The organism is Neoaquamicrobium sediminum (genome assembly GCF_013240295.1).
Classification (GTDB): domain Bacteria; phylum Pseudomonadota; class Alphaproteobacteria; order Rhizobiales; family Rhizobiaceae; genus Aerobium; species Aerobium sediminum.
Genome location: NZ_JABETK010000005.1, coordinates 113,501 through 226,569, shown reverse-complemented (window position 1 = coordinate 226,569; position 113,069 = coordinate 113,501). Strand labels below are relative to the sequence as shown.

The 113,069-nt window shown below is 62.9% G+C and carries 110 protein-coding genes and 10 pseudogenes (2 of these 120 running past the window's edge); 71 read left to right on the top strand and 49 right to left on the bottom strand.

All coding sequences use genetic code 11. The features are described 5' to 3' along the window. The 3 genes in view from HK436_RS28745 to HK436_RS28735 are tightly spaced (at most 4 nt apart) and all read right to left on the bottom strand, a layout consistent with a single transcriptional unit that may run on beyond the window. Positions 1-993, bottom strand: partial view of an AlbA family DNA-binding domain-containing protein gene (locus HK436_RS28745; protein WP_173195005.1) — the 5' portion only. Its footprint begins 450 nt before the window's first position; 993 of the gene's 1,443 nt are visible here — the first part of the coding sequence; the start codon lies at positions 991-993; its stop codon lies off the left edge, out of view. 4 nt (positions 994-997) lie between these two features. Then, on the bottom strand, positions 998-1,867 hold the full coding sequence (locus tag HK436_RS28740) for a nucleotidyl transferase AbiEii/AbiGii toxin family protein (protein ID WP_173195004.1): 870 nt from the start codon (positions 1,865-1,867) through the stop codon (positions 998-1,000). After that, positions 1,855-2,940 (bottom strand): type IV toxin-antitoxin system AbiEi family antitoxin, encoded by a 1,086-nt coding sequence (locus HK436_RS28735; protein WP_173195003.1) that lies wholly within the window; start codon positions 2,938-2,940, stop codon positions 1,855-1,857. Before HK436_RS28735 ends, HK436_RS28740 begins: the two co-directional genes overlap by 13 nt. Before the next feature lie 176 nt (positions 2,941-3,116). Here HK436_RS28735 and HK436_RS28730 point away from each other — a divergent pair, with 176 nt between their 5' ends. Then, positions 3,117-3,683: a T4SS efffector SepA family protein gene (locus HK436_RS28730; RefSeq protein WP_173195002.1), complete on the top strand. Its 567-nt coding sequence runs from the start codon at positions 3,117-3,119 to the stop codon at positions 3,681-3,683. A gap of 107 nt (positions 3,684-3,790) precedes the next feature. Here the strand turns inward: HK436_RS28730 and HK436_RS28725 are convergent, their stop codons facing one another. Further along, entirely contained in the window at positions 3,791-5,476 is a 1,686-nt protein-coding gene (locus tag HK436_RS28725) for a phospholipase D-like domain-containing protein (RefSeq protein ID WP_173195001.1), read from the bottom strand. Positions 5,477-5,747: 271 nt separating this feature from the next. Between HK436_RS28725 and HK436_RS32055 the strand changes: the two genes are divergently transcribed. Both HK436_RS32055 and HK436_RS28715 read left to right on the top strand, forming a co-directional pair. Continuing rightward, positions 5,748-6,110: a hypothetical protein gene (locus HK436_RS32055; protein WP_244649510.1), complete on the top strand. Its 363-nt coding sequence runs from the start codon at positions 5,748-5,750 to the stop codon at positions 6,108-6,110. 1 nt (position 6,111) lies between these two features. Beyond that, positions 6,112-6,678, top strand: a complete 567-nt coding sequence (locus tag HK436_RS28715) for a type II toxin-antitoxin system VapC family toxin (RefSeq protein ID WP_173195000.1) — start codon at positions 6,112-6,114, stop codon at positions 6,676-6,678. A gap of 45 nt (positions 6,679-6,723) precedes the next feature. Here the strand turns inward: HK436_RS28715 and dinB are convergent, their stop codons facing one another. Next, entirely contained in the window at positions 6,724-7,845 is a 1,122-nt protein-coding gene (dinB, locus tag HK436_RS28710) for a DNA polymerase IV (RefSeq protein ID WP_173194999.1), read from the bottom strand. A gap of 163 nt (positions 7,846-8,008) precedes the next feature. Between dinB and HK436_RS28705 the strand changes: the two genes are divergently transcribed. Genes HK436_RS28705 through HK436_RS28695 form a run of 3 tightly spaced genes read left to right on the top strand, consistent with a single transcriptional unit; the run spans position 8,009 to position 13,468 of the window. Next, entirely contained in the window at positions 8,009-8,770 is a 762-nt protein-coding gene (locus HK436_RS28705; protein ID WP_173194998.1) for an ImuA family protein, read from the top strand. Continuing rightward, on the top strand, positions 8,685-10,205 hold the full coding sequence (locus HK436_RS28700) for a Y-family DNA polymerase (protein WP_173194997.1): 1,521 nt from the start codon (positions 8,685-8,687) through the stop codon (positions 10,203-10,205). Before HK436_RS28705 ends, HK436_RS28700 begins: the two co-directional genes overlap by 86 nt. Next, positions 10,202-13,468 carry an error-prone DNA polymerase gene (locus HK436_RS28695; RefSeq protein ID WP_173194996.1) on the top strand — a complete coding sequence of 1,089 codons (3,267 nt, stop codon included), beginning with the start codon at positions 10,202-10,204 and terminating at the stop codon, positions 13,466-13,468. The genes HK436_RS28700 and HK436_RS28695 overlap by 4 nt, the downstream gene beginning before the upstream one ends. A gap of 47 nt (positions 13,469-13,515) precedes the next feature. Here HK436_RS28695 and HK436_RS28690 read toward each other — a convergent pair whose 3' ends face one another. The 5 genes from HK436_RS28690 to HK436_RS28670 form a co-directional block, all read right to left on the bottom strand. Next, on the bottom strand, positions 13,516-14,196 hold the full coding sequence (locus tag HK436_RS28690) for an RES family NAD+ phosphorylase (protein WP_173194995.1): 681 nt from the start codon (positions 14,194-14,196) through the stop codon (positions 13,516-13,518). 234 nt (positions 14,197-14,430) lie between these two features. Next, positions 14,431-14,679, bottom strand: coding sequence for a hypothetical protein (locus HK436_RS28685; protein ID WP_173194994.1), 249 nt, complete (start codon positions 14,677-14,679; stop codon positions 14,431-14,433). Between the two features lie 43 nt (positions 14,680-14,722). Continuing rightward, positions 14,723-15,316, bottom strand: a complete 594-nt coding sequence (locus HK436_RS28680; protein ID WP_173194993.1) for an SOS response-associated peptidase — start codon at positions 15,314-15,316, stop codon at positions 14,723-14,725. 79 nt (positions 15,317-15,395) lie between these two features. Beyond that, positions 15,396-15,788 carry a hypothetical protein gene (locus tag HK436_RS28675; protein ID WP_173194992.1) on the bottom strand — a complete coding sequence of 131 codons (393 nt, stop codon included), beginning with the start codon at positions 15,786-15,788 and terminating at the stop codon, positions 15,396-15,398. Positions 15,789-15,827: 39 nt separating this feature from the next. Continuing rightward, positions 15,828-16,001: a hypothetical protein gene (locus HK436_RS28670; protein ID WP_173194991.1), complete on the bottom strand. Its 174-nt coding sequence runs from the start codon at positions 15,999-16,001 to the stop codon at positions 15,828-15,830. A gap of 156 nt (positions 16,002-16,157) precedes the next feature. Between HK436_RS28670 and HK436_RS32680 the strand changes: the two genes are divergently transcribed. Next, entirely contained in the window at positions 16,158-16,292 is a 135-nt protein-coding gene (locus HK436_RS32680) for a hypothetical protein (protein ID WP_280515888.1), read from the top strand. A gap of 12 nt (positions 16,293-16,304) precedes the next feature. On the opposite strand, the gene HK436_RS28665 is transcribed toward HK436_RS32680, so the two are convergent. The 3 genes from HK436_RS28665 to HK436_RS28655 all read right to left on the bottom strand — a co-directional run bounded on the left by HK436_RS28665 (position 16,305) and on the right by HK436_RS28655 (position 19,334). Beyond that, the gene (locus HK436_RS28665) at positions 16,305-18,284 is read right to left on the bottom strand and encodes an ISL3 family transposase (protein ID WP_446685695.1); all 1,980 of its coding nucleotides are present in this window, start codon (positions 18,282-18,284) and stop codon (positions 16,305-16,307) included. A 197-nt stretch (positions 18,285-18,481) separates the two neighbouring features. Then, positions 18,482-18,775 (bottom strand): HlyD family secretion protein, encoded by a 294-nt coding sequence (locus tag HK436_RS28660; RefSeq protein ID WP_173194989.1) that lies wholly within the window; start codon positions 18,773-18,775, stop codon positions 18,482-18,484. Between the two features lie 133 nt (positions 18,776-18,908). Next, positions 18,909-19,334 (bottom strand): MarR family transcriptional regulator, encoded by a 426-nt coding sequence (locus HK436_RS28655; protein ID WP_206680647.1) that lies wholly within the window; start codon positions 19,332-19,334, stop codon positions 18,909-18,911. A 79-nt stretch (positions 19,335-19,413) separates the two neighbouring features. Between HK436_RS28655 and HK436_RS28650 the strand changes: the two genes are divergently transcribed. The 4 genes from HK436_RS28650 (at position 19,414) to HK436_RS28635 (ending at position 21,866) form a co-directional block, all read left to right on the top strand. Continuing rightward, positions 19,414-19,893 carry a universal stress protein gene (locus HK436_RS28650; protein ID WP_173194988.1) on the top strand — a complete coding sequence of 160 codons (480 nt, stop codon included), beginning with the start codon at positions 19,414-19,416 and terminating at the stop codon, positions 19,891-19,893. Then, positions 19,890-20,399 carry a MarR family winged helix-turn-helix transcriptional regulator gene (locus tag HK436_RS32050; protein WP_173194987.1) on the top strand — a complete coding sequence of 170 codons (510 nt, stop codon included), beginning with the start codon at positions 19,890-19,892 and terminating at the stop codon, positions 20,397-20,399. The genes HK436_RS28650 and HK436_RS32050 overlap by 4 nt, the downstream gene beginning before the upstream one ends. 83 nt (positions 20,400-20,482) lie before the next feature. Continuing rightward, positions 20,483-20,779 (top strand): hypothetical protein, encoded by a 297-nt coding sequence (locus HK436_RS28640; protein WP_173194986.1) that lies wholly within the window; start codon positions 20,483-20,485, stop codon positions 20,777-20,779. Between the two features lie 637 nt (positions 20,780-21,416). Further along, positions 21,417-21,866, top strand: coding sequence for a PaaI family thioesterase (locus HK436_RS28635; RefSeq protein ID WP_206680646.1), 450 nt, complete (start codon positions 21,417-21,419; stop codon positions 21,864-21,866). A gap of 167 nt (positions 21,867-22,033) precedes the next feature. Here the strand turns inward: HK436_RS28635 and HK436_RS28630 are convergent. Then, a pseudogene (locus HK436_RS28630) lies at positions 22,034-22,344 on the bottom strand (winged helix-turn-helix transcriptional regulator). A gap of 193 nt (positions 22,345-22,537) precedes the next feature. On the opposite strand from HK436_RS28630, the gene HK436_RS28625 reads away from it, so the two are divergent. The 11 genes and pseudogenes from HK436_RS28625 to HK436_RS34140 all read left to right on the top strand — a co-directional run bounded on the left by HK436_RS28625 (position 22,538) and on the right by HK436_RS34140 (position 31,217). Next, on the top strand, positions 22,538-22,948 hold the full coding sequence (locus HK436_RS28625; RefSeq protein ID WP_173194984.1) for a DoxX family protein: 411 nt from the start codon (positions 22,538-22,540) through the stop codon (positions 22,946-22,948). A gap of 5 nt (positions 22,949-22,953) precedes the next feature. Then, positions 22,954-23,760 carry a DODA-type extradiol aromatic ring-opening family dioxygenase gene (locus HK436_RS28620; RefSeq protein WP_173195040.1) on the top strand — a complete coding sequence of 269 codons (807 nt, stop codon included), beginning with the start codon at positions 22,954-22,956 and terminating at the stop codon, positions 23,758-23,760. Between the two features lie 40 nt (positions 23,761-23,800). After that, positions 23,801-24,700 carry an SDR family oxidoreductase gene (locus HK436_RS28615; protein ID WP_206680645.1) on the top strand — a complete coding sequence of 300 codons (900 nt, stop codon included), beginning with the start codon at positions 23,801-23,803 and terminating at the stop codon, positions 24,698-24,700. Positions 24,701-24,777: 77 nt separating this feature from the next. Beyond that, entirely contained in the window at positions 24,778-25,407 is a 630-nt protein-coding gene (locus tag HK436_RS28610) for a TetR/AcrR family transcriptional regulator (protein WP_173194983.1), read from the top strand. 634 nt (positions 25,408-26,041) lie between these two features. Next, positions 26,042-26,401 (top strand): HlyD family efflux transporter periplasmic adaptor subunit, encoded by a 360-nt coding sequence (locus tag HK436_RS28605; protein WP_173194982.1) that lies wholly within the window; start codon positions 26,042-26,044, stop codon positions 26,399-26,401. A gap of 2 nt (positions 26,402-26,403) precedes the next feature. Then, on the top strand, positions 26,404-27,381 hold the full coding sequence (locus HK436_RS28600) for an ABC transporter ATP-binding protein (RefSeq protein WP_173194981.1): 978 nt from the start codon (positions 26,404-26,406) through the stop codon (positions 27,379-27,381). Continuing rightward, positions 27,378-28,547, top strand: coding sequence for an ABC transporter permease (locus HK436_RS28595; RefSeq protein WP_173194980.1), 1,170 nt, complete (start codon positions 27,378-27,380; stop codon positions 28,545-28,547). The genes HK436_RS28600 and HK436_RS28595 overlap by 4 nt, the downstream gene beginning before the upstream one ends. Before the next feature lie 363 nt (positions 28,548-28,910). After that, positions 28,911-29,561 carry a hypothetical protein gene (locus tag HK436_RS28590; RefSeq protein ID WP_173194979.1) on the top strand — a complete coding sequence of 217 codons (651 nt, stop codon included), beginning with the start codon at positions 28,911-28,913 and terminating at the stop codon, positions 29,559-29,561. Positions 29,562-29,651: 90 nt separating this feature from the next. Next, positions 29,652-30,072 (top strand): annotated as a pseudogene (locus HK436_RS32045) (IS66 family transposase); the annotation flags it as partial. Between the two features lie 475 nt (positions 30,073-30,547). After that, positions 30,548-31,063, top strand: coding sequence for an IS5 family transposase (locus tag HK436_RS28585; RefSeq protein WP_512770965.1), 516 nt, complete (start codon positions 30,548-30,550; stop codon positions 31,061-31,063). After that, positions 30,945-31,217 (top strand): hypothetical protein, encoded by a 273-nt coding sequence (locus tag HK436_RS34140; protein ID WP_512770964.1) that lies wholly within the window; start codon positions 30,945-30,947, stop codon positions 31,215-31,217. Before HK436_RS28585 ends, HK436_RS34140 begins: the two co-directional genes overlap by 119 nt. 351 nt (positions 31,218-31,568) lie before the next feature. On the opposite strand, the gene HK436_RS28580 is transcribed toward HK436_RS34140, so the two are convergent. Together HK436_RS28580 and HK436_RS28575 are read right to left on the bottom strand one after the other, a co-directional pair. Beyond that, complete coding sequence (locus HK436_RS28580; protein WP_173194978.1) at positions 31,569-31,826, bottom strand: hypothetical protein; 258 nt, start codon at positions 31,824-31,826, stop codon at positions 31,569-31,571. Between the two features lie 78 nt (positions 31,827-31,904). Further along, a protein-coding gene (locus HK436_RS28575) for an IS5 family transposase (protein WP_376769229.1) occupies positions 31,905-32,658 on the bottom strand; the annotation gives its coding sequence in 2 pieces (ribosomal slippage) (positions 31,905-32,321 and positions 32,323-32,658; 753 coding nt in all). Between the two features lie 103 nt (positions 32,659-32,761). On the opposite strand from HK436_RS28575, the pseudogene HK436_RS28570 reads away from it, so the two are divergent. Further along, positions 32,762-34,386, top strand: a pseudogene (locus HK436_RS28570) (ISL3 family transposase). 104 nt (positions 34,387-34,490) lie between these two features. Here the strand turns inward: HK436_RS28570 and HK436_RS28565 are convergent. The 13 genes and pseudogenes from HK436_RS28565 to HK436_RS33305 all read right to left on the bottom strand — a co-directional run bounded on the left by HK436_RS28565 (position 34,491) and on the right by HK436_RS33305 (position 48,825). Next, on the bottom strand, positions 34,491-35,879 hold the full coding sequence (locus HK436_RS28565) for an MmgE/PrpD family protein (protein WP_173194977.1): 1,389 nt from the start codon (positions 35,877-35,879) through the stop codon (positions 34,491-34,493). 34 nt (positions 35,880-35,913) lie between these two features. Then, positions 35,914-36,753 (bottom strand): HTD2 family dehydratase, encoded by an 840-nt coding sequence (locus HK436_RS28560; RefSeq protein WP_173194976.1) that lies wholly within the window; start codon positions 36,751-36,753, stop codon positions 35,914-35,916. A 44-nt stretch (positions 36,754-36,797) separates the two neighbouring features. Continuing rightward, positions 36,798-37,961, bottom strand: coding sequence for an acyl-CoA dehydrogenase family protein (locus HK436_RS28555; protein WP_173194975.1), 1,164 nt, complete (start codon positions 37,959-37,961; stop codon positions 36,798-36,800). 3 nt (positions 37,962-37,964) lie between these two features. Further along, positions 37,965-38,768: a citryl-CoA lyase gene (locus HK436_RS28550; protein WP_173194974.1), complete on the bottom strand. Its 804-nt coding sequence runs from the start codon at positions 38,766-38,768 to the stop codon at positions 37,965-37,967. Beyond that, positions 38,768-39,682 (bottom strand): SDR family NAD(P)-dependent oxidoreductase, encoded by a 915-nt coding sequence (locus HK436_RS28545; RefSeq protein ID WP_173194973.1) that lies wholly within the window; start codon positions 39,680-39,682, stop codon positions 38,768-38,770. The genes HK436_RS28550 and HK436_RS28545 overlap by 1 nt, the downstream gene beginning before the upstream one ends. Before the next feature lie 10 nt (positions 39,683-39,692). Then, positions 39,693-40,652, bottom strand: a complete 960-nt coding sequence (locus tag HK436_RS28540; RefSeq protein WP_173194972.1) for a hydroxymethylglutaryl-CoA lyase — start codon at positions 40,650-40,652, stop codon at positions 39,693-39,695. Then, positions 40,649-42,211: an ATP-binding protein gene (locus HK436_RS28535; RefSeq protein ID WP_244649509.1), complete on the bottom strand. Its 1,563-nt coding sequence runs from the start codon at positions 42,209-42,211 to the stop codon at positions 40,649-40,651. Before HK436_RS28535 ends, HK436_RS28540 begins: the two co-directional genes overlap by 4 nt. Then, complete coding sequence (locus tag HK436_RS30820; RefSeq protein WP_206680643.1) at positions 42,130-42,663, bottom strand: biotin carboxylase N-terminal domain-containing protein; 534 nt, start codon at positions 42,661-42,663, stop codon at positions 42,130-42,132. Before HK436_RS30820 ends, HK436_RS28535 begins: the two co-directional genes overlap by 82 nt. A gap of 10 nt (positions 42,664-42,673) precedes the next feature. Then, entirely contained in the window at positions 42,674-44,281 is a 1,608-nt protein-coding gene (locus HK436_RS28530; protein ID WP_173194971.1) for an acyl-CoA carboxylase subunit beta, read from the bottom strand. Beyond that, a complete protein-coding gene (locus HK436_RS28525) occupies positions 44,278-45,591 on the bottom strand; it encodes a phenylacetate--CoA ligase family protein (protein WP_206680642.1) in 1,314 nt (437 codons plus the stop codon). The genes HK436_RS28530 and HK436_RS28525 overlap by 4 nt, the downstream gene beginning before the upstream one ends. Positions 45,592-45,693: 102 nt before the next feature. Next, positions 45,694-46,854 (bottom strand): acyl-CoA dehydrogenase family protein, encoded by a 1,161-nt coding sequence (locus tag HK436_RS28520; protein WP_173194969.1) that lies wholly within the window; start codon positions 46,852-46,854, stop codon positions 45,694-45,696. 14 nt (positions 46,855-46,868) lie between these two features. Next, positions 46,869-47,647, bottom strand: a pseudogene (locus HK436_RS32040) (enoyl-CoA hydratase/isomerase family protein). Beyond that, on the bottom strand, positions 47,644-48,825 hold the full coding sequence (locus HK436_RS33305; protein ID WP_173194968.1) for an acyl-CoA dehydrogenase family protein: 1,182 nt from the start codon (positions 48,823-48,825) through the stop codon (positions 47,644-47,646). The pseudogene HK436_RS32040 and the gene HK436_RS33305 overlap by 4 nt, the downstream one beginning before the upstream one ends. Positions 48,826-48,918: 93 nt before the next feature. Between HK436_RS33305 and HK436_RS32665 the strand changes: the two genes are divergently transcribed. The 13 genes and pseudogenes from HK436_RS32665 (at position 48,919) to HK436_RS28465 (ending at position 60,668) form a co-directional block, all read left to right on the top strand. After that, positions 48,919-49,665, top strand: coding sequence for an oxidoreductase (locus HK436_RS32665; protein WP_280515887.1), 747 nt, complete (start codon positions 48,919-48,921; stop codon positions 49,663-49,665). Beyond that, positions 49,617-50,861, top strand: coding sequence for an FAD-dependent oxidoreductase (locus tag HK436_RS32660; RefSeq protein WP_312860799.1), 1,245 nt, complete (start codon positions 49,617-49,619; stop codon positions 50,859-50,861). The genes HK436_RS32665 and HK436_RS32660 overlap by 49 nt, the downstream gene beginning before the upstream one ends. A 112-nt stretch (positions 50,862-50,973) precedes the next feature. Continuing rightward, positions 50,974-51,147 carry a hypothetical protein gene (locus HK436_RS30805; RefSeq protein WP_206680640.1) on the top strand — a complete coding sequence of 58 codons (174 nt, stop codon included), beginning with the start codon at positions 50,974-50,976 and terminating at the stop codon, positions 51,145-51,147. A gap of 17 nt (positions 51,148-51,164) precedes the next feature. Next, positions 51,165-52,502, top strand: a complete 1,338-nt coding sequence (locus tag HK436_RS28500) for a class I adenylate-forming enzyme family protein (protein ID WP_206680639.1) — start codon at positions 51,165-51,167, stop codon at positions 52,500-52,502. Between the two features lie 381 nt (positions 52,503-52,883). Beyond that, positions 52,884-53,389, top strand: a pseudogene (locus HK436_RS33900) (ABC transporter ATP-binding protein); the annotation flags it as partial. Between the two features lie 54 nt (positions 53,390-53,443). Further along, a complete protein-coding gene (locus HK436_RS33895; protein WP_376769228.1) occupies positions 53,444-53,665 on the top strand; it encodes an ABC transporter ATP-binding protein C-terminal domain-containing protein in 222 nt (73 codons plus the stop codon). A gap of 46 nt (positions 53,666-53,711) precedes the next feature. Further along, positions 53,712-54,626, top strand: a complete 915-nt coding sequence (locus HK436_RS30800) for an AMP-binding protein (RefSeq protein ID WP_206680638.1) — start codon at positions 53,712-53,714, stop codon at positions 54,624-54,626. A 157-nt stretch (positions 54,627-54,783) separates the two neighbouring features. Next, a complete protein-coding gene (locus HK436_RS30795) occupies positions 54,784-55,665 on the top strand; it encodes an AMP-binding protein (protein ID WP_206680637.1) in 882 nt (293 codons plus the stop codon). Between the two features lie 16 nt (positions 55,666-55,681). Beyond that, positions 55,682-56,566, top strand: a complete 885-nt coding sequence (locus HK436_RS28485; RefSeq protein ID WP_173194967.1) for a branched-chain amino acid ABC transporter permease — start codon at positions 55,682-55,684, stop codon at positions 56,564-56,566. 3 nt (positions 56,567-56,569) lie between these two features. Further along, entirely contained in the window at positions 56,570-57,622 is a 1,053-nt protein-coding gene (locus HK436_RS28480) for a branched-chain amino acid ABC transporter permease (protein WP_173194966.1), read from the top strand. 82 nt (positions 57,623-57,704) lie between these two features. Beyond that, positions 57,705-58,892 (top strand): ABC transporter substrate-binding protein, encoded by a 1,188-nt coding sequence (locus HK436_RS28475; protein ID WP_173195037.1) that lies wholly within the window; start codon positions 57,705-57,707, stop codon positions 58,890-58,892. A 63-nt stretch (positions 58,893-58,955) separates the two neighbouring features. Continuing rightward, positions 58,956-59,747: an ABC transporter ATP-binding protein gene (locus HK436_RS28470; RefSeq protein WP_173194965.1), complete on the top strand. Its 792-nt coding sequence runs from the start codon at positions 58,956-58,958 to the stop codon at positions 59,745-59,747. Between the two features lie 15 nt (positions 59,748-59,762). Then, positions 59,763-60,668, top strand: a complete 906-nt coding sequence (locus HK436_RS28465) for an SDR family NAD(P)-dependent oxidoreductase (RefSeq protein WP_173194964.1) — start codon at positions 59,763-59,765, stop codon at positions 60,666-60,668. Here the strand turns inward: HK436_RS28465 and HK436_RS28460 are convergent. After that, on the bottom strand, positions 60,658-61,671 hold the full coding sequence (locus tag HK436_RS28460; protein WP_206680636.1) for a CaiB/BaiF CoA transferase family protein: 1,014 nt from the start codon (positions 61,669-61,671) through the stop codon (positions 60,658-60,660). The genes HK436_RS28465 and HK436_RS28460 overlap by 11 nt on opposite strands. Between HK436_RS28460 and HK436_RS28455 the strand changes: the two genes are divergently transcribed. The 4 genes from HK436_RS28455 to HK436_RS30790 all read left to right on the top strand — a co-directional run bounded on the left by HK436_RS28455 (position 61,664) and on the right by HK436_RS30790 (position 65,508). Then, positions 61,664-62,572, top strand: coding sequence for an enoyl-CoA hydratase/isomerase family protein (locus HK436_RS28455; protein ID WP_206680635.1), 909 nt, complete (start codon positions 61,664-61,666; stop codon positions 62,570-62,572). The two genes, HK436_RS28460 and HK436_RS28455, sit on opposite strands and share 8 nt — an antisense overlap. A 17-nt stretch (positions 62,573-62,589) precedes the next feature. Then, positions 62,590-63,828: a thiolase family protein gene (locus HK436_RS28450; RefSeq protein WP_173194963.1), complete on the top strand. Its 1,239-nt coding sequence runs from the start codon at positions 62,590-62,592 to the stop codon at positions 63,826-63,828. 15 nt (positions 63,829-63,843) lie between these two features. After that, positions 63,844-65,010, top strand: a complete 1,167-nt coding sequence (locus tag HK436_RS28445) for an acyl-CoA dehydrogenase family protein (protein ID WP_173194962.1) — start codon at positions 63,844-63,846, stop codon at positions 65,008-65,010. 348 nt (positions 65,011-65,358) lie between these two features. Continuing rightward, positions 65,359-65,508 (top strand): AMP-binding enzyme, encoded by a 150-nt coding sequence (locus HK436_RS30790; RefSeq protein ID WP_206680634.1) that lies wholly within the window; start codon positions 65,359-65,361, stop codon positions 65,506-65,508. 175 nt (positions 65,509-65,683) lie between these two features. Here the strand turns inward: HK436_RS30790 and HK436_RS28435 are convergent, their stop codons facing one another. The 5 genes from HK436_RS28435 to HK436_RS28415 form a co-directional block, all read right to left on the bottom strand. After that, the gene (locus HK436_RS28435) at positions 65,684-66,139 is read right to left on the bottom strand and encodes a PaaI family thioesterase (RefSeq protein WP_173194961.1); all 456 of its coding nucleotides are present in this window, start codon (positions 66,137-66,139) and stop codon (positions 65,684-65,686) included. 17 nt (positions 66,140-66,156) lie between these two features. Further along, positions 66,157-66,897, bottom strand: a complete 741-nt coding sequence (locus HK436_RS28430) for a helix-turn-helix domain-containing protein (protein ID WP_173194960.1) — start codon at positions 66,895-66,897, stop codon at positions 66,157-66,159. After that, a complete protein-coding gene (locus HK436_RS28425) occupies positions 66,881-67,735 on the bottom strand; it encodes an SDR family oxidoreductase (protein WP_173194959.1) in 855 nt (284 codons plus the stop codon). Before HK436_RS28425 ends, HK436_RS28430 begins: the two co-directional genes overlap by 17 nt. Further along, entirely contained in the window at positions 67,732-69,669 is a 1,938-nt protein-coding gene (locus HK436_RS28420; protein WP_173194958.1) for an AMP-binding protein, read from the bottom strand. The genes HK436_RS28425 and HK436_RS28420 overlap by 4 nt, the downstream gene beginning before the upstream one ends. Positions 69,670-69,765: 96 nt before the next feature. Further along, positions 69,766-70,527, bottom strand: a complete 762-nt coding sequence (locus HK436_RS28415) for a glucose 1-dehydrogenase (protein WP_173194957.1) — start codon at positions 70,525-70,527, stop codon at positions 69,766-69,768. Positions 70,528-70,640: 113 nt separating this feature from the next. Here HK436_RS28415 and HK436_RS28410 point away from each other — a divergent pair, with 113 nt between their 5' ends. Continuing rightward, positions 70,641-71,948, top strand: coding sequence for a TetR/AcrR family transcriptional regulator (locus HK436_RS28410; protein WP_173194956.1), 1,308 nt, complete (start codon positions 70,641-70,643; stop codon positions 71,946-71,948). Between the two features lie 24 nt (positions 71,949-71,972). Here HK436_RS28410 and HK436_RS28405 read toward each other — a convergent pair whose 3' ends face one another. From HK436_RS28405 to HK436_RS28380, 8 genes and pseudogenes are all read right to left on the bottom strand, one after another. After that, a complete protein-coding gene (locus HK436_RS28405; protein WP_173194955.1) occupies positions 71,973-72,374 on the bottom strand; it encodes a PaaI family thioesterase in 402 nt (133 codons plus the stop codon). Continuing rightward, the gene (locus HK436_RS28400; RefSeq protein ID WP_206680633.1) at positions 72,371-72,856 is read right to left on the bottom strand and encodes a PaaI family thioesterase; all 486 of its coding nucleotides are present in this window, start codon (positions 72,854-72,856) and stop codon (positions 72,371-72,373) included. The genes HK436_RS28405 and HK436_RS28400 overlap by 4 nt, the downstream gene beginning before the upstream one ends. Positions 72,857-72,872: 16 nt before the next feature. Further along, a complete protein-coding gene (locus tag HK436_RS28395) occupies positions 72,873-73,676 on the bottom strand; it encodes an enoyl-CoA hydratase-related protein (protein ID WP_173195034.1) in 804 nt (267 codons plus the stop codon). A gap of 44 nt (positions 73,677-73,720) precedes the next feature. Further along, positions 73,721-74,415, bottom strand: a pseudogene (locus HK436_RS28390) (SDR family NAD(P)-dependent oxidoreductase). A 118-nt stretch (positions 74,416-74,533) separates the two neighbouring features. Next, the gene (locus HK436_RS32645; RefSeq protein ID WP_312860791.1) at positions 74,534-74,689 is read right to left on the bottom strand and encodes an acyl-CoA dehydrogenase family protein; all 156 of its coding nucleotides are present in this window, start codon (positions 74,687-74,689) and stop codon (positions 74,534-74,536) included. Between the two features lie 41 nt (positions 74,690-74,730). Next, positions 74,731-75,027, bottom strand: coding sequence for an acyl-CoA dehydrogenase family protein (locus HK436_RS32640; RefSeq protein WP_206680629.1), 297 nt, complete (start codon positions 75,025-75,027; stop codon positions 74,731-74,733). Then, positions 74,994-75,731 carry an acyl-CoA dehydrogenase family protein gene (locus tag HK436_RS30770; protein ID WP_206680628.1) on the bottom strand — a complete coding sequence of 246 codons (738 nt, stop codon included), beginning with the start codon at positions 75,729-75,731 and terminating at the stop codon, positions 74,994-74,996. Before HK436_RS30770 ends, HK436_RS32640 begins: the two co-directional genes overlap by 34 nt. A 15-nt stretch (positions 75,732-75,746) precedes the next feature. Beyond that, entirely contained in the window at positions 75,747-77,099 is a 1,353-nt protein-coding gene (locus HK436_RS28380) for an acyl-CoA dehydrogenase family protein (RefSeq protein ID WP_206680627.1), read from the bottom strand. 40 nt (positions 77,100-77,139) lie between these two features. On the opposite strand from HK436_RS28380, the gene HK436_RS28375 reads away from it, so the two are divergent. The 5 genes and pseudogenes from HK436_RS28375 to HK436_RS32030 all read left to right on the top strand — a co-directional run. Next, positions 77,140-78,939, top strand: coding sequence for an acyclic terpene utilization AtuA family protein (locus HK436_RS28375; RefSeq protein ID WP_173194954.1), 1,800 nt, complete (start codon positions 77,140-77,142; stop codon positions 78,937-78,939). Positions 78,940-78,951: 12 nt separating this feature from the next. Further along, positions 78,952-80,421: an acetyl-CoA carboxylase biotin carboxylase subunit gene (locus HK436_RS28370; RefSeq protein WP_173194953.1), complete on the top strand. Its 1,470-nt coding sequence runs from the start codon at positions 78,952-78,954 to the stop codon at positions 80,419-80,421. Between the two features lie 97 nt (positions 80,422-80,518). Then, positions 80,519-80,923, top strand: coding sequence for an acyl-CoA carboxylase biotin carboxyl carrier protein subunit (locus HK436_RS33890; protein ID WP_244649529.1), 405 nt, complete (start codon positions 80,519-80,521; stop codon positions 80,921-80,923). Positions 80,924-80,925: 2 nt separating this feature from the next. After that, a pseudogene (locus HK436_RS33885) lies at positions 80,926-82,532 on the top strand (acyl-CoA carboxylase subunit beta). Between the two features lie 280 nt (positions 82,533-82,812). Further along, a pseudogene (locus HK436_RS32030) lies at positions 82,813-83,096 on the top strand (transposase); the annotation flags it as partial. A 346-nt stretch (positions 83,097-83,442) separates the two neighbouring features. On the opposite strand, the gene HK436_RS28355 reads toward HK436_RS32030, so the two are convergent. The 4 genes from HK436_RS28355 to HK436_RS28340 all read right to left on the bottom strand — a co-directional run bounded on the left by HK436_RS28355 (position 83,443) and on the right by HK436_RS28340 (position 86,057). Then, positions 83,443-83,931, bottom strand: coding sequence for a luciferase domain-containing protein (locus tag HK436_RS28355; protein ID WP_173194952.1), 489 nt, complete (start codon positions 83,929-83,931; stop codon positions 83,443-83,445). A gap of 23 nt (positions 83,932-83,954) precedes the next feature. Continuing rightward, positions 83,955-84,848, bottom strand: coding sequence for an SDR family oxidoreductase (locus tag HK436_RS28350; RefSeq protein WP_173194951.1), 894 nt, complete (start codon positions 84,846-84,848; stop codon positions 83,955-83,957). A 235-nt stretch (positions 84,849-85,083) separates the two neighbouring features. Next, on the bottom strand, positions 85,084-85,611 hold the full coding sequence (locus HK436_RS32025) for a DODA-type extradiol aromatic ring-opening family dioxygenase (protein ID WP_244649508.1): 528 nt from the start codon (positions 85,609-85,611) through the stop codon (positions 85,084-85,086). Between the two features lie 149 nt (positions 85,612-85,760). Continuing rightward, positions 85,761-86,057 carry a hypothetical protein gene (locus tag HK436_RS28340; protein ID WP_173194950.1) on the bottom strand — a complete coding sequence of 99 codons (297 nt, stop codon included), beginning with the start codon at positions 86,055-86,057 and terminating at the stop codon, positions 85,761-85,763. A gap of 233 nt (positions 86,058-86,290) precedes the next feature. Here HK436_RS28340 and HK436_RS28335 point away from each other — a divergent pair, with 233 nt between their 5' ends. From HK436_RS28335 to HK436_RS28225, 25 genes and pseudogenes are all read left to right on the top strand, one after another. Next, complete coding sequence (locus HK436_RS28335) at positions 86,291-86,692, top strand: winged helix-turn-helix transcriptional regulator (RefSeq protein WP_206680626.1); 402 nt, start codon at positions 86,291-86,293, stop codon at positions 86,690-86,692. Between the two features lie 201 nt (positions 86,693-86,893). Further along, positions 86,894-88,078 (top strand): lipid-transfer protein, encoded by a 1,185-nt coding sequence (locus tag HK436_RS28330; RefSeq protein WP_173194949.1) that lies wholly within the window; start codon positions 86,894-86,896, stop codon positions 88,076-88,078. Positions 88,079-88,102: 24 nt separating this feature from the next. Next, positions 88,103-88,933 carry an SDR family NAD(P)-dependent oxidoreductase gene (locus HK436_RS28325; protein WP_173194948.1) on the top strand — a complete coding sequence of 277 codons (831 nt, stop codon included), beginning with the start codon at positions 88,103-88,105 and terminating at the stop codon, positions 88,931-88,933. Between the two features lie 184 nt (positions 88,934-89,117). After that, a complete protein-coding gene (locus tag HK436_RS28320) occupies positions 89,118-89,750 on the top strand; it encodes a TetR/AcrR family transcriptional regulator (RefSeq protein ID WP_206680625.1) in 633 nt (210 codons plus the stop codon). A 2-nt stretch (positions 89,751-89,752) separates the two neighbouring features. Beyond that, complete coding sequence (locus tag HK436_RS28315) at positions 89,753-91,351, top strand: acyl-CoA carboxylase subunit beta (protein ID WP_173194947.1); 1,599 nt, start codon at positions 89,753-89,755, stop codon at positions 91,349-91,351. Positions 91,352-91,360: 9 nt separating this feature from the next. Continuing rightward, positions 91,361-92,157 (top strand): annotated as a pseudogene (locus HK436_RS28310) (crotonase/enoyl-CoA hydratase family protein). Further along, positions 92,142-94,157 (top strand): acetyl/propionyl/methylcrotonyl-CoA carboxylase subunit alpha, encoded by a 2,016-nt coding sequence (locus tag HK436_RS28305; protein WP_173194946.1) that lies wholly within the window; start codon positions 92,142-92,144, stop codon positions 94,155-94,157. The pseudogene HK436_RS28310 and the gene HK436_RS28305 overlap by 16 nt, the downstream one beginning before the upstream one ends. A 53-nt stretch (positions 94,158-94,210) precedes the next feature. Further along, complete coding sequence (locus HK436_RS28300) at positions 94,211-95,320, top strand: acyl-CoA dehydrogenase family protein (protein WP_173194945.1); 1,110 nt, start codon at positions 94,211-94,213, stop codon at positions 95,318-95,320. A gap of 74 nt (positions 95,321-95,394) precedes the next feature. Next, the gene (locus tag HK436_RS28295) at positions 95,395-96,000 is read left to right on the top strand and encodes a biotin transporter BioY (protein ID WP_206680624.1); all 606 of its coding nucleotides are present in this window, start codon (positions 95,395-95,397) and stop codon (positions 95,998-96,000) included. Between the two features lie 269 nt (positions 96,001-96,269). Then, positions 96,270-97,487: a CaiB/BaiF CoA transferase family protein gene (locus HK436_RS28290; RefSeq protein ID WP_173194944.1), complete on the top strand. Its 1,218-nt coding sequence runs from the start codon at positions 96,270-96,272 to the stop codon at positions 97,485-97,487. Further along, the gene (locus HK436_RS28285; RefSeq protein ID WP_173194943.1) at positions 97,484-98,650 is read left to right on the top strand and encodes an acyl-CoA dehydrogenase family protein; all 1,167 of its coding nucleotides are present in this window, start codon (positions 97,484-97,486) and stop codon (positions 98,648-98,650) included. Before HK436_RS28290 ends, HK436_RS28285 begins: the two co-directional genes overlap by 4 nt. A gap of 109 nt (positions 98,651-98,759) precedes the next feature. Then, on the top strand, positions 98,760-99,614 hold the full coding sequence (locus tag HK436_RS28280; RefSeq protein ID WP_173194942.1) for an SDR family oxidoreductase: 855 nt from the start codon (positions 98,760-98,762) through the stop codon (positions 99,612-99,614). A 27-nt stretch (positions 99,615-99,641) separates the two neighbouring features. Next, entirely contained in the window at positions 99,642-100,460 is an 819-nt protein-coding gene (locus tag HK436_RS28275) for an ABC transporter ATP-binding protein (protein ID WP_244649507.1), read from the top strand. Positions 100,461-100,658: 198 nt separating this feature from the next. Next, positions 100,659-102,371 (top strand): AMP-dependent synthetase/ligase, encoded by a 1,713-nt coding sequence (locus tag HK436_RS28270; RefSeq protein ID WP_206680623.1) that lies wholly within the window; start codon positions 100,659-100,661, stop codon positions 102,369-102,371. Next, positions 102,372-103,259 (top strand): branched-chain amino acid ABC transporter permease, encoded by an 888-nt coding sequence (locus tag HK436_RS28265; RefSeq protein WP_173194941.1) that lies wholly within the window; start codon positions 102,372-102,374, stop codon positions 103,257-103,259. It abuts the gene before it with no gap. Then, positions 103,231-104,067 (top strand): branched-chain amino acid ABC transporter permease, encoded by an 837-nt coding sequence (locus tag HK436_RS28260; RefSeq protein ID WP_244649506.1) that lies wholly within the window; start codon positions 103,231-103,233, stop codon positions 104,065-104,067. Before HK436_RS28265 ends, HK436_RS28260 begins: the two co-directional genes overlap by 29 nt. After that, complete coding sequence (locus tag HK436_RS32020) at positions 104,061-104,336, top strand: hypothetical protein (RefSeq protein WP_244649505.1); 276 nt, start codon at positions 104,061-104,063, stop codon at positions 104,334-104,336. The genes HK436_RS28260 and HK436_RS32020 overlap by 7 nt, the downstream gene beginning before the upstream one ends. Before the next feature lie 7 nt (positions 104,337-104,343). Continuing rightward, positions 104,344-105,156 carry an ABC transporter ATP-binding protein gene (locus tag HK436_RS28255; RefSeq protein WP_312860787.1) on the top strand — a complete coding sequence of 271 codons (813 nt, stop codon included), beginning with the start codon at positions 104,344-104,346 and terminating at the stop codon, positions 105,154-105,156. 38 nt (positions 105,157-105,194) lie between these two features. Beyond that, positions 105,195-106,441, top strand: a pseudogene (locus HK436_RS28250) (ABC transporter substrate-binding protein). A gap of 101 nt (positions 106,442-106,542) precedes the next feature. Further along, on the top strand, positions 106,543-107,595 hold the full coding sequence (locus HK436_RS28245) for an ABC transporter substrate-binding protein (protein ID WP_206680622.1): 1,053 nt from the start codon (positions 106,543-106,545) through the stop codon (positions 107,593-107,595). Between the two features lie 31 nt (positions 107,596-107,626). After that, on the top strand, positions 107,627-107,794 hold the full coding sequence (locus HK436_RS30765) for a hypothetical protein (protein ID WP_206680621.1): 168 nt from the start codon (positions 107,627-107,629) through the stop codon (positions 107,792-107,794). Positions 107,795-107,880: 86 nt separating this feature from the next. Next, positions 107,881-108,663 (top strand): enoyl-CoA hydratase-related protein, encoded by a 783-nt coding sequence (locus tag HK436_RS28240; RefSeq protein ID WP_173194940.1) that lies wholly within the window; start codon positions 107,881-107,883, stop codon positions 108,661-108,663. Positions 108,664-108,676: 13 nt separating this feature from the next. Next, positions 108,677-109,459, top strand: coding sequence for an enoyl-CoA hydratase/isomerase family protein (locus tag HK436_RS28235; RefSeq protein ID WP_173194939.1), 783 nt, complete (start codon positions 108,677-108,679; stop codon positions 109,457-109,459). A 41-nt stretch (positions 109,460-109,500) separates the two neighbouring features. Further along, complete coding sequence (locus tag HK436_RS28230; protein ID WP_173194938.1) at positions 109,501-110,259, top strand: electron transfer flavoprotein subunit beta/FixA family protein; 759 nt, start codon at positions 109,501-109,503, stop codon at positions 110,257-110,259. Continuing rightward, positions 110,259-111,185, top strand: coding sequence for an electron transfer flavoprotein subunit alpha/FixB family protein (locus HK436_RS28225; protein ID WP_173194937.1), 927 nt, complete (start codon positions 110,259-110,261; stop codon positions 111,183-111,185). Before HK436_RS28230 ends, HK436_RS28225 begins: the two co-directional genes overlap by 1 nt. 220 nt (positions 111,186-111,405) lie before the next feature. Here HK436_RS28225 and HK436_RS28220 read toward each other — a convergent pair whose 3' ends face one another. Together HK436_RS28220 and HK436_RS28215 are read right to left on the bottom strand one after the other, a co-directional pair. Further along, entirely contained in the window at positions 111,406-112,572 is a 1,167-nt protein-coding gene (locus tag HK436_RS28220) for a CaiB/BaiF CoA transferase family protein (protein ID WP_173194936.1), read from the bottom strand. After that, positions 112,569-113,069 carry the final stretch of a CaiB/BaiF CoA transferase family protein gene (locus HK436_RS28215; protein ID WP_173194935.1) on the bottom strand. 663 nt of this gene lie beyond the right edge of the window, so 501 of the gene's 1,164 nt are visible here — the last part of the coding sequence; its start codon lies beyond the right edge, outside the window; the stop codon is at positions 112,569-112,571. The genes HK436_RS28220 and HK436_RS28215 overlap by 4 nt, the downstream gene beginning before the upstream one ends.

Sequence of the window (113,069 nt, the reverse complement as noted above, 5' to 3'; positions counted from 1 at the left end):
GCCGCACTCATAGATCCGCCAGTAGTCGAAGGCACCCGAGATCAAGCCCGTGTTTTCCACGCGCATGCCTTCAAGGTACGTGGTCTCCCTCCCGCCCAACGTCGACATGCGGACCTGAGGCGCGCGTTCCGGCACCGAAAGAGGAAGGAACGAACCCCAGCCGTAGTACGCATATTGGTGCATCGCCACCGAGACGCGATCATTCAGCGTTCGCGGGCTTTCGATGCTGATTGGATCGCCATCCGCATCGACCAAAGCGTACCCCATGGCTGAATAGTTTTCGCCCGCCTGCAATATCTGTGCATGGTATTTTGCGTCGGTCCGCTCCGTGAGGCTGCGAGTCTGTGCGGTGAAATCGGCGGCCGTCTCAGTGACCGCCGCGACGAGCAGTTCGAGAACTCGCGAATCCGGCTGCGACCGCCCGCCGATCGACTGACGGAGGATGCTTCCCAAGAGATCGGCGCGATGCGACAGGCAACGCTCCAGAAGCGTGTTCCAATCAACGGAGCTACGGATCGGCACGCTCTCGGGGCCGGCCGCCCTCACGTAGACCGTGCCCTGCGAGATGCCGACAGGTCTGCCATTGGCGCCCTGTGGCCCATCCGCGATCGCCACAACGGGCCGTGCTCCGTGTGAGGGGACAACGACAACCGGATAGGTCACGCCTTCAAACTCGGCGCCCTGCAGGAGAACCTGCAGGCGCGGTTCGAGGTACCTCTTCACGATCGCCGAAATTGCATCCTGGCCGAACGAGGAAGGGGGCAGATCGGTGGCGCCGAGGGGCTTGCGCGTCTTGTCGTCGATACCGAAGACGAGATAACCCCCGCCGTGATTGGCAAGCGCCGCAATATGGCGCGCGAGCTTCGCTCTGTGCTCAGGATCTGTCGTGTCCATCCAGGCCTTGAACTCGACACCGAGATTTTCGTTTGCCCCGGCAATGAGGTCGGACAAATCTGAAACGGTGACCTTGTCGCGCTCGGGTGCAGCCGACATTTCGTTAGCCCCGAAACCCCAGTGCGCGCAGCCACGCGTCGATTTGTCCGAAAGCATCCTGCTGCCATTGGTCGGGCGTGCGATCGCCTAGAATATCGGTCTGTTCGACGAACTGCCTGACGCAAGTCGGCCCGTAGCCGTCGACGGTGTCGAATTTCTCTGCAATGAAGCCGAAGCCTCGCGCGCCGCTGGCGTGTTCCAACAGTGGCCGACATGCCAGAGCGAGCGCCTCGCTGCCCTCGGGATAATTTCGAACGCAGTAGTAGATGTCGTATGCGTCCTTCTGCTTGTGCCGACCGTTGAGGGCATGCCCTTTCATGGCGAGCAAGGCTGGGATCGAGCAGACGGCGATCTCCACGCGGTTTGTGCCGCCCCCTGGCATCGGACCGGCAATCGCGACCATCTGGTAAAAGCGCAATGCTAGATCGGCGCCGTCGGCCCGCTGCACGGCGAAGTCGCTGATCAGGGGCGGCACGTTCTTGACGATTTCCGCGTCCCGCGGCATCAGAAAATCGACGATGATGTCGATCGGACCGCCGTCATCGGCCGCTGGAACCTGCCGCACAAGCTGAAATCGCCTTAGTTCGGCACGCTGCTCGTATCCGTGTTCTCTAAGCGCTTCGATCAGCGTCGTGTATTCACCGTCTCCCAGCGCCTCCGCGTCGAGACTGAGATCGACATCGAGCGTCCCGACATGGGGCATATCCTCGCTGCCGAGCAGGAGCCACGGCACGGCGCCCCCGACGACCGCGAACTTACCGCGGAAGCTGCCCAGTATCTGGCCAACTTCAACCAGCACAGCCTTGACGGCCGAGGTGGTACGATCATCGTAATCAGCCGCCGATTGCGGCTCTGCGGGAGTTACGGGCGCCATGCGAGCTTCTCCCGACGCAGGTGCTCAGCAGCTTCGCGTCCCCGTTCGCCGGCGGCTGCCAGGTCGAGATAGGTTTGCACCGGACTCGTGCAGACAACTCCCGGCACAGGCTCGACGGCATCGCGGAGGATGCCTGCATCCTTCGGTAAAGTGACAACGACATTTTCCCCCTTTGACGCCGATGACAGCTTTATCGCCTCCTGCAGTCGCACGAGGCCATCATCGTCGGCATAGAGGAATTGCGTGCTGGTTCGCCCGTAAGGTGACAACCACTGGGCGGCCGAGAAAGACCCGAGTATCGCCCATCCACCTTCCGGCTGCGCACCAAGGACTCCGCGCACCGCGGTGTCGAAGCCGCTCCCGTGAAGCGCCGAATAAAATCGCAGCCGCCGACCGACGGGCGGCTCGTAGGCCTCGCGCCACGCGTCCAGCAACGCGTCGGGGTCCGTCAACGTCACTCCCTCGGACGACGTTCTTGCCCATTCCCGGTCGATTAGTGCGCTTCGCACATTGCTGATGTGGCCAAGGCTTACCGCTGACGCTTCGGCAAGGTCCGCTACGCGCCATGGTTTGTCTGGATCTCGCAACAGCACCCGGAGCACCTGCGCAGACTTGGGCTTGAAGAGGGATTTGAGTTCGCGTCGCTCCGCGCTCGGCTTGCTGTCGACGTGCCGCTCGATGAAAACACTGTCGAAAATAATGCGGGCATTGCCAACAAGGTCCAGGAAACCGACCTTGTAGTCGTTGCAAAGCGCCTGAGCCTCCGGGGAGAGGTATGGAGCGACGAAGATCGGCACCGCTTCTCTATCGAAATGCGCAGTGTAGTTACGCAGTTGAAGCAAGCCTAAGCGAACGTGCCGGGGCTGACCGTTCGACTTGACCTGGCAGACCAACGTGTGTCGGCGGCCGCCGACAGCGACGTGGGCCAAGAAATCGGCCCCGCGATCGGGGCCGTCAGCACGCTCGAGTTCGACATCCTCGACCACAAGAGCCGGGACCCTTTGCAGGAGTCCCGTTAGGGCCTCCGCAGCGTCCTTCTCCATGGTTTTCAGTTCTTCGACCGTGTTCAGCATTTGCTGAAAATATGTCATCTACTGAAATTCGGCAACCCCTTTCACTCTTCGCTGCCTTTTCAACGACTGCTGAAACCAGCCTTCCGGGTGAAAGGCAGAAATATGTTACATATCCCCTTGTATCCTTGGTCCGGATATGTAACATATTGCCTATCGAAGGAAGATAGGAGATTCTCATGATGCCGGTTGTGCGAATAAGCGATGCCACATTTTCCGATCTCAAGCTCATGGCGAGCTGGTTCGGCACCAAGACGCCCGCTGAGACGCTTGATCGCGTCATAAGGGAGACAATGGACCAGCTCGGACTCGAGCGTGACGATGAGCCCGCCGAGGCGGTGGTCACGAGCGGCGGCGCAATGCATTTCGATGTCGCGCCCGGTCTGGCGTTCACCAAGCCGTTGTCGGCGACCATCAACGGGAAGGCTGTGCCAAGCCCGCGGTGGTCGTCCGTCCTTCTGACAACGATCGCCCAACTGAAGGCCAAGGGATTGGACGGCGAGAAGCTCGTTCGCGAGTTGGGGATACCAGCCAAGGCCGTTCAGTTCGAGGATGAGGGATTCAAGTATCATCCGCACCTGGGCATTTCGGTGCAGGGCCAGTCGGCTTCCGACGCGTGGAAGGAGGTGGAACGCCTTGCCAAGAAGTGGCACATTCCGGTGACGGTCGAATTTTGGTGGCGCCAGAATCCGAAGGCCCAGTATCCCGGCCGGACGGGCATTCTCAAGGCAGGCAGTCAGCCCTGATCACAGCGAGCGGCGACGAGGCCAACCGCGCCGCTCGATGCCTCGGGGAGCGCATGCGTAGGCAACCCTCCCATCCGCTGGAGGGACCAGACGGCCGGGCCAGATGCCTATCGGAAGAGCTCGCGCTTGCGATGCTTTTGCCGCCCGGGCAGGAAATGATCCTTCTGCCAGCTATCGTCCGGCGTGAGCAGCGCGGCCTCCCTCGCACTACCGCCGCCGGAGCCCGCCACTTTCAGCGCGGTCGTCCTGAAATAAAGGTGGCGGTGCAACCGCATGAACTCGTTGACCAGCACCGGCGTCACTTCGGCCGCCCACTCGCCCGAGAGCAGCAGCATGTTCTCGTCATTGTCGGTCACCGAGGCCGACGAGAAATTGGCCGATCCCGAGAAGACGCGCGGATTTGGTCCGAACGGGTCGATCATCATCATCTTGGTATGGATGTAGAAGATGTTTCCCTGCCGTCGGTGGCGTTCTTCCCGCAGGAACCAGCGGTCGAGGGCCTCGCCCTCGAGGCCCGCCTTGATGCTCTTTTCCACCAGCAAGGCGCCCATCGCGACAATATTGTCGCGATCGTTCTCGATCGCCGTCATGATCGCCTTGGCCTTGTCCGTCCGACCTGAATTCTCGGCGACGACGAAACGGAGGATGTTGCTGTCCCCAGTGAAGGCCGCGCCGATCTCTTCCGAGATTCCAAAAGCAGCCGTCAGGAACCCAGCCATTTCGGCCTGTTCCATCTGGCCGGAGTACCAGGCCAAGATACCCTCCGCGCGAGGCGAGAAGATCGGCCGAGCTTCGCTGGCGGCGAGAGGGTTCGGATCGGGAAACTCGCGCGTGTTGAAACCGCTGAGATCCGTTGGCGATGGGTCGCCCGCCAGGGTCTCCCAGTAGCGGGCGTAGGAGCGCGCCAGGCCCTCGTCCTCGATGACGTGAGCAAGGTTGGATTGCCCGAGAAACCCGGATGAAGTGAAGTTGGTCGATCCGGTCCAGACCGCGACCGGGTGCCCGTTCTCCTCGAGCACCATGAACTTGTTGTGCGGGATGCCCGCCCACCATGTTCGAGGATAGAGCGTCAAACCCTTTCTGCCCATCGAGGGGAACGTGCTGCCAAGCCGCTTCTTGAGGGTGTCATCCAGCATCGCGGTCCAGTTCCCGAGGCTGGTCTCATCCTGGTAGATGTCGCCATTGCTGCGGCGATCCCCAGTATTGACGCAGATCTTGACCTTCGCGCCCCGCAACGCGGCCTCCCCAAGCGCGGCCAGGAAAGGAAAATACGTGAACTCGTAGGCGGCGACCTTCAGCTCAAAGCCCGGGCCGCTCGCGCGCCCGATAAAATCGAGCGCCGCTTCCAGGAGGCCGCGGCTCAGCCATTTGACCTTCGCATTGCCCGGCTCGCGCTGTTCGTCGTCGCTGGGATAGGTATTGCCGAACTGCCGGGCGAAGGCCTGTCCCGGCACGGTGCCGCGGTTGAAATACACATGGTGGCGTGCGCCCGGCGCGTTGAGCGTCGCAACGGTCATCTCGATGTCGGCGCCAGGCACCAGTTCGGCGGGCGCGCCATAGAGAGGGCGGATGACATAGTCAGCCGCCTCACCGCCGGGTTCGGCATTGTAGTCCGACCACTGGAAATCCTGGATTGGATGCTCGTTGGTCGGCTTGAGCGTGCCGGGCTCGGGGTTGGGAAATGTCTCCTCGAACACTTTGAAGCCATTCATCCATGCGATGTTGCCTCTCGGCTTGCGCTTGCCCAGAGCAAATCCAAGCAGGCCCCGTCTCGCCTCTTCGGTTGCGTCCATTCCGAACAGCACAGTATGAGTGCCCGGTATTGCGTGAACACTAATGCCGTTCTTTTCTTTTCGCATGCTCTTCCCCCAGAACTGCAAGAGACGAACGGCCCATCTGCGGCCGGCAAGTAAAGCTACACGACCATTATGTCAGCTGATAGGGAAGGGACTTTCTGTGCGTCGGGCGGTGCATAGAGCAGCATATCGATCGCGCCTTGAATTCAGCGGACCAGATGCTATGTTGGACAGAACGCAAAAACGTTCAACATTGGAGCAGCGAAAAATGGCGAAGACCAGCAAGCCCGCGACCGCTCGCGCCGGCACAAGCGGCTCTCCGATCAAGAGCCGTAAGACGAAGCTCGGCCGCGTGGCGAAGACGGGGAGGTTCGTCCTCATCGATCCGGCGCGCCGCAAGGCCGTACTGTCCGCTGCCGAGAAGTCCGGACTGCTCGGCGAAAAGAGCGCACGCATCGGCGGGCGCATCAGCCCGGCGCTGCTGGAGCAGGCCAAGAAGCAGACGGGGATCAGCACCGATACCGATCTCATCGAATTTGCGCTCGCTAATGTGGCGCTCGAGGACGAGTTCAGCAAAGCCTTCGACAAGGTGCGTGGAACGGTCGATCCGTCTCTGAAGCTCGGCTTCTGAGGTGGCCGCCTTCGATTTCGATGCCGCCGTTCGATGGGGGCGGCTCGATCCCGGCCGCACCCTGTCGCGGCGGGACGATGCAGACCTGCCCTTTATCGGGGATCATCCCGGCGCCGGCCACGGACTGCTGCTCGACACCTGCGTCTACATCGATGGATTGCAAGGCCATTCACCCGATTCCGTTGCAGAGCTCCTGAATCTCCGAGTGGCCAACCACTCGACGGTGGCGATCCAGGAGCTGATGCACACGGTCGGCGTACTCGATCCCGCCGATCCGCGGACCAAGGGCGTCGTCAAGCAGATCGGTGTTCTTGTCGAAGCCATGCCGGCGCATCGGACCTTCACTCCCGATGCCGACGTGCTTGCGCGGGCCGCGCTGCTTTCGGGCATGCTGTGCCGGCTGCAGGGTTACCAGAAGGACGCGCGGCTGCGTGCCCTTCACGATTGTGTCCTGTTCCTGCAGGCGCAGAAGCTCGGCTTCGCGGTCCTTACCGCCAATGTTGCCGACTTCGACTATCTGCTGCAGCTCGTCCCCGCCGGTCGGGTGCTCTTCTACCGTCGGGCGTGAGATCGTCGGTCCCCTCAAGAGTAGGGGTCACTCTCAGACGGATAGCTACAGCGACAGCGAAAGCTGCGGTTTTTCTTCGTTCGATCCACTGAGCAGCGACGACAGCGTCACACCCAGCAGCCGGATGCCTTTCGGCGCGGGGAAGGTTGCTTCGAGCAATCCGTCCGCGAGCTCGCGAAGCTCGTCCTCGCTGCGGATCGGAGCATGCACGGTTCTGCTGCGGGTGATGATCTGGAAGTCCGTATATTTCACCTTCAAGGTCACAGTCCGACCTGAGAAGCCGCGCTCCTCGCAATAGCGCCACACCTTGGCGGCCAGTGTCACCAACTCCGCTTTTGCCAGGTCGAACTCGAACAGGTCCGCGGCGAACGTGTCCTCGGCGCCGACCGACTTACGCGGCCGGTCCGGCTGAACCGGGCGATCATCAATGCCGCGCGAGATGGCGTAATACCAGGCCCCCGCCTTGCCGAAATGCTCCTGCAGGAAGGGCAGCGTCTGGCCACGTAGGTCGGCGCCGGTCTCGATCCCGAGGCCCTGCATCTTGGCTGCGGTCGCTGGACCGATGCCGTGAAACTTCTTGACCGGCAGTCGCGCCACAAAATCTGCTCCCATGGCCGGCGTGATGACCGCCTGGCCATTGGGCTTGTTCAAGTCGCTCGCAATCTTGGCGAGGAACTTGCAGTAGGAGATGCCCGCCGAGGCGTTGAGCCCGGTCACCTCTCTGATCCGGGCTCGGATCGCGGTTGCAATCTCGGTGGCGACACCGATGTGCTGCTTGTTCTCGGTGACGTCGAGATAGGCCTCGTCGAGCGACAGCGGTTCGATGAGATCGGTGTGCTCGGCGAAAATCTCGCGGATCTGCGCCGACACTGCCCGATAGACCTCGAACCGGGGCTTGACGAAGATGAGGTCGGGGCAGCGGCGCTTGGCGGTCACTGAGGGAAGCGCCGAGCGCACGCCGAAGGCGCGGGCCTCGTAGCTTGCCGCCGCGACGACGCCGCGGGCCGCCGAGCCGCCGACCGCGACAGGCTTGCCGCGCAGCTCGGGATTATCGCGCTGTTCCACCGAGGCATAGAAGGCGTCCATGTCGACGTGAATAATCTTGCGCACCCGGGCTTGCGCCGGGTCCGCGCCATGATCTGCCGGACGTGTCGCGCTGCCTTCCATGGCCCCATTTGCTCGCAGATATCCGCACGCAGCATCCCAGATTTTGCCTTGTGCCGACAGGGTTGGACGGCACCCCGGTCGGGGAACGATTCACCCGGATTGACTCTTACCCGATAGAGAACAAAAATAGAACATATCAAAACTGGGAGACGAGTGCGCGGGCATGGCCATGTCCTCGAGCAGCCTTGCATTGTCCGAACTTCGGGACCGTATCGCGCGGCTCGAGGGCGGTTCTGCACGCCGGCGCGAGGTCCTGCCCTTCGGCGTCCCCGAGATCGACAGGGTGCTGCCGGGAGGCGGGTTGGCGCTCGGGGCGCTGCATGAAGTCGCCGGCGGCGCCAATGGCGCCGTCGACGCCGCCGCGGCCGCCCTATGGGCCGCCGGCATCGTCGCCCGGATGCGGGGGCGCGTCCTGTGGTGCGTCACGCGGCAGGACCTGTTCGCGCCCTCGCTCGCGCAGGCCGGTCTGCCGCCCGGCCGGGTGATCTTTGTTGAGGCCGGCGACGAGGCTGCGGTCCTCGCCTGTTTCGAGGAAGGTCTTCGCCATGGCGGCCTCGGCGCCGTGGTGGCGGAGGTCGCGCGCCTGCCGATGACGAGCTCGCGCCGCCTGCAGCTTGCCGCCGAGGTCTCCGGCACGCTCGGCATCGCTATTCGTCGGTGGCGGCGCCAGACCGAAGCGACCGATTTTGGACAACCGACCGCCGCGGTCAGCCGCTGGCGGGTTTCAGCTCTCTCCTCCCGACCTTTGCCGGTTCCCGGCGTCGGCCGCCCCCGCTGGCGGCTCGAATTGCTGCGCGTCAGGGCAGGGGAGAGCGCCGACTTTGAAGTGGAAGCCCCAGATGCCAAGGGTCGTCTCGCTCTATCTGCCGACCTGGCCGACCGATCGGCTGCGGCGCAAGCTCGGCGCCTCGGCGCCGTCGGCTGACACGCCGGTCGTCCTGTTCGGCCGGCAGGGGCGTCGCCGCGAGGTGCTGGCGCTCGACGCCGCCGCGCGCAATGCGGGTCTCAGGATCGGCATGCCGGCGAGCAAGGCACAGGTTCTCGTTCCCGGCCTCGTCAATCTCGAGCTCGAGCCGGCCGAAGACGCGGCCGCGCTCGACCGCCTCGCGCTTTGGGCACTGCGCTGCGCGCCGATCGTTGCCGCCGATCCGCCGGACGGGCTCATCATCGACACCAGCGGCGCTGACCACCTGCATGGTGGTGAGGCGGCGATGCTTACCAGCCTCGTTGCCCGGATGGAGGCGTCCGGCATTGCCGCTCGCGCCGCCGTTGCCGACAGCTGGGGCGCCGCCCATGCCGCCGCCCGGTTTCTGGCGCGGCCGATCGCGGTGATTCCGCGCGGGCAGGCCGCAGACGTCATGCGGGACTTGCCGATCCGCGCGCTGCGCTTGCCGAACTCAACCGTCGACGGGCTGCATGTGCTCGGCTTCGAGCGCATCGGCGATATCGAGGACACGCCGAAGGCGCCGCTGACGCATCGCTTCGGCTCCGTGCTCTTGCGCCGCCTCGACCACGCCATGGGTCGCGCCGCCGAGCCCTTCGAGCCGGTGCGCTCGCCGGAACTGATCGAGGTCCGGCGCGCCTTCGGCGAGCCGATCGGCGCCGCCGAAACGATCGCGCGCTACACCGCCAGGCTCGTCGACCAACTCTGCGCGGCCCTCGACCAGCAGGGGCTCGGCGCGCGGCGGCTCGATCTTGTCTTTTATCGCGTCGACAACCGCATCGAGGCGATCCGCGTCGGCACGGCCGCGCCGGTGCGCGAGACGCGCCGCCTGACCCGGCTCCTGACCGACCGCATCGAGACCGTCGATCCCGGTTTCGGCATCGAGCTCATGACGCTGACCGCAACACTGGCCGATCCGCTCCGTGCTCGCCAGACTATTTCCTCGCTGGTCGAGCCGGAAGAGCCGGACATTTCTGACCTCATCGACGTCATCGCCAACCGCCTGGGATCGAGCCGTCTTTATCGCTTCGCTCCGGTGGAGAGCGACGTTCCAGAGCGTTCCGTCAAGCGCGTGGCGCCGACCGCGCCAGATGATGGGGCAAGCTGGCCTGGCGAGTGGCCGCGTCCGTCTCGCCTGCTCTCGCCGCCTGAGCCGATCGACACCATGGCACTGCTGCCGGACAACCCGCCCGTCTGGTTCACCTGGCGCGGCATCCGGCGCCGCGTCGCCCGCGCCGACGGCCCCGAACGGATTTTTGGCGAATGGTGGCTGCGCGAGGCGGAGACGCAATCGGTGCGGGACTATTTTCGCGTCGAGGACGAGGGCGGTGAGCGGTTCTGGATCTATCGCGCCGGCGACGGCGAGGATCCGGCGACCGGCTCGCACAAGTGGTTCCTGCACGGGATCTTCGCATGAGCTCCCCGCGCTACGCCGAACTGCAGGTCACCTCGCACTTTTCCTTCTTGCGCGGCGCAAGCTCCTGCGACGAGTTGTTCGCACAGGCGGCGCTACTCGGTATCGAGGCGCTCGCCGTGGTCGACCGCAACAGTCTCGCCGGCGTGGTGCGCGCGCACGAGGCGGCGAAGACGACCGGCGTGCGCCTTGTCGTCGGCTGCCGCCTCGATCTCGCCGATGGCACGTCGCTGCTCGTCTATCCCAAGAACCGGGCGGCCTATGGCCGCCTGTGTCGCCTTTTGTCATTGGGCAAATCGCGCGGCGGCAAGGGTCTCTGCCATCTCGAATGGGCCGATGTCGTCGCCTATGGTGAGGGTCTGATCGCGGTCCTCCTGCCCGACGTCGCCGACGATCTCTGCGCCATGCAGTTGCGCCGCTTGCGCGAGGTGTTCGGGACGAACGCCTACGTCGCCCTCACCTTGCGCCGGCGCCCCAACGACCAGCTGCGCATTCACGAACTCGCCAATCTGGCGACGCAGATGCGGGTGCCGAGCGTGGTGACGAACGATGTTCTATTTCATCATCCCGAGCGTCGGGTGCTGCAGGACGTCGTCACCTGCATCCGGCACAACATCACCATCGACGATGCCGGCTTCCGGCGCGAGCGCCACGCCGATCGGCACCTGAAGCCGCCCGAGGAAATGCATCGGCTGTTCAGCCGCTATCCCGATGCGCTGGCGCGGACGGTGGCGATCGCCGAGCAATGCCGCTTCTCGCTTGAAGAGCTCGCCTACCAATATCCCGAAGAAAAAACCATGCCGGGGCTCACCGCGCAGCAGGCGCTCGAAAAGCTCACCTGGGAAGGGGCGGCGCGCCGCTATCCCGAAGGCGTGCCGGACAAGGTGGTGGGCCTCCTCAAGCACGAGCTCGGCCTGATCGAGACGCTGCGCTACGCGCCCTATTTCCTCACGGTGAACGCCATCGTGGCCTTCGCGCGGTCGAAGGACATTCTCTGCCAGGGTAGGGGGTCCGCGGCCAACTCGGCGGTCTGCTATGTGCTGGGCATCACCAGCATCGATCCGGACCGCAACAATCTGCTGTTCGAGCGCTTCGTCAGCCAGGAGCGCAGGGAGCCGCCCGACATCGATGTCGACTTCGAGCATGAGCGGCGCGAGATCGTCATGCAGTGGGTCTACGAGACCTATGGCCGCGACCACAGTGCGCTCTGCTCGACAGTGGTGCGCTATCACACCAAAGGCGCCGTGCGCGACATCGGCAAGGCGCTTGGCTTGTCGGAAGACGTCACCAAGCTGCTCTCCTCGCAGGTCTGGGGCCACGGCGAGGGCATCGACGAGACCCGCGCCCGCGAGCTCAATCTCAACCTCGCCGACCGCCGGCTCACACTCACCCTCGAACTGGCGCGGCAGCTCGAAGGCACGCCACGGCACCTGTCGCAGCATCCGGGCGGATTCGTGCTGACGCATGATCGTCTCGACGAGCTGGTGCCGATCGAGCCGGCCCGCATGGTCGACCGCCAGGTCATCGAATGGGACAAGGACGATATCGACATCCTCAAATTCATGAAGGTCGACGTTCTCGCCCTCGGCATGCTCACCTGCATGAAGCGCAGCTTCGATCTTCTCGCCGAGCACAAGGGCGTCACCCTCGACCTCGCCACCATCCCGGCCGAGGATCCCGCGACCTATGCGATGATCCGCAAGGCGGACACGATCGGGGTCTTCCAGATCGAAAGTCGGGCGCAGATGTCCATGCTGCCGCGCATCAAGCCGCGAACCTTCTACGATCTGGTCGTCGAGGTGGCGATCGTCCGGCCCGGGCCGATCCAGGGCGACATGGTCCATCCCTATCTGCGCCGACGGGAGGGCAGGGAGCCGGTCGACTTCCCGACGCCCGAGCTTGAGCGCGTGCTCGGCAAGACGCTGGGTGTACCGCTGTTCCAGGAGCAGGCGATGCAGGTCGCCATGGTCTGCGCCGGCTTTTCCGCTGGCGAGGCCGACCAGCTGCGCCGCGCCACGGCTACGTTCAAACATACGGGTGGCGTCTCGAAATTCCGCGACAAGCTGATCGGGGGCATGATCGCTAACGGCTACACGGCGGATTTCGCGGCCAACACCTTCAAGCAACTCGAGGGTTTTGGCAGCTACGGCTTTCCCGAAAGCCACGCCGCCAGCTTTGCACTGATCGCCTACGCCTCATCCTGGATGAAATGCCACCATCCCGATGTGTTCTGCGCGGCGCTGCTCAACTCGCAGCCCATGGGCTTTTATCTGCCGGCACAGATCGTGCGCGACGCGATCACCCACGGCGTCGAAATCCGCCCGGTCTGCATCCACATGAGCCGCTGGGACTGTACGCTCGAGCCCGTCGGCGAAGACGGTCATTTCGCGGTGCGTCTTGGCATGCGCCTGGTGAAGGGTCTCGCCAATGAGGACGCGGCAGCGATTGTCGCGGCCCGCGGCGACGAGCCTTTCACGTCGGCCGACGATCTCTGGCATCGCGCCGGCGTGCCGGCCGCATCGCTGGTGCAGCTCGCCGAGGCCGACGCTTTCCGCCCGTCACTCGGCTTGGCGCGGCGCGAAGCGCTGTGGGCGCTCAAGGGCCTGCATGACGATCCGCTGCCGCTCTTTGCCGCCGCGTCGCAGCGCGAGCGGCGCACCATCATCGAACGCATCGAACCGGCTGTCGCGTTGCGACCCATGGTGACCGGCCGCGAGGTCGTCGAGGACTATGGCCATGTCGGCCTGACCCTGCGCGAGCATCCGGTGGCGTTCCTGCGCGCCGGTCTCGCTCGCCGCCGTATCGTCTCCTGCGCCGAAGCTATGTCGGCACGCGACGGACGCTGGCTCGAAGCTGCGGGCCTCGTCCTCGTCCGGCAGCGGCCGGGCTCGGCCAAGGGCGTGATGTTCGTCACCATGGAAGACGAAACCGGCGCCGCCAACATCGTCGTGTGGGTGAAGGTGTTCGAGAAGTTCCGGCGCACGATGCTGTCGGCTTCGATGCTGGCCGTGCGGGGGCGCATCCAGCGGGAGGGCGACGTCGTCCACCTCGTCGCCAATACCGTTACCGATCTCTCGGCCGAGCTCGCCAGCGTCGGCAATCGCAATGCGGCCTTTCCGCTGCCGCACGGACGGGGAGACGAAGCGCATCACGGTGGGCATGGGATCGACCCGCGCAGCCTGCCGAAAGGATTCCGGCCGCGCGATATGATCGATCCCACGCTCAAGGTCGAACCGATACAGATCAAGACACGCGACTTCCGGTGATGCACGGCGCGGCCAACACCCAACCGCTCTCGTTATGCCCAGCCGCGCTAGGTCGATGGCGTCCAGGCTGGCCCAAGCACGACCACGGAATTCTCGACATCCGCTTCCTCCCGCCAGCGCAAAGCCCCGCCGACGGTAATCCCATCAACATGCCTCACATCGCCGAAACGATAAAAGCCCTGCGCGAGATGCTCCGCTTGGCCGCGCCGTACCGAGCTCAGGCCCCAGTCGTCCCAGAAGGTCTCGGTTCGAACTGCCAGATTGATGGCGCCCAATTGCCGGACGCTCGGATACGCGATTGTCGAGACGGCAGGCAACTTGGCGAAAATGCCCATCGCAACATAGGATGATAATTCGTAGTCGTCGTCGCGGTTCGTCAGGCACTGCAACAGGAATGAATCGGTGATCAGCAACGCCTTGGCCTCGTCCGGCGTGCATGCGTTGAGAAGATTCGACAGATGATGTGACGCATCGCCGGCGAGAAAACCTCGGCCGGTGCGTTGAACCTGCAAAAGCTCCCCCAGAGGTGCAATCCGGACGCGACGGCCTTCGTGGATAACGAATTCGGCGAGCATCATGGGATGGCTCGAGCCACCCTCCGGCGCGTGATGCAGCACCTCCTGGAACGCCGTATCAGGCCGATCGGCCAAATAAAGCACCTGGAAGCCCGCCGAGTTGGCACGGCCGATCCTGGCGGGCACGCCCTTGCGCCAGATCACCTCATCCACCGATCCGGGGATCTCATCGGGGCCTAGCAGCCGAGCGCGGCGGAAACGCCAGCCCGAGCCCCAATCCATGGAGACGACGGGGTGGGCGGCAATGAGCCGGTCAAGCAGGGCTCGTCTTTCCGCTTCCGGCAGTGACGCGAAACCGGCGAGCGCCGGAACGAGTTCGCGCAGGGGAATAGGCGGATGTGCCTCTGTGAGCGTGCGCGGCATACGAGATCTCGCGAGAGCGTCGGCTCACTTTGAACCGGAAACGGGCTTGGCACCGAGGTGACTTGCCGAACTGAACGTGTATTCGCCGCCGAAATTCAGCCGGGGCGCTTCGACCTTGAGATCGGAATTCGGATAGCGACGCCGCAACTCCTCGCCAACCGCAAAACAGAAACCTGGTTCGTCATTGGGGACATGGTACACGCCGCGGGCCTTCAACATGCTTTCGACGCTGTCCGCCTTGTGACGCACTTCGATCTCTTTCCGTTTCGACACGACTGTTCCTTTCTTCAGGCCCGGGCTGCACGCAAGACCAAATCTACTTCGCACCCTCTCGGATCATCTCGACCTCAAGCGATCCCTCTGGCAGCGGGCGCAGCAGCTCGGCCTGTGGCCTGGTGAGGTAGAGCCAGGCCGCCCAGTCTTGCGGGCGCAGCACGACGACCTGCCGGTCGTGGTAGGGGGCGATGTCAGGACCCGGCGACGTCGTCAGCATGGTGAAGCTCACCGGCTGATTGCCCTCGGCTTCGCGCCAAAGGCCCGCTATCGCGAGGAACGGCGCGCCGGTCAGCGTGAACCGATACTGGGTCTTTGGGTATTTCGTACCGACATATTCGAAGAAACCCGACGCCGGGATCAGACAGCGTCCGCTCTTTGAGAAATCCCGGCCTTCCGATCGGAAGTTGAACACCGGCCCGCCCTTCGGCCGGCCGGGAGGAAAGCCGAAATTCATCTGCGCGAGCTCGACGCCGTTGCCGGCGGCGCGCATCACCGGCGCCATGTCGTTGATCCGCACCATGTCCGATTGTGGCAGGTCGAGCTCGGTCTGCTCGGTCGGGATACCGAGTTCCAGATCCTGCATCATCCGGGTGTATTCAACCCAGCGGACATGTTGCTCATAGGCGTTGCACATGTCGTTACTGTGCCACGATATGCGGCGGATTTCGAGCTTGGCCGGGTCTGGTGGATCGGACGCTCACCCGACCGTCCGATCAGTCCGACCGCGAGAACGACATACGCCGGCCCAGCGGCCGCACCCTTGTGGCGACCGCGGCCATGATCGGATCGCTGAGGTCTTTTTCCACGACCTCCATCGTGTCGGTTGCGGCCACGGCAAAGCGCGGACCGCCCGCCCTCTCTATCGCCGTCCGCAGCCGGGAGACGAAGGCTTCCGGTCCGGCCGAAGTCGAGAACGCCACTGGATGAACCGGCGTCTTCAGATCGTCGACATCGATGACGGCGTGGTAGGACCCCGACTGTCGATAGTCCTCCCAGCGCAGGCCCCGTACGCGCTCTACCGGAAATCTGTCTCCACGCGGCAAGGTGACGGTCCCCGCGTCATAGTCGACCCGCACGCCACACTGTCTGAAGGTGCTGTCGGTCATGATCGGCCGTTCGCGATAGGCCCGGATCGCACCAATGGCCTACCTGATTCCGAGCCAGGCAATGACGCACGCAGCCAGCCAGACCCACCAGGGCTGGCTTGCATAGGCCGCGGCGATATCGTCCCAGTCAAAGCTCATCGAATCCCCATCCGTCATCGACAGCGGCGTGGCCGATCGATCAAACGTGTTCGTACGTGTTGCGCTTTGGGTCATGGTAATCTCAAACTGGCGTGCTGGCGAGCATCTGGGGCGGCCTCCTCTCGGAGCCGGGCTGTCGGCAGAGCCGAAGCCCCGGCGGGGCCGGGTCTTCGCCCTGACGGGCATCCATCCCTGCCGCGTGCGGGGTGTCCGGTGAAACAGGACGGGGCCATGCTTGCTGTGATGGGGAGATGGATCGAGCGCCGGCGGGCGATCCGCCGCCGCTGGCAGGCGGACGCGCGTGCGCTTGTTGATCTCGATGTCGTCGATGCCTACTACGAGGCCCAGCTGTCGCTTGGCAGTTAATTGGGTTCTTCCTCACTTTGTGTGGAGCGGTGGCAGCATTCGTGCCCTCAGCAGTTCAGGACCTGCCCTGCCGTACATTGCGCGCTTGAGTGTCTTGAGGCGGTTGATCTGACCTTCGGCCTGTCCGTTGCTCCAGGGCAGCTCGATGGCGTTGTTTACGGCATCGATGTCTCTGCGCAGGACACGGGCGAACCGCATGATCGGAATGAGATCGGACTCGATCGCATCGTCGATCCACGCATCCAGTGGTGCCGATCTCTTGCCGCGAAGGATGCCGTTGAATCGCATCGCCAAGCGTCGCATCTCGGCGAAAGCCTCAGATCCCTGCTTCAGGGCATCGACCTTCCTTGCCTGTCGAGGCGTCAGCAGGCCTCTTGGCTTTATGCACAGCGCCGCGGCAACAATTGGCGAAATCGCGTGGCCGGTATCCGGATCTCGAACGGGTTCCGAGTTGAGCGCCATGGAAGAAACATCATCGCCGCGCTCTCTTTCGGCCCGTCGCCAGGCTCCCAGCAGGCGCTCCAGATTGGAGAAACTTCCGGTATAACCCCGCTGCTTGACGTCATGAAACAGATGCCGTCCGCAACGGTTCCCGTCCTTCCAACATTGGGCAAGGAAGGCTTCGAAATACCATGGCGAAGTGGGGTTCAGTGCTGCTCGCCGCCTGTCTGGCGGAGCCTTGAACTTGAGCCAATTCGCTACACTGCGACGTTCATATCCGGTCCGACGGGCGATCTCGCTGTACGAAAGCCCTTCGTGGCGCAAGGCGTGGAGCATTTCGAATATCTCTTGACGAGATTGCCGATGTGCGAGGCGCGCGCGCCGGCGATGTGTCGCAGCATCAACAATTGCGTCCTCCGAAAGAATGGCCCTGCCGGTGGCACGCCCAGAAAGGCTCATCTGTTCTTCGATGGCCGAGCGAAGGTTCTGGATCAGATGAAACCGATCGGCGACCTGCTGGGCCTGCGGTGCGCCTTCACGGACGGCCTGCGCATACAGGCCGCAGCGGTCGCGGCTGACGGTCTCGATCGAAGGATGACTCCGAAGCCACTTGGCGGCACTATCGACACTGCGGTCGTCCAGTATGTCGATCACCGAGCGGCGCTCAAGATCGACCATGATGGTTCCGTAGCTCGTCGCCCGCCGCCAACTCCAGTCATCGATACCGACCACTCGTATCTCGGAATTGCGTTGAGCACCCGCGGCATCCCGCTTCAACTGCCGCAGGATGGTGTCGTCGCTGACCGGCATGCCGAGTCGCTGCATCAACCGCTCGCCAGGACGGCCACCAGCGCTGTGGCCAAGCAGGCCGACAATCTCAACGACCCGGTTGACGCCAGACTTCAGATTGTCAGGCACGATCAGGCGTGGAACACCGCCGAAGAAGCGGAACATGCGCACATGCGCGCCAATCCAGTCGGGAAGCGTCTGTGTCCACGTTGCTTCCGCATAGGTGAGGCCGGAAGCGCCCAGGACAGCGACGAAGATCTCCGCTTCGCGGATCTCGCCAGTCGAGCGATCGACAACGGCAATCTTCTTGCCGGAATAGTCCACAAAGACCTTGTCGCCGGCGACATGCTCCTGGCGCATGGTCGGCGAAAGCCGCCGCTCGAAACTACGAAACAGATCGCAGAAGCGGCTGTAGCCGTAACCATCGGGATGGATGGCGCGATATTCTTCCCACAGGATCATCAGCGTGACGCCGGGCTTCTTCAGCTCCAGAGCCAGTTGCGCCCAGTTCGGCTCGGGACGCCGCCGCAGCCCCTGTTTGACCCCGGCCCGCGCGAAGAGCCGGTTCTCCAGTGCGTCGTCGGTCAGGTCGCCCGGCAGTGGCCAGGTCAGCCCAGCCGCTGCCGCACGCTTCAGATTGTCCTGAACCGTGCTGCGCGCGATCCCGAGCGTCAGGGCAATGTTGCGGGCGCTCGTGCCGTCCCCGGCAAGTCGAAGCAGGTGTCGTAATTGTCTCATGGTCAGCCTTCTCTTTGCCGGCATCACGCGTCCCTTGCTGAAAAGGACCGTCATGCCAAAGTTGCTGACCCAAGTGTTTGCCCCGGCTTCAAAGTGGCCGGTTATTGATCGGGAATCGTGGCCGGCTTCATTCCGGAATGGTGGCCGGCTTCAAGTCGGAATTGCCGGCCGGATAACTTCGGAATCTGCAGATGAACCACACAAATTGAGGAAGAACCGAATTAAATGGAAAACGACACCTGCTGGGAACGCAGCTGGTTCTGCTGGGATTTGACGCCTGTGACCTGTGCTTCCAGGCCCTTCAGTTCCTGTGAGGCGGATGCCGCATCGATGGTGGCCAAAACCTGTCCACGAACGACCTTGTCGCCCGCGATGACGGGAAGCGATATGATCCTGCCGGACACTTCGCTGCTGACGGCGATCATATTTGCCGCGATCCGGGCGTCGTCGAGAAAGACATGCGTCCACCGCGCGGCCAGCCAGGGATAGGTGAAATAGGCGACGACGCCGAGCACCGCGAAAAGCGCCGTCGCGCGAACCAACCTGCGCCCTCGCCCGCTCTTTTTCGTAGCTGTTGGTGTCTCGTCAGTGCCAGCATCTGCGTGCGCCGCCCCGGAGAATTGCGACGGCTTTGTTTCCATGTTCATTCTACGATCTTTCCAGCCTGTCGCCGATGAGACCCAGCACGCGGTGCGCCGTGGCCAGATCATTCGCAGGGACGCCTTCGAGCAGTTCTTCCCTGAACGCATCGGAAATGCGCGTGATCTCCTCGATAAGCGGCTTAGCGCTTTCCGCGAGATGGATATTCTTGACCCGCCGATCATCATCGGAATCGACGCGTTCGATCAGACCACGCTGCTCGAGCGCATCCAGAAGACGCACCAGGGTCGGTCCCTCAACCCCGATCTGCTCGGCGAGATTCCTTTGCGACATCGCCCCCGATCGTCGCAGATGCAGCAGCGCGATCCATCGCGCTTGCGTCAATCCGAGATGTTTCACGCGCGCATCAAGGCCGGTTCTCCAGCGACGGCCAACCCGTGCAAGCTCCATGGCGAATTCCTGGCCGATGCCCACTTGATAGCTTTCTTATTGATAGTATGCTAACGACATAGCGCAACTTCCGTTATGGTGCAACGTGGCAACCCAGTTACCTATGTATCGACGCATCCTCCTCGCCTATGACGGGTCCGTTGAAGGTCGTCTGGCGCTGCGCGAAGGCGCCCGCTTGGCGCGGCTTTGCGAGGCCCAGGTGTGTCTGCTGGCGGTTGTGCAGATTTCCACCGGGATTGTCTTGGCCGAAGGTGTTTATCCCGGAATCGTGGGCGAGCAGAGCGAGGTGTATAAAAACATCCTCGCTGAGGGTGAACGACGTTTGCGGGAGATCGGGTTTGAACCTGACACGCGGCTTGCGATGGGCGATCCCGGCCCGGAAATTCGCGCCGTCGCGAAGGAGATCAACGCTGATCTCGTGGTCATCGGACACCGCCAGCACGGGACACTGGCGCGCTGGTGGTCGGGGTCCGTCGCCACATACCTCATCGACCATCTCGACTGCAGCATGCTGATCGGACGAATGGAGGTTTCCGACGCGGAGTTCGACAGACTCAAAACGAGCCAAGGAGTCCCCGAGTGATTGTCGTCAACCCGGCGCCGAGCAGCTCCGCGGTGACGCCACAGAGGGATACTGGCGTCGGCTTCCTCCCTGAAAAGTTCGCTATGGCCCTTGAGGCTATTGCCTTCGTCAAAGCATTTCGAAAACAACTCTTGGTCGAATTCGAGTTTGCAGGACTGGCTCTTACGCCGGCCGAAGCGCGCGTGCTAATGTTTTTGGCCCGTAACGAGGGTCTCAACCAAGCCCAGCTGGCTCAAATTCTTTCGTGCGAACCAATGACGCTTGTCGATAACCTCGACCGGCTCGAGGCTGCAGACCTGGTCGTCCGCAAGCGCAATGAGGTGGACCGTCGCGTCAAGTGCATCTATCTGGAGCCCCGGGGCAAAGCACTGGTGCCCAGGGTCGAGGCGATTGTGAGCGCCCTCTGCAATAATGCCGAACAGGGTGTCGGCGAACAACATATCGAACTGATGCGGGCCGGGCTTTCGCATATGACCGGGAACCTCGCCAGTCCGCCGAGCATTTAGCATGAGGGCGTCAGACGCCAGTTGACCAGCACGTGGGCCCCAGACTCCGGAACCCCCATACTCACCGAAATGGAAGGTCTTCGATGCGTTTTCATTCTCCCCTTTTCGCCTCAGGATTGTTGTTCGGAACGCTTATTTCTGCCTCCGCTCAGGATAAAGATCCGCTATCGAAGTTGCCGCCCCCGGACAGCATCAAGCTGTCGACTGTGATCGAGCAAGTTGAAGGACGTCCGGGTTTCTATGCCATCGAAAGCATTACGTTTGCAGAGGGCGAGTACCGAATCGTCTATTTCATGGGGGATGGCGCGGAAGTGCGCATAAACTACGATGCGAAAACCGGGGCCAGCCGGCCGCCGCGGCGCGGCCTGTTTGGCAACTAAAATGTGCGCATTTATCTTTCAGCGCTGGCTTACGACGGTCCTGCGGGTTCGGTTTACGTACTGTGAAATACAAATAACCTGCGAAAGAGTTAAGCTATTTTCTACATGATCAATCGTCATTTTAGTAAGGCAGGCGCTACGGAAAACATAGGTGCGCTAAGTGAACACCAGTTTCATTGGACATTCCTCAAATGGCGAACAATCAGAACGCTTGGAAAGACTCGCGAGATACTTCTTGACAAGCAACAAGCTCTTTAAATCGCTTCGTCTGGAGTTCATTCGCTTTGACCTCCTGCGAGTCGAGGTCCGAATCCCCTTCAACCGTGAATTTGAGTTGGCGTCGGATGAGTCTCTCGACCGGGATACTCACGACCGCTCTCGATTCCATTTTTGGACTTGTTGTGCTCGCAAATCTCGAGGAACTGGCTCCTGTGGCCACGATCGGCCTGAACGTCGACTTCACATCGACGCCTCGCCGGGGAGAATCTGTCATCTGCCACGCAGAATACGGCGGATCGTCTGAACAGGTAGCTCATGTGCGTGGGCATGTCGTCGGTGAGGAACACGGGAAGATGTTCGCATTTGGAACTGCCACGTTCATGATCGGCACGCGTGGACCTGCAATCAATCCCATATCATGAGCACGATCATGTCTTCCACAGTCGGTCAGACCGAGGCTGGCTATCTCTCTTTGACGGACTGCCTGGCCATTTCACCTTTCGCCCGGTTCCTGAATATCCAGCCACGGATTGACGCCGATTGCGTCGTCCTCAAGCTTTGCTTTGCCGAACATCACATTGGCAATCCGATGATCAGGGCGCTGCATGGCGGCATCGTCGCCAGTCTCTGCGAGCTTTCGGCATCAAGCATGCTCGCCTTTCAGACGGAGGCGACGTCCATGCCAAAAACTCTCAGTCACAATGCCAGCTATCTGCGATCGACGATCGCCGCCGATTGCTATGCGCAAGCCGCGATCGAGCGCATCGGCAGACGAACTGCGACCTTGTCTGCGCGGGCGTGGCAGGAGGATGTAGAGAACCCCGTGGCCATTTCACGCGCCACTTTCCTGACCCAGGGATATATCTGACGTTTCCGCTCGGAAACCCCCAATGTTGACAATGTCTTCCGAACAGAGCTTCAGCATTATATGTCGAACGTGTAAGAAATACCAGCGCTCGATTGGCCCCCTTATCGCGGGCCTTCGAGGTAAGCCATAAGATGCTCGTGGTATTCCACGCTGACAGAGTCCTAATTTCAATCATTCTGGTCGTAGAGTTCGCGACTGCGCTGTATGTCGGGCCAGTTGGCTTCCAGCCAGCCGATCAGCGTACGAACCGGAATGAGAAAGCTCTTTCCTCTTTCGGTCAGCTCGTACTCGACCCGAGGGGGACCTCCGCGAACACTTCACGGGTGACAAGCCCGTCGCGCTCGAGATTGCGGAGCGTCGTCGTCAGCATGCGCTGGGATACCCCTCCAACAGCGCGCATCAATTTTGAGAAACGCAGTCGGTTTCCGCTTGCCTCAGCCAAACGTGCTATCACGAGAAGGCTCCACTTGTCGGCCATCCGGTCCAGCAGCGGTCGTACGGGGCAGATCTCGGGCGCGATGGGGCCGGCGGCATCGATCGAGACATCAATGTTCACGGCTTCTCCTTTCATGGTTACGCGCAGGTAACAGACTTATCCGCACGTGCCTACTTCCCATGGCGTTGATTACGAATAGGATGAAAGTATCAAAAACGCACTATGGAGGGAAGCGATGTCGGCCAGGAACCTGAACATCGCGCTGTGGACGGCCCAGGTCCTGCTCGCCCTGGTGTTCGGGGCAGCCGGAGTTATGAAGGTGACCATGCCTCTGTCCGACCTTGCGGGGATGCTGGCCTGGCCGGGAAATGTTCCGTCATGGCTGGTCCGGTTTATCGGAACGGCGGAGCTGGCCGGTGCGATCGGTATTCTCGTGCCTGCCTTGACCCGCATACAACCGTTGCTCACGCCGCTGGCCGCGCTGGGATTTGCGATCATTCAGATCCTGGCGGTGCCCGTTCACATATCACAGGGCGATATCGCAATGGTCGGGCCGGTCAACGCCATTTTGCTGGCGCTGGCGCTGTTCGTTGTCTGGGGCCGCTATCGCAAGCTTCCGATCCAGCCGAAGGGAGCGCTGGCGTGAGCAGGATGCCCACCCTGTTCATCCCACATGGCGGCGGACCATGTTTCTTCATGGACTGGGATCCTCCAAACACCTGGGACCGGATGGCGAGCTTTCTGCGCGGGGTACAGGCCAGCCTGCCGGAAAAGCCCAAAGCCGCGCTGGTAGTTTCGGGCCATTGGGAGGAAGCGCAGGTCACAGTGCAGACCGGCGCCAAGCCGCCGCTGCTGTTCGACTATTACGGATTTCCGGCACATACTTATCAGTTGAGCTTTCCCGCGCCTGGATCACCGTATCTGGCGGCGCGCGTGTCGGACCTGCTGGGGGCGGCGGGATTTTCGGTGCGGGGCGACGCCGTGCGGGGCTATGATCACGGGGTATTCATCCCGCTGAAGCTGGTATTTCCCGAGGCGGACGTGCCGGTGGTGCAACTGTCGCTGCGTGCCGATTATGACCCGGCAGCGCATCTGACGATGGGAGCTGCTCTGGAGCCTCTGCGTGATGAGGGCGTGCTGATCCTGGGCAGCGGCATGAGCTATCACAACATGGGCGTGCTGATGAAGAGGATGCGCGGCGGGACGCAGGACGTGGAGCCGGCGTCGCAGGTCTTTGACGACTGGCTGACCGGGGCGGTGACCGACCCGGATCCGGCAGCGCGCAATGCGGTGCTGATGGACTGGATGCGCGTGCCCGCTGCCCTCGATGCCCACCCGCGAGAGGAGCATTTCCTGCCGCTGCATGTGGTGGCGGGAGCCGCCGGGGCCGATATCGGCGTCAAGGTGCTGGATGATGTGGTGATGGGCGCCGTCGAATCCGCATTCCGTTTTGGCTAATGCGACATCAATTCAAATCTTAACCTCAAGGAGCAAGATCATGACAGCAATGCAGAACGGGCCGTTCCTGGTCACCGGAGCCTCGGGCCATCTGGGACACCGGGTTGTGGAACTGTTGCTGGAGGGCGGAGCCGGGCCGGTGATCGCTACGACGCGGTCGGTGGATAAACTGACGCGGCTGGCCGCGCAAGGTGTCGAGGTGCGCAGCGCCGATTTCAATAATCCGGTGGGCCTCAAGAATGCTTTCGCCGCAGCCAAGCGGTTGCTGATCATCAGCACCGACGACCTGGAGCCCGGAAAGCGCCTGGTTGCTCACAACGGAGCCATCGAGGCCGCGGTGGCCGCTGGCGTTGAGCACATAGTCTACACGTCGCTTACCAACCCTGGCCCGGACTCGCCGATCACATTTGCCGTTGATCACCGGGAAACCGAGGCTATTTTGGTTGAAAGCGGCATCCCCCATACCATCCTGCGCAACAACCTTTACACCGATCTGTTCCTGATGAGCGCACCGCAAGCCATCAAATCGGGCCAACTGTTTGCCGCTACGGGCCAGGGCCGAGCGGGCTATGTCACCCGCGAAGATTGCGCGCGGGTGGCAGCTGCTGCTTTGATGCACGAAACCGAAACAAAAACCTATGATGTCACCGGTCCCGACCTCATCTCGCAGGGCGATCTCGCCGCGATATTGTCGGACCTGTCGGGCAAGACGATCGCCTATGTCCCGATTACCGTGGATGACCTTCGTGCCGGGATGATCGCCAACGGATTGCCGCCGACCATGGCCGAAGCCTTCGCGTCCTTCGACCAGGCAATCGCAAAAGGCCATATGGCCGTCAGCACCAATGATGTGAAAGATCTCACCGGGAAAGCGCCTGCCAGCGTGCGCGATTTCCTCGGCAAGAACGCCGCGTCGCTGCTGAAACCGGGCGCCGCTTAGGAGCCTGGACGCAAAATTCTGCGAGGCTCGCCATGTCGAGCCTTGCTGACTGACTTTTCAGTCACTATCTTTCTCCTATGGCTCAGAAATTTCGGGCGGCGCGTTCCGACGAGGAACGCCAAGCACGGCTTCAATCAATATTGAGTGCGGCTCTGGACGCTTTCGCCGAGAAAGGTCTTGGCGCATCGCGTCTTGAGGATATCGCTACCAGGGCGGCCATCGCCAAGGGCACGATCTATCTCTACTTCCCCTCGAAGCAGGCGGTGTTCGAAGAGCTGATCCGGACGTCCATTGTGCTGCCCGTCGATAGCTTGCGAACTGAATTGCTGGCGCAGGATTTATCGGCCCAAACAGTATTTGGTCTCCTTTCCCACTGGGTGCGAAACGAATTTCTCGGAACGGATCGGGAAATTATCGCGCGACTCATCCTGTCGGAGGTCGGTCGCTTTCCGGAGATTGCGGCCTTCTGCCATCGGGAACTCGTGCATCCCGTCATGGAGTTCCTGAAGCAAATCGCGCAGCGCGCGTGTGAGCGGGGCGAATTCGGATCGAATGTCCTGGTTCGCTTTCCACAGCTTGCGGTCGCATCCGTCCTGGTGGCTATAACCTGGAACGATCTGTTCCAGGACGTCGAGCCCCTCGACTTGGGAGCCATGATTGAATCGCACCTCGACCTCCTGCAGCGAGCAATGCGATCGGACCTATGACAATGCGTCGGGCCGGCCTTGTGATGATAGCAGCAGGAGTGGCGTTGCCAGCCCTCTTCCTGACGAACCCGAAAAGCGATGCGCCGCTGCCCCGATTCCAAGGTTATGTCGAGGGTCAGACGATCTATGTTTCCGCGGAAGAAGGGGGAACGATCTTTCGGATTCACGTAGATTCTGGCGATGACGTTCAACGGAATCAGACGTTGTTTAGACAAGATACTGCTCTCAAGCAGATACAACTTCAGCAGGCAGAAGCTCGTTTGCGCGAGGCGCAAGCAAGATTGCGGAACGTCGAGGCTCCCCAACAGAGGCCTGAAGAGATCGAGGTTCTCAGGGCGTCGGAGCGCCGCGCCGCAACGGCAAGTCAGCTCTCCGCCATCGAACTCGACCGTCAGCGCGAACTCTTCCGCAAGGGGGTAGCGTCGAAGGCTCTTGTCGAGCAGGCAGAAGCGGCACATCAACAGAATAGCGCTGCCCAGGAGGAAATTCGGCGGCAGATTGTTGCAGCCGGGCTCGGTGGCCGTGACAACGATATTCGCGCGGCCGAAGGTGCGGTCGACGCGGCAAAAGCCGCGCTGGCAGAGGCTGACCAGCGGCTCGCCAAAGCGGAAGTCAGGGCCCCGAGGACGGCCGTGTGGAAGATGTCTTCTACCGCGCCGGTGAGGTCGTCCCGGCGGGTACCCCTGTGCTGGCCCTCTTGCCTGACGGCAATCTGCGGATTCGTTTTTTTGTGCCCGAGCCTGCTCTCTCTGCGCTTTCGCTCGGCGGCGCAATCCTGGTGAGTTGTGACGGATGTGCGCCCGACATCGAAGGCCGCATTACTTTTATCGCCAGGGAAGCCGAGTTCACGCCGCCGGTCATTTTCAGCGAGGAAGAGCGTTCCAAACTGGTCTTCAAGGTCGAAGCACGCCTCATCGGCAACGAGCATGCCCTGCCCGTCGGACTTCCGGTAACTGTGGTTCCGACAGCTGATGCCGTGGCAGAGAAGAGGTAGTTATGCGTGCCACGCTGCCCAGTCCTGCGCAACCAATCAAGGCCGCCGGTGCGTTTGCGGGAGACATCGCCATCGAAGTTTCCGGCCTGACGAAATCGTTCAACGGCCGAACCGTCGTCTCCGACCTTAGCATGGAAGTCCGTCGCGGCCTCATCTACGGATTTCTCGGTCCGAACGGCAGCGGCAAGACGACGACGATACGCATGCTTTGTGGCCTGCTGACGCCCGACGCTGGCCGTGGGACCTGCTTGGGCTACGACATTCTCACCCAATCGGACGAGATCAAGCGTCATGTCGGCTACATGACGCAGCGCTTCTCGCTCTACGAGGATCTTTCGATCCGCGAGAACCTCGAATTTGTGGCCCGCATTCACGGTCTCGACGATCCGCGAGGAGCAGCAGGAGATGCCTTGCATCGCCTCGGGCTGGAGAACCGGGCGCATCAGCTTGCTGGCGAGCTGTCAGGTGGCTGGAAGCAGCGTGTCGCGCTTGGCGCCAGTATTCTGCCGGGTCCGCAACTTCTTCTTCTGGACGAACCAACGGCTGGTGTCGATCCGAAGGCGAGGCGCGATTTCTGGGACGAGATCCATCGTCTCGCGGGAGAAGGCCTCACAGTGCTCGTGTCGACGCACTACATGGACGAGGCGGAGCGCTGCCACGAGATTGCCTATATTGCCTACGGCCGCCTCCTCGCCGCGGGAACAGTTGCGCATGTCGTCGCGCAGTCCGGCCTTGAGACCTGGACAGTGACCGGTATCGCCTTGCGTCAACTTGCCGAGACACTTCGAGGGCGGCCGGGGGTCGATATGGTCGCGCCCTTCGGTTCGGCGCTGCATGTGGCCGGTCGAGACCCCGCGCTGCTCATGCGCTCCACTGAGGCTGCAAGAGCTGACGAACGCTACAGTTGGCGTCGCGACCAGCCGACGCTCGAAGACGTCTTCATCGACCTGATGGACCGCGGCCGGGACAACTTCAGATGACCCCGGTGCTGACATATCCGCGAACCACGCAAGGACCGGTGGCGGCATGGCGGCGCTTTGTGGCGGTCCTTGTCAAGGAATTCATCCAGTTGCGACGTGATCGGGTGACGCTGATTTCGATGATTTTCATCTCCCTGGTCCAGCTCCTTCTTTTCGGCTATGCGATCAACACCGATCCGAAGGAACTTCGAACAGCCGTGCTGGCGCAGGACGAAAGCGTCTTCACACGGTCTTTCCTCGCCGCGATGCGGACGACCGGCTATTTCGACATTCGCGAGAGGGTGGCGAGTGAAAGCGAACTCGACGACTTGATCCTGTCGGGAGCCGTTCAGTTCGGCGTTCAAATACCATCCGACTTTGGCCGCCAGCTCGTTCGCGGCGAGCGTCCCGCGGTTCTCGTCATCGCCGATGCCACGGACCCTTCCGCCACGGTGAACGCTGTCGGGGCTCTGGAAGGGATCGCAGCGCGGGCTTTCGAACGCGATCTCATCGGACCAACCGCGTCTCTCGCCTCGACGCCTCCGCCCTACGAGATCCGAATTCATCGACGGTACAATCCGGTCGGGGACACGCATCTCAATATCGTTCCAGGGCTAATGGGCACGATCCTGTCCATGACGATGCTGATCTTCACCGCGCTTTCAGTCACGCGCGAGATCGAGCGCTCGACCATGGAGAGCCTTCTGGCGATGCCGATCAGGCCGGTCGAGATCATGCTTGGCAAGATCGCCCCCTACGTTCTTGTCGGCGCATTCCAGATGGTGCTCATCCTGTCGGCGGCCTGGCTGCTGTTCGACGTTCCGATCGTCGGAAGTCTTGCACTGCTGTTGGCGCTCACGACGCTCTTCGTCATCGCAAATCTTGCCGTCGGCTACACGTTCTCGACGCTAGCCTCGAACCAGCTTCAGGCCGTCCAGATGTCTTTCTTCTTCTTTCTGCCCAACATACTGCTCTCGGGCTTCATGTTTCCTTTCAATGGCATGCCCGACTGGGCCCAATGGATTGGCGAGACGCTGCCAATGACCCATTACCTCAGGATCGTTCGCGGCATCATGTTGAAAGGGGCAGACCTGTCGCATCTGGCAATACCCGTCGGCGCGCTAGGCCTGTTCACGCTGGTCGCGATGGCGGTGGCTGTCAACCGGTTCCGGCAAACGTTGGACTGAGCGGGACCCGCCGCTCTCCTTGGGCAGGTGGGAAACGAGGGCGCTCGTAGCCGACCGGAGACCTCGAACCACGCTGGTTCTCGGACCTTGGACACGCGTTGAGAGCAACGAGCGCTGACCGGTGCCTCATTCCGCATTCACCGGCTTAAGAGACCGCTGAATTTCGGCGGCTTTTCCCGGCGGCTAAGGTAAAGAACCCGACTGCCACGGGCATGCTCGGCGCCGTTTCCGCCCGGCCTCGGCCGTCAATAATCCCTGCGAAATTATTGTCTCGATCATGAGCACGCGAGAATAGGGTTGTGATCGCGGTCATACAGATGTCAACTTGCTGCCCGATCGGCAGTGTGATTCGGGCGGAATTCGATGAGCGATATCAAAACCATACTCACTGCAGCCTTGCTGATGGCGTCAGTGAGCGTAGCCCATGCGGGCGAAAACGCCCCCTTCATCTATCTCGCGACGCAAGACCCGTTCGTCAGCCCTGAAGCGCCAAAAGCGAAGAACGATATCCATGTCTTCGGCGGCGTCTTTGCCGGCGGCTCTTTCGGCAGCGTCGTCCAGTTCTGGGACGCAGACTACACCGACAATTTCATGATCGGCGGCATCTACGGCCGCGATTTCGAAGATCTCGGGGCAAGTTTTGTCCTTGGCGGCGTGGCGGGCGCTGCGATCCGTTTTGGCGATGATGACGATACTACCGGAGAACTTTGGGCCGGATTACGGATCCGCCACCACGGCTTGGTGATTGGCGACCTGGCAATCGCGCCGGGGTTTACGGCCGGCTTGAGCGTCGTTACCGGACCGACGGAGATCGAGCGCGCGCGCGAAATCCACTACGACGGCGACGCGAGCTTTCTGGGATTCCTCGGGCCCGAGGTCGCATTCAAGCTTCGGCAGACTCCGCATGTCGAGTTCGTCTATCAGCTTCACCATAGGTCAGGCGCTGACGGGACTTTTGGCGATTTTGGTGAAGGATCCAACGCGAGCACCTTCGGCCTTCGCTATCGCTTCTAAAGTAAGGAAGGGCGTTCGGCTGACCCGTTAGATGGCCGCCCCGCTCGCCGAGAGTCAGAATTGGGCACTACTGTCGCTTGGCAGTCCTGGCTCGCCGGGTGCCGCGCTCACCTGCGGCGCAAATTCTAGGACCTGCACATCAGCGTGGTCTCGCAGGCCGCGACGGATTCGATCATCGCCATGAACGAATTGTGGAAGGTCTATGGCATGGTTCGTGGCAAGGATGTTGGGCGCCGCGCTGCGTCAGGAAAAGTCCGTGGCCATTGTCGCGTGCGTCTTCGATCTATGGGAAGCGGAACTGGGTAAGGCCTCGGGGAAATCCAAAACCGCCGAGGCGATCCGCTGCGCGCTCACCCCCGCGGGAGGCGCTGGAACGCTTTCGGGCGGATGGCCGCCATCGAAATCGACTCCAACATCGTCGAGCGTGCAATTAGTTAGGCTCCAGACGATCGCGCGAACGAATAGTCTATTTGCCGGCAGCCACGGTGGTGGACGAACCTGGGCGACGGTAGAGCGGGAACAGCGCCGCCAGGAAGTGCTCGTGCCGCGGTCGCACAGCCGGGCATGGGCAGACCGAATATGGCGACCGGTCGGGACCCGATGAGGTTCGGCACGCGTCCTGATGGGTGGTGATCGCTCCGGTTTCAGTCGCCGTAACCGGAACCGGTGCCCTCTACTTCGACTGGATTGTCTTGGCGGTATCCTCCATAGGCGCGGGCATAGTCTTGTACTTCGACGAGCCAGATTGCCGACACCCTCTCGTTGATCCTTGTGTGCACCTTTCTTGGATCGTCTGTTGCTGCTCGGCTATGGATCGGCTTAACGGCCTTCCCGCATCGAGCTGATTCTCGCCTCTGGCTGCTTGGGCGCTACGTCCCAGAGCCATGCCGTGGCTGGATTGATGATTTCTTCGACGACCTAGGGTCGAAACCCAATCAGGGTATTGAAGGTCCGTAGCAAATCAGATTCCCTGCCGTCGTTTTGGGATGGAGGCGATGATGAGCAGGCTTTTCTGGCTGGATGACGAGGCCTGGGCGGCGATCGAGCCGCACCTCCCGAAGAACCAGCCCGGTGCGCGCAGGGTCGATGATCGCCGAGTGATCAGCGGCATCCTGCATGTGCTGAAGACTGGCTGCCGTTGGCAGGACTGCCCGGCCGAATACGGCCCGTCCACGACGATCTACAACCGCTTCAATCGCTGGTCCGGCCGGCAGCTCTGGAGCCGAATCTTGGACGCTCTCGTTGCCAAGGGCGTGCTTGCGCTGTCGGCGTCGATCGACTCCAGCTACGTGAAGGCGCATCGCTCGGCCCATGGCGGAAAAGGGGGCGAAGGCGCAAGCCATCGGCCCGTCGCGCGGCGGACAGACCACCAAAATCCATGCAGTGACAGACCTGCTCGGGCGGCCGGCCATTCTGCTGCTGACAGCAGGCAACGTCGCCGATGTCACTATGGCCGGGCCGCTGATGGACGCGGCCGGTCGGGTGCGCTGCCTGATCGCTGACAAGGGCTATGCGCCAACGCGTTGCGCAAACGCCTGCGGGCAGAAGGTGCCGAGGCTGTCATTCCAGGGCGCTCGAACCGGAAGGTGCCGATCGACTACGACAAGGTCCGCTACAAGGGGCGTTGGCGCATCGAGGCAGCCTTCTGCAGGTTGAAGGACTTCCGGCGCGTCGCAACTCGTTACGACAAGCTCGCCCGCAACTTCCTCTCGGCCGTGGCGCTCGCAACCCTCGTCGCGTTCTGGGTCTGAATGAGTCTCGGCCCTAGAGGCAACAGAGGGCGCAACCACCGCGACCCGCCGTCTCGGAGTCGCCACAAGCCCGACAAGGAAGGCGGTTTGGCTGAGGCTGATCGTGGCTTCGCCGACAATCCAACAGAGGTGGTCCCGCCCGGTGAGACAGCTTGGCGGCTTGGCTAACGTGGATCCGGGTTGTTTCTACGCCGCAATCGGCTTCCTCGAAATCGCCTATCGTAACCGTGACGCGACATCCTCAACGCCACCGCGACTACTCTTCAGCCGGCTTAGCCAAGCCCAGTCCAGCAACATCTTCCCTCAGCATGCGCAGTATCGACCTTACCGGGGCAAGCGACCGCATCGAACTGCGATAGGTGACGCCGCTCCTGATTGTCCACTCGTAGCCGCGCACGTTCAGCGCTGACAAATCGGTATTGATGTCGAGGTGCAGGAGCGGCCGAGGCAGGCTTGTGAGGAAGCCATCCCGCCGCACGAGTTCCAGGGCCAGTTCGAGCGATTCGGTGGACACGACGGATTTCGGACCGACGATCCCTCTGGGTTCTTCCTCAATTTGTGTGGTTCATCCGCTGTTAGGGCCGAGACTCATTCAGACCCAGAACGCGACGAGGGTTGCGAGCGCCACGGCCGAGAGGAAGTTGCGGGCGAGCTTGTCGTAACGAGTTGCGACGCGCCGGAAGTCCTTCAACCTGCAGAAGGCTGCCTCGATGCGCCAACGCCCCTTGTAGCGGACCTTGTCGTAGTCGATCGGCACCTTCCGGTTCGAGCGCCCTGGAATGACAGCCTCGGCACCTTCTGCCCGCAGGCGTTTGCGCAACGCGTTGGCGTCATAGCCCTTGTCAGCGATCAGGCAGCGCACCCGACCGGCCGCGTCCATCAGCGGCCCGGCCATAGTGACATCGGCGACGTTGCCTGCTGTCAGCAGCAGAATGGCCGGCCGCCCGAGCAGGTCTGTCACTGCATGGATTTTGGTGGTCTGTCCGCCGCGCGACGGGCCGATGGCTTGCGCCTTCGCCCCCTTTTCCGCCATGGGCCGAGCGATGCGCCTTCACGTAGCTGGAGTCGATCGACGCCGACAGCGCAAGCACGCCCTTGGCAACGAGAGCGTCCAAGATTCGGCTCCAGAGCTGCCGGCCGGACCAGCGATTGAAGCGGTTGTAGATCGTCGTGGACGGGCCGTATTCGGCCGGGCAGTCCTGCCAACGGCAGCCAGTCTTCAGCACATGCAGGATGCCGCTGATCACTCGGCGATCATCGACCCTGCGCGCACCGGGCTGGTTCTTCGGGAGGTGCGGCTCGATCGCCGCCCAGGCCTCGTCATCCAGCCAGAAAAGCCTGCTCATCATCGCCTCCATCCCAAAACGACGGCAGGGAATCTGATTTGCTACGGACCTTCAATACCCTGATTGGGTTTCGACCCTAGCGAGAATATCGCTATGGGCGGGCATGCAGAGGAAATCGAAATGGTCGCCCGGCCCAGGGGTTAGAATTCTGGGTGTCGCGCTCACTGATGATGACAGATGGGTTGTTTCCGCCGCCGGATCCACGATCGGCATTTGCCCCGATTGTGGTCGGCGAAGTCGAAGTAGGCACGGCTGCTCCAACCGCAGCCTCCAGGATCTGCCAGTCCAGGGCAAGTCCGTGACGGTGAAGCTCCTGCTGAGCCGCTGGCGATGCGCAAATCGGAAATGTGAGCGCCGAACATTTACCGACCGTCTGCCGTCGGTCGCTGTTCCTTATGCGCGCCGGACAACGAGGGTCGTTGAGATTGTCGGCCTGCTTGGCCACAGCGCTGGTGGCCGTCCTGGCGAGCGGTTGATGCAGCGACTCGGCATGCCGGTCAGCGACGACACCATCCTGCGGCAGTTGAAGCGGGATGCCGCGGGTGCTCAACGCAATTCCGAGATACGAGTGGTCGGTATCGATGACTGGAGTTGGCGGCGGGCGACGAGCTACGGAACCATCATGGTCGATCTTGAGCGCCGCTCGGTGATCGACATACTGGACGACCGCAGTGTCGATAGTGCCGCCAAGTGGCTTCGGGTCATCCTTCGATCGAGACCGTCAGCCGCGACCGCTGCGGCCTGTATGCGCAGGCCGTCCGTGAAGGCGCACCGCAGGCCCAGCAGGTCGCCGATCGGTTTCATCTGATCCAGAACCTTCGCTCGGCCATCGAAGAACAGATGAGCCTTTCTGGGCGTGCCACCGGCAGGGCCATTCTTTCGGAGGACGCAATTGTTGATGCTGCGACACATCGCCGGCGCGCGCGCCTCGCACATCGGCAATCTCGTCAAGAGATATTCGAAATGCTCCACGCCTTGCGCCACGAAGGGCTTTCGTACAGCGAGATCGCCCGTCGGACCGGATATGAACGTCGCAGTGTAGCGAATTGGCTCAAGTTCAAGGCTCCGCCAGACAGGCGGCGAGCAGCACTGAACCCCACTTCGCCATGGTATTTCGAAGCCTTCCTTGCCCAATGTTGGAAGGACGGGAACCGTTGCGGACGGCATCTGTTTCATGACGTCAAGCAGCGGGGTTATACCGGAAGTTTCTCCAATCTGGAGCGCCTGCTGGGAGCCTGGCGACGGGCCGAAAGAGAGCGCGGCGATGATGTTTCTTCCATGGCGCTCAACTCGGAACCCGTTCGAGATCCGGATACCGGCCACGCGATTTCGCCAATTGTTGCCGCGGCGCTGTGCATAAAGCCAAGAGGCCTGCTGACGCCTCGACAGGCAAGGAAGGTCGATGCCCTGAAGCAGGGATCTGAGGCTTTCGCCGAGATGCGACGCTTGGCGATGCGATTCAACGGCATCCTTCGCGGCAAGAGATCGGCACCACTGGATGCGTGGATCGACGATGCGATCGAGTCCGATCTCATTCCGATCATGCGGTTCGCCCGTGTCCTGCGCAGAGACATCGATGCCGTAAACAACGCCATCGAGCTGCCCTGGAGCAACGGACAGGCCGAAGGTCAGATCAACCGCCTCAAGACACTCAAGCGCGCAATGTACGGCAGGGCAGGTCCTGAACTGCTGAGGGCACGAATGCTGCCACCGCTCCACACAAAGTGAGGAAGAACCTAATTAAGTGCCACGCGACACCAGACCTTCAACACAGTCTGATTGGGTTCGACATTCGTATCCAGTGGTGCCGAAGTAAGAAGAACAGCAGTCAATCAGCGAAGCAGCGATCCGATCACCTCGAGTGAAGCAACCGACCAAAGTTTGCGGGAGACGCGAGTCCACCCATCGCCATCGAGGGCGCCACCATACTGTGCTAGAGTACGCGCTTTTTTTTCGATCTCGTCGCGCGTCAAGGTGTTACCGGGGTCTCCTTTCGGCTCGTCGACACGGGCTGTCAAAACCGTCCCGCCTCGTATCGTTACCGATACTTTCCCCATCCAGGTGGCCGGGTAGTTCTGCTCCACTTCCGGGTCGAAGATCATGTCGACCCTTCGCATGAGCTCTCGGACCGCTTCATCCTCCAGGACCGTATCGAATTCGTCCAACCCGGCGCGCCGATGCACGGCAATGAGCCCCAGCGTAGCAGGCATCGAGAATTTCGCCTGATGCACAGTGGCGGGCCGCACGACCGACCCCAGCACGTCGATTGCCGCCTGGTGAACGTGAGCGGTGACATGCTGAATATCATCGGCGCGCAGATCGTGCTCATGCAGAATTTTTAGCAAAGCGTCGGCGGCAGGGTGCGTGTGGCGGCATGACGCATGAAACTTAAAGGAGGTCTCGGCGAGCGCCCATCTCACACCAAGACCAGCTGTGATTTTTGCGGGGTCGCAGTTTCGTGACATTCCTGCGCCCATGCCTTGTTCCCCCTCCAAGATGCGACGTGCGCCGGTAAACCCCCGTGCTGCGAGACTTGCTGCAGTCATCCCGTTGGCTGCAGCCTTCCCGGTGTGGAGCTGCTTGGAGTCGGCGGCGTCTCTGAGAAACTCCCATACACCCGCGGCCTGGGTTCCGGCCGAGCCGAAAGCATTGAGCATCTGCTCAGAGCCCAACCCAAGCAGCCGGCCAGCAGCAGCGGCCGCAGCGAGAGTGCCCGCGGTTCCCGTGGTGTGAAAGATCTTGTAGTGCGGAAGGCCCAGATATTCGCCGGCGCGAATGCCTGTCTCATAGCCGGCGACGCATGCCGTCAGGAAGTCGCGGCCACTTGCGCCGATATTCTGGGCCACGGCCAGTGCGGCGGGAAACACCACCGCCCCCGGATGGAACACTGAACCATTGTGCACATCGTCCTGCTCAGAGACGTGCGAAGCGGCAGCGTTAACCATCGCGGCGAATAGCGGTGAGGTCATGCGGCCCGAGATGAGCACTTCTGACCGGCCATGGTTGGGGCCCATTTCCTTGGCGAAATCGTCAACCGCAAGGATCGCCCGATGGCGTGCGCCTGAAAGCGCCGATCCGGCCCAATCGACAAAGAGGTCTACGCACCGTTCGACGGCATGTTCGGGAATATCCCGTATGGACAGCGCTGACGCGAATTCAGCCAGTTCGGCAGTGCCATGTTCGCCAGAACGCTTCCGGCTCGTCTCCGTTCCGCTCAACATCTTCTCCCGTGAATTCGATCGTTCGTTAAAGCGATCAGGACTGATATGTGCCTTGCATTGTTCTCAGTCCGTCGGCTGTCTCGCACCACACCGTGCCTTCGGTCGGCGTCCCCTGTTGGCACAGCATCAACATCTTGCCGCTATAGCATGGCGCCAAGCCCCGATAGCTGAAAACTGCCGGTATGCGGCCACATGCCTTCGCGGCCAGATTGATGAGTAATGTAGCCTGCAGCGGCCCATGAACAACCAGGTCTGGATAGCCCTCGATTTCGCAGGCATAGGGACGGTCGTAGTGGATACGATGGCCGTTGAACGTCATTGCTGAATAGCGGAACAGCAAAACGGGATCGGGCGTCAGGACCTCCTGCACGCGCTTCGCCGCCTCGGGCGGAACAGCGGGCGCGGGCCCGGGCACCGTGCTTGCCCGATAAACAATGTTCTGGGTCTCGACAACCGCGGTTTCGCCGTCAGCGACATATTTGTGCTTGACCGCAACCAACACCAGCGGGCCACTGCGCCCGTGTTTCAGCGTCACATCGGCGATGACCGACCGGCGCTTGACGGTTCCCAGCGCAGGCAGCGGCCTCAGATGCCGCAACTCGCCGCCGGCCCACATGCGCGAAGGCAGAGGCACAGGAGGCATAAAGCCGCCCCGGGCCGGGTGTCCGTCCGCTCCAAGCGTCTCGAGATCGGCCGGAGGCAGTGTGAGGCACCAGTGGAGGCCCACTGGTGCGTGCCCTGCCTCGGCGGGCGCGAGCCACCGGCCCAAGGTCGCGCGGTACCGTGCCAGCAGTACGTCGCTAATGGTTTCCGAAGCGCTCTCCTCAGTGCCGATCCAGCCTCGCAGATGATCGATGTCGACTTCGGTTGTCATCCGCGCTCTTCCCGTTCCAGATTGCCGCGCCAGCACGAGGCGCCTCAAAACGACCTTGGCATGCCGAGGATGTGTTCCGCGACATAGGACAGGATCAGGTTGGTCGATATCGGCGCCACCTGGTCCAGACGGGTTTCGCGAAACTTGCGTTCCACATCGTACTCCCGGGCGAACCCGAACCCGCCATGGGTCTGGATGCATGCATTAGCCGCCTCCCAGGACGCATCGGCGGCAAGCAGCTTGGCCATATTGGCCTGCGCCCCGCAATCGCCGCCGGAATCGAAGCGGCGGCAGGCTTCGAAACGCATCAGATTGGCTGCCTCGAGGTTGACGAAAGCCTTGGCAATTGGGAACTGCACTCCCTGGTTCTGGCCGATGGGCCGGTCGAACACGATCCGCTCCCCCGCATAGGCGCGGGCTTTATTAATGAACCAGTAGCCGTCGCCGATACATTCCGCAGCGATCAGGGCGCGCTCAGCATTCAAGCCATCCAGGATATGATAAAAGCCGCGCCCTTCCTCACCGATCAGGTTCTCTTCTGGGATCTCGAGCTCATCGAAGAAAACCTCGTAGGTTTCGTGCCCCGGCATGTTCGCGATCGGGCTTACTCTCATGCCATTGCCAATCGCCTTTTTCAGATCGACCATGAAGATCGACAGGCCCTGCGCCTTGCGCTTGACCTCATTGATCGGCGTCGTGCGCGCCAGCAGGATCATTAGGTCGGAATGCCGGATTCGGCTGATCCAGACCTTCTGACCGTTGACCACATAGCGGTCGCCCGTCTTGACCGCGGTGGTCTTGAGCTTGGTAGTATCGGTGCCGGTGGTGGGTTCGGTCACGGCCATTGATTGCAGCCGCAGTTCGCCGCTGGCGATGCCGGGCAGGTATTTCCGCTTCTGCTCCTCCGATCCGTGCCGCAGGAGCGTGCCCATGTTGTACATCTGCCCGTGGCAATGGCCGGCATTGCCGCCCGAGCGGTTGATCTCCTCCATGATGATCGAGGCCTCGGTTAGCCCTAGCCCCGAGCCGCCATATTCCTCGGGGATCATCGCGGCAAGCCAGCCCGCGCGGGTCAGCGCCTCAACGAACTCTTCGGGGTAGGTCTCATCCGCACCATGCTGGCGGTGGTATTCGGGTGGGAATTGCGCGCAGAGCGCGCGCAGTGCCGCGCGCAGATCGTCATGGGCTTCGGGGGCAGAGGTCTGCATCCGTCACCTCGCCCTGTGCGCGCCAGGGCCGCTGGTCTCGAGGATCTCCTCTTCGGCGCGCTGCCATATTTCGTAGGAAATCGGATTTTCGCTCTCCTCGAGGATATGGCCCACCAGCCCGATCGCGCGCGCCATCACCCCGAAGCCACGCACGATCTTCCATGGGAAGCCGAACTCGCAGCAGATAGCGCCGATTGCGCCGGTGGCGTTGATCGGCAGCATCTTGCCTGATTTATCTTCGGCCACGGCCTGAATTTTCTGGATCAGCGCGACATACTCGCCGGACTTGCCGTTCTCGGCCGCAATCTGGAAAAGCCGCGGCGCGCGGGGATCGACCGGCTTGTGCACCGGATGGCCCAGCCCAGGAACGATCGCCCTGCGGGCGCGGAATTTTTCAACCGTTTCAGCGGCGACAGCATCCAGATCTGCGCCGGTGCCCAGCTTGTCCTGCGGCAGCGCCTCGTACAGCATCTTTGAGGCGCCTTCCATCGAGCCGACGAACACCGTGCCCAACCCGCAGAGCCCCGCCGCGACTGCGGCCTGAAGCGATTCCGGCGCGCCCATATAGGTCATGCGCGCGGCCAGGGCGGACGGCGTGATACCATGTTCGACCAGCGTGATGACGATGGCGTTGAACACGCGGCTTTCCTCGGGCATGGCCTTGCGGCCCGTCAACTGCAGAAACGCCAGATCGCCGAGGTTCATGTGGCCCAGGATCTCGTTCGGCAGGTCGAGACCGCGCACGCAAATCTTGTCGGGTGTGCTCCAGGCGATATTCGAAGCAATCTTCTGCTTGCGCTTGCTCATCAAACCGGATCCCAGGAAAAGACGTCCGCTGAAACTTCGAGCGGCGTGAAATGCGACTTGAGCGCGGGAATGGCATGCTCGGCGATCGTTTCGGCGGTCCAGCCGTCGCCGGAATGCACCGAACGCACCGGTCGCGGCTGGCTCATCAGGAAGATCTCGTTCATCCGAACGGCAAAGATCTGGCCCGAGATATCTGCGGCCTGATCGCTCATCAGATAGCAGGCCATCGGCGCGACCTTGGCGGGCGTCATCTTCTTGATCTTCTCGACCCGCGCCTCCTGTTCCGGCGTGTCGGTCTTGATCGAGGAAATCATCCGGCTCCAGGCGAAGGGCGCGATGCAGTTGGACCGCACGTTCCAGCGTTTGAGGTCGAGCGCGACGGATCTCGAAAAGGCCGCAATGCCCAGTTTGGCCGCCGAATAGTTCACCTGGGCGTAATTGCCAATCAGGCCCGAGGTCGAGGTCATGTGCACCAGCGCGCCGCCTTCCTGCTCGCGGAAATAATCAGTCGCGGCGCGCGAGGTATTGAAGGCGCCGTAGAGGTGTACTTTCACCACCGCATCGAAGTCCTCGTGGCTCATCTTGTGAAAGAAGCCGTCGCGCAGGATTCCGGCATTGTTCACGACTGCGTCGATGCGGCCGAATTCCTTCACGGCGGCCTCGACCATGGCCCGGGCCGCGTCCGGGTCGGTTACGCTGCCGCCATCGGCGATGGCGTCGCCACCGGCGGCCTTGATCTCGTCCACCACCGTTTGCGCAGCAGTGAGAGTGTGGCCAGTACCCTTCAGTGACGCGCCCAAATCGTTGACTACGACCGCCGCTCCCTCGGCTGCCGCCATCAGCGCGATCTCGCGGCCGATCCCGCCGCCCGCGCCAGTGACCAGCACGACCTTTCCGTCCAGCGTTTTTCCCATATCAATCTCCTCATTTCGCCTTGCGAAACTTGTCGAGTCCGCCGGAATGCATCACCCGGCCCATCAGGGGCGCGCCGATGATCTCTTCGGCCTTGACCGCGGCGGCGATCAGCTTGTCCAGGTCGATGCCCGTCTCGATGCCCAGCTCGTGGCACAGAAAAACCGCGTCCTCGGTGCAGACATTGCCCGCGGCGCGGGCGTTGCCGTGGCCGGCGAAGGGGCAGCCGCCAAGGCCGGCGACCGAGCTTTCGAACATGTCCACCCCCATTGACAACGCCGCATGGATGTTGGCGATGCCCAGCCCGCGCGTGTCGTGAAGATGCATTCCGATGCGCGCCCCGGGCGCAAGCTCGCGCAGGGCGCCGACCATGCGCTTGACCGCCTCGGGGTTGCCCCAGCCCATCGTGTCGGCGATCACGAGAATCGGTACGGGGATCTGCTCTTCCTCGCAAAGGCGTAGGACGAAACGGAAGTCCTCCAGCACCCGCTCCTGCGGGATGGGACCTTCGAGATTGCAGCCGAACGCGGTCATCACATAGGCCGCATCGACGGTGTAGCCCGCTTCCTTGTAGAGCCGCACCCACTCGCGTTGCCGCTCGCGCATCTCCGCTGAGGAGCAGTTGTTGTTTGCCTGTGCGAAAGCCTCAGACGGATAGAACAAAAGACGCGGGTCGATATCGACTTCATGCGCGGTCAACGCCTTGCGGAACCCCTTCTCGTTCAGCCAAAGCGAGGTGTATTTCACACCGGGCTTGCGCTTGATGTGCTGAAACAGCTCGCCCGTGTCGGCCATCTGCGGCACGTATCTGGGGCTGACGAAGCTACCCACCTGGATGCGCTTCAGCCCGGTATCGCTGAGCATGTCGATCAGCTCGATCCGCTGTTCGATCGGGTAGGTCTTGCTTTCGATCTGAAAGCCCTCGCGCGGGCCTTCTTCACGAAACTCTACGAACTTGGGAAAGTCGGTCATGCCTGTTCCTTTTCGGGTGGTATGATCTCGGCGATCGTCTGGCCGCGATCCACCATCATGCCTTTGGAGGCCGCAATATTCGCGGCGATGCCGGAGGCAGATGCCTTGATGGAGATCTCGAGCTTCATTGACTCCAGGACCGCTACGACATCGCCTTCCGCTACCGCATCGCCCTCGGACACTTTGACGTCGACGATCATTCCGGTTAGCGGCGAGGCAACGGTCCGTTCGGCAGCGCTTTCGCCAGCGGCCGAGGCCAAGGGTGGTGCCGGGCGGAAGACAAGCCGGCCCGGCCCGGCGTCGATCTCGATCACCCCGGCATGAAGGCGCGCGGTTGCCACGTCTACCGTCTCGCCCTGCGCCACGCGCCACCGGCCCGGCGCGATCTCACGGCAGGAGAAAGTGAGGGCGGCACCATCACTGCCATAGACCGTGTAGGTGTCGCCGGAGCGTACCGGGCCCACGCAGAGCTCCTCGACGCTTCCCGCTGCGTCGGTCAGCATCACGCGCTGGCCCGCCTCCATCGCGTCGCCGCCAAGGCCGAGCCGCCAGTTGGTGAAGAGGTCGCGGTTCGACCACGGTTCGGCGGCGTCGTCTGATCGCCCGCGGGTGACGAAGAGTACGGCTGCCATGGCCTTCCAGAGCCGGATGCCCGGCACTTTCGCCGCCGCAGTCAGATCGTCCAGCCGCTCGTCGATCCAGCGGGTATGGACGTTCATTTTCTCGAATTCGGCGTCGCGGGCGAGCGCGGCGAGGAAGGCGCGATTGGTCTCGACGCCTTCGACCGCGACATGATCCAGCGCCAGCGCGAGCCGCGCCAGCGCCGTCTCGCGGTCGGGCGCGTGGATGATCAGCTTGGCGATCATCGGATCGTAATAGGGGGTCACGGCATCGCCTGCCTCGACGCCGCTGTCGATGCGGAGACCATCGGGCAGGCTCAGCGTGGTCAGCGTGCCGGTGGAAGGAGCGAACTGCATCGCCGGGTCCTCGGCATAGAGCCGTGCCTCGATGGCGTGACCGTCAATCGTCAGATCGCCTTGCTTCAAGCCAAGCCCCGCACCCTCGGCAATACGCAGTTGCAGTGCCACGAGGTCGAGCCCGGTGATCGCCTCGGTCACGGGATGTTCCACCTGGATGCGCGGGTTCACCTCGAGGAAAAAGTATTCCTCGCCCGAGACCAGGAACTCCACCGTGCCGAGCCCGCGGTAGTCGAGCGTCTCCCCCAGCCGCACGGAGTCCTGGGCGATCCGTTCGAGCAGGTCGCGGGGCAGGCCCCAGGCGGGAGCTTCCTCGATCACCTTTTGGTGACGGCGCTGCAGCGTGCAGTCGCGCTCGAAAAGATGCACGACGAGACCCTTGCCATCGCCGGCGATCTGCACCTCCACATGGCGGGCCTCGGGCAGGAACCGTTCCAGCAGGAGACCTTCCGAGCCGAAGGTGGACTTCGCTTCGCGCAGCGCGCCCTCGATGTCGGCCATCAGGGTCTTTTCGTCTGCCACCAGCCGCTGTCCACGTCCGCCGCCGCCGCCCACAGCCTTGAGCAGCACGGGCAGGCCCATCCGGCGCACTTCGGCGGCGATTTGATCGGGATCGGACAGGGCGCCCGCGGCGCCGAGATCACCGGCAGGCCGGCCGCGATGGCGGCATCCTTGGCGCTGGCCTTGTCGCCGAACCGTTCCAGGGTTTCCGGCGTCGGTCCCATGAAGATCAGACCGGCGGCCTCGACCGCGCGGGCGAATTCGGGGTTCTCGGCGAGGAAACCGTAGCCGGGATGGACGGCGTCGGCCCCGGCGGCCTTCGCCGCGGCCAGCACGGCATCGATGCGCAGATAGCTTTCCGAGGCCGGCCCGCCGCCGATGCAGATCGAGTGGCCGATCTCGCGCACGTGGAGCGCGTTGACGTCGGCTTCGGAATGTACGGCGACAGGCCGGACGCCCCGTGTCCGCGCCGTGCGGGCGATCCGGCAGGCGATTTCGCCGCGGTTGGCGATGAGAACCGTCTTGATCTTCACTGTGGCCGCCTCACATCCTGAACACGCCGAAATGGGTTTCGACCTTTGGTCGCCGTGAGGTGATGTCGAGCAGCAGCGCCATGACGTCACGGGTCTCGCAGGGCTCGATCACACTGTCGACCCAGAGGTTCGAGGCGAAGTTGTAGGCGCCCTGGAAATCCTCGTATTCCTTGCGGATAGGCGCCTTGAAGGCCTCTTCCTCCTCTTTCGTCCAGGTCTTGCCCTCGCGCCCGTTGATCTGGGCGCGCACCTGGGCCAGCACGCTCGCGGCCTGTTCCGGCCCCATGATGGCCGCGCGGCCGGTTGGCCAGGCAAACATCGCGTCGGGCTGGAAGGGGCGGCCCAGCATGGCCAGATATCCGGCTCCGTACGAACCACCGGTGATGATGGTGAACTTCGGCACCCGCGCCGAGGACATGGCGGTGATCATCTTGGCGCCCGCCTTGGCGATTCCCATCTGCTCGACCTCGCGCCCCACCATAAAGCCGTTGACATCGGCCAGGAACAGCAGCGGGATGTCGCGCTGCACGCAGAGATTGATGAAATGCGTGGCCTTCAGCGCCGCTTCGACGAACAGCACGCCGGTATTGGCGAGGATCCCCACCTCGTGCCCGTGAATGCGGCCCCAGCCGGTCATCAAGGTGTCGCCGTAGAGCGGCTTGAACTCGTGGAAATCGCTGCCGTCGACCAGCCGAGCGACGATCTCGCGGTTCTCGGTGGGTACTTTTGGGTCCCGGCTGACGATGCCGTAGATCTCTTCTACCGCGTAGGCCGGGGCGCGCGGCGGCGCCGGTGTCTTGCGCGGGGAGGGCCTCTCGCCCAGGTGCTTGACGATCTCTCGCGTGATGGCGAGCGCGTGGGCGTCGTCCTCGGCGAGATGGTCGGTCACGCCCGAGACCGAGCAGTGCATCTTGCCGCCGCCGAGGGTCTCGTTGTCGACCTTCTCGCCAGTGGCGGCGAAGGTGAGTTCCGGCCCGCCGAGATACATGAAGCCCTGGCCGCGCACGATGACCACCTCGTCGCAAAGCGCCGGGATATAGGCGCCGCCGGCGGTGCAGGGGCCCATGACCACGGCGATCTGCGGCACGCCGTCGCCCGACATCCCGACCTGCTGGTGGAAGATCGAGCCGAACTGGCCTTCGTCGGGAAAGATGTTCTCCTGGTCAGGCAGAAACGCGCCGCCGGAATCGACCAGTGTGACGACCGGCAGGCGATTGGCCCAGGCGATCCGCTGGGCGCGCACGTGCTTACGGCAGGTCATGCCGAAATAGGTGCCGCCCTTAACAGTGGCGTCGTTGGCGATGATCATGCAGTGGCGGCCCTCAATCACGCCGATGCCAGTGATGATGCCCGCGCCGGGCGGCACGCCGTCGTACTTGTCGAGCCCGGCGAGTTCGCCAAGTTCGAGGAACGGCGTGCCCGGGTCGATCAGCCGCTCGACGCGCTCGCGCGGCAGGATCTTGCCCTTCTTCACGTGGCGCGCCCGTGCGCTTTCCGGCCCGCCGACACGCTGGCTGCGCCGCAGCGCGTGCAGCTCGGCCACCTTGGCGCGGTAATGCGCGGTGTTGGCCCGGAAATCTTCCGACCCGGTGTCGAGCAGGGATTTCAGCTTTGTCATGGCAGGTCGGGGTACTTTCTCAACACGAAGGCCACCTTGGCCGCGCCCGGCTTTTCGAAGGTGTCGGCATCGACGATCCGGACATCGGCCCTGAACACCAGGGCGTCGCGCAGGCGCTGCTCGATCTTCTTCTTCAGGTCCGCGTCACCGTCTCGGTCGCGGTCGGGGCCGCGTTCGACGATGATCTTCAGTGCTTCCTGCGTGGTGTGGCCCTCGAAATCGGCCACCACACGCATGACGCCGTTCGTTTGCGGCACCATCTCGTTGACGATGCTGTTGATCGCCGAGGGAAACACGTTGGCCCCGCGCACGATCAGCATGTCGTCGGTGCGCCCTGTGCAGCGGATCTTGGGACCCGTCCGGCCGCAGGCGCAGGTCGTGTCCAGGACCTCGATGAAATCGCCCGAGCGGAAGCGCACCAGCGGGCTCGCCCGGCGGCCGAGGGCGGTGTAGATCATCTCGCCACTGGCGCCCTCCGCCCAAGGGATGATCTTGCCGGTCTCGGGGTCGAGCAGTTCGGTCAAAACGTAGTCCATGTTGACCATGTGCATGCCCGACTGCTGGTCACACTCGGCCCAGTAGGTCACGCCCAGGTCGGTACCGCCTAGCATCTCGGTGCACTTGGCGCCCCACAGTTTTTCGATCTTGGCGCGGATCGCCGGAATGCCGCCGCCCGGCTCCCCGCCGACGACGACTCGTTCCACGCCCAGTCTGCTCACTGGTGCGCCCAGCACCTCTTCGGCCTTTTCGGCCAGGTGGATCACGAAATTCGGCGCCCCGACGACGCAGCGCGGGCGCGTGTCGGCGCAGGCGCGCAGGAGCCGGTCGGCGCCGCCGTCGGCTCCCACCGGCACGTCGATGGCGCCCATATATTGCAGGCCCTGCATCACCGGGATGCCGCCCACGAAGCCCTTGGCGAGCGAGAAGGCGTGCAGCACCATGTCGCCGGGCCGCACGCCGTTGGCGAAGAAGCAGCGCGCCGTCATCTCGTGCCACATCTCGGCATCGGATTCTGTCAACGCCACGTAGGAGGGGCTGCCGGTCGTCCCCGAGGACGCCTGCATCTGGATGATGTCTTCCATCGGCGCGGCGCGGTGGCGGCCGAAAGGCGGCTCGGCCGACAGGCTTTCGCGTATCTCGGTCTTGTAGGTGAAGGGCAGCCTCTGCAGATCCTCAATGGTGCGGATCTCATCGAAATCGACGCCGGCCGCAGCGAACTTGTCTTGGTAGAAGGGCGAGTTGGCCTTGAGATAGGCCATTTGCTCGACCAGCCGCTCCTCCTGGATGCGGCGCACCTCGTCGAGCGGCATGCCCTCGATCTCGTGCCAGAACCGGTCGTTGGCCTTCGCGCCGGCATCGGCCCGCCGGAAGCGCATTCCGTGTTGCATGCTTTCCTCCCTGGGCTTTCGCGATCAATACGACCGCGGCAGACCCATTACCTTCTCGCCAATAAAGCTGAGGCACAGTTCACGGTTCACCGGCGCGGTGCGTAGCAGGCGCACCAACGGATAAAGCTCGTACAGCCCGGTATCTTCCGTGAAACCCGACCCGCCATGGGCCTGAAGGGCGGCGTCCACGGCTTCGATCCCGGCCTCGGCGGCGGCATATTTCGCCATGTTCGACGAGGCACCGGCCGAAAGCTTGTTGTCGAATTCCCAGGCCGCACGGCGGGTCATCAGGCTCGCCATCTCCACGGCCGTGTGGGCCTTGGCCAGCGGATGCTGCACGCCCTGGTGCGCGCCGATCGGCTGACCAAAGACGTTGCGCTCGCAAGCATAGACCACTGCCTTCCGTAAGGCGAACCGGCCGATCCCGCAGCAAAGCGCCGCCAGGATGATGCGTTCGGGATTGAGCGAATCGAACAGGATCGAAAAGCCATCGTCCACCTCGCCCACGATATCCTCGGGACCGAGATCCACCTCGTCGAAGAACAGCGTCCATTGTTCTTCCGGCAGTGGGATCGAGACCTTCACCCGCTGCATTTCTACGCCCTTCTTCTTCAGGTCCACGGCGAACAGCGTGAAGCCGTCGGTCTTGCGGGAGACCTCGGTGTGAGGCTTGGTGCGCGCCACCACAAGGCAGTAGTCGGAGACGTCAGCGCCGGTGATGAAGGTCTTTTCCCCTGTTAGCGCAAAACGGTTGCCCTTGCTCCTGGCGAGCGTCGTGGCCTTGATCGTGTTGGACCCGGCGCCCGGCTCGGTGATCGCGAAGCAGAACTGGATCTCGCCCCGGCAGGCGGCCGGCAAGAGCTCTCTGCGGTGGAACTCGGTCCCGTGGCTGGCGATATGTGCCAGCGACATGGTCGGTCCGACCACCATCATCAGGAGCGGGATGCCGTGGTTCGCCGTGCCCTCCATGAACAGCGCCATCTCGGTCATACCGAGACCGGCGCCGCCATATTCCTCGGGCACCATGATGCCGAGAAAGCCGTCCTCGGCGATCTGCTGGAACATCTCTTTGGGAAAGGTGTGCCGGCGGGCGTGATCCAGCCAGTAGGCGTTGTCGAATTTCTGCGCGAGCTGGGCGCCGTAATCGTAGATCTGGCGCTGCTCATCGTTGAGCGTGAAGTCCATTCCCGCACCTCTTGTCAGGCTTTGAAGGCCGGCATGCGCCGGCTTTCGAATGCGTCCAGCCCTTCGGCCACGTCCTCGCTTCGTAGCGCACGCACGGCAGCGTCGCGCTCCAGCCGCATCTGCTGGTCGAGGCCCATATCGGCGCCTTCACGTGCCAGGCGCTTCATCTCGGCAATGCCGGGGCGTGAGCGGGTGCCGATGGTCACGCAGTAGTTCAACGCCGCCTGGCGCAGCTCTTCGTCCGGCACGACGTAGTTCACCAGTCCGGCCTCCTTCGCCTCGTCCGCCTTCAGCCAGCGGGCCGAGAACATCAGATCGAGCGCCTGGCGCAGGCCCATCAGCCGGGTCAGCCGCTGGCTGCCGCCCCAGCCGGGGATCAGCCCGAACTGCGCATGCTGGTCGCCGAACTGAGCGCTTTCGCGGCGAAACAGACATCGCAGGACAGCATCAGCTCAAGCCCGCCGGCCAGGCAAAGGCCCTGCACCGCGACGACCACGGGGAGACGGCTCTGTTCCAGCCTGCGAAGCCCTTCCATGCCAAAGGCGATGAAGTGGTCCAGCGTCTGCGAGTCCATTATCTTTGTTTTCACCTCGGTCAGGTCGGCGCCGGTGCAGAAGTGCTTTCCCTGTGCGCAGATCAGGATCGAGCGGATGTCGCGATCCGCCTCAAAACTTTCGCGGGCCCTGGAGATACACTCGTGGACCTCCAGCGACAGGCAGTTGAACTTGTCGGGGCGGGCGAGCTCGATAATGCCGACGCTGCCCTCGGCGCTGACATTGACGGGAACGCTCATTTCGCGCCTCCCTTGGCCTTCTTGTCGTATTGCAGCGCCATGCGGCCGACCTTCTCGCGCGCGATGACGAGCTTCTGGATTTGCGCGGTACCGTCGCCGATCTGCAGGCCCAGAACATCGTTGTAGCGCTGATGGTGAGGCAGGTCGGTGGTGTAGCCGTAGTGGCCATGCAGGATCAGGCACTGATGGATGATCTCGCACGCGGTTTTCGGCACGTACCACTTGCACATCGCCGCCTCCTTGGTGTGCGGCAGGCCACGGTCGCGCAGATCGAGCGTGTAGTAGCAAAGCTGTCGCATCATGGTAAGCTGCGTTTCGGCCTCGACCAGCGGGAAGCTGACCCCCTGATACTGCGCCAGCGGCGCACCGAAGGCTTCGCGTTCCTGCACATAGGTCCAGGTCTCGTCTACCGAGGCCCGCGCCGCGCCCAGACATTCCAGCCCGATCAGCGCTCGGGAATAGTCGAAGCCAGCCATGATCGTGCCGAAGGCACGGTCCTGCTCGGCCATCAGGCATTGGGAGGGGACGAAGACGTCGTCAAAGAAGACCGAACCGCGCCCCACGGGCTTGGTCCCGATGTCGTCGAAATGCGTGCGGTTGATGCCCTTTTCATTCAGGTCCACGAGGAACGCACTGACGCCCCGCGATCCGCCCTCGGGATCGCCGGTACGGGCAAAGACCACCGCCGCGTCGGCCTGCGCGGCAAAGCTCATCGACGTCTTCTCGCCGTTCAGCCGCCAGCCGTTGCCGGATTTGGCGGCCCTGAGTTGCAGGTTCGCCGCGTCCGATCCGCCGCGCGGCTCGGTCAATCCCAACCCTATCACCGCCTCACCCGCCGTGACGCGGGGCACCCATTCCTTGGCGATGTCGGGCAAGGCGTGTTTCGCGACCATGCCGCCCATCAGCGACCCCAGAAGCTGGATGTAGCTGACATTGAAATCGGCGCGCGCGATTTCCTCGACGATCAATCCGGCCGTGACGGAGCTCTCGCCCAACCCGCCGAACTCCTCGGGCAGATCGGCGCCGATCAGCCCAAGCGCCCCCATCTCCTTGATGAGCCCGCGATCCATCACGTGCTCGGTTGCCCGCTTCTGATAGCTCTCGGCCAGCTTTTCACGTGCGAAACGCTGTGCTGTCTCTCGAAAGGCCTGCTGGTCATCTGTCGGTTGAAACTGCACGTGATAGCCCTCCCGAGCCTGTGAATCTCACTTCCCAAAAAACCTAACAAACGTTAGAATGCTTGGCAAGATGCAATGGGAGGGAACGTGGATATGTCCGACAGGCGCTTCGAGAAATTGCTGTCCCCGATCCGGGCAGGCGTCCACGATCTGCGAAACCGGGTCATTATGGGCTCGATGCACACGCGGCTTGAAACCGAAACCAACGGTATCGAAAGACAGGTCGCGTTCTATCGTGAACGCGCGCACGGCGAAGCGGCAGTCATCGTGACTGGCGGTTTTGCGCCCAACGCCGAAGGCATGTTCGATCCGGAAGGTCCGCGGCTCGACGATCCGCAGCAGGCGCTGAGCCTCAAGCCGATTTGCGATGCAGTCCATCAGGAAGGCAGTCTGATTTGCGCGCAGATCTGCCACGCGGGGCGTTATGCCAAGTTTGAAGGTTGCGTGGCACCTTCGCCGATTCGGACGCCGATAAACCGCTATTCCCCGCGCGAGATGAGCGAGCAGGATATTCTGCACACCATTGAAGATTTCGCCCAGGCAGCGCTCAACGCGCAATCTGCCGGTTTCGATGGCGTCGAAATAATGGGCTCCGAAGGCTATCTCATTAATGAATTCACCGTGACCCACACCAACAAACGCGAGGACGAGTGGGGTGGCAGCGCCGACAACCGGCACCGCTTCGCGGTCGAAATCGTGCGCGCGGTGCGCGACCGCTGCGGACCGGATTTGCTGGTCATCTACCGTATTTCGGCGGCCGATCTGTCGAGGGCGGCGCGCCCGCCGAAGAGATCGCCGCGCTCGCCCGCAAGATCGAGGCCGCCGGCGCCGACATTCTGAACACCGGAATCGGCTGGCACGAGGCGCGCGTGCCAACGATCGCCTATCCGGTGCCGCGTGGCGCCTGGCGGAAGGCGGCGGCCAACGTGAAGGCGGCGGTGTCGATCCCGGTGGTGGCCTCGAACCGAATCAATACCCCCGAGGTCGCCGAGGACATCCTGGCCTCGGGAGATGCCGACATGGTCTCGATGGCGCGGCCCTTCCTCGCCGACCCTCATTTCGTGAAGAAGGTGCGCGAGGGTCGGGCCCATGAGATCAACACCTGCATCGCCTGCAATCAGGCATGTCTGGATTTCATCTTCTCGGACCGTCCGGCAAGCTGCCTTGTCAATCCGCGCGCCGGCCGCGAGATGGAATTCCGTGACACGCCGAGCGAGACCCCGAAGAAGGTGGCGATCGTCGGCGGCGGGGCGGCGGGTATGGCCACGGCGGCCGAGGCCGCGCGGCTTGGGCACGCGGTCACTCTTTTCGAGGCAGAGAACCGGCTGGGCGGGCAGCTCAACCTGGCACGTGCGGCCCCGGGCAAGCACGAGTTCGACGAAACGCTGCGCTATTACACTGCTCAGATGGACAGGCACGGCGTCACCCTGCGGCTGGGCTGTCGCGCCACTGCCGACGATCTTGCCGGGTTCGACCATGTGGTGATCGCCTCAGGAGTGACCCCTCGCATTCCGGACATTCCGGGCATAGATCATCCCAAGGTCGCCACCTATGCCGAGATCCTCTGCGGCGCACGGGAGGCGGGACAGACCGTGGCCATCATGGGCGCCGGCGGGATCGGCCATGACGTGGCCGAATTCCTTGTCACCCATCCGGCTGAGGCCAACGAGAACGCGGCCTTTTTCGACACGTGGGGTGTGGACGGACAATTCAGGAACGCCGGCGCGCTGGCGGGCGATCCACTGGCCGTGGTGCCTGCAAAGCGCAAAGTGGTGATGCTGCAGCGCAAGACGAGCAAGGTGGGACAGGGGCTTGGCATTTCGACCGGCTGGATCCTGCGCAACGCGTTACGCAAACACGGAGTCGAGACCTTAGCGGGCGTGGTCTACCAGCGTATCGACGATGGGGGCTCCACGTCCTTTCGAACGGCGAGACAAAAGTTATCGCCGCCGATACGATCGTTCTCTGTACGGGACAGGAACCCGTACGGACGCTGGTCGAGGCGCTTGCGGCCCGCGGCATTTCCGCCACGATGATCGGCGGTGCGGCCGAGGCGGCTGAACTCGATGCGCTGCGTGCGATCGATGAAGGAGTGCGCCTCGCCCAGTCTTTGTGAACAACCAGGAACGATTGCCAGGGAGGAGCATCATGCTGCCGGAGGTGGCCCGCGCCGGGCGGGCAGATGTCTATTCGATGTTTCGCACGAGAGCGCGCGAGCAACAAGATGCGCTTGCGCTCGAGAACGGAGAGATAAGACACAGCTACGGCACCCTTCTGGGCCGTGTGGACCGTCTCGCTGCGGTGCTTCTGGCGCGGGGGTAAAGACCGGGGACCGGCTGGTGATCCTGTCGCACAATCGCGCCGAGTACCTTGAACTGCAACTGGCCGCCGCCGGGATCGGGGCGATCGTCGCCTGTTTGAACTGGAGGCTGGCCGCGCCGGAGCTCAAGCACTGTATCGACCTGGTTGAACCGGTTCTGGCCGTGGTCGAGCCAGAGTTGCGCGCGGCCTTGGACGCGGTCTCGCACCTGCCGGTTCTGGAAATCGGCCCCGACTGGGAGGCCGCACTGGCTGGTACAGAGCCCGATCCGCGCATCGACGCGCTGGTGAATGACGTGGAGGCGGGGCTGACCATCCTCTACACCTCCGGCACCACGGGGCTGCCCAAGGGCGCACTCGTCAGTCATCGCGCCCATATCGCACGTTCCATGGTTTTTGCGGCGCAGCTCGCGCTCCAGCCTGATGACGCCTTCATCGCCTGGGCGCCGATGTTCCATATGGCGTCGACCGACCATGCGCTCGCCACGATCTTGCGCGGTGGCCCCGTGGTGATGGTCGATGGGCTGCAGCCGGCGGTCATCAATGAGGCGCTGAGCCGCCATAAGGTCGGCTGGTTCATAATGATGCCCGGTGCGATCGAGGCCTTCATCGCAGAACGTCGCGCCAATCCTCTGCCGATCAGGGGCGTCAGGATCTGCGGCGCCATGGCCGATCTGGTGCCGCCGCATCAGATTGCAGAACTCACGTCGCTGATCGGCGCGCCCTATCTCAACTCCTTCGGCGCGACCGAAACGGGGCTGCCGCCGGCCACGGCCGAGCTGATCCCGGTGGGCGTCGCGCCGAAACGTCTGTCGAAGCGCGCCAGCGCCTTCTGCGAGGTGCGGCTGGTCGATCCGGAGGGGCGCGAGGTGGCGGACGGAACGCCCGGAGAAATGGCCGTGCGCGGCCCCACGCTGTTTTCCGGGTACTGGAATGCCGACGAGACCAACGCCCGCGACTTTCGCGGTGGCTTTTTTCATATGGGCGATGTCTTCCGCCGCAATGCGGACGGCACCATCGACTTCGTGGACCGCGCCAAGTATCTCATCAAGTCGGGTGGGGAAAACGTCTATCCAGCCGAGATCGAGCGGGTGCTGCTGGCGCATCCGCAGGTGATCGATGCCGCCGTCGTAAAGGCCGGGGACCTGCGCTGGGGCGAACGCCCGGTGGCCTTCGTGGCACGGCACGTCGACGGCCCCGATGCCGACGAGCTGATGCGGCTTTGCGGCGATCAACTGGCCGGCTATAAGCGGCCGCGCGAGATCCGCTTCATCGCTTCCGAAGACTTCCCGCGCTCGACCAGCGGCAAGATCCAGCGCCACGTCCTGGAGACCTGGATCGAGCGCGAGGCCAACTGAGGCCTGCCTCGACTGCGCCTATCCGCTGACACCCGTCCGTCCGAACAGCGCCATCAGCGTACCGGTCATCGTGGCAGCCAGCTTATCGGTCCTGCGCTTCAGCGCATATGCGTATCCTCCGGATGCCGTCTTTGCCCCAGCCGCTCACCTATCCAAGCGCAAAGAAGGCAAGTCCACAGGTCGGACGACAGTAAAGAGAGGGCAGTTGAATCGAATTCTAACGTCTGTTAGATTGTTCAATGGGGTTTGCTGAAGCCCTGCACAAACGACAGGGTCGACGGGAGGAAGATCGTTGATCGGTAGCGAACGGACCTGTGGCCGGTGTGATGACTCACGTTCCCTGCGCCCGCCGCCGGGAATGCGTGACGGCATCGCGTGCTCATGACCGCCGCGCGAAAAGAGCGACAGGCACCGCCGCTTGCCGTCCGCAGCGCCACCCTTCGGTTCGGCGGAGTGACGGCGCTGGATGACGTCTCTATCGAGGTGCGCGAGGACGAGCTTCTGGCGATCATCGGCCCCAATGGTGCAGGAAAGACATCGTTTCTGAACGTCACTGCCGGTTTTTACCGCCCCCAGCAGGGGTGCGTCGAACTCATCGGGCAGGATGTGACCGGCCTCCGCGTGGACCAGATCGCCCGCAGAGGCTTGGCACGCACCTTTCAGGGAACGCACCTCTTCGGGGGTTGACCGTGGTCGAGAACATCCTGATTGGCCGCCACACCCTTATGCGTTCGAATGTAGTCCAGGCCTTCTTCCACTACGGGCCGGTGATGCGCGAGGAAACCGAACATCGCGAGGCTGTTGAGGAAATCGTGGACTTTCTTGAGATCGAGGCGATCCGAAACCGGCAGGTGGGCACGCTGGGCTACGGGTTGCGCAAGCGCGTCGATCTGGGCCGCGCCTTGGCGCAAGAGCCCTCCATCCTGCTTTTGGACGAGCCGATGGCCGGAATGAACTCCGAGGAGAAAGAAGATCTCGCGCGCTTCATCCTCGACGTGCGCGAGGCACGGAAGATCCCGGTGGTGCTTGTGGAACACGACATGGGCGTCGTGATGGACCTGGCCGACCGGATCGTAGTGCTGGACTTCGGCCGGGTGATCGCTGAAGGGACGCCGGCTGAAATCCAGAGGGATCCGGCCGTGATCAAAGCCTATCTGGGGTAGAACAGTGGAGCGCACAAGAGCAGCGAAGGTCTTCAGCGATCCTGCGGTGACGCAAAGCCAAACGCTGCCGCAGGTGTTGCTGGCGCGAGCCAAGGCCACGCCGGCTGCCTTGGCCCAGCGGCACAAGCGCCTCGGCATCTGGCGCGAGTTCACCTGGGCCGACGTGCTCCAGCGGGTCCGCGCTTTGGCGCTTGGCCTTGACGATCTGGGATTCGGCTCGGGCGACTCAATGATGGTAATCGGCGAGAACGAACCCGAACATTTCTGGGCCGAGTACGCCGCCCAATCGTTGGGCGGGAAGGTGATCTCGGTCTACCCCGATCAATCCTCCGCCGAGATTCACTATCTGGCGCGGGATTCGGAGACGCGGATTTTCCTCGTGCAGGACCAGGAGCAGGTGGACAAGTGCCTCGAGATCGCCGGGGACCTCGAAGGCATCATCGCCATTGTCTACTGGGACGATGCCGGGCTGTGGACCTACGCACACCCGCTCTTGCGCTCGTATCAGGCGGTGAGCGATGCCGGAGCCCGCCGTCACGACCAGGATCCGAAGTTATTCGAGGCTCGTGTCGCGCGCGGTAGACCCGGCGACATCGCGGTTCTGTCCTATACCTCGGGCACGACCAGCAAGCCGAAAGGCGTTATGATCTCGCAGCGCTATCTTTTCGACAACTCCGCCCGGGTGATGGGCGCGGTCGAAATCGCGCCGGGCACCGAGTACCTCACCTATATTTCCCCGGCTTGGGTTACCGAGCAGATCTTCGGGCTGTCGATCGGGCTGCTTGCACCGATGGTGGTGAACTTCCCCGAGGGGCCGGAAGAGATACTCGACAACATCCGTGAGCTGGCCGTCAATGCGCTGGTCTTCAGCCCGCGTCAGTGGGAGAACCTTGCCTCGATTGTGCAGGCGCGGATGCTTAGCGGGGGCCAATTCGGCGGGCGTTCTACAACTGGGCCATGAGGGTGGGCCGCGACGTCTATGTCGAGCGGCTTGAAGGGCGTCGGCCTTCGCTTGCAGCGCGCCTGCAGCTGCCGCTGGCCGAGGTTCTGGTGCTTTGGCACCTGCGCGACAACCTAGGCCTGAGAAAGGCCAGGAACGCCATGTCTGGGGGGCGCTCATGGCGCCTGACGTCTTCCGCATGTTCCACGCCATGGGCGTGAAGCTGCGCAACGTATACGGGGCAACAGAAGTCGGACTTCTCACAGCGCATATGGGCGAAAGCTATAAGCTGGAGACCAGCGGGCGCTGGATGCAGGTCAATCCTGTCTATGGCGATCCGCTCGAATTTCGCATCGCCGAGGACGGCGAGCTCCATGTGCGGGGCGGCTCGGGGTTCGGCGGCTATTTCCGCAAGCCTGACAAGACCGCTGAGGCCCAGACCAGGGACGGCTGGTACGCGACCGGCGACGCCGTCTCAATGACCGATGATGGAGAGCTCGTGTTCTTCGACCGCGTAAAGGACATGCGGCATCTCTGCAACGGTCACAGCTATCCGCCGCAGTTCATCGAAACCCGTCTGCGCTACAGCCCCTTCATCAAGGACCTGATGATCCTTGGAGACCAGACGCGCCCCTTCGTGGCGGCGTTGATCAATATCGATATGGAGGTACTGAGCCGCTGGGTCGAGGAGAACCAGCTTAGCTTCTCGACCTATACCGACCTGTCGCAGAAACCCGAGATCCTCGAACTGATCAGAGCGGAGGTGGAGCGCATCAACATGCTTCTGCCGGAAGGCTCGCGGGTCCGGCGTTTCGCGAACTTCCCCAAGGAGCTCGATCCCGACGAGGGCGAGCTGACCCGCAGCCGCAAGCTGCGCCGAGCCTTTCTGGAAGAGCGCTACGCCGATCTAGTGGAGGCGATCTACGGCGGGGACCACAGTGTCGATCTCGAAATCGCTGTCACCTATCAAGACGGCCGCCGGGGCGTTCTAAGAGTCCACGTCGCCGTTACCGATGTAGAGGGCGCTCCGCGCACCGCCCGGAAGCAACACGCCGCGTGAAGGAGTTCACGAAACGATGATCTACGTTATCAACGACATCATCACTGGCGCCCTGATCGGGCTGCTCTATGCTCTGGTCGCGATGGGGTTCGTGGTGATCTATCGCGCCAGCAAAGTGTTCAACTTCGCCCAGGGCGAACTGGTGATCCTGGGCGGCTTCATCGTGTGGTACACGACCTTCGAGCTGGGTCTCGACCTCTGGCTGGCGATCCCGCTCTCGCTGCTGCTTTCGGCGCTGGCAGGCTACCTGATCGAGCGGATCTTCCTGACCAAACTGATCGGAGAAAGTGTATTCTCCATGGTCATGGTCACCGTGGGGCTGTTGATATTGCTGCGCGGGATTGTGCTGCTGCTTTTCGGACCCGCGGTGCGGCCCTTCCCGGTGATCTTCCCTCTGAAGCCGCTGTTCCTGGGAGAGATGCTGATTCCGATGAACCTCCTGATCGGCGGTCTCATCACCGTGGTCGCGGCGGTCGGGCTCTCCTGGTTCTTCAATCGGACCCGCGCCGGGCTGCGCATGACGGCGGTGGCCGAGGATCATGTGGTGGCTTCGTCTATGGGGATCTCGGTCAAGGGCTCGATCGCCTTCGCCTGGGTCCTGGGCGCGGTTCTCTCCACGGTGGGTGCGATGATCTTCCTGAGCGGCAAGTCGCTCACTTTCCTTGCCTCCGAGATCGGCTTCGCCGCGCTTCCTGTTGCGCTGTTTGCCGGGCTCGAATCCATCGGCGGACTAATCCTTGCCGGCGTAATCGTGGGCGTGGCACAAAGCTTGGCCACCAACTATCTCGATCCGCTGGTGGGCGGTGCGCTCGGTACTGTCGTGCCCTACCTCATCATGCTGGGCATCCTGCTGATCCGGCCAACCGGACTGTTCGGCTGGCGCACCATCGAGAGGGTCTGAGCGATGGATCCTTCCGGCATCTTCGCCACCAGCTACCGCGCCGACCGGCGGCTGGTCCGCACCCGCTGGCAAGCGCTTTCGCTCATCCTATTCATCGCGGTGCTGCTGGCGGCGCCCTATCTGGTAGGGCCGCGGATCGTCGCCATCCTCAACATCATGTACATCAGCGCCGTGGTCGCCGTGGGGCTTCAGATCTGCACCGGCTATGCCGGTCAGATCAACCTCGGTCAGGCGGCATTCATGGGAGTTGGCGCCTATACGGCTGCGATCCTGGCCGAGAAGACCGGGCTAACCTTCCTTCTGACAATCCCCATCGCCGGTTTCGCAGCGGCTGTCTTCGGCTTCCTCTTCGGGCTGACGGCGGCGCGGATCAAGGGCTTCTACTTGGCGCTCACCACCATCGCTGCACAATTCATCTTCCACTTCGCGGTACTCAATCTGCCCTCGTCCTGGCTTGGGGGATCGAACGGGGTGACCGTGCCGCCGGCCACGCTTTTCGGATTGCGGATCGTGAGCGAAGGCGCGCAGTACTACCTTATGCTGTTCGTTGCCGCGATCATGGTGGCCGGCGCCTTCGGAATCGTCCGCTCGCGCTTCGGGCGTGCCTTCGTGGCGGTCCGCGACGACGACGTGGCCGCCGGCATCATGGGCATCAATGTCGCCGCCACCAAGGCCAACGCCTTCCTGATCGGCGCATTCTACGCCGGGGTGGGCGGCGGGCTCTGGGCCTACCTGATCCGCTTCGTCGGCGTGGATCAGTTCACCCTGTTCAACTCGGTGTTCTTCATAGCGATGATTATTGTTGGCGGCATGGGCTCTGTCGTCGGTGCGCTCATCGGGGTCTTCGTGATCCGCGTGATTCAGGAGATCATCGCAACCGTTGGGCCGAACATTGCCGACAGCGTCACCTTCCTCGGCGGCGACATCGTCTTCGCGGGAATGAACGTGATCCTGGGCGGGGTCATTGCCCTCTTCATGATCCTCGAGCCCAAGGGACTGATGCATCGCTGGACCATCCTGAAGTCGTCTTACCGCATCTGGCCGTTCCCCTATTGACCAGGGCCGGCCCTCAACTGGGAGAAAGAAAATGACAACGTCGTTGAAATCGAGGTGCCGCACTCTTCTTGCGGCGGGCGCAATGGCACTGGCCTGGGCACTGCCGCTGAAGGCGCAGGAGGAAACCCGCTACAACGTGGCGCTCCTGTCGGACTTCTCGGGGCCTTATGCCGACATCATGCCGATCCTCGCGGCGGGGCGCGAGAAGGTGATCGACTGGTGGAACGCCACCCGCGGCGCACAACTGGGTGTGACGCTGAACTACAAGAACTACGAGACCCGCTATGACGCCGCCCAGGTGGCAAGTCTGTGGCCCGGCATCAAGTCCGAACTCGAGCCCATCGCGGTAATCGGCCTCGGCGGCCCCGACGTCGCAGCACTGTCCGAGCGCCTGCCCGAGGACAAGATCCCGATGTTCATGGCCACCGCCGCGTACGGCTATGCGTGGAAACCGGACTCCTGGATTTTCAATCCCCGTCCCACCTACTCACACGAGAGCGCGGGCTTCCTGTACTGGCTGCGCCAGAAGCGGGGCGGTGATGGCCCCATCAAGGCAGCGATTATGGCCTCGGAGGCCTCGCCGGCCTATGTGGACATGGTCAAGGGCCTGGAGAAATACGCCGAAGAGCACCCCGACGAGATCGAACTGGTTGAGGTGATCTATACGGAAGTGCAGCCGACCGATCTGACGGCGCAGATGCGCCGCGTAGCACGCTCGGGCGCCGACGCCTTGATCATCCAGACCAACACTTCGATCGTAGTTGCCGCAAAGCGCGGCCTGCAGGCCAATGGCGCCGATGTGCCGATCATGATGAGTTCGCACAATGGCCTTCCCGCCTCGGGCAAGGCCCTGGGCGGCCTCGAACAGCTTGAAGGCGACTACGAAGCCTACGGCATGGCCATCGCGGCCGACGAGGATACGCCGCCCCGCCAGTTCTACCAGACCCTGTCCGACAGTTACGGCCTGAAGGCACCTTGGAACGTAGTGACTGCCATGGGCATCTCCCAAGGGCTTTTTGCCGTTACGGTGATCGAACATGCGATAGAAGCCAACGGTCCCGAGGGCCTGACCGGCGAGAAGGTGCGCGAGGCGCTTTTCGCAGAACCGATCACTACAGAAGAAACCCACGGTTTCCTTCCCACGCTGTCCTTCACGCCTGAGGCGCCCTTCCCCCTGAAGGGACTTCAGGTCAACGTCGGCAGCGTGCGCGACGGCAAAATCGTGGTCGAGGCCACCGGGGCCGCCATCCCCAACGTCGAGAAGTGGTGAGACCTGCCGGGCACCGCCCGCTCGTGGTGCCCGGCCCTATCCTAAGAACGGGGCAAGCGGCCGATGCTGGAACTTCACAATGTAGAGGTTACCTATTCCGATGTCATCCTTGCGCTGAAGGGCGTTTCTCTCAGCCTTCGGGAAGGGCAGTGCGTCGCGCTCCTTGGCGGCAACGGCGCCGGCAAGAGCACGATCCTCAAGGCAATCTCGGGCACGCTGAAATCCGAAGACGGAAAGGTGTCGGCCGGAGCGATCACCCTCGAGGGCACTCCGATCCATAACCTGGAAGCTTCGGAGGTTGTGCGGCGCGGCCTCATCCACGTGATGGAAGGCCGCCGCGTGCTGCGCCACATGACAGCGGAGCAGAACCTGATTGTCGGGGGACACATGGTGCCTGACCGGGCCGAGCTGAAGCGACGGCTCGATCACGTCTACACGCTGATGCCGCGCCTCGCTAACCTGAAGTCCCGCACGGCGGGCTTCATGTCGGGCGGCGAACAGCAGCTCCTTCTGATCGGCCGCGCGATGATGGCCCGGCCTAAGATCATCGCCATCGATGAGCCTTCGCTCGGCCTCGCTCCGCTGATGATCCACGACGTCTACGAGGTGCTGAGCCGGCTGAAGGAGGAGGGCACGACCTTCTTTTTGGTTGAGCAGAACAGCGCCGCGGGGCTGGGACTGGCCGATTACGCCTATGTGCTGGAGAACGGCCGGGTGGTTCTCGACGGGCGCGCCGACAAGCTGGCCCAGAACGAGGACGTGAAGGAATTCTACCTCGGCGTGACCGCCTCAGGCGAACGCAAGAGTTATCGCCAGGTCAAGCACTACCGCCGGCGCAAGCGCTGGCTCGGATGACGAACAGGGGGAGGCATGAAACACATTCTCGACCTCAAGGGACGGACAGCGCTGGTGACCGGCGGTGGACAAGGCGTGGGGCGCCAGGTCGCCCTCTATCTGGCGCAGTACGGCGCCGGCGCCGTTGTGATCAACGATTTCCACGCCGACCGCGCCGAAGCGGTGGCATCCGAGGTAGCGGCGCTCGGTGCGAAGGCGCTGCCCCTGGCCTTCGACGTCTCCGATTTCGAGGCCGTCGGCGGCGCGTTCGCCAGGGCGCGTGAGGCGCTGGGCGGGGTCGACATCCTGGTGAACAACGCCGGCAATGCAGGCCCGACCTCGCGCCTCGACGATTTGGTTTCTTTCTGGGAATCCGGTCCCGACGAGTGGCGACGCTGGTTGGCCACCAACTTAGACGGCGTGCTCAACTGCACCCGCCACGCCATGCCCGGCATGATCAAGGGCGGTTACGGTCGGATTGTCACCGTGATCTCGGACGCCGGCCGCGTCGGCGAGCCGCACCTGGCTGTCTATTCCGGTGCCAAGGCCGGCGCTGCAGGCTTCATGCGCGCAATCGCCAAAGCCGGCGGCCGCTTCGGGATCACCGCCAACTGCGTTGCCCTCGGCGGCACACGGACCCCCGCGGTGACCGATCTGATCCCCGACGAGGCCGCTGAGAAAAAGGTCCTTTCGCAATACCTGATCCGTCGCCTCGGTGAACCGGAGGATCCGGCGGGCCTGATCCTCTTCCTCTGCTCGGACGCGGCGAGCTGGATCACCGGCCAGACCTATCCGGTCAACGGGGATACTCGTTTGCGGTCTGACCTAGGGAAGGCGGGCCACTATCCGCGGCCCCGCCCCAGAACGCCGTCGGTATCGGCCCCAAGCTCCGGAGCCGGGCTACTCGGGCTGCTCTCGAACCCGTCGAACTTCAGAGGCTGAACCAGATGTGTCTCGCTCCCCCGTCCGGCAGCGCCAGGGTCCGCAGCAGTCCGCGGGCGCGAACATGCGGATCGGCGAGGGTCTCGGTCAGGCTGTTGACCGGGCCCCAGGGCACGCCGGCCTTGTCGAACAGGAGGCCCCACGCGTCGCGCGCCCGGGTGACGATCACTGCGGCGATATCCTCGCGCAGCGCGTCTTTTCGTGCTGCGCGGTCGCGGCCCTTCAGGCCGGCGAGCTTCGGCCTGCCGATCACCTCGCAGAAGGGGCGCCAGAACCAATCCTCATGCGCGATCGAAAGCGTTATGAGCTTGCCGTCGCCGCAGGTGAAGACGCCATAGGCCGGCTCGGCGATGAAGTTGCCCAGGGGAGTGCCGTTGGCCTCGGGTACCAGGAAGGCGGTGAGCATCGAAACCACGGCATCCGACATCGAAACGTCCACGTAGCGCCCCCGCCCCGTCCGCCGGGCCGAGATCGTGGCCGAGAGGACCGCGATGGCCGCGAACAGTGCCGCGCCTATATCGGCCAGGGGAACTCGCGGCACTTCGCTTGGCAGGCCCGCGTTGGCCTGCCCGGCCAGAAGCCCGCCCACGCCCTCGTAGCTCAGATCGTGGCCGGCCCGGTCGCGATAGGGCCCGTCCTGCCCGTATCCCGAGATCGACACGTAGACGAGGCGCGGATTGACCTTGCGCACCTCCTCGAACCCTGCCCCGAGAGCGGCGAGCTTGCCGGGGCGAAACCCCTCAACGATAACGTCCATCTCCGCGGCCAATTCGCGGAACCGCGCCAGCTCTTGGGGTACCTTAAGGTCCAGGGCCACGCTCTTCTTGCCCCGGTTCAGCGCCTTGAACAGCGGCGCGAACTGCCGCGCCGGGTCGCCCATGCCCGGCCGCTCCACCATGATCACCTCGGCGCCCATGTCCGACAGCAGCATCGTGGCATAGGGCCCCGGAAACTGCTCGGCCAGACTCAGGATCCTCAGCCCTTCGAGCGGTGCGTTGCTCATCGCCGCCTCCCATCCGTGTTCCGCCCGCGTGCGGGCCCTCATTCCACCGCGCGCGGCGCCGGAGATCAACCCCAAAAATCACCATTTTTTGCAATGTCTTCAGGAGGTTATGTTGACTGAAGATCGAAAGACCGTGTCGGTCAAACGCGTTGGGCAAACCCAGTGGATCACCTTTCGGCGCAGCGAGCAGATGAACGCGATGTCGATGCAGATGCTCGACGAGATGGCCGGGGCGCTTGTCCAGGCGATGACCGACGACGAGGTGCGCGCGGTGGCGCTCACCGGTTCGGGCCGCGCCTTCTGCGCCGGAGCCGATCTCAAGGAGGTGAGCGAGGCCGAGTTGAAGCCGGGCGAGCCGGATCTGCTCGATCGCGTGGATCACGCTTTCGGACTCATCCGCAGCGGCCCCAAGCCGGTGATCGCCGCGGTTAACGGCCTGACCCTGGCGGGCGGCCTGGAAATGGTGATGGCCTGCGATCTGGTGTTCGCAGCCGAAAGCGCGAAACTCGGCGACGCCCATTCCAACTTCGGCGTCTTCCCCGGAGCCGGCGGCGCCGCCATTCTGCCGCGCCGGATCGGGCTCAACCGCGCCAAGTACCTCTTGTTCTCGGGCGAACACGTCTCGGCCCGCGAGATGATGGACTGGGGGCTTGTGAACAAGGTCGTGCCCGATGACGAGCTACGCGACACGGTGCAGGCCTTCACTGACAAACTTGCCGAGAAGAGCCCCGCCGTGCTGCGGCGGATGAAGGCCGTGGCGAACCGGGCGATGAACGTGGACGAGCCCGCCGCCCTGGCCGAGGAAATGCTGAACCTGCGTGCGCACATGCGCTCGTGGGACATCCGGGAAGGGCTCGCGGCCTTTGCCGAGAAACGCAAACCGCAATTCAGGGGCTACTGAGCCCGGAGGGAAGTACGATGCAGGATATTTACGTGGTTGGCGTCGGGATGACGCCGTTCGGAAAGTTCCGCGACAAGTCGGTCAAGGACATGACGTGCGAAGCCGTCAATGCGGCGCTCGAAGATGCCGGGCTCGCGGCCAACCGGATCGAGGGCGCCTTCTTCTCCAACGCCGTCCAAGGCCACATGGAACGCCAGCACATGATCCGCGGCGAGATCGCGCTACGCGAGATGGGTATCCAGGGTATCCCGGTCGTCAACGTCGAGAATGCCTGTGCCAGCGCCTCGACCGCGTTCAAGCTGGCGATCGACTTCCTCAAGGCGGCCAATGGCGATTGCTGCCTCGCGGTCGGCGCCGAGAAGATGTATTCCGACGACCGGGCGCTGATGTTCTCGGCCTTCGACAGCGGCTGGGATGTTAGCAACGGCGAAGAGGTCGCGCAGCGCCTGGCCGATCTGGGCGCTGGGGTCGAGGAACCCGAAGGCTCGAAATCGCCCAAGCCTTACAGCGTGTTCATGGATGTCTATGCCGGCTTCGCGCGGCTGCACATGAAGACCTTCGGCACAACGCAGGAACAATTCGCCGCCGTCGCCGCAAAGAACCATGCGCATTCCGCGCATAACCCGCTGGCCCAGTACCGTGATTCAATGAGCATTGAACAGGTTCTGGCCGCGCCGCCCATTTCCTACCCGCTGACCCTGCCGATGTGCGCCCCGATCTCCGATGGCGCGGCGGCAGCCCTGCTGTGCACCGGCGAGGGACTCAAGCGGCTGGGTCTCGATCCAGCGCGTGCGATCAAGGTCAAGGCGGCGATCCTGCGGTCCGGCACCGACCGTCCGCCCGAGGACTTCAAGAACCACCTGACCCGCCTTGCCGCGCTTCAGGCCTATGAACAGGCCGGACTTGGCCCGGAGGACATGTCCGTTGCCGAGGTGCATGACGCAACCGCCGTGGGCGAAGTTATCCAGATCGAGAACCTCGGGTTTGTCGAATTCGGAGAGGGTGGCCCGGCCAGCCTGCGCGGCGAGACGAAGATCGGCGGGCGCATCCCGGTGAACCCCTCGGGCGGGCTCGAATCCAAGGGCCACCCGGTCGGGGCCACCGGGATCGGGCAGATTTTCGAACTGGTCACGCAGCTGCGCGGGGAGGCCGGCGCGCGTCAGGTCGAGGGCGCGCAGAACGCAATCGCCGAAAACGGTGGCGGATTGCACGGAGTCGAGGAAGCCACCGCCTGCGTCACCATTTTGGGCCGCTAACACAGGTAGACAACAATGGAAAACGTGATCGCCGCCGCTCAGGCAATCTATACCGACGACCAGCGCATGTTGCTGGAGAACTTCCGCAAGATGGCCGAGGCCGAATTCGCCCCGCTGACGGAGAAATACGAAGCTCTGGGCCATCCGCCGGACGCGGACACGCTGAAAGGCTTGTTCGCCAAGGTCGAGGAGTTCGGACTGATCAGCGGCTTGATCCCCGAGGAAGATGGCGGCGCAGGCATGGACCGGATGAGCTACGGTATTCTGTATGAGGAACTGGCGCGCATCTGGCCCGACCTGGCGATCGCCGTTCTGATCCAGGGCCATGCCGCCTTCGCCCTCAGCCTTCTGGGCAGCCCCGAGCAGAAGGAGATTTATCTAAAGCCGCTTCTGCGCAGCGAGCGCATCGCCTGCACCTGCATCTCCGAGCCAGAGGTGGGCTCAAACGTACGCGAGGTGAAGTGTCGGGGCACGCGCGAGGGCGAAAAAATCTTCATCAGTGGTCAAAAGTTGTGGATCTCGAACGGTGCACAGTCGGATTTCGCCATCGTGGTCTGCAATCTGGACGGCGGTATATCGATGGTGATCGTTGACCGCGACGCCGGCAAGTACGAAAGCCGCGAACTGCGCAAGCTGGGCCTGGTGGGCGCCTCGACTTGCGAACTCTTCTTCGACCGCGCCGAAACCACTTCGGACCACGTGCTGGGCCAGCCGGGCAGTGGGCTCTTCCAAACACTGAAGTTGTTCGAGAGCGCGCGAGTCTTCGTAGGCCTCACCAGCATCGGGATCGGCCAGGCGGCTCTGGAATGCGCGGTGACCTATGCGAAGGACCGCCACCAGCACGGCAAGCCGATCGCCGGGCATCAGTTGATCCAGGGCTACCTGGCCGACATGGCCACCCAGCTCGACGCTGCTCGGCTTCTCTGCCAGCGCGGGTTGAAGCTTCTTGATCTTGGCGTCCGCTGCGACACTCAGACCTCGATGGCAAAGTGGTACGCCACAGAGATGTCTGTTGAGATCACCGGGAAGGCGGTGCAAATCCACGGCGGTAATGGGATCACCAAGGAATTCCCGGTAGAACGGCACTTCCGCAATGCCAAGGTGATGCCGATCCCCGATGGCACCACGGAAATCCAGAAGCTGGTGATCGGACGCAACCTCACCGGCGTCGGTGCGTTCTGATCCGGTGCCTGACAGGGGGCTGCAGCTGCCCCTCAAGCGTCATCCCAGCGGCGGTCATGAGACCGGCAAATCTCTGGGGTCAGGCGGGCGCTCGGATTGATTATCGGAGCCGACGGTCGGTTTACGCTGCCGAAAAATGCGGTGCCGTAGCGGATTGCGAAGTCCGCATCGATGTTCGCCTCTCGGCGAGACTGTTGGCGGCCCGGAGCCCAGCCGAATAGCGCTTTCGGGTATCGACTATCGCACTGCGGTTTGAGCGGATAAAATCCGGGGTTTCAATCCGAGGCTATGTAGCCGTAAGTCGAGAACTCGGCCACTCCAGGCGGGTCCTCATAAGAGCCTCTCGCCGTGGACGGCGAGAACGTCTATCCGGCCGAGATCGAGCGGGTGCTGCTGGCGAATCCGCAGGTGATCGATGCCGCCGTCGTAAAGGCCGGGGACCTGCGCTGGGGCGAACGCCCGGTGGCCTCCGTGGCACGGGCACGTCGGCAGCCCTGACGCCGACGAGCTGAAGCGGCTTTGCCGCGATCAACTGGCCGGCTAAAAACGGCCGCGCGAGATCCGCTTCATCGCTTGCGAAGACTTCCCGCGCTCGACCAGCGGCAAGATCCAGCGCCACGTCCTGGAGACCTGGATCGAGCGCGAGGCCAGCTGAGGCCTGCCTCGACTGCGCCTATCCGCTGACACCCGTCCGTCCGAACAGCGCCATCACCGTACCGGTCATCGTGGCGACCAGCTTCTCCGCCCCGCCCTTCAGCGCATGGGCGCGCGCCTCGCAGATGGTGAGGGTGCGACCCGGTTTGACCACCTCGGCCTGGAAGCGGAAGCACTCGCCGTCGGCTGGGTTGAGGAGGTTGATTTTGAACTCCACGGTCAGCACCGCCGCTTCGGCCGGCATCAGCGAGAAGGCGGCGTAGCCGCAAGCGCTGTCGAGCGCTGTCGAGACGATGCCGGCGTGAACGAAGCCGTGCTGCTGGGTCAGCGCGTCGTTGTGCGCCATCTCCAGAACGATGCGTCCGGGCGACAGGTCGGCAATGGTGATGCCCAGCGTGTGCATCACCTTCTGGCGTCCGAAACTGTCGCGCACGCGTGCGTCGAATTCGGGGTTCTTCGGCTCGAAACCGGGCATGGCCTGTCTGCTCCTCGTCAGGGATCGATGAGCAGTCTTAGGCGGGTTTCGAGTCCCTGATCTTGGAAGAAACGGCCAGAGGGCCGCGCGCGGGCAAGGCGGCGGAGCACGCCCGGTGGGGCGTCGGCGAAGGCGCGGCAGACGGCCGACATGTGCGACTGGTCGTAGTACCCTGCATCGAGCGCCAGTTCGCTTAACGCCTGATCGCGCGCCGCAAGCCCGTCCAGCAGGGTCCGGAAACGCCGGGTGGCAGCGAGCCGCCGCCGCGACATGCCGGTGGCCGCGCGGACGCGACGCCGTTCACTTCGCGCGCTGGCGGGGGCGGAGTGGCAGCCGGAGAAGGTCAGGTCGCAGGCGAGCTGGTCGAGTGCCGCAACAAGCGGCGCCCAGGCCTCACCGTTCCCCGCCACTGCCAGAAGAGCAAGGGTCAGCGCGTCCAGATTCCCTTCGGAGGGGAGAAGGTGGGGCGCGGCGTCGAGGCGCATTCCGGCGATCGCGCCCTCGAAGGGCGCGCGGCGCGGGCTGAAGGCGGGGCGGGGCGGTTCGAGGTCGAGGCGCGGGCGGGGGCCGCGATCGGCTCCGCCGCGCAGCGTCAGGGAAAGCGTAAAGAGATCGGTGGCGAAGCGGCCGGTGCCGGGACCCGACAAGAGGCCGCAATCGCAGTAGACGAAGAAATGGTCGATCTGGGCGGGGGCCCCGGCCGGCGGCGCGAGCTCGAGATAAAGCGGCGCGGGCGCCGCCTTATCCGACGTAGGCATGCCTGTTCCCGGCCACAAAGTCGCGGAAGCGGCGCGCCGGGCGGCCGAGCACCTCGCTGACCGTGGTCTCAATGCCGGCGAGATAGCCCTTGGCTGCGAGCGAGGCCAACTCCACCATGGCGGCGGCGACGTCGGGGTGCATGCCGTTCGCAATCATCTGCGCCTTGGCCTGATTCGGCGGCAAGGAGGCGCATGTCACCGCGCGGCCTGTCGCCTCGCTGAGGAGAGAGGCGATCTCCTCGCCGGTCAACGCCTCCGCGCCCGTCAGGCCATAGGCCTTGCCAGCATGGCCCGCGCCAAGCAGCGCCTCGACCGCCACATCGGCGATGTCACGGGCGTCGACCCACGCCACCGGCCCACCCAGATCGTCATAATAGACGCCATCGGAGACGATGTTTTCAGCCTGCCACAGAAGGTTTTGCATGAAATAGGTGGGCTGAACCAAGGTCCAGTCCATGCCGCTGTCCTTCAGCAGTTCCTGGCTTTCGGAATGCCACATCCCGAAGGTCAGCCGCGCCCTGGGCGAAGCACCGAGTCCGGTGGACATGACCACATGGCGCACGCCCGCCGCCTTGGCCGCGACGATGGCATTGGCCTTCCAGCGGCGCATGTCCTGATGCGGCGGCGTCACGAGATAGGCCTTCTCCGCTCCTTGGCAGGCGCGTTCCAAAGCGTCGCGGTCGCCGAAATCCGCCACGGCGGCATCGCAACCCTTCGCCACCAGCGCCGTGGCCTTCGCAGGCTGGCCGGTGACGGCACGCAGCCTCGCGCCCCTGGTGAGAAGCGCTTCCACCAGTGGCGCGCCGGTGGTGCCCGTGGCTCCGAAGACCGTGATCATGGCTTGTCCTTTCTCAGGGCCGCGATGGCCTCCATCGTTTCGGGATTGCTGATCGAGGAGAGGTCGCCCGGATCCTCGTCCAGGAAGGCGGCGCGCACGATCCGGCGCATCGTCTTCATGCTGCGGGTCTTGGGCAGCGCCTCGACGAAATGGATCTCGCTCGGGCGGAAGGGCCTCGAAACCACCTCGCCGACGCGGTCCTTGAGCTGCTCGACGAGCCTGTCATCGGGCGTCACACCGGGCGCCGTGACGCAGATGCAAATCACCGTTGTACCCTTTATGGGGTCGGGGACGGGTATCGCCGCTGCATCTACAACTTTCCCCGTTTCGGTCAGCGCCGCCTCGATCTCCGGTGGCCCGATGCGCTTGCCGGCAATGTTCAGCGTGTCATCGGAACGGCCGAGGATAAACCAGGTGCCGTCCGGATCGCGCCGCGCCCAGTCGCCATGGCGCCAGATGCCGGGAAACGTGGACCAGTAGGTGTCGAGATAGCGCTTTTTGTCGCCCCAGATCGTCGGCGTCAGCCCCATCGGCGGCCGGGTGACGACCAATTCGCCGACCTCGCCCGGCGCAGCCTCGCTGCCGTCCACGCGCAGCACCTTGGCACCGACGCCCAGCGCCTGACCCGAAAAGCCACCCGGCTTCACCTCGTGCAGTACGGTCGAGGAAAGAATTGCGCCGAAGAGCTCGGTTCCACCCGAAATGTTGAGCGGTACCGCGTGGTGCCGGCAGATATGCTCCAGGTGCCAAAGCCAGGCATCTTCGGTCCAGGGCTCTCCGGTCGAGGCGACGATACGCAGTGCGGAAAGATCGTACCCCCGCAGCGGCGCGGGATCCTGCGTCATGAATTGCCGCACCAGCGTTGGGGCAACGCCCATATGAGTAACTTTGTTCTCGGCGGCCAGCCGCAGTAGGCGGAAGGGATCGCCCGGCATCGAGGGCGCTCCTTCGGCGAGCACCAACGTGGCGCCCGCAAGCAGCACCGAAATCAGCGTGAGGGGCCCCATCACCCAACCCATGTCCGTCATCCAAAGATGCCGATCATCGGGCTTTAGATCGAGACACAGCAGAAAATCGGCCGTGGCCTTGGCCTGTACGCCCAAATGCGTGTGAACCACCCCCTTGGGCTTGCCGGTGGTGCCCGAGGTGTAGGCGATGAGCAGCGGTGCGTCGGTCTCCACCGGATGCGCCGGCCGCGTCGCGTCGGCCTTAGCGACGGTTTCCTGCCAGTCGAGATCGCGGGCCGGATCGGCCACTGGGCCGCCGAAGCGCCGCAGGCTGAACACGGTATGCACCGAGGGCACCTCCGCCAGTGCCTCGGCCAGGGTGGCTTCCATCCAGACCGGCTTGCCCCGCCGGGGCGTCGCATCCGCAGTCAGCACGGCAACGGCACGGGCGTCGTTCAGGCGGGTGACGATGGCATGCGGCGCAAACCCCGAAAATAGCGGGACCGCTACGGCGCCCAGCCGCGCGATGCCCAGAAGCGCGGCCTCGATTTCGGGGATCATCGGCATGTAGATGCCGACGCCCTGGCTGGGCCTCACTCCACGCGCCGAGAGGGCGGAGGCAACGCGCGCGGCTTCCTCGGCAAGCCGGGAATAGCTCCATTGCTGGCGGCTGCCGTCTTCGCCCACCCAGTCGATCGCTGTCTTATCGCCGAGCCCCTTCTCGATGTGCGCGTCGAGACAGGTTTCGGTGAGATTCAGTGCGCCGCCGATTCCCCAGCGGATGTTCTCCGGTCCGTCGCCGATCTCGCGCAGACGGTCGTACGGGCGGGCGAATCGAATGCGGGTGAGGTCGAGAATCTGCGTCCAGAACCAATCCGGGTCACTGTCTGCGCGTTCGACCAATTCCTCGTAGTTCGCAACGCCACAACGGTCCATGAATGCCGCGAGCGTACTTGTTTCCTTGATGGTTTGGTCGGCCTCGAACATTACGGATCTTCTGACCTAAAAAGGGGCCGCACTGAATGCGGCCAGGTGGGGAGGAAACCTTGACATCGTTTGGAACCGGAAAGCACCGCCGGGCTGTCAACCGTGCATTGACAGCCCGCCCGATACGGAAATGACCTGTCCGGTTATGAATCCGGCATCGTCCGAGGCGAGGAAACACACAATCCCGGGATAGTCCGTCGGCTGGGCGAGACGTCTCATGGGGATCGCCCGTTTAAGGCCTTCCGCAATCTTCTCTCCGGCTTCGCCCTTGGCGACTTCTGCGAATAGCGGGGTGTCTGTCGGACCGGGCGCGACCGCGTTGAGCTGAATGCCCTTGCGGGCCAATTCCCGCGCGACAGTCTTGGTAAAGGAAATGATGCCACCTTTGCAGGCCGAATAGACCGCCTCGCCCGAGGAGCCGACGCGGCCCGCATCCGAACTGATGTTCACGACGCGGCCGGACCCATTCCTTACCATGCCCGGAAGAACAGCATGATGCATATGAAGAGGGCCGTAGAGGTTGATGTCTATGATCTTCTTCCACAGATCAAGATCGGTCTCGAGGAACGGCTTGATCTCATCCCATCCGGCATTGTTAACGAGAACGTCGATCGGCCCGCCGGCCTCGAACTCGGCCACTGCGGCGTCCACTGCCTTGCGGTCGGTGATGTCGACGGTGTAAGCACGAGCCTTGCCGCCTGCATCTTCGATCGTTCCGACGGTTTGCCGGGCACCTTCTTCATTGAGGTCGAAAACCGCAACCTCGGCTCCTTCCTCGGCGAAGCGGGTGCAGATCGCCCGCCCGATTCCGCTTCCGCCACCCGTGACGATTACTCTCTTGCCTTTCAGTCCGCGCATTCCCGTTTCTCCTTTTGCCGGTGTCGCAGGCACCGTGGAATGACCGCGCATTCTAACGCTTGTTCGAATTACCTCAACTGATAAACTGATGTCCAGCGTCGAAAGAGAGATCCATGGAAGAAATCCTCCCCCATAGCCCCGGCGACGAGCCATACGGGAAATCGGTGCAGACGCGTCGCGCGATCCTCCTGGCGGCGGCGAAGCTATTTAGCAAAGAGGGATACAACGCGACCACCATGCGGCGGATCGCCGAGGCGGCGAACCTGGAAGCCGGTAGCATCTACTATCATTTCGGCTCGAAGGATCAGATCCTGGACGAGGTCCTCGATATTGGGGTTAGACAACTCTACGAGCAAATTCGGGGGATCGTCGAACGGTCGGCGGCGGAAGGTGACCCATTCCGGAAAACGTTCGCGCAGCTTGTCGACACTCACCTTTGTTTCCTTTTGAAAGAAAGTGATTTCACTTCGGCGAATATCAGGAACTTCCCTATGCTGTCGGACAAGCGCCGCAGAGCGCATCGTCCCTTGCGAGAGGCCTATGCGCAGCTCTGGCGATCATTTTTGCAGCACCATCAGGACGATCTGCGTGGTGACATCTCGGTCACCCTGGTCAGCCAGTTCATCCTCGGAGCTATGAACTGGACAGCGGAATGGTACGACAGCGAACGTTATCCGGTCAGTCTGCTATCGGAACGCTTGTCGAAACTGCTGCTCGACGGCATGTGCACCAAACGTGGCGGAACGGTCAGAAAATCGGTCGAATCTCTTGACCTAACAGATGGACTCGAACCAGCGGGGAAGGCCGAACGAACCCGCCATCAAATCCTTCGCACGGCCGCGCGAATCTTGCGAGAGAGCGGCTACAAGGCCGCTACAATACGACGTGTCGCATCGGAAGCGGGCCTTGAGGCAGGCAGCGTCTACTACCATTTCGGCTCGAAGGAGGAAATTCTCGATGAGGTGCTCGACCTGGGCCTGCGTGATCTCTTGAACGGCGTCAGCCATGCCGCCGCCATATGGCCGAACAAGGAAGATCATAGAAACCGGATCGCGACGGCAATCGCGACGCACATGGCATATTTGTTCCGTGTCAGCGAGTTTACCTCCGCCAACATCCGCATCTATGGGATGCTGCCGGAAGGGATCCGCTCGCGCCATCGGCCTGTTCGACACCAATACGCGAAGGTCTGGGATCGGCTGTTGCGCGAGGCGCAGACGGCCGGAGCCTTGCGCTCCGACATCAAGGTGGTTCCGCTACGGCAGGCCATGCTGGGCGCGCTGAATTGGACGGTCGAATGGTTCGATCCCGGCAAGGGCGACCAACGCGGATACTATACGCTTTCAGCTTTCACGGATCTGCTCATCAAAATGCTGCTGGACGGTATTTCGCCCAACGGCTCAGCCCCGAAGATCACATAATCGGGGCGCGAAGAATAGCATGCCTCAGACCAATAGAAAATGATACAACCCTTCGGCCACCGGCCGGGAGGCGTCATCCTGCCAACAGGCCGTCCGCACGCTTGCCATGCGCTTGCCCTTCCGCGTCACTGTGGCTTCGGCCATCAGGGCCCCTTTGACCGCCGGGCGCAAGTAGTCAACCGTCAGATTGATCGGCTTGGGTGGCTGCAGATCGGGACCATGGCTTACGCTGATCGCGGCGACCGCCTCCATGAAGCTCGCGATGATTCCGCCATGGTAGTATTCCATGATCGGATTTCCGATCAGTCGTTCGGCGAACGGCATCGTCGCGGCCGCATGCGTTTCAGCAAGCTCGGTGATCATGAAGTCGAGAAACTGGAAGAACGGTACTTTCCTGAGCTGCTGAGTTGCGAGATCCGGCGTCATTTGGAGGACCTGCTTTGCGTCATTGCATCGAAAATGCTGACCTCGCCCCGTGTGAGCGCAAAACTGGCGGCGCCACGGGCCACTTCGGCCTGATCCGGCTCATCGAACCAGATCCTGCCCGAATTGAACGCGATATGCCGGGTCTGCCGAATGCATTCTGCGCGCACCATGACGTCGGCCCGCGATTTCGCCGGGCGCAGATAGTCGACGCGGAGGTCGAGTGTCGCCATGCTGCTGATCCCGTCGATCGCCACGAAATTCGCTAGTCCGAACACGCTGTCCAGAAGGGCCGTTAACACCCCGCCATGCAGCAGGGTTTTGACCTCGTCGGCGCAGAAAGAGGGGTTGAACGGCATCCTAACCAGAACGCCATCAATCGCCACCTTTTCAATCTTCAGGTTCATCTCGGTAATCAGACCACGTCCGCGATGGTTCCACATCCTGGCGATCTGATCTAGTTTCTTCTGGTCCGGATGGGTCAACTGTAAGGCCGATCTGTCAGTCGCCAAAGAATGCAGGTTTTCGTTTCTCGAGGAACGCGGCAAGAGCTTCGTGGTGGTCCTTGGTCTGGTGCATCAGTGCCTGGTACGCGGCGGCGGTATTCAGGAAATCCGGCAGGTCCATGCGTTCGGCATTGCGCATCAGCCGCTTGGCGACGCGCAGTGCGCGGGGCGGCTTGGCCGCAATTACGGCCGCTCGCTCCCGCGCCCGCGCCATGAGATCGCCATGCGGCACCACCTCAAGCACCATTCCTAGCTCCACCGCCTCCTCGGCCCCGACCATCCGTCCAGTGAATGTCAGTTCGGCCGCTTTCTGGTGACCGAGCCGCCGCAGTAGGAACCAGGTACCTGCGTCGCCAGGAATGATTCCGAGGTTCAAGAACACCTCGCCGAATTTTGCCTTCTCCGATGCGATGCGCATGTCGCACATCATCGTCAGGTCGCAGCCCGCGCCCACGGCCGGGCCGTTGACAGCCGCGATCGTAGGTATGTCGAGATTGTAGAGCGCGAGCGGTATCCGCTGAATGCCGGTGATGTAGCTGTCCGCCGCGGCCAGCGGATTCTTGCGGAACACGCTTTCGGGGTCCGACATTTCCTTGATATCGCCGCCGGCGCAGAAGGCCGGGTCTGCGCCGGTCAGGATCATGACACTCACCCCGGGATCGCGCTGCGCCTGGTCGAACGCGTCGAGCAGCCCCGCGATCATCTCATTGCCGGTGACGGGATTGCGCCTGTCGGGGTCGTTGAGCGTCACCGTTGCGATGCGATCGGCAATCTCGAGCAGGACGACGGATTCACTCATTCTTTCCGTCCCCCGCTGACGCTCCTGGAACATGTCACGATGGATCATGTCGCGGGCGTCGTGGCCCATGTGCAGGGTTTCTCCCCGTCCACATACACATCCTCGCCGGTAATGAAGGAACCGAGCCTGGAGGCAAGAAAAATGATCGTCCCCGCGACGTCTTCCGCCGCCCCCATGCGGTTAAGAACTGACCGGTTTAGCTCGTGCCATTTTTCCGGCGATATCGGGTAGCGGCCGAGCGCCTCTGTCTTGATCGTACCGGGAGCTACGCAGTTCAGGCGGATGCGGTATTCACCCCATTCGGCGGCAAGCGTCTTCATCAAGCCTGTGACGCCTGCGCGCGCGGCAACGGTATGGGCGAAGCCCGTCAGTGCGGTGCGGGTCGAGATCGCGGTTACGAATACGATCGAGCCGCCGTTCTCGAACATGAAGTGGTCGGCGGCGGCGCGCGTCATCTGCCACGAGCCGATCAGATTGTTGCGGATAACCGCCTCGAACCCTTTGTTGGTGATGTCGCGGGCGGCGGCGATATACTGGCCGCCGGCATTGTTCACAAGCACGTCGAGCCGACCGTAGTGATCTTTGATCTTCAGCATTGCCGACTCGACGCTCTTCTCGTCGCGAGTGTCGCCCGGCACGACGAAGGCTTCGCCCCCATCGCGCGGATCATCTCGGCGGTTTCCCGAAGCGGCTCCTCGCGACGGGCGAATAGCGCCAGTCTGGCCCCGCAGGAAGCCATTTCGAGCGCTGTGGCGCGGCCCATGCCGGAGCCCGAGCCGGTCACGAGAGCCACCTGACCTGCCATGAGGTCGGGGGCGTAACGGCTCTGCACTTGTTTTTCTGCCATGTACCAGGCCTCAGTTCTTCAGAAGTTCGCCGGAGATGATGAGTTTGCGCACCTCCTGCGTACCCGCACCCACCTCGAGTACCCGGCCCGTCCGATAGAGGCGGTTGACCTCGGTGTCGCGCATGTAGCCCGATCCGCCGTGAATCTGCACCGCGCGATCCAGCACGAAGGAGGTCGCCGCCGCGGCCTTGAAAATAGCCGCGGCCGTCAGCTTGTGGATCTCGCCGCGCCCCCTTCGCCTTCTTCCAGACCCTCGCACATGGCGGCGGTGCGCAGCGACAGGCTTCGCGCGGCCTCGATCGCGGTATACATCTCGGCCAGCATGGCCTGCACCATCTGGAAATTGGCGATCGGCTTGCCGAACTGCTGGCGCGTCTTGGCATAGTCGATCGATATCTCCAATGCCCGGCGCGCGATGCCCACCGCATTGAAGCAGACGATGGCGCGTTCAAGATCGAGCCCCGACATGGTCACTGCCACACCGCCGTCCAGCTTGCCCACCATGTTTGCCGCCGGCACCCGGCAATCCTCGAACACCAACTCGCCTGTGGGCGAGCCGCGAACCCCATCTTGTTGAGCTTCTGCGCCACCTTGAAGCCCGGTGTGTCGGTCTCGACGATGAAGGCGGAAATTCCCTTGGCGCCCTTCTCGGGCGAGGTCTTGGCATAGACCAGCACGATATCGGCGATCGGGCCGTTGGTGATATAGATCTTGGAGCCGTTGAGCACGTAGTGGTCGCCGTCCTTCCGGGCGGTCGTCCGCATCGAACCGAGCGCATCCGATCCCGCGCCCGGCTCCGTCAGGCCCAGCGCGCCGATCAGCGAGCCGTCGCAGAGGCCCGGCAGATACTTCCGCCGCAGATCGTCATTGGCGTTACGGTAGATGTTGTTGACGCAAAGATTGTCATGGGCCGCGTGGCTCAGCCCGATCGCCGCCGAGGCGCGCGACAATTCCTCGGTGATGATGCAGGCCGAGGTGAAATCGAGCCCCGCACCGCCGAATTCAGGCGCCACGTTGAGGCCCAGATAGCCCATCTCGCCCAGCTTGGGAAAGATGGAGGGCGACAGGTCGTCGGTGTCGTCCATTTCGGCGTTCAGGTGATGAAACTCGGAAAAGAAGAACTTGCTGGCCTGATCGGCCAGCGCCTGCTGCTCTTCTGTCAGGTAATGGGTCGGCAGGTCGGGGACGTTACGCAATCGCTCGTTCATAGCTGGTGTCCTCGCTCAGGCGCGCAGCAGTTCTTCGGCAATGATAATTTTTCGCACCTCGCTGGTGCCTGCACCGATTTCCAGCAGCTTGTTGGCGCGGTAGAGCCGGTTGATCTCGGTATCCTGCATGTAGCCCGAGCCGCCATGGATATGGCACGCTTCGGTCACGGCCTTGTTGAAAGCTTCGCCAGCGTAAAGGCAGGCGGCGGCGGTGAGCTTATGGATTTCGCCGCGTCCACCGGCGCCCTTGGGCAGGCCGACGCAAGCCGCGAGCGCGCGATAGCCGAAGGCGCGTGCGGTTTCGACCTCGACATAGATTTCCGCGAGCTTCGACTGCACCATCTGAAAGCTGGCGATCGGCTTGCCGAACTGTTCGCGGATCCTGGCGTAGTCGAGCGCCAGCTCCAGAGCCCTTTCGGCCATCCCCACGCAAACCGAAGCGACCATCGCCCGCTCCAGGTCGAGCCCGCTCATCACCACCGAAACGCCGCTGTTCTCGGCCCCGATCATGGCCGAGGCGGGCACGCGGCAGTCCTCGAACACCAGTTCGCCCGTGGGCGAGCCACGGAAGCCCATCTTGTCGAGCTTCTGCGCCACCTTGAAGCCCGGATTGTCGGTCTCCACGATGAAAGCCGAGATGCCCTTGGCGCCCTTCGCCTTATCGGTTTTTGTGTAAACCAGGATGACATCCGCGATCGGGCCGTTGGTAATGTAGATCTTGGAGCCGTTGATCACATAATCATTGCCATCGCGCACGGCGCTGGTGGCCATCGAGCCCAGCGCGTCCGAGCCCGCGCCGGGCTCGGTCAGCCCAAGTGCGCCGACCAGCTCGCCCGAGCACAGGCCGGGAACGTATTTCCGCACCTGCTCATCCGAGCCGTTCCTGAGGATGTTGTTGAGGCACAGATTGTCGTGCGCGCCGTGCGAAAGGCCGACTGCCGGGTTCCATTTCGAGATGGTCTCTGAGACCAGGGCCTGGGTAAATTCGTTCTGGCCGCTGCCGCCCAGCTCCTCGGGCGCGGTAATGCCCAGCAGCCCGAGCTCGCCCATCTGCCGAAACAAATCCTCGGGCCACCATTCTTCCGCATCCATCTTCTCTTGCAATGGATGAAGAATCTCGCGCGCAACCCGATCCACGTGATCCACGATCTGCCGTTGTTCGGGCGTCAGCGAATAGTTGGCCTTTATGGCCGCGAGCGCGGCCATGCCTGGCCCGGCCTGGACGTTCATCTTTGATCCTCCCGATGGCTGCGCAACTTGCCTATTGATCAAAATCAAACATATGTTAGAAAACGTTTCAAGTGGTGTCGAGCTGCGTGTGTCTTTTTTTTGGGCATGCGCTTGGGAGGAAAGACGGAAGCTTGCCATCGGCGTCCACCCGAATGGACCGGGCGACAGGGAGGTTGCGATGACTGGGCGAACTGTGCGCATCGGCTGCGCCTCGGGGTTCTGGGGCGACACGCCCGAGGCGGTTGGCCAACTGGTGACGAAGGGCGACATCGATTATCTGGTCTTCGACTATCTTGCCGAGATCACGATGTCGCTGCTTGCGCGGGCGCGGACGAAGTCGCCGGAAGCGGGTTATGCGCCGGACTTTGTCCAGGCAGTTGCGCCTTTATTGCCAGAGCTCAAGCGCAAGGGGATCAAGGTTGTCGCGAATGCCGGCGGGGTCAATCCGCGCGGCTGCCGCGAGGCGCTGGCCAAGGCGGCGGCGGCGGCGGGCATCGACATTTCGATCGGCGTCGTGCTGGGTGATGATCTGCTGGGCCGCGCGGACGAGATCCGCGCCCGCGACGTGACCGAGATGTTTTCGGGCGCGCCTTTCCCGGCCAAGCCGATGAGCATGAACGCCTATCTCGGCGCGCGGCCGATTGCGGCCGCCCTCGATGCGGGTGCCGAGATCGTGGTGACCGGCCGCTGCGCTGACAGTGCTGTGGCGCTTGGGCCGCTGATGCATGAGTTCGGCTGGAAAGACGACGATTGGGACAAGCTCAGCCAAGGCTCGCTGGCCGGCCACCTGATCGAATGCGGCCCGCAGGGCACGGGCGGCAATTTCACCGATTGGCGGGAGGTGCCGGGCTGGGACGATATGGGCATGCCGATTGTCGAAGTGTCGGAAGACGGCAGCTTCATCATGACCAAGACGCCGGATACCGGCGGGCTGGTGGTGCCGGCCTCGGTCGGCGAGCAGATGCTCTACGAGATCGGCGATCCGCAGCGCTACGTCCTGCCCGATGTGATCTGCGACTGGTCGCAGGTGACACTGGAGCAGGTGGGGCCCGACCGGGTGACGGTGAAGGGCGCGCGGGGGCTGGGACGCACCGACAGCTACAAGGTGTCGGCCACCCATGCCGACGGCTGGCGGGCGATCACCACGCTGACGCTGGCCGCGATCGACGCGCCTGCCAAGGCCGAACGTGTTGCCGAGGCCATTCTGACCCGCTGCCGCCGCATTTTCCGCGACCGCAACCTCGGTGATTTCCGGCAGGTCAGCGTGGAGGTGCTGGGCGCCGAGGCCGCCTATGGCGCCAACGCCCGCGCCCGCACGCGCGAGGTGGTGCTGAAGATCGGCGTGACCCATGATGACCGCGATGCGTTGAACATCTTCGCCGGAGAGATCGCGCCGATGGCGGTCTCCTCTGCGCAGGGGCTGACCGGTTTCTTCGCCGGTCGGCCAAAGGTGCAGCCGGTGGTCCGTCTCTTCTCCTTCTTGCAGGACAAGGCCGACACCCCGATCGCGGTCGAGGTCGACGGCAAAGACGTGCCCGTCACCATTGCAGCCGAGGCGGTGCGACTTGATGCTTCCTCCGCGGCGGCGGTGGAAGGCCGCGAGGCCGGTCCCCGCGCGGTGATGGTGCGCCTGGTCGAACTCGCCTGGGGCCGCTCAGGCGACAAGGGCAACATCGCCAATATCGGCGTGATCGCGCGCAAGCCGGGGTATTTGCCCTATATCCGCTCGGCGCTGACCGAAGAGACCGTGAAGGACTACTTTGCGCATCTCTGCAACGGACCGGTCGAGCGGTTCGAACTGCCCGGCATTCATGCACTGAACTTCCTGCTGCACGACTCGCTGGGCGGCGGCGGCATCGCATCGGTCAGGATCGACCCGCAGGGCAAGGGCTTCGCACAGATGCTCCTCGATATCCAAATACCTGTGCCGGCCGATCTGGCCGCGCGCGACGGGCTGAACGCCTCGAACCCCAGCTGAGATAACAAGCCCATGACCATTTCAAAACTTCTGGTCGCCAATCGCGGCGAGATCGCGGCGCGCGTCCTGCGCACCGCCAAGGCACGCGGCCTCGAGACCGCCGTGCTGCGCCATGCATCCGAGCAGGAGGGGCCAGCCCATGTCATCGCGGATGAGGTTGTGACCATCGATGGGCCCACGCCCGTGGCCGCCTATCTCGACATCCCGCAGATTGTCGAGGTTGCAAAACGGATCGGCGCGGACGCGGTGCATCCCGGCTACGGTTTTCTGTCGGAAAACGCGGGCTTCGTGGCCGCGCTGGAAAAAGCGGGAGTGACCTTCGTCGGCCCGACCTCCGATGTCATCGACCTGATGGGCGACAAGGTACGCGCACGGGCCTTTGTGGAAGAGCGCGGATTTCCCGTCGCCCCGTCGGCCATTGAGGATGACGGCCCCGCGACCTTTATCGAACGCGCCCGTGCCGTGGGCTATCCACTGCTGATCAAGCCTTCGGCAGGCGGCGGCGGAAAAGGAATGCGCGTGGTGCGCGCGGATGCCGCGCTGGAGGCGGAGATCGAGGCCGCACGGCGCGAGGGCAAGCGCTATTTCGGAGATGGCCGGCTGTTTGTCGAACGGTATATCGAACGCCCGCGCCATATCGAGGTTCAGGTGATGGGGGACGGGAAGGGCAATGTGGTCCACTTCTGGGAGCGCGAATGCTCGATCCAGCGCCGATTCCAGAAGATCATAGAGGAAACGCCGTCTCCGGCGCTTTCGCCCGAACAACGCCTGGACATCTGCGAAACCGCCGCCGGGATTGCCCGCGCCGTCAACTACCGCGGTGCCGGGACGGTCGAGTTCATCTGCGCTCAGGACGGTACCTTCTATTTCCTGGAAATGAACACCCGCCTTCAGGTCGAACATCCCGTGACCGAGATGGTGACGGGCTTCGACCTGGTGGCCGAGCAGCTACGCATTGCGACGGGAGAGGGGCTGAGCGCCGCCCAAGCCGACATTCCGCAGACGGGCCACTCGATCGAGCTGCGCATCTGCGCCGAGGATGCAACGGCCGATTTCCGCCCCTCGATCGGGAATATCCTGCTGCTGGACGAACCACGGGGCGAGGGGGTTCGTGTGGACAGCGGCATCCTGGACGGCGGTAAGGTGACGACCGATTTCGACCCGATGCTGTCCAAGCTGATCGTGCATGGATCGGATCGTGCGCAGGCCATCGCCCGTGCGCGTCACGCGGTGCAAAACTACGTGATCCTCGGTGTAACGACCAACACCGGCTATCTGGATGCGATCCTGGCCCATCCCGATTTCGCGTCGGGCGACGTCTCGACCGGTTTCCTGGCCGAGCAGGCGGATGCATTGACCGCGCCGGGCGAGAATGTGGACGACCTGCTGATGGCGGTTGCCGCCCTGTCGGACGAAAGGCTGGTGGCCGAAGTGATGCAGATATCAGATATGCACCGCAAGATGGGTGGTTGGAGAAACTGATGCGGAGGATATTTCAGATCGGCGGCGAAGAGACCGAATGCTGGCTCGCCCATGACGGCAGCCGGTTTGTACTGAATACCCCCGAGGGCGTGCTGCCCTGCCGATTGGACCCGACGACTTCGCCGGGCGGTTTTGTCTTGCGGGCGAGGGGCCTTGTCCGCGACGTCCGTCTAGCCGCTGGCCCCGAGTCGACATTTGTGCACATGGACGGTCGTACCTACGAAGTCGGGCGTGCCGATCCCGCCGAGCGTCTTGCCGGAAGCGATGGCGGCGCGAGCGACGATCGGATTGTGGCGCCGATGCCGGGGTCGTCGTCTCGGTGGCGGTCAAACCGGGAGACATCGTTGCCGCGGGCCAGCCGCTTCTGGTCATCGAAAGCATGAAGCTTGAAACCACCCTTGCCGCCCCGCGCGACGGTGTGGTTGCCGAAATCCCGTTTGCCGCGGGCGACAGTTTCGGGCTGAAGGACGTCCTTGCCCAGTTGGCTCCGGAGGAGGACTGACCATGCGCCGGATCGAAAGCCAGATCGACACGAACGCCCCCGACTACAAGGCAAACTTCGCCGCCATGTCCGCACGGCTGAAGGAGTTTCACACCCGCCAGCACGCGGCGCGTTTCGAGCGGCCCCAACGGGACAACGACCGCCTGGCACGCCAGAACAAACTGGGCGTGCGTGAGCGGCTGAAGCTGCTGCTGGACCCCGGCACGCCGTTCCTGGAGTTTTCCACCCTCGCCGCATGTCGCGAATATGACGGGGCGGTGCCCGGTGCCGCCGTGGTGACGGGCATCGGTATCGTACAAGGGCGCGAAGTCGCCATTCATGCCAACGATGCCAGCGTCAAGGGCGGGGCCTGGTATCCGCTGACCGTGAAGAAGATCGTGCGGCTTCTGGATGTCGCGCTGGAGAACCGCCTGCCGGTCATCCACATCTGCGACAGCGCCGGCGGCTTCCTGCCGCTCCAACACGGCGTGTTCCCGGACAGGTATCTGGGCGGTCGGGTGTTTCGCAACCAGGTCAAGCTGAGCCAGGCCAACATCCCCCAGATCGCAGTGGTCGGGGGCATTGCACCGCAGGCGGCGCCTATGTGCCAACGCTGAGCGATTACAACATCATCATCGAGGGCACAGGCGCCATCTTTCTGGGCGGTCCGCCGCTGGTCAAGGCAGCCACCGGCGAAGTAGTCGGCGTTCAGGAACTTGGCGGGGCAGTCATGCACACCTCGGTCTCGGGCACGGGCGATTATCGCGCTGCAACCGAACAGCACGCCTTTTCTCTGGCACGCGAGATTGTCAGCCAGTGGAAGCGGATGCCCAAGACGATCATCGAGACCGCGCCTTGCGAAGAGCCGTACTACGATCCGAAGGAGCTCTATGGGATCATCCCCAAGGATCGGAAAACCCAGTTCGACATGCGCGAGGTGCTGGCGCGGATCGTGGACGGCTCACGCTTTCACGAATACCAGCCCGATTACGGCACCACGCTTGTCTGCGGCTTTGCCCATATCTGGGGCTACAAGGTGGGAATCCTGGCCAACAACGGGGTGTTGTTCAACGACAGCTCGCTTAAGGCTGCGCATTTCATGCAACTTTGCAACCAGAACCGCACGCCGCTGGTCTTCTTCCAGAACATCACCGGCTACATGGTGGGCCGCGAGTACGAAGAGCGCGGTATCGCCAAGGACGGCGCCAAGATGCTCATGGCGCAGGGCGGCTCGGTCGTGCCGAAATTCACAGTGATCGCCAATGCCTCGTACGGGGCGGGTAATTACGGCATGTGCGGGCGGGCCTGGGATGCGCGTACGCTGTTCATGTGGCCGCAGGCCGAAATCGGCGTGATGGGTGCCGACCAGGCCGCCAACACTATGGCCGACGTCAAGATCCGGCAGCTTCAACGCGAAGGCAAAGAACTGACCGACGAGGAGATCGCCGCGATCCGAGAACCGGTGCTGGAGCGCTACAAGCGCGACGTGGAGGCCTATACCTCGACCTCTGAGATTTGGGATGACGGCATCCTCGATCCCGTCGACACCAGAAATGCTTTGGCGATGTCGATCTCTGCCGCACTTAATGCTCCGATTGACGATCCGCACTACGGGATATTCCGCCTGTGACACGATAGCCGGTGCGATGAAAACCCATCTCGCTCAAATATGCACGCCTGTGGGATGGAACAGCCACCTTCATAAGCGGCCACGCACGAAAATAATCCGATCGGACAGCTGGTTTGTTCCGCCGCTTCAGGATCTGCCAGTACCGCTGCACATTGATTGGTGTCGGGTTGGGAACATCAGCGTAAGATTGATACATCCTCGGGTTCGACGAGCATCTCGATCCTGCGCGCGACGCCGGCGTCCGCCGAATGAGCCGCATCAAAGGATGCCAGCTCGACCCTTAGGGGCCAACCAACTGCGCCTCTCGCTTGCCTCCTTTACCCATGTCCTGATCTGTGCCCTACGCCGCCTCGGCCTTGCCCAGACGCCGCTGGCCCGGGCCACCGAACCATCCTCCTGGAACTCCTAAAGACCGGCGCACAGGTTCGCGTCTCGGAGCCCGCATCAAGGTGGCGATGGCGTCAGCTTGCCCCCTATGCCGACGTATTTGCCCTGGCGCATGCCCGAATACGCACCGCGCCCCCACTGACGTCTCCGGACTCCGGACCTGAACCTTTCCCGTAACCAGAACAGGAGACGTCGCCGAACAGACACCGCCGCTCAACGCGGCGCCGATGGCGCTTGTGCCCGAATGAGGCCAACCCTCCCTCGTCGTCCTGATAAAAACTATAAGGTGCCTGAACTCTCGACGCAGTGAGAGGATCGCGCTAGTGGGTCGAACTCAGCCAAGGCGAGCGCAGCGTGCGAACACACAGCCTTCCTCAGCGGCGGCAAGCATTCGGTCCGTCCGCACAAGCGGCGCAGATCCTACTGGCTACCAACACTGGCGCCGGCGACAAGGAGATCGAAAGGACCGTCGGCGCAAGCGGATCGACGATCTATCTTAGCAAGCGCCGCTCGGTTCTTTCCGTCAAAGAACGACGCTGTCGACCCGCCCGAGCTTGCCACAGGCAAAGTCATAAGACAGGCGCAGGAGTTCGAGAACCGTTTCGATCTCCACCTCGTTTCGGGGGCCGTAGACCATAACTGCGGTTGACGGGATCATGCCGGCCGCCGCCATCGGATGCGGCTCCGCCCAGCCCAGATCGACGATCTGCGGCACGGCCTCCTCCGGCAGCATCATGTGCAGGCTGCCGTCCTCCGGCGGATGGACATGGGCGAACTCATTGCCGATCATGAACGCCTTGCGGCAACCGCGGCCGTGCCCGTGTTTGAGGCACAGCGCCTCGGCGCCCGGGACAGAGATCATCGAAGGCTGGCGCGTGACAAAAGGAAAATCGAAAGCCCTGTCCTTGAACGCCCGATGGAACCGTGCATCCGGGTTCTGGCTGATCTGCGTATGCGGGGCGCAAGGCGTGGTCTTGGGCCTTGGCCCCTCGCGTGGGGGTATCTTCAGCACGACAGAGCCTCCGTAAGTGTCGTTTATCCCTGACCGATCAGAACGGCCTTCTTGGCAAGCAGAAAATCCCGCACCGACTGCCCGCCTTGGCCGGTCAGGTCTTGCACGTCGTTCGAGGTGACGTCCAGGTATCCTTCGGCGATGGCGACGTCGAAGGACGAGAAGACATCCGCTACGGAGTCTGGCATGCCCTTCTCTGTCATGGCGGCGACCAAGGCGTCCCGCGTGATCGGGACATAGGGGATCTCTTTCCCGGTGGCCTCGGACAAGATCACCGCAATTTCGGCCTGGCTGACGGCCGCGGGCCCGGTGATATCGCGGACCGAGGAACCGGTCTCGGTCAATAGGGCCGCGGCAGCCGCGCGGGCGCAATCGGCACGGGTGACATAACCCGCCTTGCCGTCACCCGCCGCAGAATAAAGGGCGCCCGCGCCGACAGCTTGTTGGCCGTTCATCAGCAAGAGATCGGCGTAAAGGCAGTTCCGCAGGATCGTATGGGAGATTCCGGTATCCTTGATTGACGCCTCGGTCTCGCGGTGGTACCTCGCAAATCCGATCGGGTTGCCCTCGTCCGGATTGGTGAGCGAGGTGTAGACGATGTGCGAAACACCTGCCTCTTTGGCGGCGGCTACGGCATTGCTGTGCGCGGCGAAGCGTTTGCCCGGGGCAAGGTCGTCCGTCGAAATGATCAGCAGCCGTCCGCCGCCGGCGAAAGCCGGCCCAAGCGTGGCCGGGTCATTGAAGTCTCCCGCCCGGATCTCGACGCCGCGCGCCCCAAGCGCCTCGAGCTTCTCCGGCGAGCGCGTGACCGCGACAAGGGGTTCGGCCCCTTCCTCAAGAAGGGCTTCGATGACCTGGCTGCCGAGATGACCGGATGCGCCGGTCACGATGAAGGGGCCCTTGATGGTGTTGGACATTTCGTGGTGTTCCTTTCCTTTTCCTGTCAACCGAACCGAAAGGCGCTTTCGACGGCACCAAGAACGTGATCATCCAGGGTTTTCCGGCCGATATCGGCGCCCGCCGCGCCGGCGATGACATGCAGCGGGATTAGGTGCTCTTCTCTGGGATGTGCATCGCGGCCGCCCGGGGCTTTGGACCAGTACGTCAGCCTGCGGTTTCGTTCCCCGGCATCCGGGCAGGTCACCGCCTCGGTCAGCCAGGCGTCGAACGTGCCGCCGACAGTGTCCCCCGTGGTCCGCCGCGCAGGCTGCGCATCATCACACCCATGTTGTGATAGGTGTTGCCGCTGCCGATGATCAGCACGCCCTCGTCGCGCAGGGGCGCCAAGGCTTGACCCAGCGCGATGTGGCGTCCGGGATCGAGATCGCTGGCAAGCGACAGTTGAACACAGGGGAAATCGGCATCGGGAAAGGCGACCTTGAGCGGCACGAACGCGCCGTGGTCAAAGCCGCGCGCGGCGTCTTTCGCCGCCGGTAGACCGGCGGCACGGATCAGATGATGAACACGGTCGGCCAGCACAGGATCACTGGGGGCGGGCCAACTCAGTTCATAGGTGTGAGGCGGGAAACCGCCATAGTCGAACAGAAGCGGCGGGGCGGGGTTGGTCTGAACGGTGAACGCACGCTCCTCCCAATGACCCGAGATCACCAAGAGCGCCTTCGGACGATCGGGCAACGTGCCGGGCAGGCTCTGCAGGGGAACTGGCGGTGCCGGTCCCATTCATCCGGCGGGTTCCAATCCATGAAAAAGCAGGGACCGCCTCCATGAGGGATGAACACCGTTGGCATGCGAGTCATATCTGATTGTCCCTCCCGGCCTGACGGAAATGCTGAAGTTCGAGGCGCAAGACTGTGCAGCCGGAGCGCCTGTCAGGCCTGTTGTCCTCTCATCACCTTGCCATGAGGCGATTTGACCGCGCGGACGCGGTTTTGTGTCAGGAAGGAAACCACAAGCGCGAACAGAGCCAAGAGAGCAGGGGGCCAGCCGGGATCGCCCGCGCTCACATGCGCCGATACCGCCAGAAGAAGGTGCCAGAACATCGTGCCATAAGCGAAGTCAGTCAGAAAAGCCGAGGGACGCCAGAGTATCACGATCGCGGCCACGATCTTCACAGCGGCAAGTGGCCAGATCAGGTAGGTCGGGTAGCCAAGCACGCTCTCGTACATCGTACATCCCCGTCACCATGTCGTTGGCCGTGACGTAGAAGATCGCCCCTCCCAGATAGACCAGGGCGACGAACCCTGTTGCAATCCAATAAGTGATACGCACCGTCCTGTCGCTCATGCCATCTTCCCGTTGCCTGCTTTGAATGTTGCCCGCTTGGTCGAGAATAGTTGAGTTACAGCGGAAATCAAAGTAAGAACGGAAAAGTAACTGCAGCAACAGGGAGTGGACACCGATGCCCAAGACGCCGCCACAGTGCCCGATGGACTCGATCCTGCGTCTGCTCATGGGGCCGTGGACGACCTACATCATCTGGGTTCTGAGTGACAAAGGGCCGCAACGATTCGGAGCGCTGAGACGCTCCGTGCCGGGGATATCGACGCGAATGCTGACCGAACGCCTGCGGATGCTCGAAGGCGCCGGGGTCATATGGCGGGAACAGGCGGAGACGATCCCGCCTGCGGTGACCTATGGCTTGACGCAGCGTGGTGACGACCTGCGAAGCGTTCTGGACTCGCTCGGAGAAATCGCGGATCGGTGGAAGGCTGAAGGGGTCTTTGAAGGGGCAATGGACCGGATGCCGCTTAAAATGGACAAATCCGGCAAGCGAGCCTTGTCTGCAAGCCCCGACGGGTGATGGGAAGCCGGGCAAGAGATCGTTCGTAAGTTAGCAATACCTCCGCTCGCTTGCCGCGATTGATCTCGGATGGGTGCCGGGGACGTCTCCCTCACCAGCGATGTTGACAGGCGTGCGTTCCAGTGTGTTAAAATCTAACAACTGGTAGAAAATGGTCCGGCGTCGGCGTTGGAACGTGGCCGATGGAAGCGGGAGAGAGACATGAACGGCAAAGCCTATGTCACCGGCGTTGGAATGGTGGCCTTTCAGAAACCGGGCAAGTCTGAAAGCTACGACGTGATGGCTGCGAAGGCGGCGCGCACGGCGCTGGAGGACGCCGGACTCGACTACGACAAGGTTCAGCAGGCCTATGCCGGCTATGTCTATGGCGACAGCACCTGCGGCCAGCGCGCGCTCTACCGGGTTGGGATGACCGGAATACCCGTCATCAACGTCAACAACAACTGCTCGACCGGCTCGACCGCGCTGTTCCTGGCGCGCCAGGCGGTCGAAAGCGGCGCGGTGGACTGTGCTCTGGCGCTGGGTTTCGAACAGATGCAACCCGGCGCCATCGGCGCGATGTTCAGCGATCGGGTCAGCCCTTTTGCAGCTTTTGACGAAGAAACCGACAACCTGGTGGGCAATGCCGGCATCCCGCTTGCGCTACGGTATTTCGGTGGTGCGGGCAAAGCGCATATGGAAGAGTTCGGCACCACACTGGAGACCTTCGCCAAGATCCGCGCCAAGGCCAGTCGGCATGCGGCCAAGAACCCGGTTGCCCTGTTCCGGCAGGAAGTGACGCCGGAAGACGTCATGGCGGCTCAGGTCGTCTGGCCCGGCGTGATGACCAAGCTGATGGCCTGCCCACCGACCTGTGGCGCGGCCGCGGCAATCATCTGTTCCAAGGAATTTGCAGATAAGCACGGTCTCGACAGCTCGGTCCGCATTGCAGCGCAGGCCATGACAACGGACGGCCGGGAAACCTTCAACGCCCATGACATGCGTGAGGTCGTCGGGTACTCGATGGCCAAGCGCGCTGCCGATCAAGTCTACGAGGCCGCCGGCATCGGCCCCGACGATGTGGACGTCGTCGAACTGCACGACTGCTTTGCCCATAACGAGCTGATCACCTACGAAGCGCTTGGCCTCTGCGGGCGCGGTGAGGCTGCGAAGTTTGTCGATGATGGCGACAACACCTATGGCGGCAAATACGTGACCAACCCGTCGGGCGGTCTGTTGTCCAAGGGCCATCCGCTTGGGGCGACCGGCCTTGCCCAATGCACCGAGCTTGTCCAGCAGTTGCGTGGTCAGGCCGAGGCGCGCCAGGTCGACGGCGCGCGCCTGGCGCTTCAGCACAATCTGGGCCTCGGCGGTGCCTGTGTGACAACACTTTATGAAAAGGCCTGAGGCGGGCGAACGGGAGGAGACGACATGGCGGGAAAACTCAGAGGCCGCGTGGCTTTGGTTTCGGGTTCGGGCCGTGGCATCGGACGCGAAATCGCGCTGAAGCTGGCATCAGAAGGCGCGCGCGTTGTGGTGAACGATCTCGACGTCGACCCGGCCAACGAAACCGCCGAGGCGGTCCGCGCCGCCGGGGGCGAGGCCGTGGTCTGCGCCGGAAGCGTGACAGAGGACGGCTTTGCAGAGCGATTCATCAAGACGGGCATGGACAGCTTTGGCGGGCTGGACATCATCGTGAACAACGCAGGCTACACCTGGGACAGCGTCGTTCAGAAGATGACGGATGAACAGTGGCAGGCGATCATCGACGTTCACCTGACCGCGCCCTTCAGGATCCTGCGCGCCGCCCAGCCGGTGATCAGCGCCAAGGCCAAGGAAGAGGCGGCCGCCGGGCAGGAGGTGTTCCGCAAGGTGGTGAACATCTCCTCGATCGCCGGCACTGGAGGCAATGCCGGCCAGATCAACTATTCCGCCGCCAAGGCCGGAATCCTGGGCATGACCCGGACAATGGCGAAGGAATGGGGGCGCTACAAAGTGAACGTCAACGCAGTGGCCTTTGGACCGATCCGCACCCGTCTGACCGAGGGCAGCGCCGACGGCGGCAACACGATCACGGTCGGGAACAGGGACATCAAGGTCGGCGTCAACCCGGACCTGCTCAGCCAAATGGAGCGGATGATCCCGCTGGGCCGGGTCGGCACGCCCGAAGAAGCGGCTGGTGCCGTCTATCTTTTCTGCTCGCCCGAATCGAACTTCATCTCGGGCCAGTATGTGATCTGCGGGGGCGGCTTCACCATCTGACCTATGCGGTCGCAAGCCCGCATGGCGGGGTCTGAACACCGCCGACATTGTGGCCGGGCGGTGCGCATATCGGCTATTTCCTTGAAAGGCTGATGCAAAATAAGCCCTTGAAGCACGGTTGACACTTCCTTGGAAATAACCTAACAAGTGTTAGTTATGCAGGGGGCTTGAGCTGGATCCTTCCGTGGCCGAACGCGCTTCAAGAACAGTTTCAGTTGCTTCCATTCGCAGCCCAGTCGGGCGCGACGGCATACTGGATGTCGCGGCGCGGCTTTTTCGCGAACAGGGCTATGGCCCGGTTTCGCTCAGAAAGATCGCCGAGGCGGCGGGCATCAAGGCGGGCAGCATCTATTATCACTTCGGCTCTAAGGACGAGATTGTCGTGGCCATTCTGGATCTGGGTATCAGGGCCGTCCACGAAAAGATGCGCCAAGCTGTTTTGAGGCATGCCGATGGCGCCGCTGCCGCCGCCATTCTGCGGGCCGCGATCAGGGCACATCTGCGCGCGTTGCTGGATGTCAGTGACTACTCTTCGGCCAATGTGCGGATTTTCGGGCAGGTGCCGCAATCCGTCCGCGATGCCAATCTGCCGACGCGCCGGGCCTACGAGGCCGAGTGGGATAATCTGTTGACCCGGCTCCAGAGGGACGGCGCCTTGCGGCGCAACGTCGATATCCGCCGGCTGCGCCTGATGCTTATCGGCGCGCTGAATGCAACGCTGGAGTGGTTCGACCCCGAACGCGGCAGCGTCGAGGCACTGGCCTCGACGTATGCCGACGTCTTTCTCAATGGAATACTGGAACAGCGGGAAGTCTGATTATGGCTGAACTCACGTCGGCCGTATTGGCCGGCTCGGAAACCTTCAGGGGCAATCACGCTGCACAGACAGCCCGCGTCGAGACATTGCGCGCGCGGATCGCCGCGGCAACCGCGGGTGGGCGCCCCGACATGGTCGAACGCCACCGCAGTCGCGGCAAGCTTCTGGTCCGCGAACGAATCGACCTGCTGGTGGATCCAGGCACCGCCTTCATAGAGCTTTCTTCGCTGGCGGCCCACGGACAATACGGCGGAGACGTGCCCGGCGCCGGGATCGTCACGGGCATTGGCATCGTGCACGGTCTGCCCTGCATGATCATCGCCAATGATGCCACGGTGAAAGGTGGATCATTTTACCACGAAACCGTCAAGAAGCACATCCGCGCGCAGGAGATCGCGGCAGAAAACCGCCTGCCCTGTCTTTACCTCGTCGATTGCGGCGGCGCCTATCTGCCCGAGCAGGACAGGGTCTTCCCCGATGCCCGTCATTTCGGCAATTCCTTTTACCGCCAGACCAATATGTCGGCCTCCGGCCTGCCGCAGATCTCGGCCGTCTTCGGCGGCTGCACGGCGGGAGGTGCCTACATTCCGGCGCTCTCAGACGAGGTCATCATGGTCCGCGGCAATGCGCGCATCCATCTTGGCGGCCCTTCCATCGTCAAGGTGGCGATCAATGAAGAGGTGGACGGCGAAACGCTGGGCGGGGCCGAGATGCATACCCGCATCTCGGGCGTCAACGACCATCTGGCCGAAGACGAATATCATGCGCTGGCGCTGATGCGCGACATCGTCGGCAATCTGGGCCTCACGCGACCGATGGCCCCGGATGCACCCGCCGCCGCGCCCCTGCACGATCCCGAAGAGCTGTTGGGGGTTATCAGCGCCGACCGCAAGCAGCCCTATGATGTACGAGAGCTTCTGCTGCGCATCATCGATGCGGGCGAGCTCCGCGAATTCAAGCCGAACTGGGGCGAGACGCTTGTCTGCGGCACCGCCCGCGTCCACGGCTACCGCGTCGGAATCCTCGGCAACAACGGCGCGCTGCTCTCCGACAGCTCGCTCAAGGGCGCGCAGTTCGTGTCGATGTGCGACCAGCGCAACATTCCGCTTCTGTTCCTGCACAACATTTCCGGCTTCATGGTCGGCACCGAGGCCGAGCGCGGCGGCATCGCCAAGGATAGCGCCAAGCTGGTCTACGCCATGTCGGTGGCCAAGGTGCCCCGGCTGTCGGTAATTGTGGGCGGATCCTACGGGGCCGGCAACTACGGTATGTGCGGCCGGGGGTTTGCGCCGCGCTTTCTCTTCGCCTGGCCCACAGCGGAGTTGGCCACCATGTCGGCCGACATCGCCTCGAATGTGATGCAGGAACTGCGCCGCGGGAAGGGCGGAGACCCGGCGAAGGTGCAGGCCGATCTGGAACGCATCGTGGCCGAGGTGCGCGCGCAATATGCCAAACAGTCCGACCCCTATTACGCCACATCGCGGCTCTGGGACGATGGCCTGATCGAGCCTGGCCAGACTCGCGACATCCTGGGCCTGTGCCTGGCCATAGTGACCTCGGTTCCGGACACGGGGCGTCACACGCCCGTCTTCAGAATGTAAGGATAGGCAATGGTTTACGATCGCTATGAAACGCTGCGGATCGAACTGGACGCGCGCGGCGTCGCCACCGTGATCCTCAATCGCCCCGACAAGCACAATGCGCTCAACGCGGCGCTGATCTCGGAACTCGCCGATGCGGCGGCGGCGCTTGCCGAGGACGGGGCGGTGCGCATCGTGGTGCTGACCGGGGAGGGCAGGAGCTTCTGCGCGGGGGCGACTTCAACTGGTTCGCCTCGAACGTGCAAAAGAGCCGCGCGGAACGGGTGGAACAGAGCGCCACGCTCGCTCGGCTCTTGCGCCGGCTCGACACACTGCCAAAGCCGCTGATCGGGCGAATCAACGGGGCGGCCTATGGCGGGGGCGTCGGCCTGATATCGGTGTGCGACTACGCCATCGGCGCCGAGGGCGCGACGTTCGGCCTGACCGAGGTGCGGCTCGGCCTCCTGCCCGCCAACATCTCACCCTATGTGGTGGCGCGCATCGGCGAGGCGGCGTCGCGCGAGACGATGCTGTCCGGTGCCCTGTTCGACACGGCGCGGGCCGAACGGATCGGACTGCTGACCGAGGTGGTCGCGCCCGATGCGCTGGACGAGGCGGTGGAGCGCGTCGTCCAGGCCCATCTGCAGGCCGCGCCCGGGGCAGTGGCCGACACCAAGCGGCTGATCGCCTATGTCGCGAGCCACGGGCTCGAAGACAGCATGATCTATACCGCCGACCGCCTGGCCGACGCCTGGGAGACCGAGGAAGGCATCGAGGGGATCAACAGCTTCCTGAACAAGGACACGCCGTCATGGCGGGTGAGTTGAGCTTCACCCGCGTCCTGATCGCCAACCGCGGCGAGATCGCCCGCCGGATCCAGCGCGCCTGCCGGAAGCTGGGGCTGGAAGCCGTGGCCGTCTTCTCCGAGGCTGATCGCGACACACCCTTCGTCGCCGAGGCCGATTACGCCGTCTGCATCGGCTCGGCCGCCCCGGCGGAAAGCTACCTGAAGATCGACGCCATCCTCGAGGCGGCGCGCGCCACCGGGGCAGGCGCTATCCATCCCGGCTATGGGTTTCTGTCGGAGAATGCCGAATTCGCGGGGCACGTGGAAGAAGCCGGATTGGTCTTCATCGGGCCTTCGCCCGAGGCCATTGCGCGTATGGGATCGAAGATCGAGGCCAAGGCCACGGCCGAGGCCGCCGGCGTGCCGGTGCTGCCCGGCTATCGCGGCGCCGACCAGTCCGACGGCCGGCTTCTTAAGGAGGCGCAGGCGCTCGGCGCGCCCTTCCTGGTCAAGGCCAGCGCCGGCGGCGGCGGGCGCGGAATGCGGCTTGTCACCGATCCCGGCGCAGCAGGCGAGGCCATCGCCGCCGCGCGGGCCGAGGCGAAGGGCGCCTTTGGCGATCCGACAGTGTTCCTGGAGCGCTACGCGCCGCGCGCCCGCCACGTCGAGGTGCAGGTGCTGGGCGACGCGTATGGCCATGTGCTGCATCTGGGCGATCGCGACTGCTCGCTCCAGCGCAACCACCAGAAGCTGATCGAGGAAGCGCCCGCCCCGGATATTCCCGACGCTTTGCGCTCGGCCATGCGCGATGCCGCGGTGCGGCTGGCGCGGGCCATTGGCTACCGCTCGGCGGGCACGGTGGAATATCTGTACGACCCCACGCGGGCCGAATTCTACTTTCTGGAGATGAACACCCGCCTCCAGGTGGAGCATCCAGTGACCGAGGCCATCACCGGTATCGACCTGGTGGAGTGGCAGTTGCGTATCGCGCGTGGCGAGGCGCTGGGGTTTGCGCAAGAGGACGTTTCGTTTGACGGCCACGCCATCGAGGTCCGCGTTGCCGCCGAGAACCCGGCCGAGAATTTCCGTCCCGAAACCGGGACGATTACGCTATGGGCGCCGCCGGGGATCGTGCGACTGGACAGCGGGGTGGAAGAAGCATCGGTCGTAAGACATCACTACGATTCGATGCTTGCCAAGTTGATCGTCCACGGTGCGGACCGTGACGAGGCGATCCGCAAGGCGGTCGCGGCGCTCGATGAATTTGCGGTCGGCGGAGTGGGAGTGAACCTGGCGTTTCAGCGAGCGCTGATTACGCATCCCGACTTCGTCGCCATGGCGCACTATACGGCCAGTCTGGCCGAGATGTTCCCCTGCGGCTGGACCGCCCCCGTATCCGACGACGAAACCCGCGCTCTGGCCGCGCTGGCCCTGCACCTGCATCTTGCGCCCGCGCCGGACACGCCTTGGCAGAGCCTCGCCGCCTGGCGGCTGACAGAGGCTGCGGGGCGGGCGGGCGCGGCCTGCTACTGGAGCGATGACGCCGATGCGCCGATCAGGGTCGCGGGGCAGGGCGCGCGGCTAAAGGTGATACTGCCCGACGGCACCGCCCTTGGCGTCGACGCTGCGCGCCTGACCGCGCAGCGTCTGACCGGGCGGATGGACGGCGCGCCCTTCACCCGCCGGGCCCATGTGCTGCGGTCGGGCGACCGCTGGCAGGTGCATCTTTCCGCGCCGGAAGGCATGACGATGGTGCCACTTCGTACGCTCGAGGACCGGCACCTGCAGCGCGCCTCCGGCGCCGTGGGCGGTGCCGACACCGTGCGCGCGCCCATGCCCGGCGCGGTGGTCGAGATCCGGGTGGCGCCCGGCGAGCGGGTGAGCAAGGGCAAGACGCTGGTGGTGCTCGAAGCGATGAAACTCTTGCAAAGCCTGCCCGCGCCCGTCGCGGGCTTGGTAGCCGAGATCTACTGCGCGCCGGGCGACACGGTCGCCGGCGGCGCGCCCCTGGTGAGGCTCGATCCGGAGGACAGGACGTGACCCGACACGAGACTATCGACGCGGCCACCGGCCCGTTCGGCGAGGATATCCAAATGATCCGAGCTCAGCTGCGGCGCTTCATCGAAACCGAGGTGAAGCCCAAGGGCGAAGCCTGGGAAGAGAAGGGCATGGTTTCGCGCGAGGTGCTACGCCAGATGGGCGCGCTCGGCGTTCTCGGCATGCGCTATGACGAACAGTATGGCGGCGCCGGGCTCGATGTCATGTCGAGCGTGATGCTGGCCGAGGAGGTCGGCCGGTCCACCTTCGGCGGGTTCTCGGCCACGGTGCTGGTGCATACCGATATGGCCTCGCCGCACCTGGAAAACGCCGGCACACCCGAGCAGAAGGCGCGCTGGTTGCCCGGCATCACCGCGGGCGAGACGATCACCGCCGTCGCCGTGACCGAACCGGGCGCGGGCTCGGACGTTGCGGGGATGCGCACCCGCGCCGTGCAGCATGGGTCGGATTGGGTGTTGAACGGCACCAAGATGTTCATCACCAACGGTGTGCATGGCGATCTCTACTTTGTTGGCGCCAAGACCGACCCCGACGCCAAGGGCTCGCGCGGGATCACCATGTTCGCCATCGAAAAGGGCACACCGGGCTTTTCGGTCGGCCGGGCGCTGAACAAGACCGGCTGGCTGTGTTCGGACACGGCCGAGCTGATTTTCGAGGATGTCCGCGTGCCGGCCGAGAACGTCCTCGGCGAGGTGAACCGCGGCTTTTATGCGGTGATGAAGAACTTCCAGAACGAGCGGATCGTGCTGGGCGCGATGGTCTGCGCCGAGGCGCAGACCGCGCTGGACATGACCGTGGACTATGTCAAGCAGCGCAAGGCTTTCGGCGGCGTTTTGTGGAACAAGCAGGTCGTCCGCCAGCGTCTTGCGGACTGCCAGACACGGATCGAGGCGGGCCGGCAGCTCGTCTATCACGCCGCGCGGCTCGACGCGGCTGACGTTGAATGCGTGCGCGAGGTGTCAATGGTGAAGGCTTATTGCGGCGAGCTGGCCAACAGCGTGCTCTATGACTGCGTGCAGTTCCATGGCGGCATGGGCTACATGCGCGAAAACCCGGTCGAGCGAATGTCGCGCGACGTTCGTGTGCAGGCGATCGGCGGGGGCGCGACCGAGGTGATGCTTGAAGAAGTCGCCAAGCGCATGTGAACAGCCAATTGAGCCCCAACCTCTGAAGAAAACTCTTCAAGATCTCAGCCCAAGTCATGAAAGGAGTCAGAAAGATGTATAGCAACAAGATGTTTGTGGGACGGAATATTGGCGCAACATTGCTCGGCGAGGCGCTCATCCTGATCGCCGGTACGATACTTCTGACGGCGTCTGCGAAGGCGCAAGTTCCGTTCTATCCAGTTCCGATGACGTTGCAGACCCTGGTGGTCGTTGCGCTTGGCCTGTTCCTCGGGCCTGTCCGTGGTTCAGGCATCGTCATTGCCTATATCCTGCAGGGGCTGGCAGGCTATCCGGTCTTCGCCGGCACGCCACCGGCGTCTTCTGGCCTGGCATATGTTGCCGGGCCGACGGGCGGCTACCTTGCGGGTTTTGCGATATCGGCCTTTGCGGCTGGATGGCTGGCAAGAAAAGGATATTCCAAGACAATCCCGGGGGCGGTCACAGTTGCAGTCGTCGCAGGTGCGCTGATCTACGTTCCCGGGCTCGCATGGCTGGGTGTCTTCACCGGCTATGGAGAGCGCCTCCTCACGGCCGGCTTCTATCCGTTTCTGTTGGGTGACTTGGTTAAATCGGTTATCGCCGGTCTGCTCTTCATTGGCGCATCCGCGGTCGTTCCGAGACTTGGACACATGTCGGGAGAAAAGCCCGAGAAGAAATAATGGAGTGTCCCTTCTCGACCGCGAACGATGCGGAGACCAAAGATGGTGTCCGCGTTTCGAGGGCGATGGCTTTCGCCTTGTGGCGTCCTGGCCGAAATGCCGCCGCACGGCTTCATTCAGCCGGCGAGGCGACCTATCGAGCGAACGGGCGATCCGTGACTCGCCCGCTTCGCCCCATCACTTTCTTGCGGCCTTCGCGTAGATTCCCTCCTTCAAATCTAACATATGTTAGATTATGCTTGCTTTCGTGAGTACCAGGGAGGGCTGACATGGCGATGCCGCTCGGCGATATTCGGATCATTGAACTTGGCCATGTGATCGCAGGGCCGCTGGCGGCAGCACTCCTTTCGGATTTCGGTGCCGAGGTGATCAAGATCGAAGCCCCCGGCCGAGGCGACATGATGCGCGAATTGGGCCCGAAAGCGCAGGACGGGGTCGGCGTCTGGTGGAAGACGCTTGCCCGCAACAAGCGAATCCTCGCGCTCGACTGGAAGAGCGATCCCGGGCGCAAGGTCCTGGAAAAGCTGGTCGAAAGTACCGATGTTCTGGTGGAAAATTTCCGTCCCGGCGTGCTCGAGCGGGCGGGGATCGGGCCTGAGGTTCTGCATCAATGGAACCCCGACCTGGTGATCTTGCGGGTGTCGGGCTACGGACAGGATGGGCCGATGCGTAAGACGCCGGCCTTTGGGCGCGCCGCCGAGGCGATGAGCGGCCTGGCGCACCTCACGGGCTACGCCGATGGCTCGCCAATGCATCCCGGTTTCCCGGCCGCCGACAGCACGACGGGGCTGATGGGAGCCCTGGGCATCATGATCGCCCTTTTCGCCCGCGAGAGGGGCAGGGTTCGCGGTCAGATCGTCGATCTGGCGGTATTCGAAGCCCTGTTGCGGCTAATCGATTATCATATTCCCGCTCTGACCGGAGCAGGTGTCTCGCCGATGCGCAACGGGCTGCGTCAGCCGATGGATTTTGCGCCGGGCGGCACATTCCGCACCAAGGACGGTGTCTGGGTGACCGTCTCGGCCGGGGGCGCGGAGACGGCCAGACGGCTGTTGCGCGCGGTGGGCGGGGACAGTTTTGCCGAGGATCCGCGCTTTGCCACGATGGAGGGAATCTCGGCGCATATGAGCGAGATCTTTGACCGGCTCAACGAATTCGTCACCGCGAGGGAGTTTGCCGAGGTCGAGGCGGAATTCGCGCTCCACGACGCGGTGGCCGCGCCAGTGCTGAGCGCCGAGAACATCGTGGCCCACCCGCAGATCGCCCATCGCGGCGATATCGTATCGGTCGAAGGCGATGCGACGAAGGTGGTCGGCCCAGTGCCGCGTCTGAGTGATACGCCGGGCAGCGTTCGCTGGTTGGGGCGGCGGCCGGGCGCGGACACTGCTGAAATCATGCAGGAGCTCGGCTGCGACCTGGCGACGATCGAAAGGTTGGTGGAGGCAGGCCTGATCGCAGTTAGCCCTGCCGGGGAGGAAACGGCATGAGTTTCAGGCTGACCGAACACCAGCAGGACATCCGCGATACGATCCTGAGGATCTGTGCGGCCTTCGACGACGAATACTGGCTGGAGCGCGACCGCAACGGCGGCTTTCCCCACGACCTGCACAGGGCGATGGCGGACGGCGGCTGGCTGGGAATTGCCATGCCGGAGGAGTTTGGAGGCGCCGGCCTCGGGATCACCGAAGCCACGATCATGATGCAGGCCATTGCCGAGTCTGGCGGCGGTGCCAGCGCGGCCTCGGCCGTTCACATGAACATCTTCGGACTGAACCCGGTCGTGGTCTTCGGCAGCGCGGAGCAAAAGGCACGGATGCTGCCACCTCTGATTAAAGGGCGCGAGAAGGCCTGTTTCGGCGTCACCGAGCCGACGACCGGCCTCGACACGACCAGGCTCAAAACGCGCGCGGTTCGACAGGGGGACCGCTATGTCGTGCATGGCCAGAAAGTTTGGATTTCCACCGCCCAGGTGGCCGACAAGATCTTGCTTCTGGCGCGCACGACGCCGCTCGAAGAGGTGGCAAAACCGACCGAGGGCCTGTCGCTCTTCTATACCGATCTGGACCGGACCTTCGTCGATGTGCGCGAGATCGAGAAGATGGGCCGCAAGGCGGTCGACTCGAACGAACTGTTCATCGATGGGCTGCCGATCCCGGCGGAGGACCTGATCGGCGAGGAAGGACAGGGTTTCAGACAGATCCTGCACGGGCTCAATCCCGAGCGTATCCTCGTGGCCGGGGAGTGCGTGGGCATTGCCCGGATCGCTCTAAAACGCGCTGCCGCCTATGCCAAGGAGCGCCAGGTTTTCGGACGCCCGATCGGACAGAACCAGGGGGTGCAGCACCCGCTCGCCAAGGCCTGGGCGAAGGTCGAGGCTGCGAACCTGATGGTAATGCATGCGGCGGCGCTCTACGACGCGGGAGAGCCGTGCGGGGTCGAGGCGAATGCCGCCAAGTTGCTGGCGGCCGAAGCCGCTGTCGAGGCGACACAAACGGCACAGATGACATTTGGCGGCTTCGGCTACGCCAAGGAATATCACATCGAGAGACTGGTTCGCGAAGCGCTTCTCTTTCACATCGTGCCGGTCACGCCGCAGATGCTGATGTCGTTCATCGCCGAGAAGGCGCTGGGTCTGCCCAAATCGTACTGAAACCGGAGCGAAACCGTTCCAGTGAAAAGGGGGTTGCGCATTTTTCTAACGTGCGTTAGATTTAATCAGATCAAGAACAACAGTCCGATCCGCTTTGGGAGGAGCGTCAATGCCGGAAGCCGGTTACGGGTTTTCCCGTGAAAGACTGCGCGATCATCCAACGGTCTATGTTGATGGGCTGTTCTCGGGAAAAACCATTGTCGTGACCGGCGCGGGAGGCGGGCTGGGCCTGGCGATCGCCACCCTGTTCGCCCGTCTCGGGGCTGATCTGGCCATCAACGGGCGGAACGAGGAAAAGCTCGAAGAAGCCGCAAAGTTCCTGCGTGGCTTTGGCGGGCAGGTGCTGGCTCGTCCCATGACCATCCGGAATCCCGAACAGGTACAGAATTTCGTGGATGGCGTGGGCGATCATTTCGGCGGGTTCGACATTCTGGTAAACAATGCGGGTGGACAGTTTCCGCAGCCCGCCCTTGAATATGCGCCGAAGGGCTGGAACGCCGTCATCGACACCAACCTCAATGGCACCTGGTGGATGATGCAGGCCGCGGCCCGAAACTGGGTCAAGGCCAAGCGTCCTGGTGCCATCGTGAGCATTGTCGCGGATATCTGGCGCGGGATGCCTGGTATCGCGCATAGCTGTGCTGCGCGCGCCGGGGTCATCTACCTGTCCAAATCGGTGGCCGTCGAATGGGCGCCGCACAATATCCGCGTCAATTGCGTGGCGCCGGGATGCTGCGAAAGCACCGGGTTTGCGCGATATCCCGAGGAGGGGGCGGCGACGTTTGAGGAGTCGAACCCGATGCGCCACGCCGGAGACGAATGGGATGTCGCCGAGGCGGTAGTCTATTTGGCTGCGCCTTCCGGCAAGTTCATTACCGGCGAAGTGTTGACCGTGGACGGCGGGCAGCAGCTGTGGGGCGATCCCTGGCCGACGGGCCGGCCCGACTATTTCCGTATCGCGTGATACCAGAACAAGAGCTTCGACGGCGATATGAATGAAATGACAAACAATTACACCCGAGAGCAACAACACGCCAAAGCTCCTCCCGTATTGGAGTGTCGCGGAATCGAGCGTCGATTCGGCGGTATTGTTGCCGTTAGCGGCGTGGACCTCAGTATTCATAAGGGCGAAATATTTGGCCTCGTCGGACCGAACGGGAGCGGGAAGACGACGGTGACAAATGCGATCACCGGGTTCTATCCGCCGAACAAAGGCTCGATATGTCTCGATGGCAAGGACATCACGGGCACCGCGCCTCACAAGGTGGCCAAGCTCGGCGTCGCCCGGACCTTTCAGAACCTTGCGCTTTTCAACGGCATGAGCGTGCTCGAGAACATTCTCTTGGGGCGCCACATCCACATGAAGCCCGGAGTTCTTCCCACTGCGCTGTATTGGTGGGTGGCGCGACCGAGCGAGATCAGGAACCGCGAAGTGGTAGAGGAGGTGATCGAATTCCTCCAGCTCGAAAGCATCCGCAACGAGCTTGTGGACGGGATTCCAATCGGGCTCAAGAAGCGTGTGGAACTGGCACGGGCACTGGTCGCCGAGCCCCATCTTCTCATTCTCGACGAGCCCATGGCCGGCATGAACCAAGAGGAGAAGGGGTACATGGCCCGTTTTATTCTCGACGCGAGAGCTGAACGGGGCATAAGCGTGCTGCTGATCGAGCACCACATGGACGTCATTACCGGTATCTGCGACCGGATGCTGGCGCTCAATTATGGCGAGATGATCGCCAGCGGGATTCCGAAGGAGGTCGTCAAGGATCCCCGGGTCGTTGAGGCGTATATCGGGGGCGCCCATGGCTGAGACCACACAAAGCCCGACGGTCGCGGGTGAAACCATTGCCTCGGTTCTGATGCGGAACGCGTCCGAACACGGCAGCGACATCGCATTGCGGGAAAAAGAGCGTGGGATTTGGAAGGCAACCACCTGGGCTCAATACACGGAAGAGGTGCTGGCCTGCGCGGCCGGCCTCGACGGGCTCGGCCTGAAGCCGGGGACGCGGTGCTCATTCTCGGCGACAATCGTGTACGCCTCTATTGCGGAATGCTGGCGCTGGCCACGCTCGGAGTTTACGCAATGCCCGCCTATCCGGGCACCACACTCGAAGAGCTCCAGCATTTCGCGGACGAGGCGAACGTCGTAGCCGCTCTCGCCGAGGACCAGGAGCAGGTGGACAAGATTTTGGAACTGCGTGACGCCGGGGCCGCGCAGTTGAAGTACATCGTGTATGACGACGGCCGGGGCCTCGGCTTCTACAAGGCGGCCGGACTGATGTCATGGGAGCATCTCGTCGAGAGCGGCAGCCATCGTCTCAACGGTGAGCCGGGGCTGCGCGAGAATCTGCTCGGCCGGGCCAAGCCCGACGATCCGGCGGTGTTCCTGCATTCGTCGGGCACGACGGACAAGCCCAAGGGCGTCGTGCTGAGCCAGAAGAACGTGTTGGCGGCGGCGCGGAACGGCCATGCCGCCGGGGCCTTCGACTTCGGAGAGCAGGTGCTGGCCTATCTGCCGATGGCCTGGGTGGGCGATTATGCGATCACGGTAGCCGCCGCGCTTCTGCTGCGCTTCACCGTCAACGTGCCCGAACGACAGGAAACCGTGCTGCGTGATATGCGAGAAATCGCGCCGACATTCTATCTGGCCGCACCGCGCAGCTGGGACAACATCCTGACCACCATTCAGGTAGGCATCGAGAATTCGACGCCGCTGAAGAAGTGGCTTTATCACTTGTTCATCGAACGGGCCATGGCAGCCGAGCGTCGCAAGCTCAACGGCATGAGCGCTGGCGCTTTGGAAGGTATCGGCCGTTTCATCGGCGAGATTCTGATCTTCGGGCCGATCAAGGACCAGTTCGGCATGCACCGTCTCAAGAACGCCTTCACCGGCGGTGAGGCGATCGGAGAGGACACCTTCGTATTCTACCGGGCGCTCGGCATCAAGCTGCGCCAACTGTATGGTCAGACGGAGAACAGTGCCATCAACGCGATCCAGGCGCCTGATGAGGTGCGGCTCCACACCGTGGGCAAGGTTGCCCCGGGGGTCGAGGTGAAGATCGCCGACAATGGCGAAATCCTCCTGAAGTCGGATAGCGTTTTCGCCGGATACTATAACAAGCCCGAAGCTTCGGCCGAGACGCTTTCCGCTGGCTGGTTGCGTTCAGGCGATGCCGGCTACCTCGAAGACGATGGCAATCTCGTGGTGCTTGGCCGCGTTTCAGAAGTGATGCACACAAAAGCCGGAGAGCGCTATGTGCCAAATTACATCGAGAACCGCCTGAAGTTCAGTCCATACATAAAGGACGCGGCCGTGGTGGGCGCAGGCCGACACGAATTAACGGCAATGGTGTGCATCGATTTCGATGCCGTCGGCCACTGGGCCGAAGTGAACGGCGTACCCTATGTGTCCTATGCCGATCTGTCTCAGCGCGAAGAGGTGGCCGCGCTTCTGAGCGAGGCATTCCTGCGGGTAAACAAAGTCCTCCCGGAGCCTCTGCGGCTCAAAAGGTTCGTCAGCCTGCACAAGGAATTCGATCCCGACGACGGAGAGATCACGCGCACGCGCAAGCTGCGCCGAACGGTGGTGGAAGACCGCTACCAGAACGTGATCGCGGCGCTTTACGACGGATCAAAGCACGTCCACGTCAGCGCCGTCGTGACCTACGAGACGGGTGAGACGGGAAGGGTCGACCGCACCCTCCCTGTCAGGGAGGTTTAGATGGAACTAGTTTTCTTGGCTGAGCTAGCGGCGAACGGAGCTCTCACAGGGTTGCTCTACTCGTTGTTCGCGATCGGCCTGGTACTGATCTACAAAGCCTCTTCCGTGCCAAACCTCGCGCAGGGCGGGCTCACCATGGTGGGAGCGTACGTTGTGCTGGCGCTAGCTCGCGACATAGGGCTTCCGCTCTGGGTGGCAATCCCCGTGGCTGCCGTCGCCATGTTCGGTTTCGGTATGGGGATCGAGCGGGTTGCGCTGCGCCGGCTCGCTGGCCGACCGATCGTGATGATCCTCATGATGACGCTCGGGATTGACATCTTTCTGCGCGGCACGACGCTTGCTATCTGGGGCGGTACGTCGCGCTCGGTCGAACTAGGCGTCGGCTATGATCCGCTTTTCATTGGCGACGTTCTGATCAGCCGCATCCATTTGGTTGGCGCTGTTGTAGCCCTCGTTTTGTTTGTGGTCTTCGTCCTGTTCTTCCGCAGCCGACAGGGTATCCGCCTGCGCGCAATAGCCGACGATTACATGGCCTCATGGTCCGTCGGCATATCTGTCGAGCGTGGGGTTGGCCTGTCCTGGGGACTGGCTTCGATCGTTGCGGTGGCGGCAGGCGTCATATGGGGCGAGGTTCAGGGCGTCGACCAGTCGCTGTCGCTCTTGCTGCTCAAGGGATTGACGGTAGCCGTTCTAGGCGGGCTGGACAGCATCTTTGGCGCGGTGCTCGCGGGGATCATTCTCGGCATCATCGAGAATGTGGGGTCCGCCTATCTGGATCCGTTCGTGGGCGGTGGCAGCCGCGACCTGATCGTGGCAGCGGTGCTCATCCTCACTGTCATGCTTCGGCCGCACGGTCTGTTTGGCCGTCAAGACATCGAAAGGGTTTGACGCGATGTTTTACCGGCTATCTGGTATCCATCATACCAGCTACGTATCCGACAGTCGGCTCTACAAGATTCCAGCCGACAGGAATCTCGCACTGTTCTTCCTGGCGCTCGGCCTGGCAGCTCCGTTCCTTGTCGGGTCGCTGTACCTCAACAGCTATATGTTGCCTTGGCTTGTTTGGACGGCAGCGGCGCTCGGGCTCAACCTGGTGACGGGTTGGGCCGGCCAACTGCACCTCGGCTATGCGGCGGTGATGGCCGTCGGCGCATATTCGGCTGTTCACGCGGCCAGGTACGGCTTGCCCTGGGAATTCGCGCTCCTGATCGGTGGGATTTCCGCCTCGGTCATCGGCAGCCTGTTCGCCTTCGCGGCCCTGCGGGTGAAGGGCCTCTATCTGGCCTTGACCACACTGGCGATGCAGTTCGTCATGGACTGGGTGCTGACCCATTCGCCGGCGATCTCGGGTGGCTCGCACGCTTCGCTGCAGGCGCCCACATTTGCACTTCTGGGCCAGCGGATTACGTCGGATACAGGCCTGTATTATGTCGCCTTCGGCTGGTGTCTGCTTGTCACCATTTTTATGCTGAATCTGCGCCGTACCGGTCTGGGTCGTGCGCTGGTGGCAGTCCGCGAGAAGGACTATGCGGCGGCCATTCTCGGAGTCAACAGCTTCTACTACAAGATTGTTGCGTTCGCGACCTCCTCCTTCATCGGCGGAGTCAGTGGAGCGATCCTTGTCGCTACGTTCTTTTTCTGGCCGCGCCCGAACAGTTCTCGGTCGCCGTGTCGATCCAGGTTCTGGCTATGGTGATCGTTGGCGGCCTCGGCAGTATCATCGGCACCTATTTTGGTGTCGCGTTGATCCTGCTGGTGCCGGGCGTCGTCAATGGCCTCGTGGCAGAAGGCGCCGGAGCACTGGGGCTTCAACTGAATGTCGAATCGCTGGCCCACATTCCGAACGCGGTCTACGGAGCGATCATCATCATCATCCTGATGATCGAGCCGCTGGGATTGGGCAAGCTTTATAGCAACATCCGGGACTACCTGAGGGTGTGGCCCTTTGATCAATTCAAGAAATAGGCCGGAGATGACCCACGCTCCCGACAAAGAAGCAGAAAACATCCTGTCGATGAACAGTGTAGAGGTCCTGTATGACAACGTCATGTTGGCGATCAAGGGGGTCTCCATCCAGATTCCAAAAGGAGGAATGGTAGCGCTGCTTGGGTCCAACGGGGCCGGAAAGAGCACGACGTTAAAGGCGATCAGCGGCCTTCTCAAGGCCGAGCGCGGCCGCGTCAACCGCGGCGAGATCAGCTTCGACGGCGCAGTGATCACCGGTGTTCCTGCGCAGCGACGTGTAGAGATTGGGATTTGCCATGTGATCGAAGGCCGTCGAGTTTTCGAACATCTGACGCCCGACGAGAACCTCGAAGCGGCTGCACCGATTTCGATGAATCGCGCCACACTCAAAACGGAAAAGCAGAGAATCTACGAGTACTTTCCGCGCCTCGCTGAACGGAAGAACTCCCAGGCGGGATATCTCTCAGGCGGCGAGCAGCAGATGCTGGCGATTGGTCGAGCATTGATGACCCAGCCCCGTCTTCTGATGCTCGATGAACCGAGTCTAGGCTTGGCTCCTTTCCTGGTGGCCGAGATCTTCAGCATCATCAAGAAGGTCAACGAGGAAGAGAAGTTGTCTGTTTTGCTGGTCGAGCAGAATGCACTCGCGGCGCTGGAGATCGTCTCGGACGGGTATCTGATCGAGAATGGCCGCGTTGTCATGCACGACACGGCCCAGGCATTGAAAGCGAATTCAGACATTCAGGAATTCTATCTGGGGGAGGTTCGGGAACGAATTTCCACGACATCAAACATTACAGTCGGCGCAAACGCTGGCTGAGCTGACTCGATTGTTCCAAACGAGACCGGGAGGAGAATATGCAGTCGATTGGAAGAACACTGGCTTTGGCCTTGCTCGCCGCAGGCCTCCTATCGGAATCCGCCAAGGCGGCGGATCCCGAGCCATTCAGGATCGGCGTTTGCTACGATCTGAGCAAGGCCTATACTTTCGCTACGCCACAGGTCTCGCAGGCGGCGCTCGATCTTGCCGATCTCGTCAACATGAAAGGCGGAATCGATGGGGCACAGGTCGAGGTGATCGTGCGCGACCACGGCAATGAGCCGCAGCGCGGATCGAATGCTACAGCAAGCTCAGCCGCGAGGGTGTGTTCGTTTTCGACACGCTGTCCACACCGGTTTCACTGGCGATCTTGCCGCGCGCAATGAAGGACCAGCGCATCCTGATGCAATCGCTTGTCGGGCGAGGCGACGCTGTCGACGGCACCGTGTTCAACTGGGTCTATCCTGTCGGACCGACCTACTGGGGCCAGGCGGCCAACGACATCGCCTATATCAAGCAGCTGCACGACGGAGATCTTTCGGATGTAAAGGTGGGCTTCGTCTACTTCGATTATCCCTTCGGGCAGGAGCCGATCGAGATCCTTAAAACACTGTCGGGTAAGGAAGGATTCGACCTGGTCCTCTATCCGGTTCCGTTGCCTGGCAGCGACCAGGCGAGCGTCTGGTCCAAAGTGCGCCGAGATAAGCCTGACCATATCATCAGCTGGATGCTTGGCGGTGCGCACGTGGTTGCGTCAAAGGAAATGAAGCGTAACGGTATCCCAATGGAGAAGTACATCGCCGTCAACTGGCTCAACGAGGTGGATATCTCCAATATCGGCGCGGCGGCGGCGAAGGGGCTCAAGCGCGGTACGAATGTCGTGGGCGGTCAGGACATCCCACTCTACAAGGAAATCATGACCGAGCTTTATGACAAGGGCAAAGGTAACGGCCCGGTCGAAAAGACGCTGGATGTTTTCTACAATACCGGCCTTGCGATGTATTCGATCGTGTTCGAAGCTGCTCGTCAGGCGGCTTCGCTGCACGGCCATCCGATCACTGCCGAGTCATACAAAGCCGGGCTAGAGGCGATCGAGAAATTTGACGCAAATGGCCTGATGGCGCCGATCACGGTGACGGCGGAGGATCATGGCGGCGGAGGTCGCACGCGCATCGAAATGTGGGACGGGGCCACTTGGGTGCCGCAGACCGACTGGATTGCCGCCTATCAGGATGTCGTCTGGGAGGTTGTTAAGGAGAGTTCGTCGAAGTTCGACGGCAATTGATGTGAAGCAGGTGCAAGCCGCACCGTCCGTGGGGCCTGTGAAGCCGGGCCCCGCGGAGTGGGCAGTCAATGAGGAAGCGATATGCAACAGGGAGGTTCGACATGACTATATTCAATAGAGTGACTGCCGCTGTACTGGCAGCGGCGCTGGGACTGGCAATCCAGACAGCCGCGGCACAAGACAAGGAGCCGATCCGCTTCGGCCTTTGCTTTGATCTGAGCAAATCCTACACCTTCATCTCACCGCAGGTGGCGCAGGCTGCGCAGGATCTGGCCAAATACACAAACGACGACGGCGGCATAGAAGGTCATCCAGTCGAAATTATCGTGCGCGACCACGGCAACGAGCCGCAGCGCGGTGTCGAATGCTACGAACAGCTCAAGCGAGAGGGCGTCTTCATTTTCAACTTCCTCTCGACGCCCGTGACCAATGCCGCTCTGCCACGTGCGATGAAGGACGGCAACATCGTCATGCAATCCTTCGTCGGCCGCGGCGACGCTGTGGATGGCGATGTGTTCAAGTGGATTTTCCCGGTCGGTCCGACCTATTGGCAGCAGGCGGCCAATGACGTGGCCTTCATTAAGGATCAGTTGGGAGGTGATCTGAGCGAAGCCAAGATCGGCTTCATCTATCTAGACTATCCTTTCGGTCAGGAGCCGATCGAGATTCTCAAGACCCTCTCGGAGGAAGAAGGCTTCGAACTCAAACTCTATCCAGTGCCACTGCCCGGCAGCGACCAGGCGAGCGCCTGGACTCAGATTCGGCGTGACAAGCCTGATTACATGATCAGCTGGATCCTAGCCGGCGGTCACGTCGTGGCTTCGAAGGAGATGAAACGGAACGGATTTCCGATTGATCGCTATCTTTCGGTGAACTGGCTGAACGAAGTTGACATCAAGAATATCGGAGCCGATGCAGCCAAAGGCATCTTGCGGGGTACTAACGTGGCGGGTGGCCAAGAAGTTCCTCTGGTCAAGACAATGCTCGAGACCTTGTATGCCAAGGGTGAAGGCAGTGGTCCGGAATCGCTCGTCCGCGACGTCTATTACAACACCGGGTTAGCTATCTATGCCACTGGGTTCGAAGCTGCCCGCATTGCGATCGAAAAACACGGCTGGCCGCTGAATGCCGAAAGGATGAAGGGAAGGATATGAGTCCATTGAGAATTTCGACGGAAATGGTGTGATGTCGCCGATCACCGTGACCGCGAAAGACCATGGAGGCGGCGGTAAGACCCGCGTCGAGCAGTGGGATGGTTCGACCTGGGTGCCGCTCACGGATTGGAGCGCGGACTACACCGACGTGGTGTGGGAAGTGATCAAGGAAAGCTCGTCGAAATTTACCGTCGAGTGATTTGACGGCGTGCCTGCGGGTCGGAGTGACCCGCAGGCATAAGCCGGTTCCCAGTCGTGCAAGGTCAGTCTGCGAGGGATCGAGAAATGGAAAGCAGCCCCATCGAAGTATCCGTCGAAGGTGGCGTGGCCATCGTCACTATCAACCGGCCCGACCGCAAGAACGCGCTCTCGGTCGCCGCCGCCAACGGATTGGTCGATGCATGGGAGCGGATCGAGGCCGACGATACGGTCAGCGTTGCGATCCTGACCTCGGCTGATTGCGGCGTCTTTAGCGCCGGGCTAGACCTCAAGGAGGCGGCAGAGATCGCGCGAAATGAGGGCGTCGACATCCTCAGCAAGATGCGCGACCCCTTTCACGACACGATGCGCGCCTGTCGCAAGCCGATCATAGCTGCCATGACCGGCTCCTTGATGGCTGGTGGGATGATGCTGGCGCTGAACTGCGATTTGCGGGTCGGACTCAAAGGAACCAAAATCGGGATCACCGAAGTCAAGATCGGACGCGGCTCGCCCTGGGCAGCGCCGGCGCTGTGGATGCTGCCGCAGCCTGTCCTGATGGAAATCGTTCTGACCGGCGATCTCATGCCGATCGAGCGGCTGCACGGTTACGGCTTCACCAATTATCTTGAAGACACGCCTGATCTGGTTCGCGAACGGGCCCGCGACCTCGCACGTCGGATCGCCAGTGCCGCACCGCTTTCGGTAGTAGCTGCGAAGGGCAGTGTGCGCGCGACCATGGATCTGGGCTGCGCCGCCGGGCTGGAAGAGGGTAAGCGCCTGCACGAAGTGGTCTATGCCAGCCAGGATGCCATCGAGGGCCCGCGGGCCTTTGCCGAAAAACGCGCGCCCGTCTGGCAAGGCCGGTAAAGGAGAGAGAGGCATGGGCGAATTGATGCGGCTTGATCGTGATGGGCCTGTGGGCGTTTTGCGCTTTCTATGCACGGAACGGCGCAACCCTTTCAGCATTGCATTCGTCGAGGCGCTCATCGCCAATCTGCGTCAGGCCGAGATGGACGATGCGATACGTGCCGTGGTGATGACCGGCGGCGAGCATTTCTCAAGCGGCGGCGATCTTGTCGGCTTCCGCGCCGAGATCGCCAAAGGCGCCCGCGCCACCTCGCAGATGGTCGACATGGTCCACGACGGCGGTCGTGCCGCCTATCAATTCAAGAAGCCACTCATCGCTGCGGTGAATGGAATCGCCTATGGCGCGGGGCTAAGCCTGGCGCTGTCGGCCGATATCGTCGTGGCTGCCGAGGATGCGCGCCTCTGCGAGGTCTTTGCCAAGGTCGGCGGCTGCCCCGACACCGGGTCGAGCTGGCTCCTTCAGCAGCGCGCCGGGGCTGGGGTGGCCCGGATGCTGGTGCTTACCGGCCGCGAGATCGACGGACGAACGGCTCGCGAGCTGCGTGTAGTCGAGGAATGCGTCCCGGCCGAGGAGGTCGAAAACCGAGCAATCGAGATCGCGCGAGAGATCGCCGCCCACCCCGCCTTCGGCATGCAGACAACCAAGCGTGTCATGCGGGCGGCTGCCGAATGCTCCTACCTCGAGGCTCTGGAGATCGAGCGCGATGCGCAAAGCGTGCTGCTTTGCGCCCATGATTTTCCCGAGGCCATGAACGCCTTCCAAGAAAAGCGGCCGCCACGGTTCAAGGACTGCTGATTGCGGCCAAAGACGTTCAAACAGTCATAGGAGAAACGCCGATGAAGGTGCTCGTGCCCGTCAAACGCGTGATCGACTACAACGTGAAGGTTCGCGTGAAAGCGGATGGGAGCGGTGTCGATCTCGCGAATGTGAAGATGTCTATGAACCCTTTCGACGAGATTGCGGTTGAGGAGGCGATCCGTCTGAAGGAAGCGGGTACGGCGGACGAGGTCGTAGCAGTTTCGATCGGGGTGAAGCAGGCGCAGGAGACGCTGAGAACGGCGCTGGCGATGGGGGCGGACCGCGCGATCCTGATTGTGGCGGCCGCAGATGTGCATCAGGACATCGAGCCCCTGGCGGTGGCGAAGATCCTGAAGGCGGTGATCGACGAGGAGCAGCCGAACCTGGTGCTCGCCGGCAAGCAGGCGATCGATAACGATATGAATGCCACCGGGCAGATGCTCTCGGCGCTGCTGGGCTGGAGCCAGGCGACCTTCGCCTCGGAAGTGAAGGTCGAGGGCGGCAGCGCCGTGGTGACGCGCGAGGTCGACGGCGGGCTGCAGACCGTCAAGGTCAAGCTGCCGGCGATCGTGACGGTCGATTTGCGCCTCAACCAACCCCGCTACGCTTCGCTGCCGAACATCATGAAGGCCAAGAAGAAGCCACTCGACGAGAAGACGGCGGCGGATTACGGCGTCGACGTGAGCCCGCGGCTCGAAGTGGTGAAGACGGCCGAGCCGGAAACACGCCAGGCTGGCGAGATCGTGCCGGATGTCGATACGCTGGTGGCGAAACTCAAAGAGAGGGGGTTGGTGTGATGGCTGTTCTTCTGCTGGGCGAAGTAAATGACGGCGAACTGGCACTGGACCCCACCGCCAAGGCGGTGAATGCCGCCAAGGTGCTGGGCGAGGTTACCGTGCTCTGCGCCGGGGCTTCGGCGGCAGCCGCCGGCGTGGCAGCCGCGACGATCGAGGGCGTGGCGAAGGTTCTGGTGGCCGAGCATCCGGCGCTGAGCCACCGCCTTGCCGAGCCAACTGCGGCAATGATCGTAAGCCTCGCGGGCGACTATTCGCATATAATGGCCCCGGCCACCACCGACGCCAAGAACGTGATGCCGCGGGTGGCCGCGCTACTGGACGTGATGGTGATCTCCGATGTCTCGGGCGTTGTCGATGCTGAAACGTTCGAGCGCCCGATCTATGCCGGCAACGCAATCCAGACGGTGAGATCGAAGGACGCCAAGAAGGTCGTGACCCTCCGAACCTCGGCTTTCAAGGCCGCCGGCAAGGGCGGCCCGGCCAAGGTGGAGACCGTAGATGTGCCCGGTGATCCGGGCCTGTCGGAATGGGTAGAGGACAAGGTGGCCGAAAGCGACCGCCCCGAACTGACCTCTGCCGGGGTCGTAGTCTCTGGCGGCCGCGGCGTCGGCTCGCAAGGAGACTTCGCCCTGATCGAGAAGCTGGCCGACAAGCTTGGCGCAGCAGTGGGCGCCTCGCGGGCCGCAGTCGACGCCGGCTTCGCGCCGAACGACTGGCAAGTCGGCCAGACCGGCAAAGTCGTGGCGCCCGAGCTCTATGTTGCAGTGGGCATTTCCGGGGCGATCCAGCACCTTGCAGGGATGAAGGATTCCAAGATCATCGTCGCAGTCAACAAGGATCCGGACGCCCCGATCTTCCAGATCGCCGACTACGGCCTTGTGGCTGACCTCTTCCAAGCCGTACCCGAGCTGATCGAGAAGCTCTGAGACGCGTTATTCGAGGATCTCGCCTTGGTTAATTGGCCGCCCATTTTACGAGCCGGGCCGCCGAGGAACACAAGATGTTCCCGGGACAACGCGAGAAAGCGGGAAAACCGTGCGACGCATAGTTGCTACAGATTTGACGCGAGGGTAATCCTATAGCGCCGCGAAGAACCGCCGCCAGCGGCTCATGCTCGCGTGATGGTTTCCGGAGCTGGAAAGCCGTTCAGTCCTCCACCACTCCGCTCAGAATCTCTTCGCTATGTTCACCAAGGCGCGGCGCGGTGCGCAGATCGTGCCGCGCCGGCGTGGCCGAAAACTTCACCGGAGGTTTGGTTGTCCAGATGGCGCCTTCGGTGGGATGCGCCACGCGTTGGAAGAAGCCGGTTGCCTTGATGTGGGAATCCTGCGGCAGGTCGGGCAGCATGCTCACCGGCATGACCGGGATGTCGGCTTCCTCCATCAAGTCGATCCATTCCTGTGTGGTCCGCGACGGCGCGAACTGCGCTACCATGTCATAGACCGCGCCGATATTGCGGCTGCGTTCGTCCATGTTCGTCACCCACGGATGACAGAGCATGTCTTCACGTCCGATGGCGCGGAAGAAGCGGGCCCATTGCGCGTTGGAATAGGGAAGGATGGTAATATACCCGTCCTTCGTCTGGACCGGACGGCGATGCGGCACCAGCATACGGCTGTAGCCGAAGCTTTGCGGGAGGTCTTCGAATGTCGCGGCGGCCATGTGCTCCACCAGCAGAAACGACGCCAGCGTTTCGAACATCGGCACCTCGACATGCTGCCCCTCGCCGGTGCGTTCCCGGTGGTAGAGCGCGGCCATGACCGCCCAGGCCGCCGTGACTCCGCCCAACTTGTCGGCCAGAATGGTTGGCGCATAGGAGGGCGGCGCGCCGGGGTCGCGCATCGTGGCCAGCCCCGCCATGCCCGAGACCGCCTGAACGCTGTCATCATAGGCGGGCTTGTCGCGGTACGGCCCGTCCGACCCGAAGCCCACGGCAGCCACGGTAATCAGGCGGGGATTTTCACGGCGCAGGGCGTCCGGTGCCAAGGACAAGCGGGCCAGCGCTGCAGGGCGAATGCTGGATATGAAGACATCGGCGTCGCGCAAAAGCCGGCGTAAAGACCGCCGGCCGTCATCGGTCTTGAGATCCAGCACGACGCTGCGTTTGTTACGATTCACGCCCAGAAAGGCTGCACCCATGCCGGGGTTTTGAGCCGGCTGCACCTGGCGCAGCATATCGCCCTCGGGGCTTTCTACCTTGATGACGTCGGCCCCCAGATCACCCAGCATCTGCGTGGCCAAGGGACCGAACACGACCGAGGTCATGTCAATGATCCGGACCCCCGACAGAAGTGCGGGTCTTGCTTTGCTCATGTCTGGTCCTCACCCGCCACGGGCGCGGCGAACTCCCGTCGGATCGCCGCATTATGCGCCCCCAGCGCAGGCGAGGCGCCCAGCGGCACATTTTCGCCCGACCTGCGAATCGGTGGTGTCGGTAGACCAATTTCGCCCGACGGGCACTGAATGAGCGTCCGGTCGAGCTGCGGGTGGCTGGAAAGCGTCGCGACGTCGTTGACCGCGCCCGAGGCGATGTCGGCTTCACTCAGGAGCGCCAGCATCTGCGCCCTGTCGAGCGCAGCGAAAGCGGATTCGATCATCGGCTGCAGCACATCCCGGTTGCGGTTGCGGTTGTCATTGCCGTCGAAACGCGGATCCTCAACGAGTTCGGGCCGCTTCAGAACCGCGTTGCAAAAGCGCGCCCATTCGCGCTCGTTCTGCACCGACAGTACGATCTGGCCGCCATCGCGGCAGGTATAGGCGCCATAGGGGCAGATCACCGGATGACTGAGGCCCACCCGAGGCGTTGGACG

Excerpts from the sequence above, each read along its gene's own strand:
- HK436_RS28475 (WP_173195037.1), top strand. The coding sequence starts at position 57,705 with ATGGCACTGGCCTGGGCACTGCCGCTGAAGGCGCAGGAGGAAACCCGC.
- HK436_RS28520 (WP_173194969.1), bottom strand. The coding sequence starts at position 46,854 with ATGGACTTCACGCTCAACGATGAGCAGCGCCAGATCTACGATTACGGC.
- HK436_RS28730 (WP_173195002.1), top strand. The coding sequence starts at position 3,117 with ATGATGCCGGTTGTGCGAATAAGCGATGCCACATTTTCCGATCTCAAG.
- HK436_RS32020 (WP_244649505.1), top strand. The coding sequence starts at position 104,061 with ATGGTGATCGTTGGCGGCCTCGGCAGTATCATCGGCACCTATTTTGGT.
- HK436_RS28280 (WP_173194942.1), top strand. The coding sequence starts at position 98,760 with ATGCCGGAAGCCGGTTACGGGTTTTCCCGTGAAAGACTGCGCGATCAT.
- HK436_RS28220 (WP_173194936.1), bottom strand. The coding sequence starts at position 112,572 with ATGAGCAAAGCAAGACCCGCACTTCTGTCGGGGGTCCGGATCATTGAC.
- HK436_RS28740 (WP_173195004.1), bottom strand. The coding sequence starts at position 1,867 with ATGGCGCCCGTAACTCCCGCAGAGCCGCAATCGGCGGCTGATTACGAT.
- HK436_RS28335 (WP_206680626.1), top strand. The coding sequence starts at position 86,291 with ATGCCCAAGACGCCGCCACAGTGCCCGATGGACTCGATCCTGCGTCTG.
- HK436_RS28480 (WP_173194966.1), top strand. The coding sequence starts at position 56,570 with ATGGATCCTTCCGGCATCTTCGCCACCAGCTACCGCGCCGACCGGCGG.
- HK436_RS28235 (WP_173194939.1), top strand. The coding sequence starts at position 108,677 with ATGGGCGAATTGATGCGGCTTGATCGTGATGGGCCTGTGGGCGTTTTG.
- HK436_RS32680 (WP_280515888.1), top strand. The coding sequence starts at position 16,158 with ATGCTTGCTGTGATGGGGAGATGGATCGAGCGCCGGCGGGCGATCCGC.
- HK436_RS28395 (WP_173195034.1), bottom strand. The coding sequence starts at position 73,676 with ATGAGTGAATCCGTCGTCCTGCTCGAGATTGCCGATCGCATCGCAACG.
- HK436_RS28725 (WP_173195001.1), bottom strand. The coding sequence starts at position 5,476 with ATGGACGCAACCGAAGAGGCGAGACGGGGCCTGCTTGGATTTGCTCTG.
- HK436_RS32640 (WP_206680629.1), bottom strand. The coding sequence starts at position 75,027 with ATGGTGGGCAAGCTGGACGGCGGTGTGGCAGTGACCATGTCGGGGCTC.
- HK436_RS30805 (WP_206680640.1), top strand. The coding sequence starts at position 50,974 with ATGCTGCCGGAGGTGGCCCGCGCCGGGCGGGCAGATGTCTATTCGATG.
- HK436_RS28615 (WP_206680645.1), top strand. The coding sequence starts at position 23,801 with ATGACAGCAATGCAGAACGGGCCGTTCCTGGTCACCGGAGCCTCGGGC.
- HK436_RS28275 (WP_244649507.1), top strand. The coding sequence starts at position 99,642 with ATGAATGAAATGACAAACAATTACACCCGAGAGCAACAACACGCCAAA.
- HK436_RS28445 (WP_173194962.1), top strand. The coding sequence starts at position 63,844 with ATGGAAAACGTGATCGCCGCCGCTCAGGCAATCTATACCGACGACCAG.
- HK436_RS30770 (WP_206680628.1), bottom strand. The coding sequence starts at position 75,731 with ATGAACGAGCGATTGCGTAACGTCCCCGACCTGCCGACCCATTACCTG.
- HK436_RS28330 (WP_173194949.1), top strand. The coding sequence starts at position 86,894 with ATGAACGGCAAAGCCTATGTCACCGGCGTTGGAATGGTGGCCTTTCAG.
- HK436_RS32055 (WP_244649510.1), top strand. The coding sequence starts at position 5,748 with ATGGCGAAGACCAGCAAGCCCGCGACCGCTCGCGCCGGCACAAGCGGC.
- HK436_RS28410 (WP_173194956.1), top strand. The coding sequence starts at position 70,641 with ATGGAAGAAATCCTCCCCCATAGCCCCGGCGACGAGCCATACGGGAAA.
- HK436_RS28610 (WP_173194983.1), top strand. The coding sequence starts at position 24,778 with ATGGCTCAGAAATTTCGGGCGGCGCGTTCCGACGAGGAACGCCAAGCA.
- HK436_RS28425 (WP_173194959.1), bottom strand. The coding sequence starts at position 67,735 with ATGATCACGGTCTTCGGAGCCACGGGCACCACCGGCGCGCCACTGGTG.
- HK436_RS28255 (WP_312860787.1), top strand. The coding sequence starts at position 104,344 with ATGACCCACGCTCCCGACAAAGAAGCAGAAAACATCCTGTCGATGAAC.
- HK436_RS28525 (WP_206680642.1), bottom strand. The coding sequence starts at position 45,591 with ATGCCGCTCGACGAGGTGCGCCGCATCCAGGAGGAGCGGCTGGTCGAG.
- HK436_RS28405 (WP_173194955.1), bottom strand. The coding sequence starts at position 72,374 with ATGACGCCGGATCTCGCAACTCAGCAGCTCAGGAAAGTACCGTTCTTC.
- HK436_RS28595 (WP_173194980.1), top strand. The coding sequence starts at position 27,378 with ATGACCCCGGTGCTGACATATCCGCGAACCACGCAAGGACCGGTGGCG.
- HK436_RS28305 (WP_173194946.1), top strand. The coding sequence starts at position 92,142 with ATGGCGGGTGAGTTGAGCTTCACCCGCGTCCTGATCGCCAACCGCGGC.
- HK436_RS28470 (WP_173194965.1), top strand. The coding sequence starts at position 58,956 with ATGCTGGAACTTCACAATGTAGAGGTTACCTATTCCGATGTCATCCTT.
- HK436_RS28540 (WP_173194972.1), bottom strand. The coding sequence starts at position 40,652 with ATGACCGACTTTCCCAAGTTCGTAGAGTTTCGTGAAGAAGGCCCGCGC.
- HK436_RS28465 (WP_173194964.1), top strand. The coding sequence starts at position 59,763 with ATGAAACACATTCTCGACCTCAAGGGACGGACAGCGCTGGTGACCGGC.
- HK436_RS28625 (WP_173194984.1), top strand. The coding sequence starts at position 22,538 with ATGTCGGCCAGGAACCTGAACATCGCGCTGTGGACGGCCCAGGTCCTG.
- HK436_RS28705 (WP_173194998.1), top strand. The coding sequence starts at position 8,009 with ATGGCCATGTCCTCGAGCAGCCTTGCATTGTCCGAACTTCGGGACCGT.
- HK436_RS28700 (WP_173194997.1), top strand. The coding sequence starts at position 8,685 with ATGCCAAGGGTCGTCTCGCTCTATCTGCCGACCTGGCCGACCGATCGG.
- HK436_RS28535 (WP_244649509.1), bottom strand. The coding sequence starts at position 42,211 with ATGGGCCTGCCCGTGCTGCTCAAGGCTGTGGGCGGCGGCGGCGGACGT.
- HK436_RS28620 (WP_173195040.1), top strand. The coding sequence starts at position 22,954 with ATGCCCACCCTGTTCATCCCACATGGCGGCGGACCATGTTTCTTCATG.
- HK436_RS28315 (WP_173194947.1), top strand. The coding sequence starts at position 89,753 with ATGGCTGAACTCACGTCGGCCGTATTGGCCGGCTCGGAAACCTTCAGG.
- HK436_RS28640 (WP_173194986.1), top strand. The coding sequence starts at position 20,483 with ATGCGTTTTCATTCTCCCCTTTTCGCCTCAGGATTGTTGTTCGGAACG.
- HK436_RS28375 (WP_173194954.1), top strand. The coding sequence starts at position 77,140 with ATGACTGGGCGAACTGTGCGCATCGGCTGCGCCTCGGGGTTCTGGGGC.
- HK436_RS28340 (WP_173194950.1), bottom strand. The coding sequence starts at position 86,057 with ATGTACGAGAGCGTGCTTGGCTACCCGACCTACCTGATCTGGCCACTT.
- HK436_RS32665 (WP_280515887.1), top strand. The coding sequence starts at position 48,919 with ATGTCCGACAGGCGCTTCGAGAAATTGCTGTCCCCGATCCGGGCAGGC.
- HK436_RS28285 (WP_173194943.1), top strand. The coding sequence starts at position 97,484 with ATGAGTTTCAGGCTGACCGAACACCAGCAGGACATCCGCGATACGATC.
- dinB (WP_173194999.1), bottom strand. The coding sequence starts at position 7,845 with ATGGAAGGCAGCGCGACACGTCCGGCAGATCATGGCGCGGACCCGGCG.
- HK436_RS28290 (WP_173194944.1), top strand. The coding sequence starts at position 96,270 with ATGGCGATGCCGCTCGGCGATATTCGGATCATTGAACTTGGCCATGTG.
- HK436_RS28565 (WP_173194977.1), bottom strand. The coding sequence starts at position 35,879 with ATGTTGAGCGGAACGGAGACGAGCCGGAAGCGTTCTGGCGAACATGGC.
- HK436_RS28265 (WP_173194941.1), top strand. The coding sequence starts at position 102,372 with ATGGAACTAGTTTTCTTGGCTGAGCTAGCGGCGAACGGAGCTCTCACA.
- HK436_RS28670 (WP_173194991.1), bottom strand. The coding sequence starts at position 16,001 with ATGACCCAAAGCGCAACACGTACGAACACGTTTGATCGATCGGCCACG.
- HK436_RS28585 (WP_512770965.1), top strand. The coding sequence starts at position 30,548 with ATGGAGGCGATGATGAGCAGGCTTTTCTGGCTGGATGACGAGGCCTGG.
- HK436_RS28735 (WP_173195003.1), bottom strand. The coding sequence starts at position 2,940 with ATGCTGAACACGGTCGAAGAACTGAAAACCATGGAGAAGGACGCTGCG.
- HK436_RS28450 (WP_173194963.1), top strand. The coding sequence starts at position 62,590 with ATGCAGGATATTTACGTGGTTGGCGTCGGGATGACGCCGTTCGGAAAG.
- HK436_RS28295 (WP_206680624.1), top strand. The coding sequence starts at position 95,395 with ATGTATAGCAACAAGATGTTTGTGGGACGGAATATTGGCGCAACATTG.
- HK436_RS28230 (WP_173194938.1), top strand. The coding sequence starts at position 109,501 with ATGAAGGTGCTCGTGCCCGTCAAACGCGTGATCGACTACAACGTGAAG.
- HK436_RS28680 (WP_173194993.1), bottom strand. The coding sequence starts at position 15,316 with ATGTGCAACGCCTATGAGCAACATGTCCGCTGGGTTGAATACACCCGG.
- HK436_RS28420 (WP_173194958.1), bottom strand. The coding sequence starts at position 69,669 with ATGTTCGAGGCCGACCAAACCATCAAGGAAACAAGTACGCTCGCGGCA.
- HK436_RS28590 (WP_173194979.1), top strand. The coding sequence starts at position 28,911 with ATGAGCGATATCAAAACCATACTCACTGCAGCCTTGCTGATGGCGTCA.
- HK436_RS28650 (WP_173194988.1), top strand. The coding sequence starts at position 19,414 with ATGTATCGACGCATCCTCCTCGCCTATGACGGGTCCGTTGAAGGTCGT.
- HK436_RS28485 (WP_173194967.1), top strand. The coding sequence starts at position 55,682 with ATGATCTACGTTATCAACGACATCATCACTGGCGCCCTGATCGGGCTG.
- HK436_RS28665 (WP_446685695.1), bottom strand. The coding sequence starts at position 18,284 with ATGCCGGCAAAGAGAAGGCTGACCATGAGACAATTACGACACCTGCTT.
- HK436_RS28600 (WP_173194981.1), top strand. The coding sequence starts at position 26,404 with ATGCGTGCCACGCTGCCCAGTCCTGCGCAACCAATCAAGGCCGCCGGT.
- HK436_RS28635 (WP_206680646.1), top strand. The coding sequence starts at position 21,417 with ATGAGCACGATCATGTCTTCCACAGTCGGTCAGACCGAGGCTGGCTAT.
- HK436_RS28245 (WP_206680622.1), top strand. The coding sequence starts at position 106,543 with ATGACTATATTCAATAGAGTGACTGCCGCTGTACTGGCAGCGGCGCTG.
- HK436_RS28435 (WP_173194961.1), bottom strand. The coding sequence starts at position 66,139 with ATGCCCGGTTTCGAGCCGAAGAACCCCGAATTCGACGCACGCGTGCGC.
- HK436_RS32025 (WP_244649508.1), bottom strand. The coding sequence starts at position 85,611 with ATGGGACCGGCACCGCCAGTTCCCCTGCAGAGCCTGCCCGGCACGTTG.
- HK436_RS30795 (WP_206680637.1), top strand. The coding sequence starts at position 54,784 with ATGGCGCCTGACGTCTTCCGCATGTTCCACGCCATGGGCGTGAAGCTG.
- HK436_RS28530 (WP_173194971.1), bottom strand. The coding sequence starts at position 44,281 with ATGACAAAGCTGAAATCCCTGCTCGACACCGGGTCGGAAGATTTCCGG.
- HK436_RS28555 (WP_173194975.1), bottom strand. The coding sequence starts at position 37,961 with ATGCAGACCTCTGCCCCCGAAGCCCATGACGATCTGCGCGCGGCACTG.
- HK436_RS28350 (WP_173194951.1), bottom strand. The coding sequence starts at position 84,848 with ATGTCCAACACCATCAAGGGCCCCTTCATCGTGACCGGCGCATCCGGT.
- HK436_RS30765 (WP_206680621.1), top strand. The coding sequence starts at position 107,627 with ATGTCGCCGATCACCGTGACCGCGAAAGACCATGGAGGCGGCGGTAAG.
- HK436_RS28460 (WP_206680636.1), bottom strand. The coding sequence starts at position 61,671 with ATGAGCAACGCACCGCTCGAAGGGCTGAGGATCCTGAGTCTGGCCGAG.
- HK436_RS28545 (WP_173194973.1), bottom strand. The coding sequence starts at position 39,682 with ATGGGAAAAACGCTGGACGGAAAGGTCGTGCTGGTCACTGGCGCGGGC.
- HK436_RS28300 (WP_173194945.1), top strand. The coding sequence starts at position 94,211 with ATGATCCGAGCTCAGCTGCGGCGCTTCATCGAAACCGAGGTGAAGCCC.
- HK436_RS28240 (WP_173194940.1), top strand. The coding sequence starts at position 107,881 with ATGGAAAGCAGCCCCATCGAAGTATCCGTCGAAGGTGGCGTGGCCATC.
- HK436_RS28430 (WP_173194960.1), bottom strand. The coding sequence starts at position 66,897 with ATGCCTACGTCGGATAAGGCGGCGCCCGCGCCGCTTTATCTCGAGCTC.
- HK436_RS28550 (WP_173194974.1), bottom strand. The coding sequence starts at position 38,768 with ATGAGCAAGCGCAAGCAGAAGATTGCTTCGAATATCGCCTGGAGCACA.
- HK436_RS33895 (WP_376769228.1), top strand. The coding sequence starts at position 53,444 with ATGGCCGGAATGAACTCCGAGGAGAAAGAAGATCTCGCGCGCTTCATC.
- HK436_RS28380 (WP_206680627.1), bottom strand. The coding sequence starts at position 77,099 with ATGGCAAGCTTCCGTCTTTCCTCCCAAGCGCATGCCCAAAAAAAAGAC.
- HK436_RS28370 (WP_173194953.1), top strand. The coding sequence starts at position 78,952 with ATGACCATTTCAAAACTTCTGGTCGCCAATCGCGGCGAGATCGCGGCG.
- HK436_RS28415 (WP_173194957.1), bottom strand. The coding sequence starts at position 70,527 with ATGCGCGGACTGAAAGGCAAGAGAGTAATCGTCACGGGTGGCGGAAGC.
- HK436_RS28560 (WP_173194976.1), bottom strand. The coding sequence starts at position 36,753 with ATGACAACCGAAGTCGACATCGATCATCTGCGAGGCTGGATCGGCACT.
- HK436_RS28675 (WP_173194992.1), bottom strand. The coding sequence starts at position 15,788 with ATGACCGACAGCACCTTCAGACAGTGTGGCGTGCGGGTCGACTATGAC.
- HK436_RS28225 (WP_173194937.1), top strand. The coding sequence starts at position 110,259 with ATGGCTGTTCTTCTGCTGGGCGAAGTAAATGACGGCGAACTGGCACTG.
- HK436_RS28695 (WP_173194996.1), top strand. The coding sequence starts at position 10,202 with ATGAGCTCCCCGCGCTACGCCGAACTGCAGGTCACCTCGCACTTTTCC.
- HK436_RS28325 (WP_173194948.1), top strand. The coding sequence starts at position 88,103 with ATGGCGGGAAAACTCAGAGGCCGCGTGGCTTTGGTTTCGGGTTCGGGC.